Raw genomic sequence first — 113,207 nt, 5'->3', positions numbered from 1 at the left:
ATTTGGGCGGCCTGTTCCACATCACCTTCATCGATATACAACGGCGTGAAGCCGAAACGCATGATATCGGGCGCTCGGAAATCACCGATCACGCCACGCGCGATCAAGGCCTGCATGGCAGCGTAACCTTCATCAAAATGAAACGAGACCTGACTGCCGCGCTGGGCAGGATCACGGGGGCTCGCCAGGGATAAGTCGGGGCAGGTGGCTTCGACGCGAGCGATGAACAACTCGGTCAATTCGATGGATTTGGCACGCACATCGGCCATTTCGGCCATATCCCAGATATCCATCGCCGCCGACAAGGCGGCCATCTGGATGACCGGTGGGGTGCCGACCCGCATCCGCTCGATCCCGGCACCGGGGCGATAGTCGAGATCGAAAGCAAAGGGGGCTTCATGCCCTAACCAGCCCGAAAGCGCCGGGCGCACTTTTCCAGACAAGCGTGGGGCCACATAGATAAAGGCGGGCGCACCCGGGCCACCGTTGAGATATTTGTACGTGCAGCCGACAGCGAAATCCGCATTGCAGCAGGACAGATCAACCGGGACGGCCCCCGCAGAGTGTGCCAGATCCCAAACCGTCACGACGCCATTGGCATGGGCGAGTTCGGTCAGTGCTTTCATGTCATGCATACGACCCGAGCGGTAGTCGACTTCGGTCAGCATCAGAACCGCGACCTCTTCGGTGATATGCTCGGCAACATCCTGAGGGTCGACCACGCGCAATTCATAGTCGGGCCCCAGTGACCGCAGCAGACCGTCGGCCATGTATAAGTCAGACGGGAAATTGCCGTTGTCAGAAAGGACTACTCTGCGAGTAGGGTTCAGTTCTAGCGCTGAGGCAACCGCCTGATACACCTTGATCGACAGAGTGTCGCCCACCACAACGCTGCCAGGCTCAGCACCGATCAGCCGTCCGATCCTGTCGCCCAGTCCGGTCGGCATACCCATCCATCCGGCCTTGTTCCACCCGGTGATGAGCATCTGCCCCCACTCATCCTTCAACATGCTCTCGACGCGGTTCGCCGCTGATTTCGGCAAAGGACCTAGTGAGTTGCCGTCCAGATACAACACGCCTTCGGGTAGATTGAACATGGATTTGGTTGTGGCGAAATCGGTCATGGATTTTCTTTTCTACAGCTTTGGTTCGGATGTTTGACTTTGGCCTATCTGATCTGAACCAACCTGTCCATTCTTGGCACCTCGTGCCTTGCTGGCTTGAACGTGCGCCTACTTTTCAGGATGCGACAACCTTTGCTTTTGCCTTCAAAGTCAGAAAGCGATAACACAGCGCCCAGAAACGACATGCGTGGGTGTGTGTCATCGCTTTGGGGAAGGCCATGCGCTGGATCGATCTTCCACCTGTTTGGCTTGTGGGTTTTGCCGCGTTGGCTTGGGTGCAAGCGCGCGTGCTGCCGATGGGGCTGTCTTTGAACGGGGCGGTGACGGATTTGCTCAGCGGCATTCTTGTCGGAGGCGGCATTATTCTTGCGATCATGGCTGTGGTCGAATTCCGCCGTCACCGCACCACTGTTCTTCCGCATGAAACGCCGTCAATGATGGTTCAATCAGGTATCTATAGACGCAGCCGCAACCCGATTTATTTGGGCGATGTGCTGATATTGGCGGGATTGATCTTTCGCTTCGACGCGGTGTTGTCGTTGGTGTTGCTTCCGATCTTTGTCTGGCTTTTAGAGCGCCGTTTTATCATTCCCGAGGAAGACCGGTTGCGCCGCACATTCCGCGCCGATTTCGCGCGCTACGAACGCAAAACACGGCGATGGATTTAAGGGTGTGGTCATCATGACACAGCACTACAATTGCTGCGCTTGCGAAATAATCTTGCGCAGGATACATGTCTGCTTGTCATTCTATGCTGAACACCCACCTGGCCTGAATCTAAAATTAGGGGGAACCGACTGGTGAAAATTGGGACGCCAAAGGAAACGTATAAGGGCGAGAACCGGGTCGCGATGACTCCGGACTCGGCCGTGCAGTTGCAGAAACTGGGTTTTGAATGCCTGATCGAAAAAGGCGCGGGCGCTGCTGCGGGGTTTTCGGATGCCGCTTATGAAGCTGCTGGCGTTGAGGTCATGAAGACCGCAGCCTCGCTTTGGAAGGCGGCAGATATCATTGCCAAGGTTCGTCAGCCTGATGCCACCGAGCTGAAGCGGCTGAACAAGGACAAGACCCTGATTTCTTTCTTCAACCCTGCCGGCAACGAAGAGGGAATGGAGGCCGCAAAGTCCAAGGGCGCGACTGTCATCGCGATGGAGATGGTGCCGCGTATTTCGCGCGCGCAGAAGATGGACGCGCTGTCTTCGATGGCCAATATCGCCGGTTACCGCGCGGTGATCGAGGCGGGCAACAACTTTGGCCGATTCTTTACCGGTCAGGTGACGGCGGCCGGTAAAGTTCCTCCTGCCAAGGTGCTGATCGTAGGCGCTGGCGTGGCGGGGCTGGCGGCGATCGGGACGTCGACTTCGTTAGGTGCGATCACCTATGCGTTTGATGTGCGCCCGGAAGTGGCCGAGCAGGTCGAATCCATGGGGGCCGAGTTCGTCTATCTGGACTTCGAGGAAGAACAGCAAGACGGAGCGGCGACCGGTGGTTACGCCTCGGTCCAGTCTGAAGAATTCCGCGAGGCACAACTGGCCAAGTTCCGCGAGCTTGCTCCGGAAATGGATATCGTCATAACCACTGCGCTGATCCCAAACCGCGAAGCACCCGAGCTTTGGACCAAGGACATGGTCGAGGCGATGAAGCCGGGTTCGGTCATCGTTGATTTGGCTGCAGAAAAGGGCGGCAACTGTAAACTCACCGTGCCGGATGAGAAGATCGTGACCGACAACGGCGTGACCATCATCGGCTATACTGACTTCCCCAGCCGGATGGCAGCGCAGTCTTCTTCGCTGTATGCGACCAACATCCGACACATGATGACCGACCTGACGCCCGAGAAGGACGGCAAAGTCAATCACGACATGGAAGATGACGTGATCCGCGGCGCGACCGTGACCCATGAGGGTGAGATCACCTTCCCGCCGCCACCGCCCAAGGTGCAGGCAATTGCGGCGCAGAAGAAGCCTGAAGTCAAAGAACTGACCCCTGAAGAGAAAAAAGCGCAGGAAATCGCGGCCTTCAAGGCGCAAACCAAGCAACAGTTCACCCTGCTTGGAGTCGGTGGTGCGCTGATGCTGCTGGTCGGGTTGGTTGCTCCGGCCAGCTTCATGCAGCATTTTATCGTCTTTGTGTTGGCGATCTTCGTGGGCTTCCAAGTGATCTGGAATGTCTCGCACAGTTTGCACACTCCGCTGATGGCGATCACCAACGCGATCTCGTCGATCATTATCGTTGGGGCTTTAATGCAGATCGGATCGGGATCTTTCCTTGTCATTCTGCTGGCAGCGCTTAGCGTCTTCATGGCCGGGATCAACATCTTCGGCGGCTTCCTCGTAACCCGGCGCATGCTCGCCATGTTCCAGAAATCTTAAGGAGGCCGGGCAAATGGAATTTGGCTTCACTACTGCCGCCTACGTTGTTGCGGCTGTTCTGTTCATCCTTTCCCTCGGTGGTCTGTCGAACCAGGAAAGCGCCAAACGCGCGGTTTGGTACGGCATCGTCGGTATGGCGCTGGCGGTCTTTGCCACGCTGGTTGGCCCGGGGTCCGGCCTGTGGTTGCTGTCGCTGCTGCTGATCGTCGGCGGCGGTCTGATCGGTCAGTACGTGGCGCAGCGCGTCCAGATGACCGAGATGCCGCAGCTTGTGGCCGCGATGCACTCGCTGGTCGGTCTGGCGGCTGTGTTCGTGGGTTTCAATGCGCATTTTGAGATTGGCAACGTGGCGCAAGTCATGGCTATTGCTGACAGCGCGAAAGAAGCGGACCTGTCCAATCTGGGCGCCTTTGCCAAGCTGATTGCTAAGAAAACATCGGCCGAGCTGGCGATCCTGCACGTAGAACTGTTCTTGGGCATCTTTATCGGTGCGATCACCTTTACTGGCTCAGTCGTGGCTTATGGCAAGCTGGCCGGGAAGGTGACTTCGGCTGCGACCAAGCTACCCGGCGGCCATGCGCTGAACGCGGCGGCTGCCGGTCTCTCGCTGATCTGCCTGGTGTGGTACACCTCGACCGGTGGCTTCTTCCCGTTGTTCCTGATGACGCTGGCGGCGCTGTTTATCGGCTATCACCTGATCATGGGCATCGGTGGTGCCGACATGCCGGTGGTTGTGTCGATGCTGAACTCGTATTCGGGCTGGGCAGCGGCGGCCATTGGTTTCTCGCTGGGCAACGACCTGCTGATTGTGGTTGGTGCGCTGGTGGGCTCGTCTGGTGCGATCCTGTCTTACATCATGTGCAAGGCGATGAACCGTCACTTTGTGAGCGTGATCTTGGGCGGCTTTGGCGGCCCGCAGGGTGAACAGATGGCTGTTGAAGGCGAGCAGGTAGCGATTGAAGCTGACGGCGTGGCTGCGGCTCTGAACGACGCCGATAGCATCGTCATCATCCCCGGTTACGGCATGGCCGTGGCACAGGCGCAGCAATCGGTCAGTGAACTGGTCCGTAAGTTGCGTGCCAAAGGCAAGAACGTGCGCTTCGCGATCCACCCAGTTGCGGGTCGTCTGCCCGGCCATATGAACGTTCTGCTGGCCGAGGCAAAGGTGCCGTATGATATCGTTCTGGAGATGGACGAAATCAATGATGACTTCCCGGACACGGATGTCGCCATCGTCATCGGCTCGAACGACATTGTAAACCCTGCGGCGCAGGAGGACCCCAACAGCCCGATCGCCGGGATGCCGGTTCTGGAATGCTGGAAGGCGAAACAGGTGTTTGTGTCGAAACGCGGTCAGGGTACCGGATATTCTGGAATCGAAAACCCGCTGTTCTTCAAGGAAAACACCCGCATGTTCTATGGCGATGCAAAGGCGTCCTTGGACAAGCTGTTGCCAATGATCGATTGATCACGGGACATGACCAAATTGCAAAGGGCGCCTTGGGGCGCCCTTTTCTTTTTTGATTAAGGGGGCTTTGCCCCCTTGGACCCCCTGGAGTATTTGGGGCCAGATGAAGCAAGCGGATATGGTATTACGGTGACGTTGGGCGAATGTTGGGAGAATTCAGATGCAGAAAGTGAATGGCATAGGGGGCGTGTTTTTTCGCGCTAAAGATCCGGAGGCTCTGAGTGCGTGGTATGAGGAGCATCTGGGAGTTAATCACTACAACCCCGTCCCCTGGAAACAGCGTGAAGGCTATACCGTGTTTGCGCCGTTTGCGCAGGATACCGACTATTTCGGCAGGGCTGATCAGCAATGGATGATCAATTTTCGTGTCGATGATTTGGATGCCATGATTGCACAGCTAGAGACTGCCGGAATTACAGTTGAAACGCATCCTGATTGGGATAGCGAGGTTGGCAAATTTGCACGTATTCACGATCCCGAGGGGAACCCCATCGAGCTCTGGCAGCCAAATCAATGACATAGCGGGTTGTATACCATTGTATCCTCGTAACTATATGAAATAAAAAGATAATTGATGTATTCCGTGAGCTGCGTATAGTGCCGGAAGCCTTGGGGAATGATCCATGACTCCGATAGATGACCATCCGCTGCGCTATGCGCTGGCCAATGAACTGCATGCGCGACCCTTTCCCGTGGCTTCAGCACCCTGCACCGTGGTATTTCTGGCGATCAAGAAAACGGATGCCGCAGCGGCCCGGGATCGCAATCTGGATATGGCGCATCTGATCGACTTGCTGAATCGCCATGGTGCGCAGCACCCGCAGCCAGGCGCGACGCATTATGCTGGTCAAATCGGGCGCCATTGGCTGAAATGGGAACAGCATACCGAGTTTGTGACATACACGGCCATTGCGCAGAATGTCAGTGATCGGGCTTTTAATCCCGCGGATTTCGAAGTGTTCCCGCCCGATTGGCTGATGGCTAGCCCGGGGCGGCGGATCACCTCGATCATGATGCGTGTGGTCGAGCGGTCAGAGGATGCCCTGGTCACGCAAGCGCTGTCGGACTGGTTCGAGCCTGAAAGCCTGGCTGTGGCTAGCGTTCTGGATGACTCGGCGATTTGCGCCAGCGATTTTCGTATCGACCCGGCCGGTCACATGCGGTTTGCGCTGTTTGTTTCGAAATTTGCCGGTCAACGCAGAACAGGTCGAATTCTCCAGCGTCTTTGCGAAATCGAAACCTATAAAGCGATGTCCATGCTTGGCTTCGCCCGCGTCAAAGACCTGATGCCGCGCATCGGTGAACTTGATAAGAAACTGTCTGATCTGATGGTCCAGATGACCGATGAATCCGCAGCCCCCGACGACCTGTTGTTGCAATTGCTGTCAACCTCGACCGAGTTGGAAACTATTTCCGCGCGCAGTTCGTTCCGTTTTGGGGCGACCGGAGCCTATGAGGCGATCGTCAACCAGAGGATAACGGTTCTGCGCGAGGAACGGTTTCAGGGTCGTCAGAACTTTGCTGACTTCATGATGCGCAGGTATGACCCTGCGATCCGAACTGTGAAAGCCACCGAACGTCGCCTGCAAGCCTTATCCGACCGCGCCATTCGGGCGGGTGAGCTGTTGCGGACCCGGGTGGATGTTGAGCGTAGCGCGCAGAACCAGGCCTTGTTGGAAAGCATGGACCGACGCGCCGATCTGGCGTTGCGGTTGCAGCACACCGTCGAAGGGCTTTCAGTGGTGGCGATCAGCTATTATGCGGTTTCGCTTGTTAGCTATTTTCTGCATCCACTGACGAAGATCGGGATCAGCAAGGGGATGCTGACAGCAGCGGTGACAGTCCCGGTTGTACTGGGAGTTTGGCTTGCCATACGTCAGATTCGCAAGCGGTTGGAATAGACGGTATTTGCCAAATGCCGAAGGACCTGTAGAACCGTCATAATTTGACAAAATTCTCGAGGGTATTCCGTGATCGGTATATTGGCCGCATGGCGCGCAGTCGCCGCCATGTTCATCCTGAATGGTGCGTTGTTTGGCATTTGGGCTTCGCGCATCCCAGCGGTACGCGACCGGCTGGAACTAAGCCACGAGGCACTAGGGTATGGCCTACTGTTTATGGCAGCAGGTGCGGTTTGTTCTTTTCCTATCACCGGGAAACTGACGGATCGGTTTGGGGCTGTGGCGATCACGCGGATCATCGCGGTTCTTTATACTGCCTCGCTGATCCTGCTGGCGTTTGCGAATGGGTTCTGGGCGCTGGCCGCGTTCCTGTTCGTATTTGGTGCATTTCACGGTTCGATGGACGTAGCCATGAACGCTTGGGCCGCCGAAGTTGAGCAGGCTTATGACAAACCAGTCATGTCATCGTTCCATGCAATGTGGAGCCTCGGCGCAGGGGTAGGGGCTCTCAGCGGCTATGCTGCGGTTCAAATGGGGCTGAGCGTGGTTCAGCATTTCCTGCTGGCAGGGGGCATCGTTGTGGGGCTGGCATTGGCTCTGTCCTGGGTGCAATGGACGTCTCGTCGGTCGGAAGCCAAGAAAGGATCGGTTTTTGCATTGCCTTCCGGTGCTTTAGTGCTGGTTGGATTTACGGCACTCTGTGGAGCTTTGGGTGAGGGCGCGGTGGCAGATTGGAGTGCGATCTTCCTGCGTGACGTGACAGGCGCCGCTGAGAGCATTGCAGCGCTAGGCTATGCTGTTTTCTCGGTAACAATGGTGCTGTTTAGATTGGCGGGCGGTTTTGTAATTTCTCGATTTGGGCCCGTGGCGACGGCACGTTTTGGCGGCATCTGCGCTGCACTGGGTGTGTATACCGTGGTAACAGCCAGTGAGGCAGGGCTCGCTCTGGCAGGGTTTGCCCTGATGGGGCTCGGCTATGCTGTGATCATGCCGTTGGCGTTTAGTCGTGCCGCAAATGATCCGCGTGTCCCACCGGGGCAGGCGATCGCCAGTGTTGCGACTTTGGGGTACGGAGGGTTGTTGATCGGGCCGCCCCTGATCGGGTTCTTGGCGGAATTGATGACCTTGAGATTGGCGTTTGCGGTTCTGTTGCCGCTGGCCGTCCTGATCATTGTGCTAGCCGGCGCGCTGAAGCGCGCCGACTGAGATTGCTTAGCGTCCGCGAATACGCGGATCGAGCGCGTCGCGTAGTCCGTCGCCTAGATAGTTCACGCTCAACACGGTCAGCGAGATTGCAAGTCCGGGCCAGAACACGCGCTCGGGGTATTGTTGCAAATAGTCGACGCCGTCGAAAAGCAGGCGACCCCATGTCGGGAAGTCCGGCGGGAAGCCGAGGCCGAGGAAGGATAGAGCGCTTTCTGTGATGATCGCGGTCGCGATACCCAAGGTTGCAGACACCATGATAGGAGACAACACGTTCGGCAGGATATGCCGCGTAATGATCTGCGTGTTGCTGGTGCCGATGGACCGGGCAGCCAGAACGAACTCACGCTCCTTGATTGCCAACACATCGCCGCGCACGATCCGGGCGGTGGGCATCCATGAGGTGATACCGATGGCACAGACGATCAGGATGAAGATCCCGCGTTCCAGTCCGAATGCAGCGGACAAAGGCTCGCGGAACAGCAGCATCATCACCAACAACAAGGGCAACAGAGGCAGGGCCAGGAACAAATCGGTCAGGCGCATCAGCGGCCCATCAAGGCGTTTGAAGAATCCGGCAACAACCCCAATCAACGATCCAAGGAATAGCGCCAGCAGCATCGCGGTGATGCCCACTGAAACCGAGGTCTGCCCGCCCGACATCATCCGCGCCAGAATATCGCGGCCCAATTGGTCGGTCCCGAAGGGATGTGCCCAACTGGGGCCTTGGTTCCGCGCGCGAATGTCGATTTGCGTCGGATCAATGCTCCAAAGAAATGGGCCCAGATAAACCCCAGCGACGATGAAGATGAACAGAATCGCTCCAATCATCGCGCCTTTGTGAGTTTTGAACTGGTCCCAGACATCGCGCCACTGGCTGCGGGGTGGCGTAGTCAGCTCTTCCATAACGTCAGTGGTTGGCAGAGCGGTCGAGGCTGGCGCAAGTCCTTCGTCCGGGACCAGCGTATCGGTACGATCATGATCAGTCATAGCGAATCCTCGGGTCCAGAATGCCGTAGAGCACATCGGCGATCAGGTTGAACAGCACGATCAGCACCGCAAAGATGAAGGTTAGCGTCTGCACCATCGGCAGATCATTGGCCTGGATGGCCCCGATCAGCAATTGGCCGATACCGTTCACCTTGAACACCTGCTCGGTGATGATGGCGCCGCCGAAGATGGCCGGGATACCCAGTGCAATCACGGTGACCACGGGGATCATTGAGTTGCGCAGGACATGGACCATGACCACGGTGTACTCGCTGAGGCCCTTGGCACGCGCGGTACGGACGTAATCCTGATTGAGATTGTCCAGCATCGAAGCGCGCATGAAGCGGCTCAACTGCGCAGTGATCTGCAGCGCCAAAACCATGACCGGCATGATCATCTGTTTCAGTTGCAACATGAAACTGTCCCAACTGTTCACCACCAGGGTGGTATCGTAAATCGACGGAAACCAGCCGAGCTGAACCGAGAAGATCACGATTACCAGCACGCCCGAGAAGAAGGGCGGGACCGAGAAGCCGACCATCGACACGAATGTGCCCATCTGGTCGAACCAGGAATACTGGCGGTACGCGGAATAGATGCCGATGGGCAGGGCGATCAGAATGGCGACCACATAGGCGGTGCCAACAACCCACAGGGTCTGCGGGATACGCTGAACGACGATGTCCATAACGGGCGAACGCGTCTGCCACGAAATCACACGCAGATCACCTTCGGAAAAAGTCGTGCCAAACATCGCATCGATTAGCACCTGCGGTTCAATCCAGAAGAATTGCACGATCCATTTCCAGAACCGGATATGCATCGGCTGACCGAGGCCAAGCGCCTCACGCATCTTCTCTTTGACTTCAGGGGGAACGGTGAGCGGGACCTGCGCCATCGGGTCGCCAGGTGCGAGTTCGAGGAGCAGGAAGATGACGAGGCTGATGAACAGAAGCGTCGGAACCGCCAGCACCAGTCGTCGAATGGTAAAGTTAAGCATTAAGAGGCGCCTTTATATGCGTCTTCTTGTTGGAGTGGTCTGCAAATGACCGCGCCCCGAAGTTCGGGGCGCGGTTTTGCAAGGCTAACGCTTAGGAACCTGTCTTGCGGTACCAGTCCGCAATGTTCCACAGCTCGCTGTCCCAAACATTCAGGACAACACCACCCAGAGTGTTTGCGTGCGCCGACAGACGACCGCGGTGAACCAGCGGGATCATACCGCCGTTTTCGACCATGATGTCATTCAACTGACGCGCGATCTGCGCGCGCTCATCCGCACCAGCGGTTTCGGCCAGCTGTGCGTGCAGCTTGTCATAGTCCGCGTTGCAGAAACGGCTGATGTTTTCACCCTGCCACTGGCTTTCCGGCTTGGGTGCCTTATCGCACAGGCCGTTGCCCAGATAGGACTGCGGATCGGTGCCATTGAAGGTGTTCGCATACATCTCAACGTCCGCGTAGAACTTCTGGAAGGTATCGGGCGAGCCCGGATCACCGCCGAAGAAGACAGATGCGTTGATATTGCGCAGCTCGGTTTCGATGCCGATCTGGCTCCACCACTCTTTGATCAGCGCCTGGAAGTCCTGACGGACGGCGTTGGTCGAGGTCTGATAGACCACTTTCAGTGGCACGCCGTCTTTTTCACGAACGCCGTCGCCATCGGAGTCGACGATGCCCGCATCATCCAGCAGCTTTTTCGCGCCTTCTATGTCCTGCGTGTCGCAGCTGAAGGTGTCGGAATTCACCGCCGCAGGTGCGGGAACCCAGTTACAGGTGACCTTACCGGCCTGACCGTATCCGATTTCAACCAGCAGTGGCCGGTCGATGGCCAGCGACATTGCCTTATATACGGCCGGATCCTGCAGGAACGGATGCGGATGCGTTGCAGTTGAACGCTCGCCTTCCGGCAGATCTGGCGATGGGTTGGTCTGGTTCAGCATGATGCGTTCAACCAGCGGACCAAAGCCTGCTACCGGAGTACCTTTGCCGCCTTCCTGCATTTGCGCGATGACTTCAGGTGCCAGCTGCAGGTTCCAGGCATAGTCAAACTCGCCGGTTTCCATCACCGCACGGCCAGCTGCAGTCGCGTCGCCGCCGCCTTTGAAGGTCACGGTTGCAAAGGCTGGTTTCGCCGGGTCGCGATAGTTGTCGTTAGCCTTGAAGGTGATCACGTCATTGGGCTTGAATTCGGTGACAACAAATGGGCCGGTGCCGATTGGGTTAAAGTTCTGCTCGGTGCATTCGGGCGCTTTGGCCCCCATGCAATCCGCGAACTGGGCCGCCTGGATGATCGGGCTTTCGCCACCCACGAACGGGCCATAGGGGAACGGAGTCGGCGCATCGAATGTGACTTTGACAGTCAGATCGTCGACAGCCTCGACATTGGTGACGCCTTCAAATTTGGTCACCTGCGCACAGCCGCCTTCTGGGTCCATGCAATAATTTGCGGTAAACACAACGTCAGCTGAGGTGAACGGTGTGCCGTCTGACCAAGTGATTCCCGGCGCGATTTTCCATGTGATTGAGGTCAGGTCTTCGCTGACACCGCCATTTGCAACCGTTGGGATCTCGGATGCCAGAAACGGAACCATCTCACCGTCTTGATTGTACCGGGCCAGGGGCTCAATAACCAACGAAGCTGATTCCACATCCTTGGTGCCACCCGATAGGAACGGATTCAGGATTGACGGTGCTTGCCAGTAAATGATGCTGACATTGCCGTCCGATCCACGCTCGGCCATGGCCATCGGGGCCATTGCCGTGCTTGCAATCGCACCAAGCAAAAGGGTTTTGATTTTCATCATACACTCCATGTTGGACACATACGTGTCTCGATTATCTCCGCGATGCCCGCGGATTTGGCGTTGCCGTCAAAGGGGGTAAGAACATGGAATTAAACGAAAACGGTAGTTTCGCCCACGAGTTTTCCGTCCTCTCCCCAAAACGGTTACGCGGCGTATCGAAACAGAGTTTTGGAAAATTGCAAGCCTTGCCGTGCGAATTTTGACCAATCGGTTTGACTTTTCACATCCCTCGGCCTTAGCGTTTGGCACTCAATCCGAAAAGCCGCCAAGGGGAGAGCGCGCGTGCTGGATCAGCCAATTGCCCAGATCAAAAAACTACGGGTCGAATTCCAAACAAAAGATGGCCCGGTGGTCGGGGTCGAGGATGTCTCGTTCGAGGTCAATCCGGGCGAAACCGTCTGTATCGTAGGCGAATCGGGGTCGGGCAAGTCGGTCTCATCCTTGTCATTGATGCGCCTGGTCGAGTTTGGCGGAGGCGAAATTGCGGGCGGGCAATTGCTGTTCGACCGCCGCGATGGCGAAGAGATGAATTTGGCCGGTGCCGATCAGGATCTGATGAAACAGATTCGCGGAAACGAGATCGGAATGATCTTTCAGGAGCCGATGACGGCCTTGAACCCGGTGTTCACCGTTGGACGGCAATTGACTGAAGGATTGCGAATCCACAAGGACATGAACAAAGCGCAGGCTGAGGACCGCGCGCTGGAGCTGCTGCGGCAGGTGAGAATCCCCGAACCCGAGCGGCGCCTGAAACAATATCCGCATGAACTGTCCGGCGGTATGCGCCAACGCGTGGTAATCGCCATGGCCATGGCATGTGAGCCGCGCCTTCTGATCGCGGACGAGCCCACAACAGCACTGGACGTGACCATTCAGGCCGAGATTTTGGCGCTGATGGACCGCCTCAAGCGCGAAACCGGCACAGCGGTGATGTTCATCACGCACGATATGGCTGTGGTTGCACAGATGGCGGATCGTGTTGTGGTCATGTTCCGCGGCAACAAGGTCGAGGAAGGCACGGTCAAAGAAATCTTCGAGAACCCGCAGCACGACTACACCAAGGCACTGTTGGCGGCGGTTCCGAAACTGGGTGAGATGCAAGGCAAAGCCGCACCTGAGCCAATGAAACTGCTGGGTGAGGAAGGCCAGACCATCGCGCCGATCCCGGGCACCAACGAGGTTCTGCTGACGGTCAAGAACCTGACCACGCGCTTTGCGGTGAAAGGCGGATTGCTGCGCCGGACCATCTCGAACGTGCATGCGGTCGAAGATGTCTCGTTCACGCTGAACCGAGGGCAGACCCTCAGCCTCGTGGGCGAATCTGGGTGCGGCAAGTCGTCGGCAGGGCGCTCGATCCTGCGGCTGGTCGAACCGATGGCGGGCGAGGTCGATCTAGACGGTGTCGACATCATGAAGCTGGATCAGGCTGGTCTGCGCAAGGCGCGGCTGGACATGCAGATGATCTTTCAGGATCCGTTCGCCTCGCTCAATCCGCAGATGCAGTTGGTCGATCAGGTGGCCGAGCCGATGCGCAACTATGGCGTTGCGTCAGGATCCGAATTGCAGGACCGCGTGGCGCAACTTTTCGATAAAGTGCAGCTACCGCGCAGCTTCATGCGACGCTTCCCGCATGAGATGTCCGGTGGTCAGCGGCAACGGATCGCGATCGCCCGCGCACTGGCGCTGAACCCCAAATTGATCATCGCGGATGAGGCTGTATCGGCACTGGACGTCTCGGTTCAGGCACAGGTGCTGAATCTGATGATGGAGCTGCAATCCGAACTTAGCCTTAGCTATCTGTTCATCAGTCACGATATGGCAGTGGTCGAGCGAGTCAGTCACCATGTCGGTGTGATGTATCTGGGGCGTATTGTCGAACTGGGTCCGCGTGCCCGCGTATTCGAAAACCCGCAGCATGCATATACGCAAGCCTTGATGAAAGCGGTTCCGATTGCGGACCCGAACAAGCGCAAGTCTGAAAAAGATCTGAACTTCAAGCCTATTCCGTCCCCGATTCATCCAATCGGTTACGAGCCGGAGCCATCGGAGTACAATGAGGTCGAGCCCGGTCACTTCGTGTTGACGACTGACAGCGGATATTAATTCCCATGGCCGAACGCCTGACGCCGCTTGAAATCATGACCCGGCTGATTTCGTTCCCAACGGTCAGCCGCGACACAAACCTTCCGCTGGTGGATTGGGTCGAGGGGTATCTGCAAAGCCATGGAATCGACTCCCATCGCTGGCCGGATCCGGACCAGCCGCACAAGGCGGCAATTTTCGCGCATGTCGGCCCTTGGGAAGAGGGTGCTATCGTGCTGTCGGGGCACACGGATGTTGTGCCGGTCGATGGCCAACCCTGGGATACAGATCCTTTTGTCGTAACCGAGAAAGACGGTAAGTATTACGGGCGTGGCACCTGCGATATGAAGGGCTTTGACGCACTGGCGATTTGGGCTCTGGTTGAGGCGCACTACGCTGATGTGAAACGCCCCCTGCAACTGGCGCTGAGCGTTGATGAAGAGGTGGGATGCACAGGTGCGCCGCCGATGATTCAGGCTATGCAGAAGGTCTTACCCAAGGGCTCAGCAGTGATCGTGGGTGAGCCGTCAACGATGCAGGCCGTTACCGGACACAAAGGCGGGTTCGGCTACGACACACATGTGGTGGGGTTCGAAGTTCACAGCTCGATCATGCATACCGGTGTTAATGCGATTATGGCGGCCGCACCGCTGATCGATTGGGCCAATCAGCGCAACGCTGAAAATATGGCGGCGGAACCATCAGACATTGCCGCCGTATTCGACCCGCCATGGACGACATGTCATGTCGGCATGATCGAGGGTGGCACAGCGCATAACATTACCGCCAAGGATTGCCGGTTCATGATGGATTTCCGGGTTGTACCCGGCGAACAAGCTGCACAATGGCGCGACGCCTATCTTGATCAGGTTCGGCAGGCCGAGGTGCGGATTCAGGCCGTTCATCCCGAAGCACGCATAGACGTGTCCGATCATTTCGCTGTGCCTGCATTGGTGCCTGAAACCGAAGGTGAGGCTGAGATACTTGTACGCTCTCTAACTGGCGACAATGCGACTCATGTCGTCAGCTACGGCACAGAAGCGGGACAATTCCAAGAGGCCGGGTACTCGGCGGTAATTTGCGGCCCCGGCGATATAGCGCAAGCGCATCAACCAAATGAATTCATAGAAGTTTCTCAGTTCATTGCGGGTCACAAGTTCATGGAGCGTCTGGTCCAGCGTCTCTGCAAATAACACCTGAAGGGAGATCTAAGATGCCCGTCAAGAACCGGCTTGCCGAAATGCATGGTGAAATCACCAAGTGGCGCCGCCATCTGCATATGCACCCTGAGTTGCTGTACGATGTCGAAGAAACGGCGGGTTTTGTCGTTGATCGTCTACGCGAGATCGGAGTCGATGACATCACGCCCGGCATCGGCAAAACTGGTGTTGTCGCGGTGATCAAAGGGCGCGAAGATACGAAGGGTCGGGTTATCGGACTGCGTGCCGATATGGATGCTCTGCCGATCGAAGAGGCGACCGGACTTGATTATGCCTCGACCGTTTCGGGCAAGATGCATGCATGCGGCCATGACGGGCATACCTCGATGCTGCTGGGGGCGGCGCAATATCTCGCTGAGACGCGGAATTTCGATGGCACCGTGGTTCTGATCTTTCAACCTGCCGAGGAAGGCGGGGCAGGTGGTCTGGCGATGTGCCAGGACGGGCTGATGGACCGTTGGGGCATCCAAGAAGTCTATGGGATGCACAATATGCCCGGGATGCCGGTTGGGGAATTCGCCATCCGCCCAGGCGCATTGCTGGCCTCATCAGACGAGTTCGAAATTGTGGTGACTGGCAAAGGCGGCCATGCTGCTGCCCCGCATGATGCGGTGGATACGACGCTGGTTGCATCGCATATTGTCGTTGCACTGCAATCGGTTGTGTCGCGTACCGTCGATCCCATCAAACGTGTCGTGCTGACCGTCGGAACATTTGAAACCGACAGCGCTGCTTCGAATGTGATCGCCCATACAGTACGTCTGCAAGGCACGGTTCGTACGCTTGATCCCGAATATCGCAAGATCGCGGAAGAGCGCGTGCGACGGATCGCTGAAGATACGGCCTCGGCCTTTGGGGCAACCGCGAAAATGACATGGACACCAGGGTATCCGGTGACCGTGAACTCCGAGGCTGAAACGGTTTTTGCTGCTGAAGCCGCAGAGGCGGTCTCAGGTAAGGTCAACGACAGTACCGATCCGATCATGCCATCAGAAGATTTCTCTTACATGCTTGAAGAACGGCCCGGAGCCTACATCTTTATCGGGAATGGGGACACGGCCATGTGCCATCACCCAGAATACAATTTTGACGACGACGCCATACCCGCCGGCTGCAGTTGGTTTGCAGAACTGGTGGAACGACGAATGCCCGTCGCCTGATTTGGGAGGATCAGATGCCAATCAAGAACCGACTTGCCGAAATGCACGAAGAAATCACCGGTTGGCGGCGGGATATCCATCAACATCCCGAGATCCTCTATGACACCCACCGTACCAGCGCCTTGGTGGCCGAAAAGCTGAAAGAGTTCGGTTGCGATGAGGTCGTGAGCGGCATTGGCCGGACCGGTGTTGTTGGCGTGATCAAAGGTAAAACCGACACGCAGGGCCGCGTGATCGGGCTGCGCGCCGATATGGACGCGCTGCCAATGCAAGAACAGACTGGTCTCGACTATGCGTCGAAGACTGATGGCGCCATGCATGCCTGTGGGCATGATGGCCATACCGCGATGGTTCTGGGGGCGGCGAAATACTTGTCCGAGACGCGCAATTTCGATGGCACAGCCATCGTGATTTTCCAACCCGCCGAAGAGGGCGGAAACGGGGCCGAGGCGATGTGCAAGGATGGTCTGATGGACCGTTTCGGCATTCAGGAAGTCTATGCCATGCACAATGTACCCGGTGTGCCGACGGGTCAGTTCGCCATCCGGTCCGGACCACTGCTGGCGGCTGCGGATGAGTTCGACATTCATCTGGAAGGCCGGGGCGGCCACGCGGCCAAACCGCATGAAACCATTGATACGACAGTGGTGCTGTCGCAACTGATCGTGGCCTTGCAAACCATCGTTTCGCGCAATGCGGACCCGATTTTGCAGGCGGTTTTGTCGGTGACTTCGGTCGAGACGTCTTCGAAGGCGTTCAACGTGATCCCTCAATCGGCGCAGGTGCGCGGTACAGTGCGGACGCATTCGAACGAAATGCGCGACCTGATCGAGACGCGGCTGACCGAGGTGGCTCAGGGCATTGCCGAGACCTTCGGGGGCACAGTCAAAGTCACCTATACGCGCGGGGTTCCGGTGACGATCAACGCCGAGGAACAGACGGGTTATGCCGCCAAGGCCGCAATTTCGGTGGGCGGAAGTTGCGGCGAAGCACCGATGGTGATGGGGGGCGAGGATTTCTCGTTCATGCTGGAAGAGCGCCCCGGCGCCTTTATCGTGCTGGGCAATGGCGATACCGCCGGGCTGCACCACCCCGAATACAACTTCAACGATGAGATCATCCCGCTGGGATGTTCATGGTTCGCCGAAATGGTCGAGCGCCGGATGCCCGCCGCTTGAATTAGGAGAGAGAAAAGATGCCAGTTAAGAACCGCTTTGCTGAATTGCAGGCCGAAATCACCGAATGGCGACGTGATATTCATGAAAACCCAGAGATTCTGTTTGAAACTCACCGCACCAGCGCCCTGGTCGCGGACAAACTAAATGAGTTTGGCTGTGACGAGGTCGTCACTGGGATCGGGCGCACCGGTGTTGTTGGTGTGATTAAGGGCAAATCTGATTCCAACGGAAAGGTCATCGGCCTGCGTGCTGATATGGATGCGCTGCCGATTCTTGAGGCGACGGGGCTGGCTTATGCCTCAAAGACCGATGGCGCGATGCATGCCTGTGGTCATGATGGTCATACAGCAATGCTGCTTGGTGCAGCGAAATATCTGTCGGAGACGCGCAATTTCGACGGCACAGTCGTTGTGATTTTCCAACCTGCCGAAGAAGGTGGCGGCGGCGGTCGTGAGATGTGCGAAGACGGCATGATGGAGCGTTGGAATATCCAAGAGGTCTACGGCATGCACAACTGGCCTGGCCGTCCGGTGGGCAGTTTCGCCATCCGTCCGGGTTCGTTCTTTGCTGCGACTGATCAGTTTGACATTACCTTTGAGGGCCGCGGTGGCCATGCCGCGAAGCCACAGGAGACCATCGACACAACCGTCATGACCGCTCAGGCGGTTCTGGCGTTGCAGACGATTGCTTCGCGCAATGCGGACCCGATCGATCAGGTTGTGGTGTCAGTGACGTCGTTCGAGACGTCTTCGAAGGCGTTCAATGTTATTCCACAAACGGTGCAGATCAAAGGTACCGTGCGTACCATGAGCAATGAGATGCGTGATTTGGCGGAAAAGCGGATCAATGAGATTTGCAATGGTGTCGCGGCAACGTTCGGTGGAACGGTAGATGTGACCTATATTCGCGGGTATCCGGTCATGGTGAACAGCGACGAACAGACGGATTTTGCTGCCGAGGTGGCGAAGTCGGTCTCGGGAAGCTGTGATGAGGCCCCTCTGGTTATGGGTGGTGAGGATTTCGCGTTTATGCTCGAAGAACGTCCGGGCGCTTATATCCTGGTGGGCAATGGCGACACGGCGATGGTTCACCACCCGGAGTACAATTTCAACGACGAAGCCATTCCTGCAGGATGCAGCTGGTGGGCAGAGATTGTTGAACAACGGATGCCTGCGGCTTGAAGACGAGAGGCGAGGGGCCAGCCCCTCGCGCTCCCCGGGATATTTTTAGCCAGAAAAAGGGGGATCGGTGCCCAAGGTCAGTGGAGTGAAAGGTGGTTGCACAGTGTGTCGATCACCTCGTCCAACGCGGATTTTTGCGTGTTGACGCAAGCTTGGGCTGCGGTTTGCGCTGCGGCAAGAACATCCTTTTCCGACAGCCATAGGGCGACCGAATCTGAAAGGTCACTGGCAGAATTGACCAAGACCGCGCCGCCGGTTTCGATCAAGGGTGCAAATGTTTCGGCAAAATTGAAGAAGCCCGGACCTGTGATTACCGCGGCCCCAGCTTGCGCAGGTTCGAAAGGGTTGTGGCCTCCGATCTCCTTCAGCGAGCCACCCAGGAAGACGATCGGGCAAAGTGCGTACCAGGTTCCGGTTTCGCCTAATGTATCTGCGACATAAACCTGAGTGTGTGACCTGATCGGCTGATCCGTGCTGCGTTGAGCAGTCGACAGGCCGGCATCGCCTGCGAGTTTAATGACATCATCCCTGCGTTCAGGGTGGCGCGGGATCAGCAGCAGCAGAAGATCAGGCCAACGCTGCAACAACAACCTATGAGCCGCCAGAACGATTTCTTCCTCACCTGAATGCGTCGAACTGGCGATCCACATTGGGCGTCCGGCGATCTGTGACTTGATCGCGTCTAGTGTTTGCTGGTGGACGGGCAGCGGATCAGACATGGCTTTGAGGTTTGTGCCGGGTTGGACGCGATCAGCATCAGCGCCCATGGCAATCAGGTTGTCGGCTGTTTTGGTGTTTTGAGTTAGAAACAGCTTGAACTGATCCAGAATGAAGCGCGCGGTTTTGGGGCGATTTTTCCATCCGGTGGCTGATTTGTCTGACAGACGGGCATTGAGCAGTGCCAGTGGCGCGCCATTGTTGGTGGCTTCAACAATCAATCGTGGCCAGATTTCGCTTTCAACGAAGATGCCTGCACTGGGCTGCCAATGGTACAGAAACCGGCGCACCGGAGCCGCGCTGTCCAGCGGTGGGTATTGATGGCGGGTGCGCGCAGGGAGGCGTTTCCCGATCAGTTCGGCGGAAGTCGGGGTACCTGAGGTGATCAGAAATTCGGCTTCCGGCAAGCGATTTCCCAATCGATTGATCAGGCTTAGAACCGAAAGGCTTTCACCTACACTGGCGGCGTGGAACCAGATCAGTTGCCCTTGAGGGCGAGGCAGACTGGCATGGCCCAGCCGTTCCTGCTGGCGAGTATTGGAGACGCCTGCAGCCTGCAGTTTTCCACGGACTTTACGCCAGACCAGCGGTTCGGCGGTCGTCATCAGGCCGCAGTACAATTTGTACAGCAGAGTAGGCTGTGGGTTTTCGGGCATTTCAGCCGCCTGTATGGCTCATATGACGGCTCATTTGGCCGTCGATAGACTGCCTCGAGTAATCGAAGTCATGGCCCTTGGGCTTGAGGTTGATAGCAGCCCGGATCGCCTTTTCAAGCGGTTGCTCCGTATCGGGATGGTCGCGCAGAGGACCTCGCAGATCCGCCATGTCTTCTTGACCCAGGCACATATACAGCTCGCCCGTGCAGGTCAGGCGCACGCGATTGCAGCTTTCGCAGAAATTATGCGAAAGGGGTGTGATGAACCCTATTTTCTGACCCGTTTCCTCTAGTCTCACATAGCGCGCCGGACCGCCGGTGCGTTCAGCCAGATCGGTGACGGCATAGTGGTTTTCGTATTCCTTGCGGACGTCTTTGAGCGACCAATATTGATCTAGGCGGTCCTCGTTGCCGATATCGCCCATGGGCATGACCTCGATCCAGGTCAGGTCCATGTCGCGCTCGGCACACCAGTCAGTGATCTTGGGCAGTTCCGGTTCGTTGAAACCTTTAAGCGCAACAGCGTTGATCTTGACACGCAGCCCGGCCTTTTGCGCCGCGTCGATGCCGTTCAGTACCTGTTTGAGGCGGCCCCAGCGGGTGACCTTAGCGAATTTGTCCTCGTCCAGAGTATCCAGCGATACATTCACACGTCGCACACCCGCCGCATAAAGTTCTTCGGCGAAACGATGCAGCTGTGAACCATTGGTTGTCAGTGTCAGCTCTTTCAGGGCACCGCTATCCAGATGCCGTGTCATGCTGTTGAAGAAAGACATGATGTTCCGGCGCACCAGAGGCTCTCCTCCGGTGATGCGCAGCTTTTCGACGCCCAGGTTCACGAACGTGGAACACATGCGGTCCAGTTCTTCCAGCGTCAGAAGGTCCTTTTTGGGGAGGAACTTCATATCCTCGGACATGCAATAGACGCAGCGAAAATCACAGCGGTCCGTGACGGAGACGCGGAGATAGGTGATGGCGCGGGCAAATGGGTCGATTAGCGGAGCTGTCATGGCTCATAGGTAAAGCGGAGGCCCGGCCGCGGCAAGGGCGAACTGCGTTTTGGGCTGGAACAGTCAAGCTTAGAAGAATAGGGTTTTCAGTATGAAATATGTTTTGGTTTTGGTTTGTGTTTTTGTCGCTGGCTGCGATGCCGTTCGGTCCGCCACGGACCGAGTGTTTAGTGGGTCATCCACCGCACCTGTGACCGCGCCTGCCGCACCAGAGACCGTTGAGGAGGTGCCCGAACCTGTCGTCGCTACGGTCGGTTGGGCGGGTGCAAAAACGACAGTCGCAGGACTTGGCGATCCGAATACGCCGGGACGTTGGCTGCAAACGCCCCTGGTTAAGACCGAAATCAATGGTCGTATCGTTGTACCGCGTACAGGCGCACAGGCCTATGTTGCGCTTATCCCCGCGCCGGGGCCTGAAGGCGGTGGAAGCCGTTTGTCACTAGAGGCAATGCGCGCATTGCTTGTGCCGTTTGATGAGCTGGTAGAACTGGAAGTCTATTCCGACTGAGCGCGCAGGTATTTGCCCGCTTCTTTACGGGCAAAAGGTTTCATGTTTGCGCCGTGCGTTTCAAGAAATGCGACGACGCGCTGTGAATCGTGCTTTGACAATTCGCGCAGCCACCATGCGATGGCTTTCTGGATAAACCATTCCCGGTTAGGGACATAGCTTGCAGCCCAACCAAGAATACGGTCGCGGCACTCCAACTCTTTCGGTTTGGGGTGGTTTTGTTTGGTCCAGGGCAAGGTGGCGACCAGCGCGGCACGCTTAGTCCACATATGATTTGATTTGGTCCACTGTTCGACTTGATCCAGCCGCGTCGGATCGGCTTTCAGGCGCTTTTGCATTGCCATGCTGGCATGGTCGGCCACTGCCCAGGCGTCGAATTCTGGCAGCCAGCTTTGCAACAGATCCCATACCGCGTCATCGGGGCGGATTCGGGCTTGGGTCAACAGCTTTGCCGCAGCGACCCGTGCTTCATGGATGTTGGTCTGCCACAAACTGTCGGCGACGGCGATGCGGTCAGTGATTTCGAGTTTACGCCGCCACTCCTTGGTCAGATCGTTGAGCACCGGATTCGGAACACCCAGATACGGACGGTCAACCTTGTGATAGGCCGCCACCTGTTCTGCCCGTTCAGGATCGGCATGGGCTTTGATCTGATCGAGATAGGCCTGCATGTGCCGTCACTCGACCGTGACGGACTTTGCCAAATTGCGCGGCTGATCCACATCTGTACCTTTAGCCACCGCCGTGTGGTAGGCCAGCAGTTGCGCGGGCACCGAATAGAGGATCGGGGCAAGGCTGGTGTGCACATGTGGCATACGGATCGTACTCCAAACCCCATCTTCAGCCTCTGCGATACCATCATCATCCGAGACAAGGATAACCTTGCCCTTACGCGCCATCACCTCCTGCATGTTCGAAACTGTCTTGTCGAAAACTGCGTCGCGCGGTGCCATGACAACAACCGGCATATGCTTGTCGATCAGGGCGATGGGGCCGTGTTTCAACTCGCCCGAAGCGTAACCTTCGGCGTGGATGTAGCTAATTTCTTTGAGCTTCAGCGCACCTTCCATGGCCAGAGGGTACATGAGGCCACGGCCCAGGAACAGCACGTCGCGCGCCTCGGACAGACGTTGGGCAGATTGGCGAATAGCGTCGTTCTGATCCAGCGCTGCATTCAGAACTGTCGGCAAGCCGCGAAGGGCGGCCGCGTGATCGGCGATCTCTTCATCGTTCAGCGTGCCTCGATCTGCAGCGGCTTTGAGGGCAAGCATCAGCAACACGCTAAGCTGACAGGTGAACGCCTTGGTCGAGGCAACACCGATCTCAACACCCGCATGGATTGGTAACGCCATATCGCTTTCGCGCGCAATCGAGCTTTCGGCGACATTGACGACCGAGACGATCTTGTCTGCCTTACCTTCGCAATAGCGCAGGGCAGCAAGCGTGTCGGCGGTTTCGCCTGACTGGCTGACAAACAGCGCAAGCGTCCGGTCCGAGATCGGAGGCTCGCGATAGCGGAACTCGCTGGCGATATCGACTTCAACTGGCATCTTGGCCAGTTGTTCGAACCAGTATTTCGCCGTCAGGCAGGCATAGAATGCAGTACCGCAGGCCACCATGGTCAGACGGTCCAGCTTGGTGAAATCCAGATCGTCACCGGGCAACACCACATGATCGCCTCCGGTCGGAAGATACGAGCGGATGGCTTCGGCCACCACAACAGGCTGCTCGGCAATTTCCTTGGCCATATAGTGCTTGTGGCCGCCTTTGTCGGCACGGGTCTGATCGATTTGAATTTGCCGGATTTCGCGGTTGGCAAGCTCACCGGTTTCGGTTCGAATCTCCAGCGAAGTGCGGGTCAGTACCGCCCGATCGCCTTCTTCAAGATAGGTGATGCGATCGGTTAGCGGGGCCAATGCGATAGCGTCCGAGCCGACAAACATCTCACCATCGCCATGACCTATCGCCAGAGGCGAGCCCTTACGCGCTGCTACGATCAGATCTTCTTGCCCGTCGAATAGGAAGGCGAGTGCGAATGCGCCTTTGAGCCGGTCGATCGTATTGAACGCAGCGTCAATCGGCGATTGTCCTTCGGACATGTACCGTTCTGTCATCAAGGCAACGGTCTCGGTGTCAGTGTCCGTGACGAAGTCAACACCATGTTCAGCCAACTCTGCCCGCAGTTCGCGATAGTTTTCGACGATACCATTGTGCACAACAGCGACAGGTCCCGCCTTGTGTGGGTGCGCGTTGTTTACTGATGGCGCCCCATGGGTCGCCCAGCGGGTATGACCGATGCCGGATTTGCCGGCCAATGGCTCATGCACCAAAAGGTCGCTCAGGTTCACCAGCTTGCCGACAGCCCGACGACGCCCAAGCGCGCCATCATTAACCGTAGCGATACCCGCACTGTCATAGCCACGATACTCAAGTCGCTTCAGTGCTTCGACCAGAATAGGGGCGGCTTCGTGGCTGCCCAGAACACCAACAATTCCACACATAATTCAGGCTCCTTTGTCGCGGCGAGCCTTCTTCGCCTTCAACATTTCAAACAATTTGCGCGCGTAGCCGGGCTTATTCTCTTGCTTGGCACGCGCCACGGCCAATGCGTCTGGCTCAACATCCTTGGTCACTACGGTCCCCGTGGCAGTCATCGCGCCGTCACCCAGAGTGACCGGGGCCACCAGCATCGTGTTCGATCCGATGAACACGTTTTCCCCGATGGTCGTTTTGTGCTTCATCACGCCGTCATAGTTGCAGGTGATGGTTCCAGCACCGATATTTGTCGCCGCCCCAACCGAAGCGTCGCCGATATAGCTGAGGTGATTAACCTTTGCGCCTTCTGCGATCTCGGCGTTCTTGATCTCGACAAAGTTGCCGATTTTCGCGTTTTCAGCCAGCTCTGCACCCGGGCGTAGGCGGGCATAGGGTCCGACCACGGAGCCTCGGCTGACATGGCAGCCTTCGAGATGTGAAAACGCCCGGATCGTTGCGCTGCTTTCCACGGTTACACCGGGGCCAAAAACCACATTTGGTTCAATGACAGTGTCGCGACCAATCACGGTATCTGCTGCCAAATACACAGTATCAGGTGCCATCAAATTGACCCCCAGATCAAGCAGTTCGGAGCGCGCCTGTTCTTGGAACACTGCATCCGCTGCCGCCAGATCAGCGCGGGAGTTCACACCCAATGTCTGCGCTTCATCGCAGGCCACGGCAGTTACGTTCAGACCCTTGTCGCGGGCTATCTCAACGACGTCGGTCAAATAATATTCACCCGACGCATTGTCGTTTCCAACCGCATCGATCAGTGAGAAAAGGGTTTCAGCGTCACACGCCAAAAGGCCTGAGTTACAGAAGGTTATGGCGCGTTGTTCGTCAGTGGCATCCTTGAATTCAACAATCCGCTCGAGCGATTCACCATCCATGACCAAGCGACCATAGCGGGCGGGATCTGCAGCTTCGAATCCAAGAATGACCAGATCGTTTTTTGTGCGCGCTTCAATCATTTGCTGGAGAGTGTCGGGCTGCAGAAACGGGGTATCGCCATAGAGGACGACCACATCCCCCTGAAAACCATCCAGCGCTGCACGCGCCTGCGCAACCGCATGGGCGGTGCCAAGCTGCTCTTCCTGCACCGCAATGCTGGCGTTTTCATCTTCGGCTTCAGCGACGCGTGCAACGGCTTCCGCGCCGTGGCCGGTAACAATCACGGTGTGCTCGGGAGACAGGACAGCACCGGCACGCATGGCATGAACCAGCATCGGCACCTGGGCAATCGGGTGAAGGACTTTGGGAATATCAGAGTTCATCCTTGTGCCTTTTCCGGCGGCAAGAATGACAAGGGCAGTGCTCATGAAATCATTTTCTCTTTTGTTTTGTTGTGGCCCGTTTTATCCGCTGTGGTCAAAGGCGCAAGCGGTTCGGCCATCAAAGAAGATTGCCGTTTGCAACACGACATGGCGGAATCCCGCCGGTTCAGGAGGTAAGAATGCGTACGGTAATCTTCGATTTGGATGGAACTTTGGCAGATACGTCCGGTGATTTGTTGGCTGCTGCAAACCACTGTTTTCGTGAGATGGGCCATGGAGATGTACTGATGCCCGAGCTTGATGCGGCGGTTTCGGTGCGCGGTGCACGCTTGATGTTGTCCCATGGATTGAAGCGGGTCGGCGCCTATGATGCGGATGTTGTCGAAGCCTATTATCCGGTCTTTCTGGAGGTCTATGGGCATGCGATCGATACGCATACCTATTTCTATCCCGGTGCGCTTGAAGCGGTCGAAGCACTGAAAGGTGCGGGTTATGGCGTGGGTATCTGCACCAACAAGCCCGAAGGTCTTGCTGATCTGCTGCTGTCCCGGATGGGCGCGCGCGATCGTTTCGCTTCGCTGGTAGGGGCCGATACGTTGCCGGTGCGCAAGCCTGATCCTGAGCCTTTGCGTGAAGCAGCGCGCCGCGCCGGGGGGCATCCCGATCATTGCGTGCTGATTGGCGACTCGGACACTGACAGGAACACGGCGCGGGCTGCAGGCGTACCTTCGGTTCTGGTGACTTTCGGCCCGTCAGGCGACGAAATGGCTGCGCTGGAACCCGAGGCGTTGCTGCATCATTTTGATGATTTACCGAAACTGGTCTCCGATTTGATCGGAGCGGCCGCGTGATCCCTTGACCTGCCACACACACAGCACCAAAACAGAACTATGAACGAGACATTCACGGGTAATTTCACCCAGCAAGAGCCCATCCCCGAAGACGCCATCGAGGCTGCCGTGGCCGTCCTGCGCCATGGTCGATTGCATCGCTACAACGTTGCCCCTGGTGAGTTGAGCGAAACTGCGCTGCTGGAACAGGAATTCGCCGCCCAGATGGGTGCGAAATACTGTCTGGCGGTCTCGTCGGGCGGTTACGCTTTGGCCACTGCGTTGCGTGCGGTGGGGGTCAAGCCGGGCGATCCGGTTCTGACCAACGCATTCACTCTGGCCCCGGTGCCGGGGGCGATTGCCTCGGTAAGCGCGAAGCCGGTCTTTGTTGGTGTGACCGAAGCCCTGACCATCGATCTGGATGATCTTGAGGCCAAGCTGGATCAGGCGAAGGTGCTGATGCTGAGCCACATGCGCGGGCATCTGTGTGATATGGACCGCCTGATGCAAATGTGTGATGCGGCGGGTGTGGTCGTGATCGAAGATTGTGCCCATACCATGGGTGCCGCGTGGCGCGGGCAGCTGTCTGGGCGGCAGGGGGCCATCGGATGTTACTCGTGCCAGACCTACAAACATGTCAATTCGGGCGAGGGCGGGTTGCTGATCACGGATGACCCGGAACTTGCGGCCAAGGCTACGATGTTGTCCGGGTCTTACATGCTTTATGAACGCCATCTGGCAGCGCCCGGGCCGGAGGTTTTCGAGCAGATCAAATACACCACCCCCAATGTCTCGGGCCGGATGGATAATCTGCGTGCGGCGATCCTGCGCCCGCAGTTGCGCGATCTGGACCGGCAGGTGCAGCGCTGGAACGAACGCTATGTTGAGATTGAGCGTGGCCTGCGTGAAACGCCGGGTTTGACGATGGTGGAGCGGCCTGATGATGAGACCTATGTCGGTTCGTCGATACAATTCCTGTTGCCGGACTGGACGCCCGAGCGCATTGCCGAGGTCATCCGACGCTGCGCTGCGCGCGGGGTTGAACTAAAGTGGTTCGGAGGGGCCGAGCCGTCGGGCTTTACCTCACGCTATGACAGTTGGCGCTATGCCGACAGCACCCCGATGCCGGTCAGTGATCGGATATTGGCGGGGATCATGGACATGCGCGTTCCGCTAACCTTCTCGCTAGAGGATTGTAGCCAAATCGCGCGCATTATCCGGGCTGAGGTCAGCGCGGTCTATCAGTCGTAATCCAGCGGAGTGCGCTTTCAGCGCACGCTCGATTTATTTGAATACGCCGTCCCTTGCCGGGCGGCGTTTTGCGTTGGCCTGCGCGTCGTCGTTGACCGAAGGGAGAATCGCTGCTATTTGATTATTGAACACTTGTTCATTAATGCAATCGGAGGAGCCCTGCATGTTTATGGCCACAATGCAATTCGATCTGGGCGAGGACGTGAACGCCCTGCGTGAGATGGTCCACCGTTGGGCGCAGGAACGGGTCAAGCCGATGGCGGCCGAGATTGATGCCTCGAACGCCTTTCCGAATGAACTGTGGAAAGAGATGGGCGACCTTGGCCTGCTGGGCGTCACAGTGCCAGAAGAGTATGGTGGGGCGGGAATGTCGTATCTGGCGCATACCATTGCAGTGGAAGAGGTGGCGCGCGCCTCGGCCTCAGTCTCGTTGTCATATGGGGCACATTCGAATCTGTGCGTGAACCAGATCAAGCTGAATGGGACGGATGAGCAGAAACAGAAGTACCTGCCGCGCCTGATTTCGGGCGATCATGTGGGCGCGCTTGCAATGTCCGAACCCTCGGCCGGATCGGATGTGGTCTCGATGAAGTTGCGCGCGGAAAAGCGGAATGATTACTACCGCCTGAATGGCAACAAATATTGGATCACCAATGGGCCGGACGCCGATACTCTGGTCGTTTATGCCAAGACAGACCCCGAGGCCGGATCAAAGGGGATCACGGCCTTCTTGATCGAGAAAGAGATGAAGGGATTCTCGACGTCTCCTCATTTCGACAAGCTGGGGATGCGTGGTTCGAACACGGCTGAACTGATTTTTGAAGATGTCGAAGTGCCGTTTGAGAATGTTCTGGGTGAAGAGGGCAGGGGCGTTGCCGTCCTGATGTCCGGTTTAGATTACGAGCGTGTCGTACTCGCTGGGATTGGGACAGGTATCATGGCGGCCTGTCTGGATGAGGTCATGCCCTATCTGGCCGAGCGCAAACAGTTCGGCAAGCCGATTGGCTCGTTCCAACTGATGCAGGGCAAGATCGCAGATATGTACACTGCGATGAATTCGGCGCGGGCTTATGTCTATGAAGTCGCTAAGGCCTGTGATCGGGGAGATGTGACCCGACAGGATGCGGCAGCGTGCTGCCTATATGCCTCGGAACAGGCGATGGTGCAGGCGCATCAAGCGGTGCAAGCGCTGGGCGGGGCCGGGTTCCTTTCAGATGCGCCGGTCAGTCGGATCTTCCGCGATGCAAAGCTGATGGAGATCGGCGCGGGCACCAGCGAAATCCGTCGGATGCTGATCGGCCGTGAGATGATGAACGAAATGCTGTGAGGGAAGGCCCCGCAGTTTTACGAACTCCGGGGCTTTGTTGATTGGATCAGAACGTATGGACGTAGGACACGCCAATAAGGAAGGGATCGATTTCGGCTTTGCCGATGTCGTTGCCGTCCAAAGTGACGTCCGAGTCGATGTCGAACCAACGCACGTTCAGACGCACAGCGCCTTTGTCGGTGACCATGTAGTCCAGACCGGCCTGCAGCGAGACGCCGAAGGAATTGTCCAGATCCAAATCGCCCAGGGGCGAGTCCTCTTCGAAGAAGATGGTGTAGTTCAGACCCGCGCCGACATAGGGTTTCCATGCGCTATTGGTCGGGAAATGATAGTTCAGCGAAAGGGTGGGCGGCAGGTGTTTGACGCTTCCGGCATCAACGCTGCCGCCAAGAGTGACGTCATGTTTGTAGGGGGTCGAGGCCAGCAGTTCGATCCCGAGGTTGTCCTGAACGAAGTACTCGACGGTGAAGATGGGGCGCGTGTCCGAGTCAACGTCGGCGTCAAACCCAGCGAGCGAGCCGTTGTCGGATTTGGGATCCAGATAACCGACACCTACACCAACAGTCCAATCTCCCTGAGATTGGGCGAACACCGGAGCAGCCAGCGCGACAAGCGCGGTGGAAAGGGTCAAAGCGGCGAGTTTCTTAGTCATATTCATGCCTTTGGTTGCGTCTATATGGACCTTGTGGATGGCCCGATGCCGCCAAACTCTGATCTGCATCAATTTCGCATTGAAATTGCGCCGATGAAGCATGGATCAACTGTCAGTAAAATAAGGGCGAATCTGAGTGTCTCCTGCTAGGGTCATACCGGGTCTGCGCAGTGATCAAAGCTGGGCCATACCGGATCGATTGAATATGGCGCGACAGTGCCTTTCTCAGCCGACAGAACAGGTTGCGATACTGGACCTGACGGCCTCTGATCCGCGTGAAGTTACATTCGGCGATTTGAGTGAGATGGTAGATGGTATTGCGCGTGCTCTGATCGACGACGTCCGACCCGGCGACCGAGTGGGCGTGTTGCTGAGCCAGTCGCCCTGGTGTGCGGCGGCACATTTGGCGATCTGGAAAATCGGCGCGATTTCGGTACCCCTGTTCAAGTTGTTCAAACACGATGCGCTATCATCGCGTGTCGGTGACGCGGGCATAAAATTTGTTCTGACAGATCCCGAAGGGGCCGCGCTTGTTGGTGATCTGGCCAAACCAGTTCTTGCCGATCAGATCGGGCAAGAGGGACCACCTGTCCCGTTTGCTGACACCAGACCCGAGGACCCTGCAGTATTGATCTACACCTCAGGCACCACCGGTAGCCCAAAGGGGGCACTGCACGGGCACCGGGTGCTGACAGGTCACTTGCCGGGGGTATCGATCAGCCACAATCATCTGCGTCAGGGGGATTGTCTGTGGACACCGGCAGACTGGGCTTGGATCGGCGGTCTGTTCGATGTGCTGATGCCCGGTCTAGCGCTGGGTGTACCGGTCGTTGCGGCGAGGTTGGATAAGTTCACTCCCGAGGCCTGCACTGATCTCGTCATGCGTGGCGGGGTACGGAATGTGTTCTTCCCGCCGACCGCCCTTCGTATGTTGAAAGCTGCGGACCAGACGATCCCCGGTTTGCGCTCGGTCGCGTCCGGAGGGGAGCCTCTGGGGGCCGAGATGTTGGCCTGGGGTAAACAGGCGTTTGGCCTGACGATCAACGAATTTTACGGCCAGACCGAATGCAATATGGTCGTATCCTCCTGTGCCGAGGATTTCCCAGTGCACCCCGGCTGTATCGGCAAGCCGGTGCCGGGGCATGAAGTTGCGGTGATTGATGGCGACGGCCGACCGACCAATGAAGAGGGCGACGTCGCTATCCGGCGCGGCTCGGCCTCGATGATGCTGGAATACTGGAACCGGCCCGATGCGACCGCTGAGAAGTTTCGTGGTGATTGGCTGATCACCGGAGACCGCGGCGTGTGGGAGGGAGACTATCTTCGCTTTGTCGGCCGCGATGATGACGTGATCACGTCGGCCGGATACCGCATCGGACCCGCTGAGATCGAGGATTGCCTGCTGACCCATCCGGCGGTGGCAACGGTGGGCGTGGTCGGTAAGCCAGATCCGCTGCGGACCGAGATCGTTAAGGCCTATGTGGTGTTGAAACCGGGCGCTGAGGCTGCGGAGCGGGAGTTGCAGGATTGGGTCAAGGACCGTCTGGCTCAGTACTCCTATCCGCGCGAGGTGGCGTTTCTGGACGAGTTGCCGATGACGGTGACGGGGAAGGTGATCCGGAAGGAACTGAAGGCGCGGGCTGCAGGGGAGGCAATTACATGATGCGAATTGCAGTTGCTGCGATGCTGGTTCCATCGCTTGTTTCCGCTCAGGGCGCTTGGGTAGACCAGTCGTACATTCAACAGTGTTTTTCCCAGTCGCAGCAGGGCGATAGCTTGTCCTCATGTCTCGGCGCAGCTGCCAATACCTGCCAAACGATACCGGGAAATGAAACAACCATTGGCGTCACCGACTGTATTCAAGCCGAAACCCAAGTTTGGGATTCATTTCTGAACGAACAGTATAAACTGCGTAGAGCGGAACTGGCTGAACAAAGTCCCGAACTTTCGGATCAGTTGCGAGATGCTCAGCGCGCATGGATCGGGTTTCGGGACGCTGAATGCGCTCTGGCCTACTGCATATGGTCTGGTGGAACGATACGCTCGATTGTAGCCGCAAATTGCTTGCTGACCGAAACTGCTGAACGCGCTGTGGAATTGCGCGACTTGGGGAAGATGGAATGAAACTAAAATCCAAAGCCATACCAACCTCCGAGGGGTTCAAGGCGAACCGAGCTGCACATCTGGATGCGCTGGCACATATCTCTGAGGCCGCCGAAGCCGCCCGCATGGGTGGCGGTGAGAAATCCCGCGCGCGGCATGAATCACGGGGCAAGATGCTGCCCAGACGTCGGGTAGCGAATCTGCTTGATCCGGGCTCTCCGTTTCTGGAAATCGGGGCGACGGCGGCGCATGGAATGTATGGTGATTCAGCGCCCTGTGCCGGGGTGATCGCCGGGATTGGCAGGGTGCAGGGACGCGAGGTCATGGTGGTGTGCAACGATGCCACCGTGAAGGGCGGCACATATTATCCAATGACCGTCAAGAAACATCTTCGGGCGCAGGAGATCGCCGAGGGAAACCATCTGCCCTGCATCTATCTGGTCGATAGTGGCGGTGCGAACCTGCCCAATCAGGATGAGGTTTTCCCTGACCGAGATCACTTTGGCCGCATCTTCTATAATCAGGCGCGGATGAGCGCGAAAGGGATCCCTCAGATCGCGGTCGTGATGGGGTCTTGCACGGCGGGCGGAGCCTATGTGCCGGCGATGTCTGATGTGACAATCATCGTGAAAGAGCAGGGGACAATCTTTCTGGCCGGGCCACCTCTGGTCAAGGCGGCGACGGGAGAGGTCGTCAGCGCCGAGGATCTGGGCGGCGGTGATGTACACACGCGCCTGTCGGGTGTGGCGGATTATCTGGCCGAGGATGATGCGCATGCGTTGGCTCTGGCCCGGCGCGCCGTCGGGTCGTTGGGCGGTGCCGGGCTGAAGCCCGGCCTACAGTTTGAGGCACCCGAAGAGCCAGCTTACGACCCAGAAGAGATTCTGGGCGTTGTTCCGGCTGATCTACGTACGCCCTATGATATCCGCGAGGTGATTGCGCGTCTGGTCGATGGCTCTCGGTTTGATGAGTTCAAGCCGCGTTTTGGCGAGACGCTGGTGACCGGTTTCGCCCATGTCAAAGGCTGCCCGGTTGGGATCATCGCCAACAATGGCGTGTTGTTTTCCGAGGCCGCGCAGAAGGGTGCGCATTTTGTCGAGCTGTGTTCTCAGCGCAAAACACCGCTGGTATTCCTGCAGAACATCACCGGCTTCATGGTTGGCCGCAAATACGAAAACGAAGGCATCGCGCGGCATGGGGCCAAGATGGTTACGGCGGTGGCGACGACGAGCGTTCCCAAGATCACCATGCTGGTCGGCGGTTCTTTCGGAGCTGGAAACTACGGCATGGCAGGTCGCGCCTATCAGCCTCGGTTCCTGTGGACCTGGCCGAATTCGCGCATCTCGGTGATGGGGGGCGAGCAAGCTGCGGGCGTTCTTGCCACCGTCAAGCGCGATGGGATCGAACGGCAGGGTGGCACGTGGTCGGCCGAGGAAGAGGCTGAATTCAAACGCCCGACGCTGGAAATGTTCGAGGAGCAATCCCACCCGCTCTACGCATCGGCGCGGCTGTGGGATGACGGCATCATCGATCCGCGCAAAAGCCGCGATGTGCTGGCGCTGTCACTGAGCGCCGCGCTGAATGCCCCGATTGAGGAGACACGTTTCGGCGTGTTCAGGATGTAAGATGAGCGTTTCATTGAATGACGTCATGGCCCGCTATCCGGGTGCCCAGACTTTCAAGTTTGGTGACAACGCATCGCTGAGTGCTGAGCTGCTGGCGTTGGTGCGATCAGGCCGAAAAACTGCAACTTGTGGTGCGTTGCGTGACTATCCCGATGGCAGTGCTGATACCCCTGTTGTTGGGCGGCAGGATATTGCGCTGGAATGGGATGATCGCCCGGCCTTGGTGATCGAAACGGTCGAGGTATCGATCTGCCGTTATTGCGATGTGACCGAAGACTTCGCGTTGGCCGAGGGTGAGAATGAAACGCTTGAGGGCTGGCGCGAGGATCATCGCCGGTATTTTGAACGAAATGGCGGGTTTGACCCTGAGATGGGATTGCTGTGCGAACGGTTCCGCCTTGTCGAAGATCTAGCGGCTGAGGGGTAAGCTATGTTCAACAAAATCCTGATTGCCAACCGAGGCGAGATCGCTTGCCGTGTGATGGAAACCGCTCAGAAGATGGGCGTATCCTGCGTGGCTGTTTATTCGGATGCCGATGCCTCGGCCAAGCATGTGCAGATGGCCGATGAGGCTGTTCATATCGGCGGCGCGGCCCCGGCTGATAGCTATCTGAAAGGTGATGTGATCATTCAGGCGGCGCTGGATACTGGCGCGCAAGCGATCCATCCGGGCTATGGCTTTCTGTCCGAGAATCCAGACTTCGTGGATGCGGTTGAGTCAGTAGGCCTGACCTTCATCGGGCCATCGGCGGACGCAATCCGAAAGATGGGCCTTAAGGACGCGGCCAAGGTGTTGATGGAGAATGCAGGCGTTCCGGTTGTGCCCGGTTATCATGGCGACAATCAAGACCCCGAACACCTGGCAGGCGCGGCGGATACCATTGGTTATCCTGTTCTGATCAAGGCCGTTGCAGGTGGTGGCGGCAAGGGAATGCGGTTGGTTGAGAAGCCCGAGGAATTCTCGGCTGCTTTGGACAGCGCGCGCGGTGAGGCCAAGACGGCCTTTGGTAATGACGCGGTACTGGTTGAGAAATTCGTCGCCAAACCACGTCATATCGAGGTGCAGGTCTTCGGCGATGGCACCCAAGCGGTGCATCTGTTTGAACGCGATTGTTCGTTGCAGCGGCGGCACCAGAAGGTGATCGAAGAAGCTCCGGCCCCCGGCATGACCGCTGAAATGCGCGAAGCGATGGGGCAGGCGGGGGTACGTGCGGCAGAGGCGATTGGATACAAGGGCGCAGGAACGGTTGAATTCATCGTCGATGCCTCGGACGGGCTGCGGCCTGATCGGTTCTGGTTCATGGAGATGAACACGCGCCTGCAAGTCGAACATCCGGTGACCGAGGCAATTACGGGTGTCGATCTGGTCGAATGGCAGTTACGGGTAGCTGCGGGCGAAAGCCTGCCGAAACAGCAGGGTGATTTGTCGATCAGCGGGCATTCCTTTGAGGCGCGGCTTTATGCCGAAGATGTGCCCAAGGGCTTTCTGCCCGCGACGGGTACGCTGACTCATCTACAGTTCCCGCAAGAGTGTCGCGCCGATAGTGGCGTACGGGCCGGGGATACGATCAGCCCTTGGTACGATCCCATGATCGCCAAGGTCGTGGTGCATGGCCCGACGCGTGCGGTTGCTTTGGAAAGCCTGCACCGCGTCCTGCGCCAGACCGAGGTCGCCGGGACTGTCACAAACCTCGCCTTCCTTGGTGCTCTGACGCGGCACAGCGGGTTTGCGTCGGGCGACGTGGATACCGGGCTGATCGGACGGGATCTTGATGATCTGGTGCAGGAAGCTGGTACAAGCAACGCATCAGCCGTGGCTGCAGCGATGACGGCGTTGGGTCTTGCCGAGACGGCCTCAGAAACGGGCTTTACGCTATGGGCGCCGTTACATCGCGCTGTGCAATTGCTGCGCGATGGAGAGGTTGTTGATCTGGATGTCCAGGTCGAAGGTACAGATCGGCAGATTTGGGAGATCGAAGGCGCGCAGCTAATCGCGCAGCGCCGTGGCGCTGGCTGGACCATCAATGGGACACCCATGCCCAATGTTGTCATGGCTGGGTCCCAGGTCACTGTATTCGACGACTATGGGCAGGCGTTTGAGGTTGTTGACCCTCTGGACCGCGACGCAAGCGCGGCGGGTGACACCAATGTGATCGAGGCGCCGATGCCAGGTCTGGTCAAGGCCGTCTTTGCCTCAGCGGGGCTGGAGGTGAAGGAAGGCGACCGGCTGGCCATTCTGGAAGCGATGAAGATGGAGCATTCTCTGCTGGCCGCCCGCGATGGCGTGGTCGCAGAAGTGCTGGCCGAAGCGGGCGCACAGGTCGAGGCTGGGGCAGCGCTGGTTCGGTTGGCCGAGGATTGATCTGTTCGGCCCGAGGATTGCGTGGCACAGTCGGGCCATCCGTAATTGAAACGATAAGAAACCGGGAAGGGATGCGCTGATGAAAGAACGGGTCGAGATTTTCGAGGTCGGTCCGCGGGATGGCCTGCAGAACGAACAGCGCGAGATCCCGGTGGCCGAGAAAGTCGCCTTGGTCGATTGCCTCAGCCGTGGCGGGTTCAACCGGATTGAGGTTGCAAGCTTTGTCTCACCCAAATGGGTGCCGCAGATGGCGGGTAGCGGCGAGGTTCTGGCCGGAATAACGCGGACCGAAGGCGTACGCTATGCAGCGCTGACGCCGAATATGCGCGGGTATGAAGATGCCTTGGCGGCCAAGGCGGATGAGGTCGCGGTGTTTGCGTCCGCGTCCGAGGGGTTCTCGAAAGCGAATATCAACGCCACCATCGCCGAATCCATCGAACGGTTCGTGCCGATCCTTGAGGCCGCGCGGCATATCGATTTGCCCGTGCGTGGTTATGTGTCCTGCGTGACTGATTGCCCCTATGACGGCCCGACCCCGCCCGAAAAGGTGGCCGAGGTGGCGGACGCTTTGTTCGCGCATGGCTGCTACGAGATTTCGCTGGGCGATACGATTGGGCAGGGGACCCCGGACAAGATCGCGCATATGCTGTTGGCCGTGCGCGAACGGGTCCCGGTCACTCGGCTTGCTGGGCATTTCCATGACACCAACGGGCGGGCGATCGACAATATCGATGCTTCTTTGGCGCTGGGTGTACGGGTGTTTGATGCCGCCGTCGGCGGGCTTGGGGGTTGCCCCTATGCGCCAGGTGCAGCGGGTAATGTGGCAACCGAAGCGGTGGCCGCGCATCTGGAACGGTTGGGATATGAAACCGGGTTGGACGCGTTTGTGCTGGAAGAAGCTGCAGACATGGCGCGGGCTATGCGAGCGGAATAGAAATGTACGAAACGATAACTTTAAAGACAGATGGTCGCGGCGTAGCCACGTTAACGCTGGATCGACCAGAGAAGCACAATGCGCTGTCGGCGCAGATGATTGCTGAACTGACACAAGCCGCCGGGCAACTGGCCAGTGATGAAGCTGTCCGGGTGGTGATTCTGGCCGCGTCAGGCAAAAGCTTTTGCGCCGGGGGGGATCTGGGTTGGATGCAGGCGCAGATGGCCGCCGATCCCGATACGCGCTTCACCGAGGCGCGCAAGCTGGCCGAGATGCTGAATGCCCTGAATACGCTGCCCAAGCCTCTGATTGGCGCATTGCAGGGCAATGCGTTTGGTGGTGGAGTGGGAATGGCCTCGGTCTGTGATGTGGCGATCGGGGTGGATAGCCTGAAGATGGGCCTGACCGAAACGCGACTTGGCCTGATCCCGGCCACGATTGGCCCCTATGTTATTGCTCGTATGGGTGAGGCAATGTCGCGGCGGGTCTTCATGTCCGCACGTCTCTTTGATGCAGCGGAGGCTGTCGAGCTGGGCTTGTTGGCGCGCGCGGTGCCCGCTGATGCCTTGGCAGAGGCGGTCGAGGCCGAAGTGCGTCCCTATCTGTCCTGCGCGCCAGGCGCTGTTTCTTCGGCAAAGCAATTGATCCAATCGCTGGGACCACGCATTGACGATGCTGTGATCGACCACACCATTCGACAGCTGGTAACGCGTTGGGAAACCGACGAGGCGCAGGAGGGAATCAAGGCCTTCTTCGACAAACGAAAACCTGCATGGAATAGGTAGGTTTAGCCGCGTCGGGCCGTTGCAAGGTATTCTAAGCCATAGCCTGCTGGGCGATTGTAATAATGCCCATCTGCGCGTTTCTGTTCGGTTGACCCTCTGACCCCACAGAGATAGAGAATGTCCAGTCAACACGCCAATTGACGGCGCGCCCTTTCGGGACATGCGCAGGAAAGGAGCTATACGTGGAAGACCTGTTGCGGGAGTACCTCCCGATCCTGGTGTTTCTGGCCGTCGCTATAGGCCTTGGAATCGTCTTGATTCTCGCTGCTGTAGTGCTTGCCGTCCGCAATCCAGACCCTGAAAAAGTCAGTGCATATGAATGTGGCTTTAACGCATTCGACGATGCGCGGATGAAATTCGACGTCCGATTCTATCTGGTCGCGATTCTCTTCATCATCTTCGATCTGGAAATCGCCTTCCTGTTTCCCTGGGCCGTTGGCTTCAAAGACATCAGCGATGTTGGGTTTTGGTCCATGATGGTGTTCCTGGCGGTGCTGACCATCGGCTTTGCCTATGAATGGAAGAAAGGGGCCCTGGAATGGGAGTGATGACGGGCGCAAACACCGCAGGCGTCGACAAAGAAGTCGCCACCCAGGCCCTGAACGCCGAGCTGCAGGACAAAGGGTTTCTGCTGACCTCGACAGAAGACATCATCAACTGGGCCCGTACCGGCTCGCTGCACTGGATGACCTTTGGTCTGGCCTGCTGCGCGGTTGAGATGATGCACACGTCGATGCCGCGCTACGATGCGGAACGGTTTGGTATTGCGCCCCGCGCGTCCCCGCGTCAGTCGGATGTGATGATCGTGGCCGGAACCCTGACCAACAAGATGGCCCCTGCGCTGCGCAAGGTCTACGACCAGATGCCGGAACCGCGCTATGTGATCTCAATGGGCTCCTGTGCGAATGGCGGTGGTTATTACCACTATTCCTATTCTGTCGTGCGCGGTTGTGACCGGGTTGTGCCCGTGGACATCTATGTGCCCGGCTGCCCTCCGACCGCAGAGGCGCTACTTTATGGGTTGATGCAGCTGCAACGCAAAATCCGCCGCACCGGCACGATTGTTCGCTGAGGGAGAGGGCAGATGAGCGAAGCACTCAAAGAACTCGGCGCGCAGTTGGAGCTAAAACGAACCGATTGCGTTCTGTCCTGGGACGTGACGCATGGTGAGCTGAACGTCGATGTGGCCCCGTCGAATCTTGTGGAATTCATCGAATTCCTGAAGTCTGACCGCAGTTGCCAGTTCTCAACGCTGGTGGACATTACCGGTGTCGACTACCCCGAACGCGCCAAGCGGTTTGACGTGGTTTATCACTTCCTCTCGATGTACCAGAACCAGCGCATCCGCCTGCGGGTTTCGATCCGCGAGGATGACATGGTGCCCTCGATCGTTGACGTTCACCCCTCGGCCAACTGGTTCGAGCGTGAGGTGTTCGATATGTTCGGGATTCTATTCTCGGGCCATCCGGACCTACGGCGCATCCTGACCGACTATGGGTTCCGCGGCTATCCGCTGCGCAAGGATTTTCCGACCACCGGTTATACCGAAGTTCGCTACGACGAGGCTCAAAAGCGCGTGGTCTATGAACCTGTGTCGCTGGTGCAGGAATACCGTCAGTTTGATTTCATGTCCCCGTGGGAAGGTGCGAACTACATTCTTCCGGGGGATGAAAAACAGGAGACTGAATAATGGGTGGCATCTGGTGGCTGATCCTGTCTGCACTGACCATCATTCCGATGGTGAAGATATTGCCGTTTTTCGGGATCAACAAATACTGGTGCCTGCTCTGTCTGGTTCCTTTCGGCACGATCGCGTTGCTGTGGTGGGTCGGGCTTAAACTGCAAGAGTTGGAGCGCCGCTGATGGGTCTGGGGGAACTGATCGCGTTGGGGGCGCTGGGGGTTCTGCTGGCCGGGGCCGCTGCCAAAGCGGCTGATGCGGAAAAGGTCCGGGTTCGGGCCGAAGCGAAGAAGAAACGAGGGCGTTGATGGACGGCTCAAGATACGATGACGGCAGCACGGACGCGCTGAGCGGGGAACAGAAGATCCGCAACTTCAACATCAACTTCGGCCCGCAACACCCTGCGGCGCACGGGGTTTTGCGTCTTGTGCTTGAGCTGGACGGCGAGATTGTCGAGCGCTGCGACCCGCATATCGGCCTGCTGCACCGTGGCACCGAAAAGCTGATGGAGAGCCGGACGTATCTGCAGAACCTGCCGTATTTCGATCGTCTGGATTACGTCGCGCCGATGAACCAGGAACACGCCTGGTGTTTGGCCATTGAAAAGCTGACCGGTGTGGAAGTACCACGTCGCGGTTCTCTGATCCGGGTCCTCTATTCCGAGATCGGCCGTATTCTTAACCACCTGTTGAACGTGACCACTCAGGCCATGGACGTCGGCGCGCTGACCCCACCGCTTTGGGGCTTTGAAGAACGTGAAAAGCTGATGGTGTTCTACGAGCGTGCCTGCGGTGCCCGTCTGCACGCTGCCTATTTCCGCCCCGGTGGGGTGCACCAAGACCTGCCGACCGAGCTGCTGGACGATATCGAAGCTTGGAGCCACGAGTTCCCTGCCGTTCTGGACGACATTGACGGGCTGCTGACCGAAAACCGCATCTTCAAACAGCGTAATGCCGACATCGGTGTGGTGACCGAGGATGACATTCAAAAATACGGCTTCTCGGGCGTGATGGTCCGTGGCTCGGGTCTTGCATGGGACCTGCGTCGCGCGCAGCCCTATGAATGCTATGACGAGTTCGAGTTTCAGATCCCCGTCGGCAAGAACGGTGACTGCTACGATCGCTATCTGGTGCGCATGGAAGAGATGCGCCAGTCGCTGCTGATCATCCGCCAGGCCATCGCCAAAATTCGCGACTGCCCAGGCGACGTTCTGGCACGCGGCAAGATCACCCCGCCGAAACGCTCGGATATGAAGACCTCGATGGAGAGCCTGATCCATCACTTCAAGCTTTATACCGAAGGCTTCCACGTCCCCGCGGGCGAAGTCTACGCCGCCGTCGAGGCCCCCAAGGGCGAATTCGGCGTCTATCTGGTCGCCGACGGCACCAACAAACCCTATCGCGCTAAACTCCGCGCGCCGGGGTTCCTGCATCTACAAGCCATGGACCACGTTGCCGGAGGCCACCAACTGGCCGACGTCGCCGCGATTATCGGTACCATGGACGTCGTATTTGGAGAGATTGACCGCTAATGCTCCGCCGTCTTCACGCCGAACAACCCGAAAGTTTCGCCTTCACCGCTGCTAACCAGCAATGGGCCGAAGCGCAAATAACCAAATATCCCGAGGGGCGTCAGGCCAGCGCGGTCATCCCGCTACTGTGGCGCGCGCAAGAGCAGGAGGGGTGGCTGAGCCGTCCGGCGATCGAATCCGTCGCCGACATGCTTGGAATGGCCTATATCCGCGTGCTTGAGGTTGCTTCGTTCTACTTCATGTTCCAACTGCAGCCGGTTGGTTCGGTCGCGCATATTCAGGTGTGCGGCACGACATCCTGCATGATCTGCGGGGCCGAGGATCTGATTGCGGTATGCAAGGACAAGATCGCAGCAAAACCTCATGAACTGTCCGCTGATGGTAAACTAAGTTGGGAAGAGGTGGAATGCCTCGGCTCCTGCACAAACGCTCCGATGGCGCAGATCGGCAAGGATTACTACGAAGATCTGACGACCGAGAGCTTTGGCAAGATTCTTGATGATCTGGTGGCGGGCAAAGTGCCAACTCCGGGTCCGCAGAATGGTCGGTATGCGGCGGAACCTCTGAAAGGGCTGACCAGCCTGACTGAGTATGACAGTGGCCGGACGCAATACAACGCCAGTGTTCAGCTTGCGAGCGAACTGGGCGATACCGTCAAGCGTATTGACGGAACCGAGGTTCCAATCCTGACCCCGTGGCTGGGTAAGGATGGCAAAGCTGCTGCAACTAAAGCTTCTCCGAAACCGCCAAAAGCGCCAGCCCCTGCGAAACCTGCAGTGAAACAGGCAGCTGAGGCGAAAGCGGCGAAAGAGGAACAGCCCGAAACGCTGTCTGGTGCGCGGGATGGCAAGCCTGATGATCTGAAAATGCTGAAGGGCGTAGGTCCAAAGCTGGAAGAAACCCTGAACGAGCTGGGCTTTTTCCACTTCGATCAGATTGCCGCATGGACATCAGAGCATGTGGCCTGGGTCGACACGCGCCTGAAATTCAAAGGCCGGATCGAACGGGACGGATGGATCGAACAGGCTGCGAAACTGGCAGCTGGTGAGGAAACTGAGTTCGCTAAACGTGCCAAGGAAGATGGCACTTACGAGGACTAAGCAGGTGCCCGTGCGAGGCACCAGGACGAGATGGATAAAGACAGGGAACACGCCATAGCCCGCAAGGGTCGTCACATAGGCATCGTCATCGCCGTGACGATGGTGCTTTGGCTTGGCATGACCTTGTTCATAGGCCCCGCAATGGGTTTGCCGGGGCGCTATGCGCTGCTGTTTGATTTCGCTGCTCTTGCGGGATTCATCTATGCAGGTGTGAACATATTTCAACTCTGGCGCATGCGTCAGGACAGCTGAAGGTAAGACATGATGCTGAAGGATCAGGACCGGATCTTTACCAACATCTACGGGATGCATGAGCGCACGCTGAAAGGCGCGCAAGTCCGCGGGCATTGGGACGGCACAGCTGGCCTGATCAAAAATGGCCGTGACTGGATCATCCAGACGATGAAGGATTCGGGGCTGCGCGGTCGCGGCGGGGCGGGCTTCCCTACCGGCTTGAAATGGTCGTTCATGCCCAAAGAAAGCGACGGACGTCCGGCCTATCTGGTTGTGAACGCGGATGAATCCGAGCCGGGCACCTGCAAAGACCGCGAGATTATGCGTCATGATCCGCACACGCTGATCGAGGGGTGCCTGATCGCCTCTTTCTCGATGAACGCGCATACCTGCTATATATACCTGCGCGGCGAATACATCCGCGAGCGTGAGGCGCTGCAGGCTGCGATTGATGAGGCTTATGACGCGGGTCTGCTTGGCAAGAACGCTGCAGGCTCGGGCTGGGATTTCGACTTGTTCCTGCATCACGGGGCGGGCGCGTATATCTGCGGCGAGGAAACAGCTCTGATTGAAAGCCTTGAGGGCAAGAAGGGCATGCCGCGGATGAAGCCTCCGTTCCCGGCAGGCGCGGGCCTTTATGGTTGCCCGACCACGGTGAACAATGTGGAATCGATTGCCGTTGTGCCGACCATCCTGCGGCGTGGCGCCGACTGGTTCGCAGGCTTTGGCCGTCAGAATAACGCGGGCACAAAGCTGTTTGCGATCTCGGGCCATGTGAACAACCCCTGTGTCGTCGAGGAAGCGATGTCGATCTCCTTTGAAGACCTGATCGAGACCCATTGCGGCGGCATTCGTGGCGGTTGGGACAATCTGCTGGCGGTGATCCCCGGCGGGTCTTCGGTGCCGTGCGTACGTGGCGAGAACATGCGCGATGCGATCATGGATTTCGATTATCTGCGCGGAGAATTGGGTTCGGGTCTGGGTACAGCCGCTGTGATTGTGATGGACAAGTCCACGGATATCATCAAGGCGATCTGGCGTTTGTCGAAATTCTACAAGCACGAAAGCTGCGGTCAGTGCACACCGTGCCGTGAAGGCACCGGCTGGATGATGCGTGTGATGGACCGTCTTGTACGCGGCGAAGCCGATCTGGAAGAGATCGATATGCTCTTCGACGTCACCAAACAGGTTGAAGGTCACACAATCTGCGCCCTTGGCGATGCCGCCGCTTGGCCAATCCAAGGCCTTATCCGTAATTTCCGGGAAGAGATCGAAGACCGCATCAAGGCTCAGAAATCGGGCCGTATGGGTGCGATGGCAGCGGAGTAAACCTGATGGAAGCCTACGCCGAATATTCCCACGCAATTGCGTCATTGGTGATTTTCACCCTGATCGTATTGTTCATGTCGCCGTTTTCGGCGCTCACAAAGGCAGGCAAGGGGCTGGCACCAGGGGCGACCCCGGATCAGGACTATTCTGACAAGGCTTATCGTTTGAACCGCGCGTATCTGAACGGTACTGAAACGCTGCCTGCGTTTTTGACCGTTACAGTGGCGGCAATTCTGCTGGGTGTCAGCCCGTTCTGGGTGAACCTGCTGGCCTCGGTCGCGCTGTTGGCGCGGATGGTTATGTTGGTGATCCACCTTCGCGGGATCGGAAAACCACATAGTGGAGTGCGGTCAGTGGCATATGTGGCGGGCTGGGCCTGCATGTTCATTCTAGGCCTTATGGCATTGGTGGCTGCGTTTTGATCCAGCCCGACGGATATCACTTGGCCGAATTGAATGTTGGTCGTCTGTTGGCACCTACCGACGATCCACGCGTGGCCGAGTTTATGGCCAACCTGGACCGCGTTAACGGACTCGGCAAGCGGATGCCGGGCTTTGTCTGGATGATGGAAGGTTCAGGTGAACCAGGAACCGGAAATACCGAAAACAGCATCGGAAGCGATCCGCAGTTCGTCGCAAATCTGACAGTCTGGGAAGATGTGGCCAGTCTTGAGAAATTTGTTTGGGGTACCATCCACAAGCAGTTCTACGAACGTCGGCAAGAATGGTTCGAAATACTCGGTGAGCAACATTTTGTCATGTGGTGGGTGCCCAAAGGTCAGCAGCCAAGTTTGGAAGAAGCGCTGGAACGACTAGAGACGTTGCGCACAAAAGGTGCCAGCGAAAGTGCCTTTGGATGGGCAGAATTGAAACAGGCCAGCAAGTGGCGCGACCACCGTTGCGTTCAGGTCGCGGCTGAGTAAGGGGATGGTGATGGACACGATATCCCAGACGCACCGGCAGATACCGCATGCGCCAGCCACGATGCAGGAGTGGTCATGATGGCGAAACGAGGGATTTTGGCGATGTCGGTTTTGGTGGGGGCACTGCTCTCCGCCTGCGGAGAGGCGCCATCACAGGCTACTCGGGTTGCGTTTGACGGCATTTATTTCAGGGCCAGCGCAAAACACGTGAACAAGAGAACTACGCCTTCTGAGTTTACCGTGACAGTAAACGGCGTTTCGCAATCTTTCGACGGTGCGCGTGAAGCTGGCCGCTACGAAGCCACCAAGTTCTGCGTTAAGAATTTTGGTTCTTCCAGAATCGCCTGGAAGGTTGGACCGGATACGGAACCGCAAAACCTGCGTATCGAAAACGATAAACTGACTTTTGCCGGACGCTGCCAACGCCCATGAGTAACCGTATCGCATATCACGGCAGGACCGGCGGCTTGTTATTGCATAGCAAGCGCGCCGACCATCGTCTTGGGAATCCCAAGACGAAAGGAAATGTTATGTCTTTGATACGACTAGTCGCCGCGATTTGCGTAATATCTATCCCGGTTCTGGCTGAGGCGAAGCCACCCTTGCGCGAAGTCAAAGAGATCGACAACGAACTCTATTACATCGCGATCGCAAACGAGATTTCGGAGTATTGCCCGTCAATAAGCGGGCGTCGGCTCAAGGCGATTGGTGTCATGTGGGATTTGCGCTCGAAAGCGAACAAACTTGGATATTCGGACAAGGAAATCCGGGCTTATGTGGATTCGGATTCTGAAAAAGATCGTATGCGCACCAAGGGCGAAAGCTATCTGGCGCAGAACGGCGTATCTTACGAAAATCCCAAAACCTTCTGCACATTGGGCAAGAAGGAAATTGAAAGAAACAGCGCCATCGGCGTGTATTTGAGGGCGAACTAGACCATGTCTGACCTCCGCAAAGTCAATATCGACGGACAGGAAATCGAAGTCGATGGCGCGATGACCCTGATCCAAGCCTGTGAGCAGGCCGGGGTCGAGGTGCCGCGCTTTTGCTATCACGAGCGTCTGTCGATTGCCGGGAACTGCCGGATGTGTCTGGTCGAGGTCGTTGGCGGCCCGCCGAAACCTGCGGCCTCCTGTGCGATGCAGGTACGCGACTTGCGTCCGGGTCCGGAAGGGCAGGCACCTGTGGTCAAGACAAACTCACCCATGGTTAAGAAGGCCCGCGAAGGGGTGATGGAGTTTCTGCTGATCAACCACCCGCTGGATTGCCCGATCTGCGATCAGGGCGGTGAGTGTGACCTGCAGGATCAGGCGATGGCCTATGGTCTGTCAGGTACCCGCTTCAAAGAAGCCAAGCGTGCTGTGGATGATCTGGACCTTGGCCCGCTGGTTGGCACTGCAATGACGCGCTGCATCAGCTGTACCCGTTGCGTGCGCTTCACGACCGAAGTCGCGGGGATCACCCAGATGGGCCAGACCGGGCGGGGTGAGGATGCCGAGATCACCTCGTACCTGAACCAGACGCTGGATTCGAACCTTCAGGGCAACATCATCGATCTGTGCCCTGTCGGAGCGCTGACTTCGAAGCCTTATGCCTTCACCGCCCGTCCTTGGGAACTGACCAAGACCGAAAGCATCGATGTGATGGACGCCATGGGCTCAAACATCCGCGTGGATACCAAAGGCCGCGAAGTGATGCGCTTTTTGCCGCGCAACCATGACGGCGTGAACGAGGAATGGATCAGCGACAAGACCCGCTTTGTCTGGGACGGGTTGCGTCGTCAGCGTCTGGACAAGCCTTATGTGCGTGAGAACGGCAAACTGCGCCCGGCTGCGTGGCCGGAGGCGCTGACCAAAGCCGTCGAGGCTCTGAAAGGCGCTGAAAAGCCCGCCGGAATCGTGGGCGATTTGGCCCCGGTCGAGGCGATCTTTGCGCTGAAACAGATGATCGAAGGGCAGGGTGGTATCGTTGAGTGCCGCACTGATGGCGCGAAACTGCCTGCGGGTAACCGAGCAGCCTATGCAGGGACCGCAGCGATCGAAGACATCGATGCGGCTGAACGTATCCTGTTGATCGGCACCAACCCGCGCGACGAAGCTCCGGTTCTGAACGCCCGTATCCGCAGGGCTTGGGCGCATGGGGCCGAGGTGGCGCTGGCCGGGCCTGCCGCCGATCTGACCTATGAGTACCACCATGTAGGCGACGACCGTGCCGCACTGCAGACTGTCGTTGACATGGGTGGCGATGATGAGATCAAGGGCAAGCGTTCTCTGGTCATCGTCGGGCAGGGTGCGCTGCAAGAGGCTGATGGCTCTGCCGTTCTGGCCGCCGCACAAACCATTGCAAGCAATACCGAAAGTGGGTTGATTGTTCTGCACACCGCAGCATCGCGCGTAGGTGCGATGGATGTGGATGCGACCAACGAAGGTGGCATGGATGCGGTCAACGCGGCCGATGTGATCTATAACCTCGGCGCCGATGAGGTCGAGATCGGCGAGGGCGCCTTTGTGATCTATCAGGGCAGCCACGGCGACCGGGGTGCACACCGCGCCGATGTGATCTTGCCGGGGGCGGCTTACACGGAAGAAAACGGCCTGTTCGTGAATACCGAAGGGCGTCCTCAGCTCGCCATGCGCGCAGGCTTTGCGCCGGGGGAGGCCAAGGAAAACTGGGCCATCCTGCGGGCGTTGTCGGCCGAACTGGGCGCCACTTTGCCCTACGATTCGCTGGCACAGTTGCGCACTGCCCTGATCGAAGCCGTCCCGCATCTGGCGCGCATCGACGAGGTGATTGAGAACGAAGTGGTCGCCCTGGATGCCGGAAAGCTGGGCGAGGCCAGCTTCCGCAATGCAATCAAGGATTTCTACCTGACCAACCCGATTGCCCGCGCCTCGCAATTGATGGCCGAACTATCGGCACAGGCGCAGGCCCGCAAGACTGAGAAGATTGCGGCTGAATGAACCAGAAACGTTTCATATCGCAGACGTACGCGGTGCCCGGGTGGCAGATAGCCGCGCCGGATTTGCGTGTGAAATTGAAGATTAAGGGTGGCGTACAGACGGCAGATGCTGTTTACACCAACGCGCCGACCCAGCCGCAGATTGCGCAGGCATCTGGCCTTTGCATCGCACGCGGAAACCAAAATACCCACGGTGTGAGGACCAATGGCTGACTTCTTTAACACCCCAGGCGGAATAGCCATCATCATTCTGGCGCAAGTGCTTGCTGTTGTTGCGTTCGTGATGATCTCGCTGTTGTTCCTCGTTTACGGCGACCGCAAGATTTGGGCAGCTGTCCAGATGCGCCGTGGACCCAACGTGGTCGGCGTCTACGGCCTGCTGCAATCGGTGGCGGACGCACTAAAATATGTGGTGAAAGAGGTCGTCATTCCCGCGGGCGCTGATCGCACGGTGTTTATCCTCGCACCATTGACCAGTTTTGTTCTGGCGATGATCGCTTGGGCAGTGATCCCGTTCAACGATGGCTGGGTTCTGTCGGATATCAACGTCGCCATCCTCTATGTCTTTGCCGTGTCTTCATTGGAAGTTTATGGCGTGATCATGGGCGGTTGGGCGTCGAACTCAAAGTACCCATTCCTGGGATCGCTGCGCTCAGCCGCGCAGATGATTTCCTACGAAGTGTCGATCGGCCTGATCATCATTGGCATCATCATCTCGACCGGATCGATGAACTTCGGTGATATCGTTCGCGCGCAGGATGGCTCGTTTGGCTTCTTCAGCTGGTACTGGTTGCCGCATTTCCCAATGGTGTTCCTGTTCTTCATCTCGGCGCTGGCCGAGACCAACCGGCCACCCTTCGACCTTCCCGAAGCGGAATCCGAGTTGGTTGCCGGCTACCAGGTCGAGTACTCAGCCACGCCTTTCCTGCTTTTCATGGCGGGTGAGTACATCGCTATCTTCCTGATGTGCGCCCTGACCACGCTGCTGTTCTTCGGCGGCTGGCTGTCGCCGATCCCGGGCTTGCCCGATGGCGTGTTGTGGATGGTCGCTAAGATGGCGTTCTTCTTCTTCATCTTCGCGATGGTCAAGGCCATTACCCCCCGCTACCGCTATGACCAGCTGATGCGGCTGGGCTGGAAAGTATTCCTGCCGTTCTCACTGGCTTGGGTGGTTTTCGTGGCCTTCGCGGCGAAATTCGACTGGTTTTGGGGGGCGTTCGCCCGTTGGAGCGTAGGAGGCTGATCATGACCCAAATCGACTACACCCGCGCTGCCAAATACTTCCTTTTGCAGGACTTCTGGGTCGGCATGAAGCTGGGGCTGAAGTATTTCTTCGCCCCCAAAGCCACCGTGAACTATCCGCACGAAAAAGGACCTCTGTCGCCGCGTTTCCGGGGTGAACACGCCCTGCGCCGCTATCCGAATGGCGAGGAACGCTGCATCGCCTGCAAACTCTGCGAGGCGATCTGCCCGGCTCAAGCCATCACCATCGACGCCGAGCCACGCGAAGACGGCAGCCGCCGCACAACGCGATATGACATCGACATGACCAAATGCATCTATTGCGGCTTCTGTCAGGAAGCCTGCCCGGTCGATGCCATCGTCGAAGGCCCGAATTTTGAATTCGCCACGGAAACCCGCGAAGAGCTGTTCTATGACAAGGAAAAACTCCTGTCGAACGGCGAACGCTGGGAGGCCGAGATCTCCCGCAATTTGGAAATGGACGCGCCGTACCGATGAGCGACAGCCCGACAAATCCGTTCGAGCTGATGATGAAGCAGGCTCAGGACATGGCCAAGGCAATGAACCCGGCGATGGAGAATTTCTCGCCCAAAGGGTTCGAGGCGCTTTGGCCGACCATGCCGAAAGAGGTCATGGAGATGATGTTCGGCAACACCGTCAACAGGGACGGTCTGGATGCCAAGACCCGCCTGCTGCTGACGCTGGCCGGGCTGACCTGTCAGGGCGCTCAGGCGGATTCGGCGGTGCGCCAGACAGTGCGCCACGCTTTGGAAGCGGGCGCAAAGAAACAAGAGATCGTAGAAACGATCGGTCAGATGTCGGTCTTTGCCGGCATCCCGGCCATGACCCGTGCGCTGGATCTGGCGCAAGAGGTCATGGGCGACAACGAGGATGAGGATCAATGACCGTCTTTGCCTTCTATCTGTTTGCCATCAGCGCCATCGCCGGCGGACTGTTCACTGTGATCAGCCGTCAGCCGGTGCACTCGGTGCTTTGGCTGATCCTGTCCTTCCTGTCCTCGGCTGGGCTGTTCGTGCTGTTAGGGGCCGAGTTCGTGGCGATGCTGCTGATCATCGTCTACGTGGGCGCGGTCGCGGTGCTGTTCCTGTTCGTGGTTATGATGCTGGACGTGGACTTTGCCGAACTCAAGGCCGAGATGGCGCGCTATATGCCGTTGGCCTTGCTGATCGGTCTGGTCATTCTGATGCAGTTCGTCATGGCCTTTGGCGCATGGGATAGCGCTCAGGGCGCGGCGGCCAATCTGGCGCAGCCGGTCCCGGTCGACCGCCACAACACCGAGGCGCTGGGTGTCATCCTCTATGATCAATACTTCCTTCTGTTCCAATTGGCGGGCCTGATCCTGCTGGTGGCCATGATCGGCGCAATTGTGCTGACGCTGCGCCACCGTCAGGACATCAAGCGTCAGGATATCATCGGCCAGATGATGCGCGACCCGGCCAAAGCGATGGAGTTAAAGGACGTGAAACCGGGGCAGGGGCTATAAGACGATGATCGGACTTGAACACTATCTTACGGTCGCGGCGACGCTGTTTGTCATCGGCATCTTCGGTCTCTTCCTGAACCGCAAGAACGTCATCATCCTACTGATGAGCATCGAACTGATGCTGCTGGCGGTGAATATCAACCTTGTGGCATTTTCCAGTTTCCTCGGCGATCTGGTCGGGCAGGTGTTTACGCTGTTCGTTCTGACCGTGGCGGCGGCCGAGGCGGCGATCGGGCTGGCCATTCTGGTCTGCTTCTTCCGCAACCGCGGCACCATCGCGGTTGAAGACGTCAATATGATGAAGGGGTAAGAGAACATGGAAACCACCATCCTCTTTGCCCCGCTGGTGGGCGCGCTGCTCTGCGGGTTTGGCTGGCGCTTTATCGGCGAGAAAGCCGCCATGTGGACCGCAACAGGCCTGCTGTTTCTTGCCTGTCTGCTGTCGTGGATCGTGTTCTTCGCGTTCGACGGGGTTACGCAACAGATCGAGATCATGCGCTGGATCGAGAGCGGATCTTTGTCGACAAGCTGGGCTATTCGTCTGGACCGTCTGACGGCGATCATGCTGATCGTGGTGACGACCGTCTCGGCGCTCGTGCACCTCTATTCCTTTGGCTACATGGACCGCGATCCGCAATGGCGCGAGGGCGAGAGCTATAAGCCGCGTTTCTTTGCCTATCTGTCCTTCTTCACCTTCGCCATGCTGATGTTGGTGACCGCAGATAATCTGGTTCAGATGTTCTTTGGCTGGGAAGGCGTGGGCGTTGCCTCGTATCTTCTGATCGGCTTCTACTATCGTAAGCCGTCGGCCAATGCCGCGGCGATGAAAGCGTTCATCGTCAACCGTGTGGGCGACTTTGGCTTTGCACTGGGGATTTTCGCGCTGTTCTTCCTGACGGACAGCATCAACTTTTCCGACATCTTCGCGTCGGCGCCCGCGCTGGCAGAAGAAAAGCTGCACTTCCTGTGGGGGGAGTGGACCGCGATTGAAGTGATCTGCGTCCTGCTGTTCATCGGCGCGATGGGTAAATCAGCGCAGTTGATCCTTCACACCTGGTTGCCCGACGCGATGGAAGGCCCAACGCCTGTATCGGCACTGATCCACGCGGCGACGATGGTGACCGCGGGTGTGTTCCTGGTCTGCCGCATGTCGCCGCTGATGGAGTTCGCTCCGGGAGCGACCGGGTTCATCACTTTCCTTGGCGCATCGACCGCGTTTTTCGCCGCGACTGTGGGTCTGGTTCAGACCGACATCAAACGCGTCATCGCCTATTCGACCTGTTCTCAGCTGGGATACATGTTCGTGGCCGCTGGCGTCGGCATGTATTCAGCGGCGATGTTCCACCTGCTGACACACGCATTCTTCAAGGCGCTGCTATTCCTTGGTGCAGGCTCGGTCATCCATGCTATGCATCACGAGCAGGAAATGACCGAATATGGTGGCCTGCGGAAGAAGATACCTTATACGTTCTGGGCGATGTTGATCGGCACTCTGGCGATTACTGGCGTGGGTATTCCGCTGACCACTTTCGGCTTCGCCGGTTTCCTTTCGAAAGACGCAATTATCGAAAGCGCGTATGCCGGTGGCACTGGATATGCCTTCTGGATGCTGGTCATCGCTGCGATGTTCACATCGTTCTACAGCTGGCGCCTGATCTTCCTGACCTTCTATGGTGAGGAGCGTGGCGACAAGCATACCCATGAACATGCGCATGAAAGCCCAATGACCATGTTGGTACCGCTGGGCGTGCTGTCGCTGGGTGCAGTGTTTGCCGGGATGATCTGGTACGGCAATTTCTTTGGCCATGCGGATAAGGTGGGCAAGTTCTACGGGATTCCAGTGGCCGAGGCATCAGAGCATGCAGAGGCGGGCGATCACAGCAAAGCGGATTCGCATGGCGAAGATAGCCACGCGAACGACAGCCACGTAGACGATAGCCATGCCGATACCTCCCATGTGGATGACGGGCATGGTGAGAAGGACTCGCATGGCGGCGATCACCACTATGTCTTTGCCGGAGAACCGGGTGAAGGTGCGCTTTATATGGCACCCGACAACCATGTGCTGGACGATGCGCACGCAGCCCCGAAATGGGTTAAGGTCTCACCCTTTGTAGCGATGTTACTCGGGTTCATGGTGGCTTACTGGTTCTACATCGTGAACACCTCGCTGCCTGCACGTTTGGCCGCGAACCAGCGTCCGCTCTACCTGTTCCTGTTGAACAAATGGTACTTTGACGAGATCTACGACGCGATCTTCGTCAAGCCTACCGTGGCGCTTGGCCGGTTCCTGTGGAAGCGCGGCGACGGCAACACGATTGACGGCTTCCTGAATGGGGTTGCGATGGGCGTTGTGCCCTTCTTCACGCGCCTCGCCGGGAAAGCTCAAACCGGTTACATCTTTACTTACGCCTTCTGGATGGTCTTGGGCATCGCCGCCCTTGTCACCTGGATGTCGATCGGCGGAGGCGCACACTAATGGACAATATCCTATCTATTGTCACCTTCATCCCCGCCATCGCTGCAGGCATTCTGGCCCTGTTCCTGCATGGTGAGGACGTAGCCGCGCAACGCAACGCCAAATGGGTGGCGCTTGTTGCCACATCCGTGACTTTCTTGGTCTCGATCGGCATCTACACAGGCTTTGATCCGTCCAACACCGGCTTCCAGATGGTGGAAGAGGGCGAGTGGCTGCTGGGCCTGAAATACAAGATGGGTGTGGATGGGATCAGCGTTCTGTTTGTGCTGCTGACCACCTTCATCATGCCGCTGACCATCCTGGCCAGTTGGAATGTGACGGATCGGGTCAAAGAATACATGATCGCCTTCCTGCTGCTGGAAACGCTGATGCTGGGCGTGTTCATGGCGCTGGATCTGGTGCTGTTCTACCTGTTCTTCGAGGCGGGCCTGATCCCGATGTTCCTGATCATTGGTATCTGGGGTGGCAAAGACCGGATTTATGCCAGCTTCAAGTTCTTCCTCTACACCTTCCTTGGCTCGGTGCTGATGCTGGTGGCGATGGTTGCGATGTACGCGGATGCGGGCACCACGGATATCGAGGCGCTGATGAGCCATCAGTTCTCGTCGGAAGGGTTCAGCGTGCTGGGCGTGTATATCGTCGGCGGTATGCAGACGCTTATGTTCCTGGCCTTCTTCGCGTCGTTTGCGGTGAAGATGCCGATGTGGCCTGTTCACACCTGGCTGCCGGATGCGCACGTTCAGGCGCCAACGGCGGGATCGGTTGTTCTGGCTGCGATCCTGTTGAAGATGGGTGGCTATGGCTTCCTGCGTTTCAGCCTGCCGATGTTTCCTGTGGGCTCGGCGGTGATGACCGATGTGGTGCTGTGGATGTCGGCGATAGCCGTTGTCTACACCTCTCTGGTCGCGCTGGTGCAGGAGGATATGAAGAAGCTGATCGCCTATTCCTCGGTCGCACATATGGGCTTTGTGACCATGGGTATCTTTGCAGCGAACCAGCAGGGCATTGACGGCGCGATCTTCCAGATGCTCAGCCACGGGTTCATCTCGGCCGCGCTCTTCCTATGCGTCGGTGTGATCTATGACCGAATGCATACCCGCGATATTGAGGCGTATGGCGGTTTGGTAATCCGGATGCCCGCCTATGCGCTGGTCTTCATGTTGTTCACCATGGCAAATGTTGGCTTGCCGGGTACGTCCGGATTCATAGGAGAATTCCTGACCCTGATGGGCGCCTTCCAGGTCAACACATGGGTAACGGCTGTGGCCGCGACCGGTGTGATCTTCTCGGCCGGCTATGCGCTTTGGCTGTACCGCCGTGTGGTATTCGGCGACCTGATCAAGGAAAGCCTAAAGGCCATCACCGACATGAGCTCGCGCGAGCGGCTGATCTTTGCGCCACTGATCGTGATGACCATTCTGCTGGGGGTTTATCCTTCGCTGGTGACCGATGTGATCGGCAACTCGACGGCTGCGTTGATTTCGAACTATGACACGGCTCTGGCCGCGGCTGAGACCGCGACCCAGTCAGCTGCATCGCATTAAGGAGGCTTTGGAGACATGATCCAGGCTGATCTGACAATTATCCTGCCGGAAATCGTTTTGGCGATCTATGCGATGGCGGCGCTGATCGGGGCTGTCTACACAAAAAAAGATGGGCTGGCACCGGTGTTGGTCTGGTCAACAGCGGGGCTTATGGCGTTGCTGGCGATCTGGATCGCGACGAATGGCGATGGCACGAATATTGCTTTCAACGGCATGTTCGTGGATGACGGATTTGCCCGGTTTGCCAAAGTTGCAATCCTTCTCTCTGCAGCCGCAGTCCTGCTGATGAGTCAGGATTACATGGCACGCCGTGGTCTGTTGCGTTTTGAATATCCGCTTCTGGTGGCTCTGGCCGCTGTTGGCATGATGATGATGGTCAGCGCGGGCGATCTGATGTCGCTTTATATGGGCCTCGAGTTGCAATCGCTGTCACTTTACGTTGTAGCCGCGCTGCGTCGGGACAGTGCCAAATCGACCGAGGCGGGACTGAAGTATTTTGTTCTGGGCGCGCTCAGTTCTGGCCTGCTGCTTTACGGCGCGTCGCTGGTCTATGGCTTTACCGGAACGACTTTGTTCTCGGGCATCATCCAGACCGTGCATCACGACGACGTATCTCTCGGCCTGCTATTTGGCCTTGTTTTGCTGATATCGGGCCTTGCATTCAAAGTCTCTGCCGTGCCGTTCCACATGTGGACACCGGATGTGTATGAAGGCTCACCGACACCCATTACCGCGTTCTTCGCCACGGCCCCGAAAGTGGCCGCGATGGCCCTGTTCGCGCGTGTTTTGCACGATGCCTTTGGCGGAGTTGTCAAAGACTGGCAGCAGGTGATCGTTCTGTTGTCGGTTCTGTCCATGCTGCTGGGCGCGGTTGCGGCGATCGGGCAGCGTGACATCAAGCGCCTGATGGCGTTCTCGTCGATTGCACATATGGGCTATGCCCTGATTGGTCTGGCCGCTGGTACCGAGATGGGCGTCAAGGCCATGCTGATGTATCTGGCGATCTATGTGACGATGAACATCGGCACTTTCGCCTTCATCCTGATGATGGAGCGGGATGGGAAGCCAGTGACGGATATCGATGCGTTGCGTCAGTATTCAAAACGTGATCCCGGGAAAGCTCTGGCTGTTCTGATCCTGATGTTCAGCCTTGCGGGCGTGCCCCCGATGCTGGGCTTTTTCGCCAAGTTTGGCGTCTGGCAAGCTGGTGTAGAGGCCGGGTTGACCGGTCTGGTTATTGCCTCAGCCATCGCTTCGGTCATCGGTGCGTTCTATTACTTGCGGATCGTCTTCTACATGTATTTCGGGGCTGAGAACGAGGACCCGATCGAAACGCGTTCGTCACCAGTTCTGTGGGGCGCTCTGATGGGGTCTGCCGCGCTGATGCTGATCGGTGTGTTCTATCAGTTCGGAATCGAAGGCGCTGCAGCTGCAGCGGCGACAACGCTTGTCAACTGATCTTGGTTCCGTAAACAGAAAGGGGCTCGGTCACTGTACCGGGCCTTTTTGACATGAGTGATTGGCCGCAAGGATACGGGCTGCATGTACTGCAGGAAGTGGACAGCACCCTAAACGAAGCCGCGCGACTCGCGCCGACCGCCTCGGGACCCGTCTGGATTTTGGCGCATCGCCAGACCGCAGCGCGCGGTCGGCGTGGTCGTGTCTGGACCAACCCCAAGGGTAATCTGGCCGCGACCTTGCTGATGCGACCGCCCGGAGATCCGGAACAGGCCGCGCTTCGCAGTTTTGTCGCGGCCCTCGCACTTTACGATGCCTGCGTCGCGGTGACCGGTCGAGCGGCGGGTTTGTCACTGAAGTGGCCTAACGATGTGTTGCTCAACGGTGGCAAGCTGGCTGGTATCTTGCTGGAAAGCACTGGGCAGGGACGAGGTGTTTCGCATCTGGCAATCGGCATTGGCGTCAATTTGTCCGAGGCTCCCAGCGCTGACAGCGTCGAACCCGGCGCCGTGCGGCCGGTGTCGTTACTGTCGGAAACCGGTTCCCATGTCACGCCTGAGGATTTTCTGGCAGAACTGGCTTCGGCCTATGCCCACTATGAAACCCAGTTCATGACGTATGGTTTCGATCCGATCCGCACCGCGTGGCTTTCTCGCGCAGCACGGCTGGGTGAGGTTATTATCGCCCGTACCGCAGCGTCCGAGACGGTAGGAACCTTCGAAACGGTAGACGCGGGTGGCAGCCTTGTCCTAAACACCGCTAAGGGCCGTGTCAGCATTCCTGCCGCGGATGTCTATTTCTAAAGGGGGCACAAATGCTTCTGGCGATTGATTGCGGCAATACCAACACCGTTTTCTCGATCTGGGATGGCGAGAAATTTCTGTGCACCCTGCGCACCTCAACCCACCACGCGCGCACCGCGGATGCGTATTTCACGTGGTATTCGACATTGGTGAAACACTACGGAATTGAGGTGGACATTACAGATGTCATCATCTCTTCGACTGTGCCACGCGTTGTTTTCAACCTGCGGGTCTTTGCAGACCGATTCTTCGGATGTCGCCCTCTGGTCGTTGGTAAACTCGACTGCCTGCTGCCCGCTAACCCGCGCGTCGACGAAGGGACGCAAGTCGGGCCGGACCGTCTGGTTAATACAGCAGGGGCCTTTGACCGCTTTGGCGGCGATCTGGTTGTTGTGGATTTCGGTACGGCAACGACATTTGATGTCGTCGCTCATGACGGCGCCTATGTTGGCGGAGTTATCGCGCCTGGCGTCAATCTTAGCCTTGAGGCACTGCACCTCGCAGCCGCCGCGCTGCCACATGTAGACATATCGAAGCCACAAAAGGTGATCGGGACCCACACGGTAGAGTGCATTCAATCCGGTGTCTTCTGGGGCTATGTCGGCCTGGTGCGCGAGATCTGCGAGCGAATTAGGGCCGAGGCCGGGGTGCCTATGAAAGTAATCTCGACCGGGGGTCTTGCGCCCCTGTTTCAGCAAGCCGCTGACCTGTTCGACGAGTTTGAAGATGATCTGACGATGCACGGCCTGACCGTGATCCATCGCTATAACAAGGAAAATGGCTCAACATGAGCAGTGAACGACTGATCTATCTGCCGCTGGGCGGTGCAGGCGAAATCGGCATGAATGCCTATGTCTATGGCTACGGAAAACCAGGACAAGAGCGGTTTATACTTGTGGACCTCGGGGTCGCTTTCCCGGACATGGATACCTCGCCCGGCGTTGATCTTATCTTTGCCGATATCACATGGCTGAAGGAACGTGCCGATCGGCTTGAAGCGGTCTTTGTCACTCATGCGCATGAGGACCACGTCGGAGCGGTCGCGCATTGCTATGAGGCACTGGGTGCCCCAGTTTATGCGCGTGCCTTCACGGCGAATATTGCGCGCCGTAAGATGGAGGAGCATGGCCATCCGACCGAGACGGTGCGAACCGCATCTCCGTGGCCCGAGCAGATCAAGGCCGGACCATTCACAGTTGGTTTCTTGCCGGTATCGCATTCGATCCCGGAAAGTGCGGGGCTGGTCATCGACACTCCGGCTGGACGCGTTGTGCACACAGGTGATTTCAAACTTGATGCCAACCCAATTGTGGGTGAACCGTTTGATCCTGACTTGTGGTCCGAGGTGGCCAAGTTGGGTGTCAAAGCGTTGGTATGTGACAGTACAAACGTCTTTTCATCCCACCCCGGCCGCTCGGAATCCGAGGTCGGGCCTGAAATCACGCAGCTGGTGCAGGATGCCAATGGCATGGTTATCGCAACCACATTTGCATCGAACGTGGCGCGCGTGAAAACGCTTGCCGAGGCTGGCCAGAAGGCTGGGCGTTCGGTCGTATTGCTGGGCCGTGCGATGCGCCGGATGATCGAGGCGGCCACTGAAACGGGCATTCTCAGCGACTTCCCGAAAGTCATAAGCGCGGAAGAGGCGCTGGATGTCCCGCGCGCAAACCTGATGCTGATCGTGACTGGTAGTCAGGGAGAACGCCGTGCGGCCAGCGCCCAACTGGCGCGCGGTAAGTATCGCGGGCTTGAGGTGAAAGATGGGGATCTGTTCCTGTTCTCGTCCAAGACTATCCCTGGAAACGAACGCGGCGTGATCCGCATTATGAACCAGCTCAGTGAAAAGGGCGTAGATGTGGTCGATGACAGCTCGGGACTGTATCACGTCTCGGGTCACGCGAACCGGCCTGATCTGGAAAAGGTTCATGCTCTGGTTGATCCGCAGATGGTCATCCCGATGCACGGCGAGCACCGCCATTTGCGTGAACATGCCAAACTGGCCGAGGCGGGTGGTCGAACCGGAATTTTAGCCGTGAATGGCACCATGTTGGACCTGACCGGAAATGCTCCGAAAGTGGTAGACTATATCGAGACGGGCCGGACCTATCTGGATGGTACGGTCAAGATTGGGGCATTGGATGGTGTTGTGCGTGACCGTATCCGCATGGCATTGAATGGCCATATCACAATCACAGTCATTCTGGACGAAGAAGACGAACCTTTGGGCGAGCCATGGTGCGACACGATGGGACTGCCCGAGATGGGATCGTCCCGTGCCGGGCTGGTCGAGGTGTTGGAAGAAGATTTGAACCAGTTCCTGATGCGCGCTGGTGCAAAAACGCTGCGCGATGACGACAAGCTGGAAGAGGGGTTGCGCCGGATTGCGCGCCAGACCGCTCAGGCTGAGATAGGCAAAAAACCCGAGGTGACAGTGGTCGTCAGCCGGATGCGTTAACTCGTATAGGGCATTGGAAAGCCGCGCAATTGCAGGAACAAGCTGGCTTCTTCATTGTTGAGGAAAAAAGGCACTGTGTCCGGCGGGCTTGGGTCTGCAGCGCGCGCGGCGATTTCGGCCAGAACGACTTCGGTGATGAAAGGCAGATCGAATTCGCGCGCCTGGCTGATTTTGACCCACTGCAAATGCGATAACTCGTCCGAGGCATGAGTGAAGTCATCCAGATCGCCTTGAATTGCGTTTGCATCGACCAAAAAGAACCGGGCATCAAACCGGCGTGAGCGACCGGGTGGCGTGACCGCCCGGAACACGAATTGCAGCGCTTCTGCGGAAGGCTGGTAGCCCATAGCGGCAAAGCTCTGCCAGTCGTTCGGGGCCGTACCCTGCCAATCACCCGGTTGCCCAAGGATCAATCCGGTTTCTTCCCACAATTCCCGGATCGCGGCAGCCGCCAGCGCATTCTGCAGTCCTGGTTCTGATCGCTGTAACAGACGTTCGCAGCAGAGATCGGGTAACTGAGTGCTCAGTTGAACGTGCGCGTCTTCAGGGTCGACTGCACCGCCGGGAAAGACAAATTTGTTTGGCATAAACGCGGCTTTCGCACCACGCTGCCCCATCAGGATCGAGGGATCGCTGAGCCTGTCGCGCAGAACGATGACGGTCGCGGCATTGCGAATGGCGGTTTTGTCCGCGCTCATGCAGATTTGCCAAACCCGTGCATCCGACGCGCCCATTGATATGCGACCACAGCCCCTTTCAAGCGGGGCAGAAGGTACAGTGAGAGGGCAACGCAGGCGATCGAGAAGCCAATTGCCATGACCCAAGGGTCAGGCCGCCAGTGTACGTATGAGACGTGCAGCGCAGGTGCCAGAAGGTGCCCGACAATCAAAATGGTTAGATAGGCCGGGCCATCATCTGCACGGTGGTGAAACAATTCCTGACCGCATTCCGAGCAACTATCATTCACCTTGAGATAGCTGTGCAACAGTTTGCCCTCGCCGCAATTCGGGCATTTGCAACGAAACCCACGGATCAGTGCGGGTTTGGTCGGGCGGTCTTCCTCGACCGCAGTGTCGATAGTCTGATCAATCATTTGAATCTCGCGCGTTTCTATTCGGGCGATATAGGCCGTTTCGAACCCGTCGGAAAAGGGGGGTGCGTCGCTTTGTGGCGATACCTTACAGCGTATCAGCAACTGATCGAATTTCAAACATGACGAAAAAAGTTGTGCGCGATGCGACGGAAAGCTGCCCGGGCTGCGTTTTAAGAAGTATCAACAGCGGCAAGGTGCCGCTAAATTCAGGGAACTTTGTAATGAAAACCAAAACTTTCATCTCGGCCATCGTTCTTGCGGCAGTTGCAGTTTCCGGCAGCTCAGCACTGGCCAAAGGGCCGCGTCCGACGTTTCAGGAACTGGATGCCGACGGAGACGGGCAGGTAACGCAGGCCGAGATCGCGGCGCATCGCAACCAGAAATTCACGACCGCGGACACGGACGGAGACGGGCAGCTGAGCGTTGAGGAAATGCAGGCAGCAGCACAGGCGAAAGCCGGCGAGCGTGTCTCTAAGATGTTTGAGAAGCACGATGCTAACTCCGATGGTTTCCTCAGCGAAGATGAATTGCCGAAACCGCGCCGTGCCTCCAAGATGTTCGAGCGTATCGACGCCGATGGGAACGGATCGATATCAGAACAGGAATATGCGGATGCGAAAGACAGGATGGGTCGGAAACACAAGCGGCACCAGAAGTCGGACACAGACAACAACTGATACGAGATGGAGGATCTGACCTCTTACCCAAACGAGGCGCACGGCGGTTTTTCTGCCGTGCCCGAGCTCAGCGACGAGGAGTTGCTGGGCCGGTTTGCTGATGGCAATGCGGCTGCGGCCCGTCTGCTGACCGGGCGGCTTGGACCGCGCAGCTATTCCGTGGCCTTGCGAATGTTGGGAAATCAGGTGGAAGCCGAAGATGTGACACAAGAGGCGATGATGCGTCTTTGGAAGATGGCGCCCGACTGGGTGCCGGGACAGGCGCAGATTTCGACCTGGCTTTATCGTGTGACATTGAACCTGTGCCTGGATCTGCGCCGAAGAAATCAGCCTGATGCGCTCGAAAATGTTGCCGAGCCAGAAGACGAATCCGCCAGCGTGGTTGATCGGATGCAAGATACCGAGCGTAAGGATGCGTTGCAGGCGGCATTGGATCAGTTGCCGGATCGGCAACGGCAAGCGGTGGTTCTGCGGCATATCGAAGAGTTGTCCAACCCTGAAATCGCAGGGATTATGGATATCTCGGTTGAGGCGGTTGAAAGCCTGACTGCGCGTGGAAAACGATCACTGGCCGCACTACTTGCGGGGCGTCGGGATGAACTGGGGTACGAACATGGCTGATCATGACAAAAAACTCGAACACCTGTTTGTGCAAGCGCGCGACGCTCGGGATGTGTTCCCGGACAATCTTGCCGTCCGAATTGAAACCGATGCAGAGGCGGTTCGGTTGGCTCGATCCGCACGCAAACGGCGTCGAACATGGCGGGACCGGATGAATGTCATCGGCGGCTGGCATGGGGTAGGTGGCCTTGTGGCCGCAAGTGCAGCTGGCATCTGGATCGGGTTTTCTGCGCCTGCTTTTCTACCTGACCCTGCAGACTATTTTGTCTCGCAGGATGCAACCTATCTGATGGCTGATCTCAACTTAGATGAAAACTATCTGGAGGACGCGGAATGAGCGATAATCCTGCACCCAAACGCAAATGGATGCCTGTTCTGCTGATCGCTTCGCTTGCTCTGAACCTGCTGATTGCAGGAGTCGTCCTGGGTACAGCCTTGCGTTTCAAAGGCAGTGATCGTGCCGCCATACCGCCAGGATTTGGCCCAGCATTGTACTATGCCCTGCCCAAATCTGATCGCAAAGCTCTCAAAGGTGAATTGTCAGATCTGCGTGGCAAAGGATCGCATCGACGCAAACAGGATTTTGGTGCGCTTAGCCAGGCCTTGCGAGCCGTGCCATTTGATCCTTCTGCGGTTGAAGATTTGCTTGAGAAGCAGGCGCAGGCAACGGCTGAGCTGCAGACAGCGCTGCACCAGCAATGGCTTGCGCAAGTCACGCAAATGAGCGCGGAAGAGCGGGTCAAATATGCAGATCGGCTGGAGGAGGTCGTCAGACGCGGCCCAGGTAAACACAAGAAACGAAACTAACTCGTCAGGCTGCTGAACTACGGATATGCACCTGATTGCGACCCGCATTTTTCGCCGCATACAAAGCTTGGTCGGCTGAACGGATCAACTGACCGGCGGCATTTCTGCGATCTGCAATATTCAGATCAGGTGAGGAACACCATTTTACGCCTACGCTGATCGTGACCGAGGTCAATACGGACTCGTCGGGCAGGCAAAACGGTTTGTTGCAAATGCTTCCGCAGATCATGTCCGCGTGTTTTAACGCCTGCTCTGCCGAGCAATGAGGAAGCCCAATCATGAATTCCTCTCCGCCGATGCGTGCGACAAAGCCGGCCTTTCCTGTTGCTGCTTGAAGCCTGCGCGCTGTTTCTGTCAGAACGATGTCACCGCCAGAATGACCAAAACGATCATTAATCGCCTTGAAGTGATCTAAATCCGCCAGCATCAGTGCAAACCCACGCCCTGTTTCCAAGGCCTGGTGGGCGATCTGATCAAGTGCCCTCATGGCGAATCGACGATTGTGTAACCCTGTCAAAGGATCAGTTAGCGATTCGGATAGATCTTTACGTATCGAAGCGCGCAATTTGTCGTCGCGGGTTTTGCGGGCGATCTGGGTATCGAGCCGGAGCGAGATTTCGTCCGGGTGGAACCCTCCCATACAAATTGCATCCGCCCCTTTATCCAAGGCCTCGGCGGCGAGGGTCGCATCCTCGTTTGACAGAACGCCGATTAATACGGTGTTTCGGGTGGCACTGCGGGATTTTAGATCGGCCAGGATGTGCCCTCCTGATCCGCCGGGCGCAAGCTCAACGACTATGGCATCAGGAGCAGGTTCAGAGAAAACGCCGTGCAGATCGGGTAGGGTGTAATTGGACAAGCTGTGTCGTGTTTGCTGCGCCAACGCACTGCCCCATAGCGCTCCGGCGCGTGGGGTCTGGGTCAACAACGCAATCTGCACGATCGCAGGTGGCGCAAGCGGTATCTGTGCCGCCTCACCAAAACCAATGGATTGGCTGGCGTCCCCAAGGCTCAGTTCCTGCCGATCGGCACGTGAGCGCAACAGGCTGCGAACACGCGCGAGAAGCAAAGTATCCTTAAATGGGTAACCCAGCACGTCGTCTAAACCATCCGATAAGGCCTTTAATCGCGCCGCCCTATCATTTTGCGGCGTGATGGCAACAATCGGTACATCGGCCAAAGCGGGATCAACTGCCATTAACTTCTTAACATCCGAGGCGGTCCCGTCGGGCAAGGTTTGGGCGGTCAAAACCAAGTCAGGACGCGTGCGCCTTAGTAAAGCACCCAACCCGGCCAGCTTTTCCCCTTGTACAACATGATACCAGGCTGCGGTGAGCTGGACCTTAAGCATAATGCGATTGGTCGAGACCCCGTCGAGGACCAGTATGGTACCCTGTACAGACATTGCCGTTCACCGTTAGATTGCATGCGCTACCAAAGTGTTTATGAGTCTGGTTAACAAACCCTTTCTAAGAGCGTCGTCGAGGCCAGATAATGCCGATCTCTGTCCATTTTGCTGAAACATTGGCCCTGAGGGTGCTGAATTGGTTGGTTGGAAATGATGAGTTGCTCCCAGTTTTTCTGGGTGCAACCGGCGCTTCCATAGAGGATTTGCGTGCTCGGGCAGGAGAAAGCGAGTTTTTGGGATCGGTACTGGACTTTCTGATGCTTGACGATTCCTGGGTGATCGCCTTTTGTGACGCCCATTCCGTGCCCTACGAAGAACCGGGCCGCGCCCGCGCTGTGTTATCCGGCACTTCTGATATGCACTGGACCTGACCAATAGGAGCCTAAATTTATGAACATTGACGCCCTCGTCTTCGACAAGGACGGCACGCTTTTTGACTTTGCGTCTACATGGGGTGCGTTCGGACGTATCGCGCTTGAACGCCTATCCGACGGGGATACGCAGCGCGCGGCTGAACTTGGCCAGGTCATCGGTTTTGATTATGCCGAGGAGAGATATAGCTCTGACAGTATCGTTATTGCGGGAACCGTCGATGAAATTGCGCGTGCCCTGACGCCGCACTTGACTGGCATCGCTCAGCATCAAATCGTCGAAACTCTCAATGACGCATCCGCAGCGTCAGAGCAAATGCCTGCTGTTCCTCTCGCACCTTTTCTTGAAAATATGCGAAAGGCCGGGCTTAAACTGGGTGTTGCGACCAATGACGCCGAGATACCGGCGCTGCGTCATCTCGAATCGGTCGGAGTTCGGGGCCACTTCGATTTTGTTGCAGGGTATGACAGTGGCCATGGCTTCAAACCCGGTCCAGGTCAGCTTTTGGCATTTGCCAAACATGTCGATGTTGATCCGTCGCGAGTCGCCATGGTTGGTGACAGTCTTCATGATCTTGAAGCGGGTCGCGCCGCAGGCATGGTGACGATTGGTGTTCTTACGGGGCTTGCCACAACAGAAACGCTCGAACCTTTGGCAGATGTAGTTTTACCCGACATCGGCCATATTCCCGGCTGGTTGTCAGAAATCTGATTGTTCGGTGTTCTGAAACGCCAGTTTGAACGACAAAACCGACACCACTTGTCGCAGATAGAGCGGCCAGAGCCAATTCTTCGGGGCTTTCTTGAGAAAGAGAGCGCCAGGAGGACAGCTATGGAAGACAGCAGGACACGCAGACGCCGCAGCGGCGGCCGCGCTGGTGCAGCCACCCGTCGCGGAAGTGAAGTCATCGATCAGATGCCGTGGAATCCGCCTGTGAACTTAGACCGGCCAACAGAACCGTTGGGATCAGAGGGGATTGAGGCGATCCACGAAGGAGCTATGCGCATCCTCGAAGAGATCGGTATCGAGTTCTATAATCAGGAAGCTCTTGGCATTTTGCGCGAAGCTGGCTGTACAATCTCTGGCGATAACGTCCGTATGGGGCGGGACTTTGTCATGGAAATGGTGCGCAAAGCCCCCAAATCATTCACTATTACGCCGCGCAATTTGGACCGTCAGATCGAGGTTGGAGGCAAAACCATGTTGTTCGGCAATGTTTCTTCACCGCCGAACTATTGGGACATGGAAATTGGTAAAAAAGTGCCCGGCACCCGACGGATGTGTCAGGATTTGCTGAAACTGACGCAGTATTTCAACTGCATCCATTTTGCCGGAGGTTATCCGGTTGAACCTGTCGATATCCATGCCAGCGTCCGACATCTTGATGTGCTTTATGACAAGCTCACGCTGACTGACAAGGCGATGCACGCCTACTCACTGGGTAAGGAACGTGTCGAAGATGTGATGGAAATGGTCCGCATCGCAGGCGGTTTGAGTCACGAAGAGTTCGAGGCATCGCCTCGGATGTATACCAACATCAACTCGACGTCACCTCTCAAGCACGACCATCCGATGATCGATGGTTGTCTGAGGTTGGCGCGGCGCGGACAAGCGATTGTGGTAACTCCGTTTACTCTGGCAGGTGCAATGGCCCCTGTGACGATGGCGGGTGCGGTCGCCCAATCGCTGGCTGAGGCATTGTGTGCGATTGCGCTGTTCCAATATGTCCGGCCCGGCATTCCATGCGTGATCGGGACGTTCACCTCGAATGTTGATATGAAGTCCGGAGCGCCCGCGTTCGGGACGCCGGAATACATGCGCTCGACGCAGATGACCGGACAAATGGCGCGGTTCTATGGATTGCCGATGCGCTCTTCGGGTGTGTGCGCTGCGAATGTGCCAGATGGCCAGGCCATTTGGGAGACATCAAATTCACTGTGGGCCGCTGTTCAATCTGGAACAAACATGGTCTATCACGCGGCTGGTTGGCTGGAAGGCGGTCTGATCGCGAGTCCTGAGAAATTCATCATGGATTGCGAAATCCTGCAACAGATTCAGCGATATATGCATCCGGAATTGACAGCAACAGGACCGGACGAGATCGCCCTTGAAGCAATCCGTTCAGTGGGAAATGATGGGCATTTCTTTGGCATTCAACACACTCAGGATCGCTATACCACGGCGTTTTATCAGCCGTTTCTGAGCGATTGGAAAAACTTTGAGGCCTGGGAAGTCGCTGGCGGTATCTGGACTGCGGAACGGGCCCATCGAATGTTCAAAGAAATCGTTAACAATTTTGAAGCGCCTGCATTGGACGAGGCGATCCGCGAAGAGCTTGAAGACTTTGTTGCCCGCCGCAAGGCTGAAGGGGGCGCGCCGACAGATTTCTGACCTAACCGAACCACGCAGATTAGTCATGAATGTCTAACATTCTCATGATCTCGGCCAGGATATTGGGTGTTTGTTAAGTTTTCTGGGGTCACCTGAAGCAGATATCCAATTCGAGTTGTTTCATGCATGGGCTGATTAACTGGGCGATCCAATCATTCGTTTGTGCCACTTATGGGCGCCAATGCTGGCTGCAGGCGACCCAAGCCGCAGGATTGGATTTCGTCGAATTCGAGGCGATGCTGATCTATGAGGCAGAGGTTTCAGATCGTGTGCTGGACGTGCTTTGTACCGAATTGAACCGTCGAAAATCCGAGTTTCTTGAGGACTTGGGCACCTATCTCGTATCACATCCGAATATGGAGGACCTAAGGCGATTGCTGCGTTTCGGGGGCGTAACGTATGTCGAGTTTCTGCACTCGCTAGATGATTTGTCTGATCGAGTGCGCCTTGCTGTTTCGGATCTCACGCTGCCGGACCTTGAATTGCAGGAACATTCATCAGCGGAATACCAACTATATTGCTCTCCCGGTCTGCCGGGATTTTCCAGTGTTATGACTGGTGTTTTGCGGGCTATGGCGGATGACTACGGCGCACTTGTTGTTCTTTCGAACGAAGAGCGTCGAAATGGGTCAGAGCTCATTTCGATTACACTGATCGAAAGCGCCTTTGCCGAAGGGCGTCATTTTGAGCTTGGGGCGCGGAAATCATGATCGAAACCGAAGATCTAGGTTCCCTTCTCGATACTTTGTGCCCCATGTATGTTCTTATCAATGATGAGGGGCGAATTGTTCAAGTGGGCCCCACAGTGCAGAAACTGCGCCCGGAGCAACCCATGGCAGGGCGGCGTTTTCTTGACCTCTTTGAGTTGCAGCGCCCGCGTTCTGTCACTGAGTTTCCAACGTTGCTTTCGACGCCAGGCGCGCGGTTACGTCTTCGTTTCCAAGATCAACCGCAAACAGTCTTTAAGGGCCTGATAGCGCCACTTTCTGGCAAGGGTGCATCGGTTGTTAACCTGTCATTCGGAATTTCAATATTGGATGCGGTGCGAGACTATGCACTGACAAGCGCAGATTTCTCAGGCACCGATTTGGCGATCGAATTGCTGTATTTGGTCGAAGCTAAATCTGCCGCGATGGAGGCTTCCAGATCATTGAACCTGCGTCTGCAAGGTGCAAAGCTGGCGGCTGAGGAGCAGGCCTATACCGACACGCTGACCGGGCTAAAAAACCGGCGTGCAATGGACCATATACTCGGGCATTTGATATCAACGAAATCGTCATTTGCATTAATGCATCTGGATTTGGATTTTTTCAAATCGGTCAACGATCGTCTGGGCCATGCCGCAGGGGATTTTGTGCTGCAGCAAGCCGCAATGATCATGCTTGATGAAACGCGGAGTGATGATACGGTTGCTCGTGTCGGCGGAGACGAGTTTGTCTTGATTATCAAAGGGATGACCGACCGGAAAAAACTCGACAGCATTGCCCGACGCCTGATCGCGCAACTTTGCCAGCCGATGAAATTCGAGGGAGCGGCCTGCAGTGTATCAGCGAGTGTTGGTACTGCTTTGTCGACCCAGTTCGAAATGCCAAAAGCGCAGGATGTACTGCATGCCGCTGACCTAGCGCTATACGCCGCAAAACGAAACGGACGATCTTGCCACCGGTTCTACTCTGAGTTTTCGAATGCACAACAATCCGGATAGAATGCGCTTGCCTAAATGGCGTCCAATATCGCAGCGATATGTTGTTCGACTTGGGGTAGTTCAGAAATGACTGGCATAACTTGGCCGGCGAAGTTTGCGCGGGCCAATTCTTGCGGCACATCTTCGAGCACATGGCCTCCGGTGCAGGCAAAGAAGGGCAGGCAAAGCGCCTTTTCACCACATCCTGATGCTGACTCGGCAATGCTTGGAGATTGCTCAACAAAGCCGGTTCGGGTGCTTTTGAATGTGACCAATTGGCCCAGCGTATCTGCAAACCCATGGGCCACCGTTGCCGGGTTATTGCTGCGCCCTGAACCATGGGCTGCGATTGCCAGATCAGTGTCAGGTGCTGACCATCCCAGATTTTCAAGTTTTTGATGCAGGGCGCTTTTAACCAAAAATGGCAACTGCGGATCGATACCCAGAGGATCCAGAATTTTGACCGACCGAGAACCAAGTCGCTTAGGTAAAGCCTTAGTTACAAACCAACCCTTCGCCATGAACAACGGATAGATCGCTATGTCGCCGGGCAATTCCTCAAGGCACGTCTCAAGCGCGTCAGGTGCAGCCAAAGTGGCGGAATGAACCGAGACCCGATGACACAGTGAATCTATTTGCCTGGCAAAGCGCGCCAGCGCCGCCTCGGCGGGTGCCGGATTTGACGGTTGTCCATGTGCGACGATAACGGCGTGTGGCATGCGGTGCTCCGAGATGGTGCTGCGAAAGATGTCCTGCTTGTTCGCAGAGTCAATGCAGGATTTTTGATCTAGCTATCCAAGTAGGGTCAACCAGAGCCAGACAGTCAGTATGGATGATGCGGTGCCGATCAAAACTGAAGATGCAGCAACCCGTTTGGCGCGCCCATACATATTTGCAAAGATATAGGCGTTGAAGCCCGGAGCCATCGCAGCGGTAAGAACACCTGAGCGAAACAGATCTTGCGGTAGCGCCAATGAAGTTCCGAATAGCCATACAAGGCTTGGATGTAGCAACAGCGAGATGCAACAGACGAAGATAATGGCGCGCAAATCGCCTTCGGGTCGGTACTTCACCAGTACGCCCCCCAATGCGAATAGTGCGCCGGGTAGGGCCGCGCGCGTGATCAGGTTCAACGCGTCATCAACCACGCCCGGTATTACAAACCCGGTAAGATTGACAACAAAGCCCAGTGAGATGCCCAGTATCAACGCATTCTTGAACATTGCGGACAATACGGATTTCACCATCCGCGTCCCACCATGGCCACGGTTTCGAAAGATCTCCATCACGGTGATACCAACGCAATAGCAAAATGGTGAATGGAAGGCGATGATCGCAAAATTTCCCGTCAAGTTGTCCGGTCCGTAGGCACGTTCCGTGATGGGCAGCCCTAAAAGCACTGAATTTGAGAACAAGCAGCAAAAGCCAATCGCGATCGAGTCCTCCCACTCGCGTCCGAATATGAGGCGAGCGCCTACCATTCCGGCGACAAAACAGAGGCCAGCTGCCGAATAGAAACTGGTCAATAGTCTGGGGTCGAAGCTTGCGTTGAGATCGAGATTGGCGATGGCCAGAAACAACAAACAGGGAATGGCGAAGCCCTGCGTGAATTTCATCAACCCGTCGATATGATCTTCGCGGAAATATCCGAACCGGGTTGCCGTATACCCGGCGCCGATGACCAAAAACACCGGCAGGATGACATCGATCAGGCTTTGGAACATGTCGCTGCCATCGACGGTATCGCGCGCGCGAACAGCGTCTTGCCCTACAGAGGTTGCCGGATCACCATGCCGTCAAAAGCAGGTGTAATATGATCCGGTGTTTCCGCATCAACCGTGGCATAATCCAGATCGATATGCATGTTGGTCAGAACGGCGCGTTTTGGTTTCAACTGGTCAATCCAGCCCAGTGTCTTCTCCAGATGGGCGTGGGTTGGGTGCGGGGATCGGCGCAGGGCGTCGATGATCAGGCAGTCGAGGTCTGAAAGCTCAGCCATGCTCTCATCATAAAGCTCCGCAACATCAGGCAGATAAACGAGATTTCCCATCTTGAAGCCAAGTGCATCAATCGACCCATGGTTCACACGGAATGGTCGAAAGGGGATCAGGCCGCCGGGGCCGGAAATCTCAAACGGGCCGTTGATTGTCTTTAGGTCCAGGATGGGCGGATAGGGTGAGCCTTCGGGTTGAACAAACGCATAACCAAAGCGACCGAGTAGATCGTTCTGGGTATCGCCGTCCGCCCATACAGGCACGCGGGTCTTCATGTTGAAAACAATCATCCGCAGATCGTCGATGCCATTGGTGTGATCGGCATGGGAATGGGTGTAAATCACGCCATCCAAACGCCCCGTTCCGGTGCCAAGCAATTGGCTGCGCATATCAGGAGACGTATCGATCAATACCGAGGTAGTACCCTCTGGCCCATCGCGTTCGACTAACAGTGAGCAGCGACGCCGGATGTTTTTGGGGTTCTCCGGATCGCATTCGCCCCAATGCCCCCCAAGTCGCGGTACACCTCCGGACGAACCGCAGCCAAGTATTGTAAAGCGCAGCTCGCTCATGCAGCGGCCTTGTAGCAAGCGGCTTTGGTGAACAGCCGGTCAAAATTGGCCTGTGTTTGGGCAGCGAAATCGGCGTACTCCAAACCGAACACTTCGGCCCCTTTGCGCGCTGTATGCGCGGTGTAGGCCGGTTCGTTTCGTTTGCCGCGATAGGGCGGCGGCGCCAGATAGGGCGCGTCGGTTTCAACCAGGATACGATCGGTGGGTGCGGCGGCGAAGATATCACGCAGCTCCTGACTTTTGGGGAATGCTGCAATGCCGGACATGGACAGATAGAAACCAAGATCAAGGGCGGCTCGGGCCAGCTCGGCTGAGGAAGAATAGCAATGCATGACACAGGAATACGGAGCGTTTCTATGCTCATCCGCCAAGATACGTGCCATGTCCTCATCCGCGGCACGTGCATGGATAATCAAGGGTAATCCGGTCCGCTGCGCCGCTTCGATATGGATACGCAGCGAACGCTTTTGAACGTCCGCCGACTCAGCCGTGTAGTGATAATCAAGCCCGCTTTCCCCAATGCCCACGAATTTTGGATGCTTGGCGAATGCGAGCAGTTCATCGACTGTTGCCATCGGCTCGTCAGCGGCGCTCATCGGGTGGGTGCCTGCGGCATAAAAGACAGGGTCATGAGCCTCGGCGATGGCGCGTACCGTGGGCTCGTTACGCAACCGTGTGCAGATGGTCACCATGCGCGTCACGCCAGCGTCGGCAGCGCGTGAAACGATTTCTTCCAGCTGACCGTCAAAATCCGGGAAATCCAGATGGCAATGGCTGTCGGTAATTTCGGGAGTGGGGCTCATCTGTTGTGACCGGCGGTTTCCTGTATCTTGAACAGCGTATCTAGGACAAGCGAGGCAGGGTCAAGGTTCACCGCCTGCCCATGCCGCGCACGCGCCGTGATGGGGGCGGCGATTTCGGCCCATTGGCGGGCCTTTTGCGGTGAGCTGGAGAGACGCGATAAAGTTTCGGCCTCATTCGGAGCGGCCTCGGGCATCAGTGCGGTGCCGGTCGCACCAGTCAGAGCCAGGCGCGAGAGAGCCACGTCTATCAATGAAAGCAGCAGATCGAACCGTTCGGCCGCCCCCCGCTGCGCAGCCGTTTCGGCCAGTTTCAGAGTGCGCTGGCGGTCAAGCCGGGGCAGGGTTCCCAAAATTGCAATCAGTTCGGCATAAAGTTCCAGCCCGCCGAGGTTTATTAAGCGAACGGCGTCACCCACTGATCCGGCGGCGAGCGCTGCGAGATGGTCAGTCTGGTTAGGAATTTCCGTATCGGTTTGCGACAGCGCAGCCTGCATGTCGTCAGGCGAGAGGGGGGATAGCCGTAGTGTGCGGCAACGCGACCGGATGGTTGGCAGCAGGCGCGAGGGTTGGTGCGAAATCAGCAGCAGGGTTGTGCGCGCGGGGGGCTCTTCGAGCATTTTCAACAGCGCGTTTGCGGCGCTGACGTTCATTTCATCCGCCGAGTCCACGATGACAACCCGCCGACCCCCATCAGCTGAGGACAAGCCGAAGAACCGCCCAAGTTTGCGGACGTCATCAACAACGATTTCATTGCGCAGCCGTCCCTGATCGTTGACAGAGCGGGTAATTGCGGCAAGGCCGGGTTCGGCCCCGGCAAGAATGCGATGGGCGACCGGGTGTTCCGGGTCGATGTCCAGAGTGTCAGGCGGAGGTGGAGCGCCGAACAGCCCGCCATCATCAGATGGCGGCGTGGCCAGCAAGAACTGCGCGATCCGCCATGCTAGTGTTGCTTTGCCCACTCCACGAGGACCGGTCAGCAACCAACCATGGTGCAATCGATCCGAATTGTACGCGGTCAGAAAGGCCTGTTGTGCTGCGTCCTGCCCGATAAGCCTGGTGGTTTCTCGCGGATGTGGTGCGCCAGGGGCCTGATCCGGAGTTGGGGTGTCGTCGCTCATGTCTGGTCTATCGCAGAGAAGTCATAACAATGTCTGTCACATCCTGCGCGACGCTGTCCATGTCCCTATTGCCGTTCACCACTCGAAAACGATCCTGGAATTCGTCCGCCAGAGCGAGAAAACCTGCACGCATCTGCAGTTGAAGATCGACACCGAAATCTTCGAACCGTTCTTCGGCACCTTGCCGACCCTTAGCGCGTGATAGACCGGTTTCCGGATCCATATCGATCAGTAGTGTCAGGTCAGGCTCGCGCCCGATCATCAAATTGTGCAGCTGATCCACGAGGCTGCGAAGATCGCCACGCGACATCCCCTGATACATGCGAGTGCTGTCGGCAAATCGGTCGCAGATGACCACTTTTCCAGCGGCCAGTGCGGGTTCGATTGTGCGTTCCAGATGGTCACGCCGGGCTGCAGTGAATAGCAGAATTTCCGTTTCGGCCGACCAACGATCCGGGTCGCCCTGTAAAACCAGATTGCGAATTTCTTCGGCGCCGGCAGACCCACCCGGTTCCCGAGTCAGAATGACATCGCGGCCTTCACGTCGCAGGTGATCGGCCAGCAGACGGGCCTGTGTAGACTTGCCTGATCCGTCAATGCCTTCGAAGGTAAGAAACGTGCCGCGCGCCGTCACATTTGCTCCAGCGGATTGTTGATCACGTCTTTCAGAACGATGCCGCCCACTGTCATCATGCGGACGACAAACCCGCCGAGGGGTACATCCCTGTCAGCCACCAACGGGCGGCGGATTTCCGGCAGGCCTTCAGGTTTGATCACCAACTCAGCCAGCTGTTGGCCTTTGCTGACCGGCGCATTGATCGGGCCTTCGTAGACGACTTCGGCCTGAATGTCCTTGTTGCCCAGGACTGGAAACAGCAGGGTCAGATCACCTTTGGGCACCAAACCCACAGTTTTTTCCGCACCCATCCAAAGCTTGGCCTGCGCTACCGGTTCTTCCGACTTGGCAACTGTCCTCTCGACAAAATTTCGAAACGACCAGTTAACCACGGCCTCAGCCTCCTCTGCCCGTTTGCCGACGCTGTCGAGCCCGGAGAGCACAAAGACAACCCGGCGATCCCCTTGTTTGGCCGAACCAACCAGACCATATCCTGCTTCTTGCGTGTGACCGGTCTTGAGACCGTCGGCCCCGATATCCAGTTTCAGTAGAGGATTGCGGTTGCGTGCGTTCGACGGGGCACGACCGTCGAATTCGAAAACCTCTTCCGCAAAGAGGGGATAGTATTCAGGGAAATCAGTGATCAATCGATCGGCCAGAACCGCCAGATCATGCACAGACATCATGTGCCCCGCAGCAGGCCAGCCATTAGAATTGGCAAAGTTTGAGTTGTTCATACCCATCTGTTGCCCGCGCTGGGTCATAAAGCGGGCAAACCCGGCTTCGGTCCCGTCGGGGCTCAATGCCTCGGCAATCACGACGCAGGCGTCATTTCCAGATAGCACAATGATCCCGCGCAGAAGGTCTTCGACCCGCACCCGGTCCTGCGTGTTCAGGAACATGGTCGAGCCACCATAGCTCATCGCATGTTCAGATACGGGCAGAGTTTCGTCCAGCGTAAGGCGACCATCGCGCAGCGCTTCAAACGCAACATAAAGCGTCATGAGTTTCGACATAGAAGCCGGGGGCAGAGGTTGATCAGCGTCTTTCGACAACAACACAGTGCCGGTTTTCTGATCGATCACATAAGCAGCGCGCGCGGTGGTGTCGAACGCATAAGCAGGCAGCGCCATTAGTGCCAGCCCGATGGCAAGAGAGGTTGATCGTAAAGCGGAAAGCATCATCGGCCTCCTAGTTCTGTCAGTTCTTGGCCGTGAAGGCATCTGTAAACCCAAGGTCTTTGACGTCATTCAACAATGCCCGGCGTTCGCTGCGTGTTGCAACAGGTCCAACCAGAACGCGCCATACTGATTTGTCTTCACCTGTCAGTTCAAACACTTCGGCATTCATCCCATTCCGACGTATCTTTTCCGCTGCGCTCTTGGCATTGGATTCAACGCCAAAAGTTCCAGCCTGAACATACGGCTTGGATAAGCCTCCTGTCGTTGCTGTGCTTGCTGCCACCGGTGCCGCTGCAGCGGTCGGTTCGGATGCTTCAATTGCTGCCGCAGCACCTGCGATCGGGTCTAATGGCGTTTCGGTGATCTCGTTAGGGTTTTTCTTTTGCCACCACTTGCGCTTAGTGGGCTTCTCAGTTGGCGGTGTTATCTCTGGGTCTGACAATGCCGCCGACTGCACCTCGGTCGGGGCGGCATCAGCCTCTGTGACGGCGGCAGCAGCTGTGCCTGCTGCCGCAGCGTTGGCTTCATCCGTTGGTTTTTTCTGCCACCATTTGCGTTTGACTGGTTGCTCAGTCGCTTGTGGATCTGCATCGGCAACCTCGGTGCTTTGCACTTCGGCAGGGGCCGACTCATCGTCCGAAGATGCGACGACGGCGCCAGCGGCTACCCCAGCAACGACTGCAGCACCAGCATTCGTGTCATTGGTTGGTTTTTTCTGCCACCACTTACGCTTAACGGGCTGTTCGACTGCTTCGCCTTCAGCTGTTTCCGTCGCCGCTTCGATTCCTTCCGCAACCTCTCCGTCCTCGGTCGCCTCTGTCTCTTCAGGGGCAGGGGGCACCTCAATCGCCTCACGGCGCAGTGCTACGACTTGAACCTTGGTTGGGGCCCCCGCCAGCATACCAAGTTGTTCTGCAGCCGAGGAAGAGACCTGTAGCGCAGGTCCAGGCAGAGCCCGCTCACGGCGGAACAATGCGCCCGTAACTGTCTTGTTGTTGGCAGTGTTCTTGATCCGCACCCGCTCGGGTTGAGTAACATCAGGGTGTGCCACCCAAATTCCACCCAGAGAGGGGCGTCCATCCCAAAGTCCGGCTTCGGTCACCTGAAATACATCGGGTGCCTCAACATCACGCTGGTTCGCAGGTGCTGCGTCTGGGAACAACTCGAACCTATTGGTATTGTCCGCCTCTTCGGTCGCAACTTCCTCTTCCGGGGCCTCTTGCAGGCTGAACCCTTCTTCGCACCCGGCCAAAGCGGCCATACCCACAACCAGAATTGCCAGCCGTTGTGGCCCAAAGCGTGTGCCCGTAGCTCGCTCCATTGTCTCAATCCCTTGCCTGACAAGGCCATATTGGCCGCGCCCCACCGCGTGATTGCTGGTTCTTCTTGCCAGTCTCTAGCGGTCTTGTCCGCGAATGATAACGCGGGCACGGCGCTAAGAAAAGACTGCTGCTGAAGCTTAGGCAAGATTTCCCGCTTTATGGCTTGCCTCTGCCTGAAACACAGCTTAGACCCTGCGGCACGCGGGGAGGTGGCAGAGTGGTCGAATGCGGCGGTCTTGAAAACCGTTGAACGTGAGAGCGTTCCCAGGGTTCGAATCCCTGTCTCCCCGCCACTCATACCTGTCTCACTTCAGATATGTTTTCTGGCCCGGAATTGTGCCGCAATTCCCGCGAGTTGGCGCATGCGCATTCAATCAGAGACGGAGCAGATCGTACACTCAGAGCGCAATTTCGGCCGCAGTCTCAGTGCCGCATTTTGGCGGGGTCGCTTTCGGCTGGATTTCCCTGATACCCGGCAATTTACAGGGAATTTTCGTGAAACGGGTTCGAACGCAGGCGTTTCACCTGTCGGAACTGTATGTTTTTAAAGGTTTATGTTGCACATTCCCTAAGAAGTGGAACAGAGAATTATCTCGCGGGAACAGGGAATTGTTCCGCCGGATCAGGGAGGGCGAACCCTGTATCAGGGAAGCAGGGTCTGGAACTATCAAAAACCGAACAGGTTTTCCTGTTCAGCCCAATCAAGTGGGTGGGTTACGCTGACCAGACGCTTGAGTGTAAGTTCAGGCGGCTGGGTGCCGTCGAGAATCGCGGCAAGAATCTTCGGGGAGAGAAAGGCGAGCTGAGCACGGGTACGGATGAATGCGCCGGGGACGCTTTCGCGGCGTGCAATCTCCATCAGTTGAACTCCGGCTTTTAGATCGCGCGCCCAGCCATGGGCGCGGATCAGCATGGACCGGAGGTGGGGATCAGGATGGGGTGCCATGTCTCCGGCGATGACCTTGGCCTCGACGCCGCGGCGGCGCAGATCGAAGGATGCGGTGATGTGGGTGAGAGCCGGGTGCAGATGGTCCGTAGCCATGCCAAGTTCGCGTGCCAGAGTTTTGGAGCTCAATTCGAGGTCGATCTGTCCTCGTGCAATTTTGCCGTTGGCCAGAATATCAGCGCCGACCTGACCGCCTTGGCGTTGAATCCGAGTTACTAAATCCGCAACTGAAGTCTGAACCGCGCCCGCCGACCCGGCCTCCGGCTGCGCCAGTACGTGATGCGCGGCGGCGGCGCCTTGCAGACGTTTGACGATGACATCAATGACAGCATTTTCCAGCGCAGGGCCGGGCAGTCGCCAGCCCGAGGTATCCTTTAGCCATCTATTCGTTTATTCGTGCGAGTTCCAGAAATTGGCCAACAAGCGCGCTGAAAGATTTACGGATATAGCGACACATGTGGGAGCAAGGTGCGGGTTTAAGTAACGCGCCTAGGATGATTGCCCAATGCCTCGTGTACGGATGCGGATGGTGAATAACCCTAGTCCAGAATTACCAGCTGGAGCGACCATAGCGCGCCCTTGGAATGCTCGCGGGGGCAGACAGGGTTTTGTCAGCTCACCGAAGCGTCGGGTGGCAGCGTGAACATCGGAACACAGTATGTCTAACGTGTTCAAACAAGTCACCTGAGAGCTAGTTCGACTTTTTTTGTTGCCGAAACCGGTTTCGGAACGAACAAATAGTAGGATGACAACGAATCCCAATCTGAAAAAGCACCAACCGGAGTCTCGGAACCCCTCACCGCCACGGCGGGTGAAACTCGACGAATTGGCGGATCATCTGGGGCTTTCAAAGAGCACAGTATCGCGCGCATTGAACGGGTATTCAGACATCTCGGAAGTCACGCGAAAGAGAGTTGAGGTCACGGCAAGGAAGATGGGCTATCGCCCGCTCAGTCACGCGCAGGCTATTCGAACAGGAAAAGTTCGCGCTATTGCGATGGTCATCAACAGCGAAGAACCGGACCAGCACAACCCGTTTCTTCAGGATTTTCTGGCAGGCGCTTGCGAAGCAGCCAGTGCGTCGGACTGGACAATGACAATTTCCACGGCAAAGTCCGGGAAAGATATGCTCAATGTGTTGGGACGTCTTGTCGAAGAACGCAAGGCAGATGGTTTCATTTTGCCCCGGACCGAAGTGGACGACGCGCGGGTAAAGTACCTTGGAGAATTGCAGGTCCCATTTATCCTATACGGGCGGACGGAATACGGCCAATCGGATCCAATGGATGATATGTCTTGGTTTGACATATCGGGTGAAGCAGCAATCAGAAATGCGGTCGTTCGATTGGTCAACTTTGGCCATAGCCGTATCGGTTATGTCGGCAGTGATCCGAAGTTCAACTACAGTCATTTGCGCCGCGACGGGTATCTTGAAGGCCTGAAAGTTGCCGGCTTGCGGGATGATCCAGAATTGATCCGGGAAGGTGCACGGACACGCGAAGAAGGGGCTAACGAAGCGCGGTCACTGTTGAAATTGGACCACCCGCCAACCGCAATGGTGTTTGCGACCGACTTGGCTGCATTAGGGTGTTATCCAGTTTGCGCTGAACTTGGCCTTGAGATCGGAAAAGACGTTTCAATCCTTGGATATGACGGCATTCCCGAATGCCAATACGTCAATCCGGGGCTGACAACATTCAGCGTGGATTCGAGACGCGCAGGCGAGCGTCTGGCCACGCTACTGATCCGCCAAACCCGAGGCGAAGAACCCGCAACCCTGCGCGAACTCAGCGAAGCCGTGCTTATCGCACGCGAATCCGACGGGCCACCCCGGCTGACACCCGAGGCACTGGCGCGAAAAATCAACCTAATCCAACGATCATAACCGGGGAGGAAACCGACTATGAAACTCACACCTAAAGCATCTCGGCTGATGCTGGGCACATCGCTGGCGCTGGTGCTGGCTGCCGTTTCTGCGCAGGCAGACACAATCCGCTTCTGGACCACCGAGGAACAGCCCGAACGTCTGGCAAAACAACAAGAGATGGCCGATCAGTTCAAAGCCGAAACCGGTACCACGGTTGAGGTGATCCCGGTTACAGAAACCGATCTGGGCACCCGTGCCACCGCTGCTTTTGCTGCTGGTGACCTGCCGGACGTGGTTTACCACCCGCTGCAATACGCCCTGCCTTGGGCCGAAGCCGGAATTCTGGACACCGAAGCAGCGTCTGAGGTGATCGAAGAACTGGGTGCCGATACGTTTGCGCCGGGCGCGCTGGGAATGGCGGCGTTCAATGGTGAAACGGCCTCTGTTCCGGTCGACGGCTGGACCCAAATGGTAGTCTATCGCAAAGACTTGTTCGACGAAGCCGGTCTGGAAGCGCCCGACAGCTTTGCCGATATTCAGGCCGCGCTGGAAGCGTTGCACAACCCGCCAGAAATGTATGGCTTTGTCTCGGCCACCAAGGTTGATGAGAACTTCATGAGCCAGGTGCTCGAGCATGTTTTCCTCGCCAACGGCGTGTCGCCAGTAGGCCCCGATGGGTTCCAGCCGTTGGACGAAGCCAAAACCAACGAGGTTTTGGATTTCTACAAAGCGATCTCCAAGGCATCTCCTCCGGGTGAGCTGTTCTGGAAGCAATCGCGCGAGCTGTATTTTGACGGCAAGGCCGCGATGATCATCTGGTCGCCCTTCATTCTGGATGAACTGGCCGGTCTGCGGGATAGTGCTCCGCCGACCATCAATGACGACCCAACCTCGCGCGATCTGGCCAGCAAAACCGGCATCGTAACCAAACTGTCCGGCCCGTCGAACCCCGATGGCGCAGCATGGGGTGACGTCCGTTACTTTGGCATCACCAACGACGCGGACACCGATGCGGCGATGGAATTCGTGAAATTCGCGATGGATGACGGCTATACCCAGACGCTGGCGATCGCGCCCGAGGGTAAGTTCCCGGTGCGCCGCGGCAATGCGGACAACCCCAATGCATTCTCTGAGGCTTGGGCCGAACTGCCCGTTGGCGTCGACCGCAAGGCACCGCTGGGTGAGCTATACGAACAGTCGATGATCGACGAGATCGTCGGCGGTTTGGATGTGGCACAGCGCTGGGGCGTGGCCGAGGGTCAGCTGGCACTGGCATCGAAGATAATCAACAGCCAGGCGATCAACCGCGTCGTCCGTCAGTATATCGACGATGAGATTGACGCCGCAGCAGCCGTTGCGGCGATGAACGAAGAACTCGCCAAGGTCGAGTAACGCTACCACTTAATGGCATCTACAGCGGCGTTCGCGCCGCTGCACCCAACCCTTCGAGGTTTCTCATGTCTTCGGCCACCCCACCGAACGGTACCGGGGCTCTTGCCAAGCGCGAAGCGCGTCTTGCATGGGCATTGCTGGCTCCGACCGTGATAAGCGTGTCTCTTGTTGTGATCCTGCCGCTGCTGGCGATCATCTGGATCAGCTTCAAGCCCTTTACCCTGTCCGACCTGCGCCCACCGGCGCCGGTTGTCCGAGAAAGCCTGCGTGGATCCGGCGATGATCTGCGGATCGAATATCGCCTGCGTAATTCCAGTCAGGAGATTGCCATCGGCGGCGTCACTCTAAGCGATGTGCTGCCTGAGGGTGTGACACCCACAGGTGAGATCGCAGCATCATGTGTGCTGGAAGGACAAGACCTGTTCTGCGATTTTGGTATCTTGGATGGCGGCCAACGCGAGAGAATTCGTATCCCGGTCACCGTAGATGGAGACCCTGACGCATTCGAAGAGTTGGTTGAAGGGTCAGAACCCGGCGTCACAGGCAGCGGTCCCAATGTGCTGACCAATTTCGAGTTCAGCCTGGAAAACTACGCCCGCGTCTTCGATGGGTCAGAGTTCTGGGGCGTGCTTTGGGTGACGCTGTTCTACACCGTCTTCGGAACCATCGGCGCATTGGTCATGGGATTGTTTGCCGCGCTGCTGCTTAACAAAAGTTTCCGCGGTCAAGGGTTCATACGCGGGCTCTATCTGTTCCCATATGTCGCTCCGGTGATTGCTGTAGCGTTCACCTGGGTTACTCTATTTGACCCATTCTCAGGCTCAGCCAATGCACTGCTGGTTCAAATGGGCCTGAGCAGCGAACCGATCAACTTCTTCGGCGAACGACCACTGGCGCTGATCATGGTGACGGTGTTCGAGATTTGGCGCTATTTCCCGCTGTCCTTCCTGTTCATTCTGGCGCGAATGCAATCCATAGACTCTAGCATGTATGAGGCGGCGGATATGGACGGCGCCTCTCCGTTCCAGAAGTTCTGGCTGCTGAGCATCCCGCAACTGCTGGGTATCCTGTCGGTGCTGTTCCTGCTTCGCTTTATCTGGACGTTCAACAAGTTCGACGACATCTTCCTGCTGACCGGCGGCAATGCGGGCACCCGCACTCTGACTGTAAATGTCTATGAGCAGGCCTTTGCAATCTCGAACATCGGAGCAGGCGCGGCCGTCGCCGTAGTGATCCTGATGTGCCTGATCGCGTTTAGCTTCGTCTTCTTCCGCTTCATCAGCCGAGAGGAGGGTCTGTGATGCGCAAAGGGTATATAACCGGCCCTGTTCTGGGCGCGCTATGGATGGTGGTGATCGCCACCACCGCTGCCATCACCATGTCGTTCTCAACCGGCGACGCATTCCGACCACAGGTCTTACTGTGCCTGATCTGGGGAACACTGGCTGGTCTTGTTTATGTCCGTTTTCCGCTACAGCGCGCGCGCTCGCGTCTGGGTATTTCGGCACTGTTGGGTCTGTCTTGCTTCACCAGATTTGGCCCGGTTCTGATCGGCTCTGGCACATCGTTGCAGGCGGTTCTGATCACGGTGATCGGCATTGCCGTTGTGATGCATCTGTCGATGGCGGCGATCCTAAAGGAAACACCGTTCGGTGAGCTCACCCGCCATGAATACGAGGATGCGGTGATCCGGTTCTGCACTGGTTTTGGCTATATCTTTTTCACGGCCATCGTGATCATCCCATTCTATGTGATGGTGATGACCAGCCTGAAGTCCCAGCAGGCGCTGTTGCAGAACCCGCTGGATTTCTCGGTGGACCTGAGCCAGGGCACCGCCCTGTTCCGCAGCTATACCGAGCTGTTCCGCGACTTCAATTTCGGCAGCTATCTGTGGACGTCCTTCTATGTCTCGGTACTGACGGTGTTCATAACGCTGCTGTTCAGTGTACCCGGAGCCTATGCCGTGGCGCGGTTCCGGTTTCAGGGACAAAAGGCCTTTTCACGCTCGATTCTGCTGATCTACATGGTGCCGATGATCGTTCTGGCGCTGCCGATCTATATTGCGTTCTCGCTTACCGGCCTGCGCAACTCGATCCTCGGTATTGTGATGATCTACCCGGTGACGACAATTCCAGTCGCGTTGTATATGCTGCAGGGCTATTTTCGCGGATTGCCGACCGAGGTGGAAGAGGCCGGGCTGATGGATGGCCTGTCCCGTCTGGCGGTGATCTGGAAGATCACCTTGCCGCTGAGCCTGCCAGCGCTGGCCTCGGTCTCGCTCTATGTCTTCATGATCGCCTGGAACGAGTTCCTTCTGGCCTTCATGCTGCTGGACGACCCGTCGAAATTTACCCTGACCCGAGGAGTCACGATGCTGAACTCCTCAGAAATTCCCCGCCAGCACCTGATGGCAGGTGCGGTGATCGCCACCGTTCCGATCATGGCGCTGTTCCTGGGGCTTGAACGTTTCATGACCAAGGGCCTCACAGCGGGGTCAGTCAAAGGATGACTCAGATGAATCAACATACGAACCCTGACCGCGAAGCGCGCAACATACTGATTGCCAACGATCGCGGCGGCTACACCATCCCGACTGAAGGGCTGTACCCCTACCAGTGGAATTGGGACAGCGCGATTACTGCGCTTGGATTTGCCCAGTTCGACCTCGACCGCGCCTGGGCCGAGATCGAGACACTGTTTACTGGGCAATGGGATAACGGCATGGTGCCGCACATCCTGTTCCACCAGCAGGATGAAGGGTATTTCCCCGGCCCGGATGTTTGGGGCTGCAATGGTCCGATCCCCTCATCGGGTATTATCCAACCCCCCATCGCGGCCACGATGACCCGCAAAATCTGGCAACAGGACACCGCGTTCGGAGACGCGCGGATGAAGGCGCTGTTCCCAAAGCTGCTGGCTTGGCACCGCTGGATCATGAAATGGCGTTTGGATGAATTCGGGGCTGTTTGTACAACCCACCCTTGGGAAGCGGGTCGTGATAACGCGCCAGACTGGGACAATTCAATGGCGCGCATGGATGCGTCGGATGTGGGAGAGTACAAACGCCGCGACACCAGCCATGTGAACAGCGAGGATCGCCCGACAAAGTTCGACTATGACCGTTACATCAGGCTGGTACAGATCGGTCGAAAAGCAGGCTGGGATCAGCAGGCGCTGCTGTCGCTGAACCCGTTCCGTATCGCCGATCCGACGATGACCTTTACTGCATTACGGGCCGCGCGGGACTTGCTGGTGATCAGTGAACAGCTTGGTCTGGCAGTTGAAGGCTTAAGCACAGACATTGAAAAACTGGAAGCTGGCGCTCGCTCACTTTGGAACGAAGAGCTGGGCAGCTTTGACGCGCGTGACGCACATACCGGCGAGATGTCAGGTAGCGTATCGAACGCGTCCTACCTGTGCTGGTATGCGGGTGTTGAGTCGGACAAGATGCTGGAACGGTTGAAAGCCACACTAGAAACCGTGCCCTATCCGGTTCCAAGTTATGACCCGGAAATGCCGAAATTCGACGCGCGCCGCTACTGGCGCGGGCCCACCTGGGCATTCATGAACATGATGATCGGATTCGGGCTACAGGATCTGGGTCATACCGAGCACGCAGATCAGTTGCGCAAAAAAACCGGCGATCTGATCTCGGGCTTTGGTTTTGCAGAATACTTCGATCCAATAACCGGGAGCCCGGCTGGTGGTAAGGCTTTCTCTTGGACAGCAGCGGTTTGGCTTCACTGGGCAGGGAGGGCCTGATGGGTAGCATCGAACTTAAATCAGTCGAAAAATGGTTCGGCTCGGCCCAAGTCATCAAGGGCGTGGACCTCAAGATCGAAGAGGGCGAGTTCATCGTTTTCGTTGGCCCATCGGGCTGCGGAAAGTCCACTCTGTTGCGCATGATCGGCGGGCTCGAGGATATCTCGCGCGGGTCGTTGTTGATCAATGACAGTGATGTCACCGATCACCCGCCTTCAAAACGCGGCTTGACAATGGTGTTCCAATCCTATGCGCTTTATCCGCATCTGACAGTCGCCGAGAACATGGGGTTCTCTTTAAAGGTGGCCGGTGTTCCCAAGGCGGAGATCGCCGAACAGGTTAATCGCGCTGCAGAGGTTCTCAAGCTGGGACCGTTCATGGAACGCAGACCAAAAGACCTTTCTGGTGGTCAGCGGCAACGGGTTGCTATCGGCCGATCCATCGTCCGCGACCCCACCGCGTTCTTGTTTGACGAGCCACTTTCCAACCTCGACGCCGCCCTGCGGGTCGAGATGAGGTATGAGATCGCCAAGCTGCACCAAAGCCTCAAGCGCACGATGATCTACGTGACGCATGATCAGGTCGAAGCGATGACATTGGCCGACCGCATTGTGGTTTTGGAATACGGCAAGATCGCTCAGGTCGGTACGCCGCGCGAGCTGTATGAACGCCCTGCGAACCTGTTCGTGGCCCAGTTCATCGGCAGCCCAAAGATGAATATCCTGCCCTGCACGACCGAGGGTGACAGTTTCCATCTTGAGCACGGCCGCAGTGGCCCGTTTTCATGGTCCGCAGCGGCCACCAAGCTTGGCATCCGCCCCGAACACATTCGGGTAGGCGCTGCAGGCGATGGTCAGACTGACGGTGTCATCGAGGTGATCGAGTATCTGGGTGCAGACACATTCCTGATTGTGGATTGTGGAAGCGAGGACAAGGTCACAGTCCGTCTGAACGGCGATACGGCCCTGACACCGGGCACCCAGATTGGTTTGCATTTCCCCACCGACAATCTTCATTTTTTCGATGAAGACGGGCAGGCTTTGAGGCTTGGATAGATGAACTCACCGGTATCCGTTGCTAGCATTGACCATTGACGCTCAAGAACACAGTGAGTGTAAAGCCGAACCTGAAGAACTGAAGCCGAAGCCATCCCTTTCAAAGTGGGCTGCTGTTGTCAGCCCAAACCTAGGGACCTTTTCGGATGTCGGTGTTGCGGGCTAAAGGTGTTGCGAAGATGCGGGCGAGGCCATTTCAGAAGAAGAATCCGCCGTAGCGCCAAGCCCAGACCCCGATTGACCCCTGTTACAAGGGCTGTTTTGGGCAAGCTGTGTTCCTAACGTTGGACCTGGGCCAGGCGTCAATCACGCACAAGGTGGCCGCCATCCACATCCAGAATGGAGCCGGTCATAAATCCGTTTGACATCGCAATGATCACGGCCTGCGCGATTTCCTCGGCCTCTCCGACCCGTCCTACGGGAAGGCTATGACCAACCTGCGCATACATGCCTTCTCGCGCCTCTTCCGACATTGCGGCGTAGGCTTCGGTGGCTACCATACCGGGGCTGATGCAATTTACCCGCGCCCGACCGGCCAGCTCCAGCGCCAGCACTTTCGCCAGTGCCTCAACCGCGGCATTTACCGCACTGAGGCCTGTGGCCCCGGCAGATGGGCGACGGCTGAGCACGCCGGAAAAGAACGTTATGGAGCCGTCTTCGACCAACACGGGCAACACTTCGCGCGCAGCTAAATAGGGGCCAACAAACTTGGCCTCGAACATGGCGCGCAGATCGTCTGGCCAATTGCCAAGCCACCGGACGTCATCCGGGTCTTTTCCGAGACGACGGCTCAGACCTAGGCGTGAGTACCCGTTCCCAAGCACGGTACGGGGACGTTTGCGTTTGTAATGGGCCATGTCATTGGCCTTTCATGCAGTTTCTGAACTACATGGCACCCTCCATCGGTTGGCTCGTTGGTTTTGGGCTGGGCTCGGATAGACGGTCGAAAACGCAGCCGGTCTGAATATCGGACTGGGCGAACAAGATCAATGGGGCGGGAAAAAGCCGCTTAATATGGTGTTAGGTGATTGGGCCGGTAGGCTGTGGACGGACGGACCACTCAACCTGAGATCGCTTCACATAACACCCGTTCAGTGATGTTCGCGGTTCGTTATGACGCTGCAATTCGTGTATTGGTTGCAGAAAACTGCCATTCGAGACGCGGTTCGAAGTCGACCGCAGTGCGGGACAAAGCCGCCTTATGCTCATCGCTTTCTGGTGACTGGTCTCACACCGAAGCGGACCTTCATTTCGAGCTTTACATCCTCCGAGATGCGGATTAGCTGCCGAAAAGCGAAACGAACTGAATGTCTGCTTTCCCTCGGCTTACGGTAGCTTTAGAGCTAACCGTAGTTTCGCGAAAGTTGGGGGGACAGACAATGCAGAAGGTGCTTGTTACTGGTTCGTCGGGTCGGATTGGCCGGGCATTCTTTACCGCGTACCAAGACCAGTTTCAGTTTGTGCTGACCGATTTAAGTGAACCCACATACTCTGTTTCGGATCACCACCATTTCGTGCGCTCTGATCTTTCGGATGCAAATGCCGCTGCGGATTTGTGCCAAGGCATGGACGCCGTTGTGCATCTCGCAGGCGTACCCGATCCGAACGCAGAATTTGATGATGTGCTGCCTGCCAACATATTGGCGACGACCTATTTGATCGAAGCTGCTCGTCAAGCAAACGTCCGCCGCTTCGTCTTCGCGAGTAGTGCACAAACCATCGAAGGATACCCCGTAGACCGGCAAATCGTTCCGGGGATGGCTGTTGCTCCGGCCAATCTCTACGGCGTCACCAAGTGCTATGGGGAAGCCTTGTGTTCGCTTTATGCGACGCAGCACGGCATGTCCTGCGTCTCCTTGAGAATAGGGGCGTTCGAACCTGCGGACGGCCCGCCACTTGAAACACTGCGTGACCTCAGCGCGTGGCTCAGTCATCGCGACGCGACGCATCTAATTGACCGGGCGCTTCAAGCCGAAATCAAAGGGAGCTTTATTGCGCACGGCATCTCTAACAATCGATTTAAGCGGCTTGATCTAACCGAAACTTGCAAAGTGCTTGGATACGCACCGCAGGACGACGCGTTTTCGACCTTTCCGATACCATCCGCTTAAAGCCGACATTCGCGCAATGTGCAGCATCGGTCAAAATGGGCTCATCGCAGGCGTTCTATGCACATTGGATCAATGGCGGTTATCTGAGGGGTTGAAATGATGGTTCGTTCGGTCCGCAGATAAGGCTCGCACTCAACCAGAGATCGCTTCAGATAACACCCGTTCAGCGACGTTTGCGGTTTGTTATCGAAGTATCAAACATCAATGGTTGCCAAATCTGGCGCTCGTTATGTTGCTCTCCGTCTACCGCGAAGCGGACAAAGATGACCTTTTCAGCGCTTACTTCGGTGCGAGGTTTCGGAAACTGAATGCGAGACGCAACAATGTCCGGGCCTTATACTCTACCAATCTGGAAAACGTGTCGTGAAATAACTAGGGAGCCGGACTGTAAACAGCCGCTGCAGCATGGATCTCAAGGAAATGCCCAATGTTATTTTCGCGGGGCTTCCATCCTTTGGAGAATAGCCAATCGCTTGTCGTGTTTCGGTGATGTCCCAGCGCATACCTGGGTTTTCTGACATTAGGTTCAGGGCTGCGAAGGAAATATCCTTGGCATCTATTGCGGCGCGCATTCCGCCTAGAAAGTCCCGATCACTCAACCACATTTCCTGACCCCACCGGCCCATCGCCATGTGTGTGCCGGGTTGGTTGCCGTGAGTCCATTGCGTCCAGCCGATGCGCAAGCAGATGACCGACAGTCCGTGATGCTCGGCGAAATAGGCCCCTGTCCGTTCACAGAATAGTTTTGACATGCCATAGGCGTTTACTGGCCCTGGTGGTGTCGTGCTGTTGAGCACCTCATGCGTGAACCTTTTGTCGCCGTGAACCCAGTTGGAGCTGGCAAGAACCACGCGGCTGACACCCATGGCTGCCGCATGGTGATAGAGAGAAAGCGTTGCATCCATATTGTGTTTGATCGCAGAGGCCCAAGTGGCGGAGGGCTCTCGGTCTCCGGCAAGATGCACGATAACGTCCACTCCCTTAAGCAAACTGACCCAACTGCTGTCGTTGGAAAGGTCTGCGGTGTGAATGTCGGGATGATCAACGGGGCGAATGTCGATGCCAGAAACGGTGTAGTCGGGGTCGCTTTCTAGCGCGTCAAAAAGTTTGCGGCCGAGATGCCCACCAGCGCCTGTAATCAGGACATGCATGACAGGAACTCCTTGTTGTTTGCGAGTCCCAATGGCATTTGGGATGCATCTTCCTCCGCCAAGACGCGGAACGTCTGCCGAAAATTCAGCGTTTCATTCGGTGCGAGGTTGCGTGCCGGGGAGTGCCACTCCGCTTCGCAATAGGTGTAATCGCCCGAGTTAAAGACCTCAAACGGATAGTCGTGTGCAAATTGATCACCCTGTTGAGGTTCAGGTACTGAGCACATTAGCAACGGGGTATCAGCGCCGCACCGTATCAATGTACGACCGTTGGGGTTCGGTAGCGCGACCTTGAATTCCTGCTGTCTGTTGCAATCCACGACAATGCCGTTGCCGTGCGTAGCTATCATCCCTTTGGCAGAGCCAAAAACAGGATAAAATGCAGGGTCTTCCAATTCGACACCGACCTTGGTGGGGGTGTTAAGCATCATGACTGACCAAATGCCGGTCAGGCGCGAGGAGGTCCCATGGTTGACCACGATGTGTTCTATTTCCCAGCTTTCCGCCGAGGTCAGCGTGATGCGGCGCGACACTGACAAGTGCGAGGTCGGGCATACTGCGCTGGTCATGTCGATACGAGTGCTGCTTCTTGAAGCGATCTGGTAAGAGCCGCTGTCCAACACGGGAAACGGAGCGCCGTTTACCCAGGATGCATCCGGGGCGATCCACGTCTTCTCACCGCCCCAGAGTGGAAAACCAAATTGTGGAGAGCGTGTGGGCAGATCAGTAAGCCGTGTGTCATCGACATCCAAACCGTCGAGATCTGCGTTCTGAAATAGGAGGGAGCGACCTTGGAAGTTTATATCCCATAGGCGGCCCCCGATGCCGGGCAGGAGTGTCAGCTGCAGATCGTTTTGCTGCAGGTGAAGAACGCTCCATCTGTCCGACATGTACCCCCTCCTATCGGTTTCCCGGCGCGATCGAATGCGCCGGGACAATCCCTTAGGTGTGCTTGAACTGGACGACGTTCTCGGCAGTAATCGGCATAACCCCGGTTTCAACGCGCTCGGGTAAAGGATTGATGCCAGCCGCCATCCAATCGGGCAAGACCTTCAGCGCATCAGTGTTCTGCCAATGCATCATGTGGAAGGCGAGAAAGATCTCCAGATAGGATTTCTGAGCCACAGCGCCGTGAATTGTGCCGTCTTCGATATAGGGAAGCATATCATCATTTCGGTCCATCGCGACGATCTTGATGTCCTTGCGTCCCGCCTCATTGACGGCAATTGCCGCGCCTTTGCCGCTGTCGCCGTCCGTGCCGCCAATGCCAACAATATCCGGGTTCGCCTGAATTGCCTGAAGGTAGGCTGTCGGCGCATAGGACGGGTCGGCCTTATCGTTGACGACGTCGACGACCTCGATATCTGGGTATTTCTCAGCAAAGATTTGTTTGTACCCCTCGACCCGCTCCAATGTAGAGGGGGCAGGGAAAGTGCCGAGGATAACCTTGCCTTTCCCGCCAATCGCTTGCGCGAGCATTTCACCGCCGACACGTCCTGCCTGAACGCCGTTGATACCAAGGAATGTGGACCGGGGACTGTCGGGAATATCGCCAATACAACATGTGACCGGAATGCCCGCCTCGACCGCACGTTCGACGCCGGGGGCCAGAGTGGCCGGATCACCGGGGAAGATAAGGATGCCTGCGGGACGTCTTGCGATCAGTTCATCCAATTGGCGTGCTTGTGCGGCCGTGTCGAAATCCAACGGGCCGGTGAATGTTGCCTTGATGCCCATTAACTCCTCAAGGTCTTCCATCGCATTGCGATAGTCCACCCAGAACGGCACCTGCGTTACGATGGACAGGAACACATACTCTTTGCCGGCCGCTTGCGCCATGGCTTCTTTGGACAGCATGGGCAGTCCGAACGCTGCGGCCAATCCAGCGGTGGTACCCGCTGTCAGCAGCCTGCGCCGATTCACATTCAATTCAGTCATCGTAGTCTCCCTGTTTTGGATCTTTGGTTGTTGTTGGGTTTTGGAAAGCTTATGGATTAGCCCCGTTTGCTTCGGATCAGCATGTCCAAGGCCACCGCTGTAACGAGTACACCGCCGATGACGATCATCTGCCAGTAGATCGATACAGCCAGCATCGTCATAGTGTTGTTGATCAACGCAACGAAAACGACGCCGAGGAAAGCACCAAGAATAGTACCTTCGCCGCCGCGTAGAGATGCGCCACCGATGACAGCCGCTGCCAGAACCTGAAGTTCGATACCGTTTCCTGCCGTGGGCGTGCCGCTCATCAGGCGGGAGGCCAGCAATACACCCGCCAAAGCAGCCAGAATACCGGTCAGTGCGTACAGAATGATACGTACGCGTGTGACATGGATGCCTGACAACATCGCGGCCTTTTCATTGGCACCGATGAAATAGACCTGACGGAAAAAGCGCGTATGGCGAACGGCCAGGTCAAACAGAACGACGAGCAGAATGGTGAACAAGACGATTACCGGAAAGCCGCCTATGTCAGCTTTGCCGATCCAGGCAAATGATGCCGGCAGGCTTGAGACAGAGAAACCTTCGGTCAGGACAAGAGCGATGCCTCGCGCGATCGACATCGTGCCGAGGGTCGCGATAAGCGGATTGATCCCGAGGCCGGTCACCAGCAAACCGTTCACTACGCCGACAATTCCACCCAGCACCAATCCGCATACAACAGCGAGCGGAATTGGCATGCCGGTCAAAAGCAGCATGGCTACGACGGTAGAAGACAAGGCCATTACCGACCCGACGGAAAGATCGAACCCGCCGGATGCAAGTAGGATCGCCATACCGATCACGATGATCGCGGTGGGGGCCATGCCCACGGCCACGGCTCGAAAGTTCGAGAAGCTGAGGAAATAGGGATTAACGTTGGACATCACGATGATGATGGCGGCGATCAGAACGATCAGCGTCAGTTCACGAATATCGACAAAAGCTTGTAGAACACGGCGCAGCAGCGGACGCTTCATGGGCAAGTTGGCTTGAGCGGTCATGGTCACGTCGCGACTCCTGATTGATTGGTTTGGGGTACGTCCACAATTGGAACGGAATTTCCAGCGGCCATTTGAAGAAGCGTGGTTTCGGTTGCCTCAGCGGCTGCGATGTCTCCCATGAGGCGACCGTCGTGGACGACAAGGATGCGGGTCGAGAGAGAGACCAGTTCGGGAAAATCGGATGACACGACGAGGATGGCCATTCCCTCGGCTGCTCGACGCAAAAGTTCCGTGTGGATTTGGAATTTGGCTCCGACATCGACCCCTTTTGTGGGCTCCTCAATGATCAGAAGAGCTGGCGCGCGTTTGAGCCACTTGGCCAACATAATCTTTTGCTGATTGCCCCCTGAGAGATCACCAACAAGTTCGTTAATCCCGCTGGTTTTGACACTGAATGCGTCAATGGCTGTTTGGCTGTCTGCTTTGATCGAGCCCGAACGCATGAACCCAGCAGACGCATGATCGGAAAGACTGGCCGCGATCAGGTTGTCGCTGAGTGATTGTTCCAGAAAGAGGCCTTCAGTCTTGCGTTCCTCGGGAACAAACCCGACCCCAGCACGCATCGCCTGCCGCAAGGACGCAAAGTTAACAGGCTTGCCGTGCAGTCTGATCTCCCCGGTCGCGCCATGCATCAACCCGACAATCGATCGAACAATCTCGCTGCGGCGAGCGCCCATCAACCCTGCCATCCCTACAATCTCTCCGGCTTTAATGGAGAAAGAAATGTCTTCGAATTCATTTGGATGCGTTAATTCTTGGACATGCAAAACCTCTTTGCCGTTAACCTTACCTGACCGCGTGACATCACCGGGGTGAGCGCCGCCGATCATCTCGGCGACGACTTGTTCCTGAGAAGTTTCCGAAACCGGTAAAGTGCTGATGTGGCGCCCATCTCGCAAAACGGTAATGCGATCCGAGATCTGGAAAATCTCGGCCATGTGGTGGCTGACATAGACGATGCCAATCCCTTTTTTTGTCAGGGACTTTAGGACTTCGAATAGTGCGTCTACTTCGTCGGGTGCCAATGCCGATGTCGGTTCATCCAGCAAAAGGACGCGGGAATTCAACGACAGAGCCTTGGCGATTTCAACAATCTGGCGGGAGCTTATTGGCAAGTTTTCCACGGGTGTTGAGACGTCGATATCCAGACCGAATTCCGCCAGTAACGCCTCCGCACGGCGGCGCAGTTCAGGCCAGTCAACTACGCCAAACCGGGTGGGTACGCGCCCCGCGTAGATGTTTTCCGCAACAGAGAGCGCGCCAGCGAGGCTGAGTTCTTGAAAAACACAGCCGATGCCCAGGGATTGCGCGTGTGATGGGCTTTCGACTCGCTGTTCCTTGCCGTCGCACAGGATACGCCCAGCAGAAGGTTGGTGAAGTCCATAAAACAGGCCGAGACAAGTGGATTTTCCGGCGCCGTTTTCCCCGCATAGCGCGTGAACTTCGCCGGGTCTCAATTCAAAGTCGACGCCATCCAAAACAATGTTCGTGCCGAAGCTTTTGCCAACCCGATCCAGCTGGATCAATGGCTGTAGCCCCGGTGAGTCAGGTTTCATTGCTGGCGTCATACAAGCTTCCTCCCGTCTTTTGATTGGCATCTGATATCTCAGATGTCAACTGAAAAAGAAAAGACCGTGAGGTGCCCAAAAGAAAGGGGCGGCGCCGTTCTGGCCCGCCCCCGTCACAACGAAGCTACGTTTTTGCTAGGATGCGGTCGCTCCTTCGAGGACGATGGCGGCGCTTTTGTAGGCTTGTCTGGTGCGGTCAATATGCGCTGTGAGAAGAGATTTGATTTTGGCCATGTCACCTTCGCGAACGGCAATAGCGATTTTTGAATGCTCGTCGAAGGAGAGCTCAGTATGCTGTGGCAGCTTCGCCAAATGGGTCCGCAATGCGGCAATCTTACCGATGTAGCGTGTATAGCTGGCCGTCAGATAATCGTTACCGGCATGTTCAAAAATCAACTGATGAAATGTGGTATCCAGTGAAAGGTAGCCCTTTTCATTACCTCGCCTGCGTTCCTTCTCCATGTCCTTCACGACACGCTGCATGTCCTCGGCAAGACCTTCCGGGTTCCGCAACAACGCAAGTTCAAAGGCGGCAGTTTCGATAGCCTGTCTGAAATCGCAGATCTGTGTCACTTCCGGCTCAGACAGCGAAAAAACGCGTGCGCCTTTTTGAGGCTCGATACTGACTAACCCTTCGTCACGTAATTGAGCGAGTGCTTCGCGAACTGGCGATTTCGATACGCCCAGCTCTTCGGAGATTTTTCGCTCCGACAAAACCTGACCCATTTTCAGGGAGCCATCGATAATACTATTCCGCAAATGTTCCAGTGCGAGTTCACGCAAAGACTTGGGTCTCTCAATCGCCATCTGAGGATATCTCCAAAAAAAGGTGTTGCCAGATGCAAGATATCTGATACACCAGATTAGGCAAGCTGGTATATCAGATATCAGAATGTGCTTGGGAGATCAAAAAGTGCGCGCAGAGTTGGTCGTCGATTGTAAGAACCAGCACGGGGAAGGGATTTTCTGGAATCCCGCCGATGGCCTTATCTGGTGGACCGACATTGAGGGCTGCGCGCTTTGGTCATTTGATCCTGCAACGTCAGAAACCGCCTCTCATGAAATGCAGGAGCGTGTGTGTTGCTTCGCGCCGCGCGCGTCTGGCGGTCTGATTGTTGCTTATGCGGATCGAGTTGTCTTGTTCGATTTGCCCAATGGCGAGGAAACCCTCGTGGTACGGTTCGAGTCGAGCAATCCGGAGACACGGCTGAACGATGGGCGAACTGATCGCCAGGGGCGATTGATTGTTGGAGGCATGAACGAAGTTTCTGGTAAAGCCGATTCGTCAGTCATCTGCGTCGATAAGGATTTGAGTGTACGGACGATTATCGAAGGAGTGTCTTGCGCCAATTCGACTTGCTTTACGTCCGACGGTGAGACGATGTACTTCGCGGATACCCCGGATCGGGAAATCGTCGCATTTGATTACGACGCCCGCAGTGGAATCGTTTCGAACCGTCGGCGGCACGCTTCTTTCAATGATGAGCCTGGCTTGCCTGATGGGTCCTGTGTCGATGTCGAAGGGGGCGTCTGGAACGCCGAATGGGAAGGCCATCGCGTTGTTCGCGTCGCACCTGACGGCACGATAGATCGCGTGATCGAGGTGCCGGTCTGGAAGCCCACCTGTTGCGCTTTCGGTGGCCCTGATCTCGACACGCTGTTCATCACGACCTCAAGGCTGATGAGTGACGAAGCAGCTTTAACAAAAGAACCGGAATCCGGCGGCCTTTTTGCTGTGACACCTGGCGTTCGTGGCGTGATCGACGCGCCATTCAAAGGATAACCAACGAAATTCTGGAGGAGAAAACTATGTTGAAAACGCTTATGACCACTACGCTTGCTGCGGGGTTCGCCACTCTGGCAACGGTCGCTCTGGCGGAGAATTATCCGGCACCGGTTCCACTTGAGGACGGGGCACAAGCGCCAATCGATGCGATAGAACCCAAGAACGAAACGTTCCGGATCGCGTATATGCCGCCGGCGACTGAGTTCAACTACTACATCGCCATCGGTGAAGGCATTAAAGCGGTTGCTGCTGAGGCCGGGGTCGAAGTCTTCATGCTTGCGCCCCAGTCCGGTGCGGACATCAATGGCCAAATGGGCATGATCCAGGATGTGCTGACGCAGGATGTGGATGCGATAATCTTTGGAACACACGATGAATTTGCTGCGGCACCACTGCTGAAGCAGGCCGTCGACAAGGGCATGGCAGTTCTGATGATCAACTCGGACATTCCGAACTTCCCGACACCCATTCATGGCGTTGTCGGGTACTCTCAGCGCAACGGCACGCATGCTATCGCTGACTGGGCCATCGAGACTTATGGCGATAAACCGTTGAAGGTCGGCATTATCGAAGGGCAGCCTGGCTATCACTCAACCGAGCGTGTGGGTGGCTTCCTCGACGGTATCGAGGGCAACGAAAACTTTGATGTTGTGGTGTCTATTGACGGAAAATGGAACGTTGAGGGTGGCAACACTGCTGGTATGGATATCCTGCAGTCGAACCCTGATCTGGACATGATCTTTGCGGCGAACGACTACATGATCATTGGAGCGTCTTTCGCGGCTAAGGCACTCGGTCGCAATGACATCGTCCTTTTGGGCAATGATGGCGACACGTCCGGCCTTGAAGAAATTGCGGCTGGCAACATCACGGCAACCGTCAACACCTCACCATTCCTGATGGGTAAGGCGGCTATGCACGCAACCATTGATGCGCTCAACGGGTCCTATCCCGGCGGCTGGATCGAAACGCCCACATCAATTGAAGACAAAGATGGTGCGATCAGCGTGCTGCAAGAGCCAGAAAAGCTCTTCCCGCAGCCGTCCAAAGAGTACTGAGCTTTCTCCCCGCTTCCCGGTGGCGCGTGCGCGTGCTGCCGGGTCGCAACTCAACCGAGTTTCGCTTTTAACGAGGCAATCGTAATGACACCCGCAACGCCACTTTGGGAGTTTGTCGATATCACCAAGGCCTATCCCGGGGTTTTGGCGAATGACAAGGTTTGCATCCGGCTTATGCCCGGTTCCATTCATGGGCTGCTGGGTGAAAATGGCTGTGGCAAGTCGACCATGATCAAGACTCTGTCCGGCGTACAGCAACCCGATAGCGGTCAAATCCTGCACAATGGCAGCCCAGTCACGATCAGCGACCCGCAGGCGGCACGTGAACTGGGCGTCGCAACAGTTTTTCAGGAATTCTCGATCGTGCCCACCTTGTCGGTTGGCGAAAATATTTTCCTTGGCAATATGCCTCGGTCCCGCTTTGGCGTGATCGACTGGGCCAAGGTCCACAACGAAGCCGCGCGCGTTTTGGCGGAAATGGATGTCGATGTTTCTCCGGAAACGATCACCGGCTCGCTATCGGTAGGCGAGCAACAACTGGTCGAGATCGCGAAAGCCGTCGCGATGGACGCCCGCATGATCATCCTGGATGAGCCAACGGCGGCATTGGGTGAAGATGAAATTGAACGCCTGCACCAGTTACTGCGCAATATGCGCGAACGCGGAACCGCTATTCTCTATGTGTCGCACAGGCTGGATGAGGTTGAACGGATCGTTGATGAAGTGACGATCTTGCGCAACGGCTGTGTTGTGCGAGCGAGTGGCGAGACCAAGATCAACGTCTCTGAGATTGTCAGCGCAATGGTCGGTGAGGACATTGGTGAGCACTATCCCAAGGAGCAGAACGCGACCAAGGATGTTGTGCTGGAAGCGGCAGGTCTGGGCACCAATTCGGGCGTGAAAGATGTATCGTTTTCGTTGCACCGAGGTGAAGTTCTGGGCTTGGGTGGTGTATTGGGCAGCGGCCGCACAGAGATTGCCCGCGCCCTATTCGGGACAGATGAGCTAACCGCCGGGCAGATATCATTGAACGGCAAACCGGTTCGCTTTCGTCGGGAAATTGATGCGATCCGTGCTGGATTGGCCCTTGTTCCGGAGAACCGTAAGTTTGACGGGTTGTTCTTCAATTTCCGCGCAAGCGGGAACGTCACCGCAGCGTCCCTTGGCGGGCTAAGCCGGTTCGGCGTGTTGAATCTTAAGGCGGAAGAGCAAGCCACCCATGACCTGATCCGCGATCTGGAAATCTCGACCCAGGCCGAGGAAAAGACGGTCAACTTCTTGTCTGGTGGTAATCAGCAGAAGATCGTGATTGCACGTTGGCTGTTCTCAGCCTCTGACATCCTGATCCTTGATGAACCGACGCAAGGGATCGATATCGGCGCCAAGATCGCTGTTTATAAGTTGATTAACAGGCTCACGCGGGCGGGAAAATCGATCATTCTGATCAGCTCAGACCATGATGAGTTGCTTGCGATGAGCGATCGGATTGCCGTCGTGCAGCACGGAACGATAGTGCGCACGGTCGATGCATCCGACCTTACTCATGACGACCTTGTGCGCGCGTCCGCCGACACTCCTCAATCCAAGCCTAAGGAGGCTTTCGCATGAAGCGGATCTTTGACACCCAGTTGATCGGACCATTTGCAGCAATGGTGATCGTCGCACTGATCGTGGCACTTACAACGGAACGCTTCCTGAACCCGGGTAACCTTTCAAACCTGTCCCTTCAGGTAAGCATCGTGGCCTTGATCGCAATCGGGTCTACTATCGTGATCTTCGCTGCGGGCATCGATCTGAGCTCCGGGTCTATGGTGGCTTTGCTGACCATGATCCTTGCGCAGATGTTGAAATTTGTCGGCATTCCACTGGTTCTGGCGTTGCCACTCATTCTCTTCATGGGCGGATTGCTTGGTCTGTTCATTGGGCTGATAACAGCCTACGGGCGTATCCCGTCTTTCATCACTACATTGGCGGCGTTGATTGCCTTCAGGGGCCTTGCGCTGACCTTCAACAATGGGTCTCCGATCTTCTCGCTGGATCCGGCGCTAGAGCCAATCTTTTACGGCAAGCTGTTCGGCGTTCCGATGCCTTTCTTCTACCTCGTGTTCTTCTACGTCCTTGCCGCGTTCACTATGAACTTCACGAAACTCGGCCGTGAGATCTATGCCGTGGGTGGTAACCCAGCTGCTGCCGTTCTGACGGGTATCAACGTACGTAAAGTTCAGACGACAACATTTGTCATCGCAGGTTTCATGACTGCGGTTGGTGCGATCCTGATGTCAGCGCGCCTCAACTCTGGTTCGCCCAACTATGGCCAGACGCTGGAACTGCAGGCCATTGCCGCTGCTGTTGTCGGCGGAGCCAGCCTTGCAGGCGGCCGCGGCAACATCCTCGCCACGCTGATGGGGGCGATGACAATCGTTATCGTCCAGAATGGTTTGAACCTAAATGCTGCGCCATCTTCGGTTCAAAACATCGTGTTGGGCCTGATCATTCTGTTGGCCGTCGGCATAGACATGTGGCGCGCGGAGATTTCGGGCTTGATGGGTCGAATGTTCGGCCGCACTTCATCGCAGCAGTCATCAAACGTCAAGAAGGAGGCCTAAGATGGATCTGGGGCTCAAAAATAAACTGGTCCTGGTGACTGGTTCAGGTTCCGGCATAGGCAAAGCCACTGCGCGGGTCTACCTGGAAGAAGGCGCGCGGGTCATCGTGCATGGCCTGACCGAGGCGGAAGTGTTCGACTGCGTCGACGACCTGTCATCACTGGGCAAGGTCGAAGGCATTGCGGCCGACTTAACCAAAACCACTGATGCGGAAACTCTGGCAGAGTTTGCCCGCGAGCGCGGTGCCGTGGACGTTCTTGTGAATAATGTTGGCATCTTTTCGGTCAAACCGTTCGAGGATCTCACGGATGACGACTGGATGCATTACTTCAACATCAATGTCCTGTCCGCCGTTCGGATGAGCCGGATTTTCCTGCCTGAAATGCTTGGCCGGGATAAGGGATCTATCATCAACATGGCCAGCGAAGCGGCAGTGAAGCCATTACCTCAAATGGTGCATTATTCTGTCACTAAAACTGCCATGTTAGGTCTGACGCGTGGCATGGCAGAATTGACAAAGGGGACAAAAGTCCGGGTTAACTCGATCCTGCCTGGTCCGACCTGGACAGAAGGTGTCGAGGCCTATTTTGATGGCCTCGCCGATCAGAAGGGTGAGCCGCTCGACACCATCGTCGACAATTACTTTAAATCAGATGAGCCCACATCGCTCATACAGCGCTTTGTCCAACCAGACGAAGTCGCCCGCATGATCGTCACGATCTCAGCAAGCTCAGCCTCCAATGGTTCTGCGCACCGGATCGAAGGCGGCATCGTTCGCAACATTCTTTAACTTCTAACTGGAGGAGCCCTACATGGCCGCTCTCACTTTCTCTCACATCGGCATCACAGTTCCCAACCTGGAAAAAGCCGTGGAGTTTTATTCCAAGGCATTCGGCCTGTACGTGCTGATGGAACCAACTGAAATCTTGCATGACGAAAGCGCCATCGGTCAGATGTGCGACGATGTATTTGGGGAAGGTTGGGGAAGCTTCCGCATCGCGCATTTGTCGATGGGCGACGGTGTTGGCATCGAATTGTTTGAGTTCCCGAAGACCGTCGAAGAAGAACGCCCGTTTGAATATTGGCGGCGTGGCTTGTTTCATTTCTGCGTACAGGACGAGGATCTGGAAGGCCGCGTCAAGGTTATCGAAGACCTGGGCGGGCGCCAGCGCATGAGCCAAGTGCGCAAGTATTACCCAGGTGAAAAGCCCTATCGCATGGTCTATATGGAAGACCCTTTTGGCAACATTTTCGAGCTCTACAGCCACTCGTACGAATTGACCTATTCGGCGGGTGCTTATGACTGATCGCGCCGCCTTTCCCCCCAGAACGGACAAACCCAAGGTCGTGATCACCGATTACGACTTTGGTGATGTTGCCGTTGAGACGGAAATCCTGGAAGCCGCAGGAGCCGAGGTGATTGCGCTTCAGGCCAAGCGTCAGGAAGACCTGTTCGATGTCGCGCCGCATTGCGCAGCGATGATGAACCAATATGCCCGGATCGGGAAAGAAACGATCACGCGGATGCGAAACTGCGAGGTCATCGCGCGCTATGGCGTAGGCGTGGATATCGTGGATGTCGGCACGGCGACGGAAAAAGGTATCCTCGTCACCAATGTGCAAAACTATTGCACCGAGGAGGTCGCCGATCATGCGATTGCCCTTTGGCTGACCCTGGCGCGCAAGTTGCCTGACTATGATCGGGCCACTCATGCAGGGATCTGGAAATGGCAAAGCGGGCAGCCGGTCTACCGTTTGCGCGGGCGGACGATGGGTGTCGTCTCGCTGGGTAAAATCGGGCAAGCCATCGTGGCGCGGGCGCAATCTTTCGGGGTTACGGTCATCGCCTACGACCCGTATTTGCCAAGAGAAGTCGCGGCAAAGATTGGGGTCGAGCTGGTGAGCAAGCCCGATTTGCTGGCAAGGTCCGACTATATCCTGATGCAGGCACCGATGACGCCGAACACGCATCACTTTTTGTCGGATGCCGAATTCTCGGTCATGAAACCCGGTGCGATACTCGTGAACACCGGACGCGGACCAACGGTCGACAACAAAGCCCTATTCCGGGCGCTGACCGAAGGCCATCTGGCCGCTGCAGGGCTCGACGACCCCGAAGAAGAGCCGGCCAAGCGCGCCAACTGGACGCCTGATGACAACCCGTTGTTCACACTGCCCAACGTCCTCGTAACGCCACATGCGGCCTACTATTCCGAGGAATCCATACACGCAGCGCGGGTCACCGCGGCCACTCAGGTGGCCAAGGTCCTGACAGGGCAAAACCCCGACTATACCGTCAATGCCGACGCATTGGCCGTATCTACCGCATAACAGGAGACAAGAATGCCAGACGTCAGCACGGACCTCAGGGTTTTCAATGATTTTGAGAGAAACCCGGAACTTCTCAAAAAATTCGACAAGGTGTTGGAGGCGTACTCTGCCGCTGCCATTTTTGCGGATGTGCAGTACCGAACAGGCGTGATGGACAGCGCCATCAAACCCGCTTTCCGCGCCAAGGTTACAGGCCAGGCCGTGACGGTTCAGCTTTCAAAAGGCGACCTGGTCGACCCATTGCGAGCGCTTGAAATGGGACAACCCGGGGACGTGATCGTTGTGGACGCGGGCGGAGATCGTCAAACGTCGGTCTGCGGCGGTTTGATGGGTGGTCTGGCCAAGAACCGTGGCATTCGCGGTATGATCGTCGATGGCACTGGGCGCGACACAGATGAGTTGGAAGACATCAACTGGCCAATCTGGACGCGCGCGATCACGCCGCGCGGAACGCACACGATGTTCTCGGAACGTAAAGAAGAACTTTCGATTAATGTGCCCATTGCCTGTGGGGGCGTCGTCGTAAACCCCGGAGATTTCATCGTAGCTGATCTTATGGGCGTCGTTGTGGTTCCACAGGAAATTGCCGAAGAAACCGTACGCCTTGCCCAAGAGCAGGCTGACCGTGAAGAGGAAACCCGTAAATGGGTGGCCCAAGGCAAAACCGTTGAGGATCTGCTGAATGAATTCGGTCGCATCTGAGCCAGCGCTGATCGGCGTAGATTGGGGCACGTCATCGTTCCGTGCATTTCTAATCGGTGCGGAGGGCGAGGTGATCGATGGGGTCTCGTCGCCTGAAGGCATCATGCAGGTTGCGGGGCAAACCTTTGACGCGGTCCTTGATCGTCTCATCGGCCCTTGGGTCTCCAACACTAACCTGCCGATCCTGGCATCCGGCATGATCACCAGCCGCAATGGCTGGGTCGAAACGCAATATGCCGAAATGCCGCTGGGTGCTGGCGGTCTGGCGCGGGCGTTGGTCCCCCACGAAGCGGCCAACGGAGCGCGCATTCACTTTGTGACTGGTGCGTCGACAGAACATGCCGGAGGACCCGACGTAATGCGCGGCGAGGAGACCCAGATTATCGGGGCATCTTCGCTCGGTTTAAGCGAAGGTATGTTCGTGATGCCGGGAACGCACAGCAAATGGGTTCAAGTTGCGGATGGGAAGATCGTGGATTTCTCGACCTACATGACAGGTGAGATCTTTTCGGCGCTGAAAGAACACACGATCCTTGGCACCTTGATGAAAGGGGATGCCTTCAGCGAAGTCGCCTTCGTGATGGGCGTCAAGGCGGGCCTCAGTGGTGAGTCGAACCTGCTGCACAGCCTGTTTCACGTTCGGACGCTTCCTCTCATGGGTAAAATCCCAAAGGTTGCCACGGCCGACTACTTGTCGGGCTTGTTGATCGGGACCGAGGTTGCTGCCGCGACCGGCGCATTAGAAGACGTCGGCACGATCACTGTTGTTGGACGAAGTGATTTGTCTGACCGATACGAAATAGCGCTTCGAACTGCTGGTTTCGACAGCCGTCGCGCGCCTGACGATATCGTTGCGAAAGGGCATTTTCTGATTGCTCGCGCTGCGGGGTTGGTCGGATGATTGACCTCACCGCAGCTCTTGCCGAGAACCCGCTAATTGCGATTTTGCGGGGGCTGGCACCAGAAAATGCGCGCCCGGTGTCTGATGTACTCTTCGATGCCGGGTTTCGGATAATCGAAGTACCGCTCAACTCACCGGACCCGCTGGAATCGATAGGGCAGATCGCCGTGAAACATGGCGCTCAGACCATCGTCGGCGCTGGCACAGTGTTGACTGTGGATCAGGTCGCGGCGGTTGCTGATGCAGGCGGGCGTATCATCGTGTCGCCCAATATGAACCCGGACGTCGGGCGCGCGGCTGTCGCTCGGGATCTTTATTGGTGTCCAGGAGTCATGACCCCGTCCGAGGCCTTTACGGCGTTGGATATCGGAGCATCGGTCCTCAAATTCTTTCCGGCGGAAATGGTGCCGCCAGCTGCCATTTCTGCCATGCGCGCCGTATTGCCTGCAGACGCAGTCGTCGCTGCGGTAGGGGGCATAACGCCGGATACGATGGCGCCGTATCATGCCGCGGGTGTAGATGGATATGGGCTGGGATCCGCACTGTTCAAACCGAGCTATACATTGGATGATATCGGCAGGCGCGCGCGCGCCTTCACCAGTGTATTGGAGGAACTTGGATGAAACAGGCCTTTGTAACGGGCGGTACGCGAGGGATTGGTGCGGGTGTTGCACGGTCGTTGGCAGACGCAGGTTGGTCCGTCATTGCCGCATCCGCCTCCCAATCCGAATTGGATGCATTCGAGCCTCGGGACGGGTTAAAGGTGCAGCTCTTGGATGTCACCGACCAGACGTCCATCAATGATGTATTCGGCGAACTCACGGGTCTCGATGCCTTGGTGAACTGCGCAGGTATTCTTTTGCGTGGCGAAGAATATGACATCGACGTCTTCGCCAAGGTGCTCGATGTGAATCTGACTGGCACCATGCGCTGCTGTCTTGCCGCGCATCCATTGTTGGCTGAAGCGAGCGGGGCCATCGTCAACACCGCCTCTATGCTCAGTACCTTTGGTGGGCCTTTGGTTCCGGCGTATTCCGCTTCTAAGGGCGGCGTGGCACAGTTGACCAAGGCGCTCGCAGGTCGCTGGGCCGAAGACGGTATCCGGGTCAATGCCATCGCGCCGGGTTGGATTGAGACAGAGATGACCCAGGGCCTCCGGGAAGACCCTGAACGAACAGCGGGGATCATGGCGCGTACGCCAATGAAGCGCTGGGGGAAACCCGAAGAAGTCGGTGCGCTTGTGCAATGGCTTTTGAGTGAAAACGCCAGTTTTGTGACCGGATCGATCTATCCGGTCGACGGCGGCTATCTCGCTATGTGAGGAAAATCTATGAATGACGATGACACCGCCCGAATGCCATATCAATTGCCATTCCCCAAGGATGCGCAAGACGAGATCGTGATCCCGAATGCCATGAGTGAGGACGACAGACTGTGGGTTCCGCAGGCAGAGAACGTCTGGTTCCGACCGCTCTGCCTGAACCGCTCGCAAGGTTATTGGATGAACCTTCTCAAAGTACGCAAAGCTGGTGTTCTTTCGCGGCACCGCCATCCACAGCCAGTCCACGGCTTCGTCCTGAAAGGGCGCTGGCATTATCTGGAACATGATTGGGTTGCGGAAGAAGGGGGATATGTCTTTGAGCCGCCGGGTGAGACTCATACCTTGGTCGTTCCCGACGATGTCGAAGAGATGGTAACCTATTTCCAGGTCAATGGCGTGATGTGCTATGTTGATCCGTGGGGCGAGGTTACTGGCTACGAAGATGTCTTTACCAAGATTGATCTGTGCCGAAAACACTTCGCGGAAGTCGGTCTTGGAGAAGATTACGTTGAACAGTTCATCCGGTGATGCGCCGCGTTTCGCCCTCGTAGCCCATGATGCGCGAAAGGACGAAATCGTTGAATGGGTGGGTCTGCAATTGGCCCGCCTGTCCAGAGTACAAATCTTTTCGACAGGGACCACCGGCAGCCGCATTAAGCAAGCCTATCCACAACTGGATGTGACCTGCCTAAAAAGCGGACCACTCGGAGGCGACCAACAGATCGGCGCTATGATCTGCGAAGAGAAACTGGATGCACTGATTTTCTTTGTCGACCCTCTGTCGCCCATGCCACATGATGTCGACGTTAAGGCTCTGACCCGTCTCGCAACAGTGTATGATCTGCCAATGGCATGTTCTCGCTCAACCGCGGATCTGATCGTCAAGGGGCTGATTGACGAGGGTGACAACGCGCCTGCGTGATACGCCACGCGCCGCAAGCGCCGATCAGCCAGTTCTCAGAAGGTGCTCTGCCAGACTGCCGAGGTTTTCGCTGCCAAGCTGGCTCATGTTGGCTTCAATGTCAGCCTTCAGGATGTGAACGAGATGGTCGACCCCTCGCGCTCCGAACGCTGCAACGGCATATTGAAAGGCGCGTCCGGCCATGACGAAATCTGCACCTTTCGCCAGTGCGCGCATGATGTCCAATCCCCAGGCCACGCCAGAGTCGTAGATCAGTGGCACATTTGTTCCGACTGCTTCGCGGATGTTCGGGAGTTGGTCAATCACAGCGGGTCCGGCTTCGAATTGACGCCCGGAGTGGTTTGAGACCCAGATGCAATCCACGCCCTCGGCCACCATTTTTTGCGCGTCCTCCGGCCGTAGAACACCCTTGACGATCAGGTGACCCTCCCATTCCTGCCGTAGTTCGCGCAGGTAGTCCCAATCTGGAATCCCACGGATCAGAGCGCCTGCATGGGTAAAACTTTCTCTTCCGCGGGTCGGGACGTAATCGTCAAAGAACCGCATACGTGGCATGATGCCCTCGCGAAGATGTGCAAGGCACCAGGCGGGTCGTGACGCCATTTCTGTCAGCGTGCGCAGGTCAGCTTTTGGAGGCACCGTCAGATTGGCGCGGCGTTGTCGTTCGCGCCGACTCTCTTCTGGAACGTCCACCGTGATAATCAGCGTATGAAATCCCGCTGCCTTAATCCTCGGCAGCATGGCGCGACGCAGATCGCCGGAGTTCACCGGGTAATGCTGAAACCATCCGTTTTTTCCAATGTAAGGTGCCACATCTTCCGGTGAAGCAACCGCCACGCTGGACAACGAAAACGGAATATTGTGAGCAACCGCAGCCTTTGCAAGCATCCGCTCTGCTCCTGCCCACATCAGGCCGGACATACCTACCGGTGCTATTCCGAATGGCAGATCGTAAGTTCTACCCATCAATGTAGTCTGTAGGTCGGCCTTTGTTCGGCCGCATAGTACACGCGGCATGAATCCGATGGCATCAAGTGCGTCCCGGTTGACCTTCAACCCCAGCTCCCGGCCGGTCGCGCTGTCGAGGTATTCGAAGGCAAACTTCGGAATGCGCTTTTGTGCGGTTTTCCGAAGGTCTTCTATCGACGGGTGGGAAAGGTCCAGATCCATCCGGGTCCTCTGTTCGTTGTCTAACGTTTGAAGCTCCTCAGTCGGTCACCAAAGGGATGGCAGGGCCAAGGAAATTGCGGGCACATAGGTGATGAACATCAACAAGATCAGCATGCCGACAAAGAATGGCAGGATCGCCCGGCTGAGGCTTTCGATGGAAACCTTCGAAATGCTACTGGCCACGAACAGGTTCACACCCAATGGCGGTGTGCAGAACCCAATGGCCAGGTTGACCGTCAAGATGACACCAAAAACGATCGGATCGACACCTAGCGCGGTTGCAACCGGCAGCAGGATCGGCGTCATGATGATGATCGACGAAATCGTCTCCATGAACATTCCGATCACCAACAACAGCAGATTGATCAGCAACAGAATGATGATTGGGTTGTCGGACAGGCTGGTGATCGTTGTTGCGAGCTCTGTCGGGATTCTTGCGAGCGTGATCAACCTGCCAAAGGCGGTCGCCATGATCACCAATATCAGAATGGTCCCGCTGGTCTTTGCACTGCCCGCCAAAACCTCTGGCAGGTCCTTGAGGGTGATGTCGCCATAGACGAATATGCCGATGAAAGCGGCATAGACTACGGCCACGGCACCGGCTTCGGTTGGGGTGAAGATACCGCTGTAGATGCCCCCAAGGATAATTACCGGCACCAATAGCGCCCAGATGGAAGACCGGAAGCTCTGCCAGACGCCTGGGCTTGAGAACGTAGTCGTCGATTGCTGAACAACCTCGTCCTTTCGCAGCAGAACACGAGCGACCAACATGAACATGAGGGCAAAAAGGATGCCAGGAACAACGCCTGCAAGAAACAGTTTGCCGATCGAAACCTCGGCAGTAACACCATAGATGATGAAGGGAATACTTGGCGGGATCATTACACCGATCATTCCTGAGGAGGCTGTCAATGCGCCGCTGAATTTGCGCGTATAGCCGACCTTTTCCATCTCTGGGATCATGTTCGACCCGATGGCGGCTACGGTCGCAGGAGATGAGCCGGATATGGCGGCAAAAAACACACAGGCGAGCACGTTCACATAAGCCAGCCCACCCCGGATATGACCGATCAGCGCATTGGCAAATCCAACCAGTCGGCGAGACATTCCGCCGTGTTGCATCAGGTCGCCTGCCAATATGAACAGAGGGACGGCAATTAGAGGAAAGGAGTCCGCGCCTGTTACCACCGACCGTGCCAGAAGAACCATGGGTGGTGTGCCATCTACAAAGACCATCACGATCATAGTGGCCAAGCCCAAACAGATGCCAATAGGCACGCTGAAGAGCAACAGGGCAAAGAGCGTCAAGAAAAGCGTTGTTGCAAGCATACCGGGTTCCTCACGCTTTGGTTCCTGCGATCAGACGCAGGGTTCGGAACAGATGTTGAGTGACGCGGATCGCGGACAGGCCCGCGCCAATCGGCGCCGAAGCATAAAGGATCGGAATCGGTAGCCCCAAAACGACCGAAGTCTGGCTGGCGACAAAAGGCTGTCGGATAAGCTTGATGCATTCAATTGTCAGAACGATCAGAAATCCAAGGACAAGAAGCGCGATCACAACATCCGCGTAAAGCCTTGCGCGCTCGCTTAGGACATCACGCAGGACCGTGATACGCACATGATCGTCTGTGTGGAACGCATAGCTGACGCCTAGCCAGACAAACCATACAAACAGCCAAAGCGTTAGCTCTTCGCCCCATGAAAGAGAGGCATTCAGAATGTAGCGCATGAACACATTTCCAAAGATCAACAAGACAATCGCGGCCAAAAGTGCACTGGCTAAGACCTTTTCGGCATTCATATCGATCCATTTGATAACCGACACCGTTCACCTCCCCTTGAACGAAAGGGGCACCCGAACTTTCATGGCGCGGGTGCCCGTATTGGCTGAGTAGTCCGAGGGTCAGCTTCCGCTCGCTGCGGAAACCGCTGCTACCCAGTCGTCATAGGCTTCAGCGCCAACCTCGTCGCGATACTGCAGACGGACGCTTTCGGTTTTGTCGGCAAAGGCCTGTCGCTGCTCTGCAGTCAGTTCCAGAACCTCGACACCAGCAGCACGAATCTGTTCCAGTTGTTCCGCATCTTCGCTCGCGACCAGTTCAGCCTGATATTCACGTGCGGTGGCCATCGAGTCCCGGACCAGTTGCCGATGCTCTGCGGACAGCGAGTCAAAGAACGGTTTGGAGATCACGGGCATATAGACCGCAAAGACATGGCCCGTGGTCGAAAGGTATTTCTGAACCTCGTAGAAACGCTGCGAGGTAATGATCGCCAGTGGGTTTTCCTGGCCGTCGATCACGCCTTGCTGGAGAGCAGAATAGACCTCTCCAAAGTTCATTGGCGTCGGGTTGGCCCCGAGCGTTTCGAATGTCGCCACATGCGCCGGAACCTTCATGGTACGTAGCTTGACACCCTCGAGATCTGCGGGGGCTGCAACCGGGCGGACATTGTTGGTCACATTGCGTACACCCAATTCAAGCCAGCCAAGACCAACCAATCCCTGGTTTTCGACCCGTGCAAGCATGCCATCACCAGCATCACCATCAAGAACATCAAAGGCGATGTCCTTGGAGGAATACATGTAGGGCAGTTCAATTACTGCAAAAGCCGGATCCCAGCCCGCGAAGAAAGAGGAAGGAGGAATAGCCATTTCCAGAACGCCGGTTTGAACACCTTCGATCATTTCGCGATCAGGGCCCATCTGCGACGAAGGGAATATCTGTACGTCGATCTCACCATACGAGCCAGCTTCGACCAGTTCTTCAAATTTCAGTAGCGCGCGATGCATATGAAACGCTTCTGCTGCGCCATGCCCAACCTTAATGACTGTTTCAGCGGATGCTGCAAAAGCAAGCCCGGCTGACATGACAACGCCAAGCGCCAATGTTGATTTCTTGAACAAGGTATCCTCCCACGGATTTAGTTATTTTCGATCTATTATCTGAGATATCAGATATAATATAGAAATCAAGCTTACATGTGCTATAGTGTTAGAGAGACGAAATAGGACGAAGTGAAAATGACCGAGATTTTGCCGATTAAGCGCCCGGATTCGTTGAGTAAAACTGCTGAAGAGCATATCCGAAAAGGCATAATCAATGGCACGTTTCAATTGGGTGAATCGTTGCCAGAAGTGAAGTTGTCAAATGCCATGGGCATCAGCAAAACTCCGATTCGCGAAGCTCTATCAGCTTTGAATCTTCAGGGCCTCGTTCAGATCTTTCCTCATCGAGGAGCCTTTGTATTCTCTCTTTCTAAAGGGGACGTGGTGCAGCTTTGCCAGTATCGGCTAATCCTAGAATCTGCAGCTTTGGAGCAGGCGCTTGAAAAGAACCCTTCGGTTCTGATCAATGAGCTGTCTACAATTGTTTCGAAGATGTCGGAAGCGCAGGAAGCGGATGAATTCGAACAGTACTTGGAACTTGACGCCGAGTTTCACGACGCGTTTTTCAGGTCCTGCGGAAACAGTTACCTGCGGGATGGATATCAAAAAGTCAGTGATATCGTCCAAACTATGCGGACACACCTGTCCAAACGTTCCAATCGAACGAAGAAATCTTTCAAGGAACATCAAGCGATCACATCGCTATTGGACGAGGGTAAAGCAAAAGCAGCAACGAACACCCTCAAACGTCAAATCACTCGCGGTGAGCGTTCTTATTCCGATTTGGTTGGTCTAAGGCAAGCATAGGTGCCCACCATTTGGTCACGATGTTCACCAAAAGCGCATCTGGCAGCAAATCTAATGCCGCGTGCGTGGGCAACATAAGTTCAAAGTGGCGGAGTTGGGCTGTTCTTAGACAAGGGCCGTGGCCACGATTAGAGGGCGGTTTTTGTGTTGGGTCAGAAATGATTGACGATTGGGTCAGAAATGAATGACGTGATTGGCCGATTTATTGAGGTTTTGTCTGTCGATTGAGTCAAATATCAGTGACGTTCCACACCCGGGCCGCCATCCCCTGTCAGGAACCAAGAGCGGTCGGGATGAAGTGCTGGCCTTTTTCGAACAATTGGGCGTCGCCGGATTTCAGGCTGAGCCCATCTATTTCGGGGCCGACGAGACCCATGTGGTCGATATCCACCGTGGCTGGTCGAACGCCGAAGGCAAACCGAATGTCGATACCACATGGGCGCTCGTCTACCGGATCGAGAATGGCAAGATCGTCGAGGCGACCAACCTGTCCGCCGATCAGGATGCGGCAAACACTTTTTTCTGGTCTCAATACACGCTGGCCCCAATCCCCGAACGGCTGGTCAGATAAGCCATCGGCTGGTGATTTAAATGATCGACTACCCCGAAATACGCGGTTTCATCGCCGACTGGTTTGCCCGGTTTGACAGGCTGGACCCTATCGACGTGTTCCTGCCTGACCTCCATCCAGACGTGGACTGGGACATACCTGGCGTCGATACCACGCTAAGCGGGCATGACCGCGTGCGGGCCTGGTATCGTGGCGTGCTGGAAACCTTGCCACGCCCAACCGAGCATCACGTTAGCAAGATCGCAATCAAGCCCGGCGCGGCACAGTTCGAAGTTCTGTTTCGTGCCGCGACCGTTGCGGGAGACCACATTGAAGTCCGCGTTCAGGAAAACTGGCGCTTTGAAACCCGTCTCGATGGCCGCCCGCTGATCACCCATTATTCCGCAACAATTCTGCAAGAGGCAGATACATGAAAACCCTCGTTCTCACCGCACACCCGGACCTGAGCAAATCGCGCATCAACCGCGCATGGTTCGATGCTTTGTCAGATGCTTCGAATGTAACCACCCGCGACCTGACCGCCATTGGCGGTAGCGAAATGCGCTTTGACATCGAAACCGAACAGTCCTTGCTGCTAGCTCATGACCGTATCGTGTTTCAATTTCCATTCTATTGGTATTCCGCACCGCCGGTCATGAAAGCCTGGATGGATCAGGTGCTAAACTATGGCTTCGCTTATGGGCCAGGCGGTGACCGATTGAAGGGGCGTGAACTGCTGATCCTTGTCTCGACCGGAGGTCCCGAGCACAGCTATCACGCAGGTGGATACAACAACTTTACGATGGCCGAGTTTCTGAAACCATTCCAACAGACAGCGAATCTGGCCGAAATGACGTATCTAAGGCCGTTCGTGGCCCATTGCATGGCGGTGGCCACTCAGGAGCAAATAGACGAGAACGTGCCCAATATGTTGGCCTATTTGAGCGATCCCGAACTGGACCCTAAGGTTAGACAGGCCCGTTTGCTCAAGCAATTGGAAGACTACCCCTCACTTGCAACGGCGGTAAGCTGACATCGACCTATCTTGCGCCGGGCAGAAAAGCACAGGTTTTCCAGCAGGCGCGGGTTTTCTAACGACCAATGACAGGTAATCTATCTACGCGGAACAAGAGTGTGAGAGCCTAGTGACCGAGATTGATCACCTGAACCACTGGTTGATTTCCGATGGCCGCCTGCTGGGCGACGAGAGGCTCATAGTCAAAGGGTATTGCGAAGGATTGACAGCGCTTGGCGTACCCTTGACCCGGGCACGGATCGCGCAGAATTACTCGAACCCTTTGCTCAGCGCTTGGGGGATTATCTGGACACCCGAAGAAACCCGCCGCTACACTGTGCCGACCACCGTTCTGGCAACCAGTGCGTGGCATGGCAGCCCGTTTGAATATGTCGTCACGCAGCGGCGCCCCTTGCGCAAGCGCCTGACCGACCTCGACCTTCTGACAGAACATCCGATCTATTCCGAGTTGGCCGAAACAGGTGCCACCGATTTTCTGGCAATCCCGCTGGAACATGGCAACGGATCAGTTCAGGGCACCAGTTTCACCTCGAATGCGGATGCAGGGTTTTCGGACGAGCACATCCGATACATTGAAGACACGCGATATGCGCTTGCGGCTGCTTTGGAACCCATTGCGATGCGCCATTCGCAAAGGAGCCTTCTGCAAACCTATCTGGGTCATGGCCCCGCCGAAGAAATTGGTCATGGGCATGTAAAACGCGGGGAACATAAGACGGTCACCGCTGCAATTCTGTTCACCGATCTGCGCGGGTTCACCGAGAAAGCCCAAACCTGGTCCGAAGCTGACTTACTTGACATGATGGGTGAGTATTTCGAGATGGTCGTGTCCCCCATCCAGGATAAAGGGGGCGACGTTCTCAAATTCATGGGGGATGGCATCCTTGCTGTTTTTGACGTTGATGACGACGCGGAAGCCTCGTGTGGATCTGCGGTGCGGGCGGCAAAACAAGCCCTGGCCAACCTGCGCGACTACAACGATACAGCCGTCGACAAGAAAAAAGAGCCAATTGAATTCGTAGTCGGCATTGATTTTGGTCGCGTCACCTTTGGTAACATCGGCAGCCCCGATCGCTTGGATTTCACGGTCGTCGGTCAGGCTGTGAACGTGGCCAGTCGGGTTCAGGACCTGTGTAAACTGCTTGGCGAAACGATTTTGGTGACACAGAGCGTCGCCAAGCACATGACGCATAATATCCAGTCAACTGGCTATCATTCTGTTCGCGGTTTGCCCGAGGAAATCGAGGTTTTTAAAGTCCGAGAAAGACTCTTTTGAAGTCATCTGTTCGGCGAACGCGGTAATTTTGTTCGCACCGATCACAAGAATTTGTCGTTTGCGGGGAGCAAGTGGGTACTTCAGAACCTTCCTACCGGTCAACTGAAGATGGAGAAGAGCACGTGTTGGCCGCGTGCTTCTGGATTTGGTTGAAATATGATTATCTGTTTCATGTGAAGTCGAACAGTCGTATCAGCCCAGTAGAGAATGATCGCCGCCCACCCGTGGTGTATCTTGGCTGTCGAAGCTGTCTCTAAGGCGGACTTAGGAGGGGGAACGACAGTCTCGCCCGCGCTGCTGGTCTACTACAACTTCCCCAAAAAGTGTTTGTAGAGAATGTCCGGAACGTCGGCTGTGCCTGCAGCAAACGTGGACTCTAGCTAAGGTCGGCTAAGGGCCGTCCCCGTGTCAGTTATTTGCGTGGCAGGGGGCTTTGCTGCACCGGCACCGAGGTCAGCATCGAGACCAAACCTACCGAAGAACCGCCGATTGATTATGACCGCTTTTATGAGGCATTATTTTATTGAAGGTCATTTCTGGGGCAGACCAATGGTTCACACTGAAGTATTCGAAACGCAGCTATCTGAACTCGTTGAATGGCGTCGCGACTTTCACGCACATCCGGAAATCACATTCGACGTGCATAGAACCGCCGGTTTGGTGGCTGAGCGCTTGCATGAGATGGGTGCCGACGAAGTTCATACAGGCATTGGAAAAACCGGCGTCGTCGCTGTCATCAAAGGCAAAAGCACATCAAGTGAAAAAGTGATCGGGCTTCGGGCGGATATGGACGCTCTACCCATGCAGGAGCAGACTAACCTTCCCTACGCGTCCAAAATCGAAGGCCGGATGCATGCCTGCGGACATGATGGGCACACAACGATGCTGCTGGGCGCTGCTCGCTATCTGACTGAGACCCGTAATTTCAACGGAACTGCGGTTCTGATTTTCCAACCAGCGGAAGAGGCGGAATGCGGTGGCCTTGCTATGGTTCAGGATGGTCTGATGGATCGTTTTGGTATTCAAAGCGTCTTTGCGCTTCACACGTTTCCTGGTCTGCCTATCGGTCATTTCGCGACTCGTCCGGGAGGCATAATGGGGTCTGCGGATCTGTTTGACATTGAAATAAACGGAAAAGGCTGCCATGCAGCATTTCCACACGAGGGTCTCGGCCCGGCGATTGCCGTTGCTCAGATCATCCAGGGTTTTCAGACAATTGTGTCACGTTCAATAGAATCTTCCGCACAACATGTCGTCACAATCACGCAAATCCACATGGGAACAGCAGACAACATTGTTGCTGAGACAGCCGAGATCAGAGGGACCGTGCGCAGCCTATCCAGCAAGGCACGTGCTTTGGGCAAACAAAGGATGTTCGATATTTGCGCGGGTGTAGCGTCCATGACGGGTACAGAGATCCACCTCAATTACATTGACGATTTACCCGTGACGGAAAACGACCCGATACAAACCGACTTTGCCATTGATACGGCCTCCAAACTGGTGGGCGCCGAGGCGGTTGACGGCAACCGAACGCCAAACATGGGTGGCGAGGATTTTTCGTTCATGCTTGAGCAACGTCCGGGCAATTTCATGGTTATCGGCAACGGAGATAGCGCGGCGTTGCACAACCCGGCCTTCGATTTCAATGATGACGCACTCGCCTATGGCTGCGCGTATTTTGCTACAATTGTTGAGCAGCAATTATCGATCAGACCTGCACAGAATTCTGGTTGCCGAATCTGACGTTGGTGCAGTCGCAGCGGTCTTGTCAGAAGAACTTGCCTTAAGGCGGGCAGGGGGCTTTCGTAGCTTTTGCCCATAACCAGACCTGCCTCTTTTAAGTACTTCAAAACCAGCCCAGAGATCATCCG

The 113,207-nt window shown here is 56.6% G+C and carries 115 protein-coding genes and 1 tRNA gene (1 of these 116 running past the window's edge); 83 read left to right on the top strand and 33 right to left on the bottom strand.

Going from position 1 to position 113,207, the window contains the following annotated elements; all coding sequences use genetic code 11:
• Positions 1–1,124, bottom strand: partial view of a kynureninase gene (kynU, locus tag ACR0IU_RS12035; protein WP_480716435.1) — the 5' portion only. 70 nt of this gene lie to the left of the window's left edge; 1,124 of the gene's 1,194 nt are visible here — the first part of the coding sequence; the start codon lies at positions 1,122–1,124; the stop codon falls past the left edge of the window.
• A gap of 218 nt (positions 1,125–1,342) precedes the next feature.
• Between kynU and ACR0IU_RS12030 the strand changes: the two genes are divergently transcribed.
• The 6 genes from ACR0IU_RS12030 (at position 1,343) to ACR0IU_RS12005 (ending at position 8,071) form a co-directional block, all read left to right on the top strand.
• Entirely contained in the window at positions 1,343–1,792 is a 450-nt protein-coding gene (locus tag ACR0IU_RS12030) for a methyltransferase family protein (protein WP_480716434.1), read from the top strand.
• Between the two features lie 132 nt (positions 1,793–1,924).
• A complete protein-coding gene (locus ACR0IU_RS12025; protein ID WP_170476607.1) occupies positions 1,925–3,496 on the top strand; it encodes a Re/Si-specific NAD(P)(+) transhydrogenase subunit alpha in 1,572 nt (523 codons plus the stop codon).
• A gap of 13 nt (positions 3,497–3,509) precedes the next feature.
• Positions 3,510–4,964 (top strand): NAD(P)(+) transhydrogenase (Re/Si-specific) subunit beta, encoded by a 1,455-nt coding sequence (locus ACR0IU_RS12020; protein ID WP_170476605.1) that lies wholly within the window; start codon positions 3,510–3,512, stop codon positions 4,962–4,964.
• Between the two features lie 160 nt (positions 4,965–5,124).
• Entirely contained in the window at positions 5,125–5,481 is a 357-nt protein-coding gene (locus tag ACR0IU_RS12015; RefSeq protein ID WP_480716433.1) for a VOC family protein, read from the top strand.
• 106 nt (positions 5,482–5,587) lie between these two features.
• Positions 5,588–6,865, top strand: a complete 1,278-nt coding sequence (locus ACR0IU_RS12010; protein ID WP_480716432.1) for a DUF3422 family protein — start codon at positions 5,588–5,590, stop codon at positions 6,863–6,865.
• A 69-nt stretch (positions 6,866–6,934) separates the two neighbouring features.
• Positions 6,935–8,071, top strand: coding sequence for an MFS transporter (locus tag ACR0IU_RS12005; protein WP_480716431.1), 1,137 nt, complete (start codon positions 6,935–6,937; stop codon positions 8,069–8,071).
• Positions 8,072–8,077: 6 nt separating this feature from the next.
• Here ACR0IU_RS12005 and ACR0IU_RS12000 read toward each other — a convergent pair whose 3' ends face one another.
• From ACR0IU_RS12000 to ACR0IU_RS11990, 3 genes are all read right to left on the bottom strand, one after another.
• Complete coding sequence (locus ACR0IU_RS12000; RefSeq protein WP_170775653.1) at positions 8,078–9,058, bottom strand: ABC transporter permease; 981 nt, start codon at positions 9,056–9,058, stop codon at positions 8,078–8,080.
• Complete coding sequence (locus ACR0IU_RS11995) at positions 9,051–10,058, bottom strand: ABC transporter permease (protein ID WP_010442803.1); 1,008 nt, start codon at positions 10,056–10,058, stop codon at positions 9,051–9,053. The genes ACR0IU_RS12000 and ACR0IU_RS11995 overlap by 8 nt, the downstream gene beginning before the upstream one ends.
• 91 nt (positions 10,059–10,149) lie before the next feature.
• Positions 10,150–11,856 (bottom strand): peptide ABC transporter substrate-binding protein, encoded by a 1,707-nt coding sequence (locus tag ACR0IU_RS11990; protein ID WP_010442802.1) that lies wholly within the window; start codon positions 11,854–11,856, stop codon positions 10,150–10,152.
• Positions 11,857–12,141: 285 nt separating this feature from the next.
• Here ACR0IU_RS11990 and ACR0IU_RS11985 point away from each other — a divergent pair, with 285 nt between their 5' ends.
• Genes ACR0IU_RS11985 through ACR0IU_RS11965 form a run of 5 tightly spaced genes read left to right on the top strand, consistent with a single transcriptional unit; the run spans position 12,142 to position 18,680 of the window.
• Entirely contained in the window at positions 12,142–13,962 is a 1,821-nt protein-coding gene (locus ACR0IU_RS11985) for an ABC transporter ATP-binding protein (protein WP_170476593.1), read from the top strand.
• Positions 13,963–13,967: 5 nt separating this feature from the next.
• Positions 13,968–15,134, top strand: a complete 1,167-nt coding sequence (argE, locus tag ACR0IU_RS11980; protein WP_480716430.1) for an acetylornithine deacetylase — start codon at positions 13,968–13,970, stop codon at positions 15,132–15,134.
• A gap of 20 nt (positions 15,135–15,154) precedes the next feature.
• The gene (locus ACR0IU_RS11975) at positions 15,155–16,321 is read left to right on the top strand and encodes a M20 aminoacylase family protein (protein WP_480716429.1); all 1,167 of its coding nucleotides are present in this window, start codon (positions 15,155–15,157) and stop codon (positions 16,319–16,321) included.
• Between the two features lie 14 nt (positions 16,322–16,335).
• Positions 16,336–17,499 (top strand): M20 aminoacylase family protein, encoded by a 1,164-nt coding sequence (locus ACR0IU_RS11970; protein WP_480716428.1) that lies wholly within the window; start codon positions 16,336–16,338, stop codon positions 17,497–17,499.
• A 17-nt stretch (positions 17,500–17,516) separates the two neighbouring features.
• A complete protein-coding gene (locus ACR0IU_RS11965) occupies positions 17,517–18,680 on the top strand; it encodes a M20 aminoacylase family protein (RefSeq protein ID WP_480716427.1) in 1,164 nt (387 codons plus the stop codon).
• A 77-nt stretch (positions 18,681–18,757) separates the two neighbouring features.
• On the opposite strand, the gene ACR0IU_RS11960 is transcribed toward ACR0IU_RS11965, so the two are convergent.
• The gene (locus ACR0IU_RS11960) at positions 18,758–20,053 is read right to left on the bottom strand and encodes a 3-deoxy-D-manno-octulosonic acid transferase (RefSeq protein WP_480716426.1); all 1,296 of its coding nucleotides are present in this window, start codon (positions 20,051–20,053) and stop codon (positions 18,758–18,760) included.
• A gap of 1 nt (position 20,054) precedes the next feature.
• Positions 20,055–21,062, bottom strand: coding sequence for a GTP 3',8-cyclase MoaA (gene moaA / locus ACR0IU_RS11955; protein ID WP_480716425.1), 1,008 nt, complete (start codon positions 21,060–21,062; stop codon positions 20,055–20,057).
• Positions 21,063–21,153: 91 nt separating this feature from the next.
• Here moaA and ACR0IU_RS11950 point away from each other — a divergent pair, with 91 nt between their 5' ends.
• Positions 21,154–21,570 (top strand): hypothetical protein, encoded by a 417-nt coding sequence (locus ACR0IU_RS11950; protein WP_480716424.1) that lies wholly within the window; start codon positions 21,154–21,156, stop codon positions 21,568–21,570.
• Here ACR0IU_RS11950 and ACR0IU_RS11945 read toward each other — a convergent pair.
• The 3 genes from ACR0IU_RS11945 to glmU are packed head-to-tail and all read right to left on the bottom strand — an operon-like array spanning position 21,558 to position 25,427.
• Positions 21,558–22,241, bottom strand: coding sequence for a DNA alkylation repair protein (locus ACR0IU_RS11945; RefSeq protein WP_480716423.1), 684 nt, complete (start codon positions 22,239–22,241; stop codon positions 21,558–21,560). The genes ACR0IU_RS11950 and ACR0IU_RS11945 overlap by 13 nt on opposite strands.
• A gap of 6 nt (positions 22,242–22,247) precedes the next feature.
• Positions 22,248–24,071, bottom strand: coding sequence for a glutamine--fructose-6-phosphate transaminase (isomerizing) (gene glmS, locus ACR0IU_RS11940; protein ID WP_480716422.1), 1,824 nt, complete (start codon positions 24,069–24,071; stop codon positions 22,248–22,250).
• Between the two features lie 3 nt (positions 24,072–24,074).
• Entirely contained in the window at positions 24,075–25,427 is a 1,353-nt protein-coding gene (glmU, locus tag ACR0IU_RS11935) for a bifunctional UDP-N-acetylglucosamine diphosphorylase/glucosamine-1-phosphate N-acetyltransferase GlmU (RefSeq protein WP_480716421.1), read from the bottom strand.
• 134 nt (positions 25,428–25,561) lie between these two features.
• On the opposite strand from glmU, the gene ACR0IU_RS11930 reads away from it, so the two are divergent.
• The 3 genes from ACR0IU_RS11930 to ACR0IU_RS11920 all read left to right on the top strand — a co-directional run bounded on the left by ACR0IU_RS11930 (position 25,562) and on the right by ACR0IU_RS11920 (position 28,790).
• Entirely contained in the window at positions 25,562–26,233 is a 672-nt protein-coding gene (locus ACR0IU_RS11930) for an HAD-IA family hydrolase (RefSeq protein WP_480716420.1), read from the top strand.
• Between the two features lie 39 nt (positions 26,234–26,272).
• Complete coding sequence (locus ACR0IU_RS11925) at positions 26,273–27,463, top strand: DegT/DnrJ/EryC1/StrS family aminotransferase (protein WP_480716419.1); 1,191 nt, start codon at positions 26,273–26,275, stop codon at positions 27,461–27,463.
• A gap of 163 nt (positions 27,464–27,626) precedes the next feature.
• A complete protein-coding gene (locus ACR0IU_RS11920) occupies positions 27,627–28,790 on the top strand; it encodes an isovaleryl-CoA dehydrogenase (RefSeq protein ID WP_480716418.1) in 1,164 nt (387 codons plus the stop codon).
• Positions 28,791–28,836: 46 nt separating this feature from the next.
• On the opposite strand, the gene ACR0IU_RS11915 is transcribed toward ACR0IU_RS11920, so the two are convergent.
• Positions 28,837–29,442: an OmpW/AlkL family protein gene (locus tag ACR0IU_RS11915; RefSeq protein WP_480609002.1), complete on the bottom strand. Its 606-nt coding sequence runs from the start codon at positions 29,440–29,442 to the stop codon at positions 28,837–28,839.
• 136 nt (positions 29,443–29,578) lie between these two features.
• Here ACR0IU_RS11915 and ACR0IU_RS11910 point away from each other — a divergent pair, with 136 nt between their 5' ends.
• From ACR0IU_RS11910 to ACR0IU_RS11755, 32 genes are all read left to right on the top strand, one after another.
• The gene (locus ACR0IU_RS11910) at positions 29,579–31,105 is read left to right on the top strand and encodes an AMP-binding protein (RefSeq protein ID WP_480716417.1); all 1,527 of its coding nucleotides are present in this window, start codon (positions 29,579–29,581) and stop codon (positions 31,103–31,105) included.
• The gene (locus ACR0IU_RS11905) at positions 31,102–31,566 is read left to right on the top strand and encodes a lysozyme inhibitor LprI family protein (protein WP_480716416.1); all 465 of its coding nucleotides are present in this window, start codon (positions 31,102–31,104) and stop codon (positions 31,564–31,566) included. The genes ACR0IU_RS11910 and ACR0IU_RS11905 overlap by 4 nt, the downstream gene beginning before the upstream one ends.
• Positions 31,563–33,170 (top strand): carboxyl transferase domain-containing protein, encoded by a 1,608-nt coding sequence (locus tag ACR0IU_RS11900; protein WP_480716415.1) that lies wholly within the window; start codon positions 31,563–31,565, stop codon positions 33,168–33,170. The genes ACR0IU_RS11905 and ACR0IU_RS11900 overlap by 4 nt, the downstream gene beginning before the upstream one ends.
• A 1-nt stretch (position 33,171) precedes the next feature.
• Positions 33,172–33,597, top strand: coding sequence for an ASCH domain-containing protein (locus ACR0IU_RS11895; protein WP_480655823.1), 426 nt, complete (start codon positions 33,172–33,174; stop codon positions 33,595–33,597).
• Positions 33,598–33,600: 3 nt separating this feature from the next.
• On the top strand, positions 33,601–35,532 hold the full coding sequence (locus ACR0IU_RS11890) for an acetyl/propionyl/methylcrotonyl-CoA carboxylase subunit alpha (protein ID WP_480716414.1): 1,932 nt from the start codon (positions 33,601–33,603) through the stop codon (positions 35,530–35,532).
• Between the two features lie 79 nt (positions 35,533–35,611).
• Positions 35,612–36,466, top strand: coding sequence for a hydroxymethylglutaryl-CoA lyase (locus ACR0IU_RS11885; protein ID WP_480716413.1), 855 nt, complete (start codon positions 35,612–35,614; stop codon positions 36,464–36,466).
• A 2-nt stretch (positions 36,467–36,468) separates the two neighbouring features.
• Positions 36,469–37,251, top strand: coding sequence for a crotonase/enoyl-CoA hydratase family protein (locus tag ACR0IU_RS11880; protein ID WP_480716412.1), 783 nt, complete (start codon positions 36,469–36,471; stop codon positions 37,249–37,251).
• Between the two features lie 182 nt (positions 37,252–37,433).
• Positions 37,434–37,799, top strand: a complete 366-nt coding sequence (locus tag ACR0IU_RS11875; protein WP_480716411.1) for an NADH-quinone oxidoreductase subunit A — start codon at positions 37,434–37,436, stop codon at positions 37,797–37,799.
• Positions 37,790–38,323 carry a NuoB/complex I 20 kDa subunit family protein gene (locus tag ACR0IU_RS11870; RefSeq protein WP_010442777.1) on the top strand — a complete coding sequence of 178 codons (534 nt, stop codon included), beginning with the start codon at positions 37,790–37,792 and terminating at the stop codon, positions 38,321–38,323. The genes ACR0IU_RS11875 and ACR0IU_RS11870 overlap by 10 nt, the downstream gene beginning before the upstream one ends.
• A gap of 12 nt (positions 38,324–38,335) precedes the next feature.
• Entirely contained in the window at positions 38,336–38,941 is a 606-nt protein-coding gene (locus ACR0IU_RS11865) for an NADH-quinone oxidoreductase subunit C (protein ID WP_170780593.1), read from the top strand.
• Positions 38,941–39,114 (top strand): hypothetical protein, encoded by a 174-nt coding sequence (locus ACR0IU_RS11860; protein ID WP_010442775.1) that lies wholly within the window; start codon positions 38,941–38,943, stop codon positions 39,112–39,114. Before ACR0IU_RS11865 ends, ACR0IU_RS11860 begins: the two co-directional genes overlap by 1 nt.
• On the top strand, positions 39,114–39,239 hold the full coding sequence (locus ACR0IU_RS11855) for a hypothetical protein (protein WP_255353504.1): 126 nt from the start codon (positions 39,114–39,116) through the stop codon (positions 39,237–39,239). The genes ACR0IU_RS11860 and ACR0IU_RS11855 overlap by 1 nt, the downstream gene beginning before the upstream one ends.
• Positions 39,239–40,462, top strand: coding sequence for an NADH-quinone oxidoreductase subunit D (locus ACR0IU_RS11850; protein ID WP_170780592.1), 1,224 nt, complete (start codon positions 39,239–39,241; stop codon positions 40,460–40,462). The genes ACR0IU_RS11855 and ACR0IU_RS11850 overlap by 1 nt, the downstream gene beginning before the upstream one ends.
• Positions 40,462–41,562, top strand: coding sequence for an NADH-quinone oxidoreductase subunit NuoE (gene nuoE / locus ACR0IU_RS11845; protein ID WP_480716410.1), 1,101 nt, complete (start codon positions 40,462–40,464; stop codon positions 41,560–41,562). The genes ACR0IU_RS11850 and nuoE overlap by 1 nt, the downstream gene beginning before the upstream one ends.
• Before the next feature lie 30 nt (positions 41,563–41,592).
• Positions 41,593–41,814: a DUF5337 domain-containing protein gene (locus tag ACR0IU_RS11840; RefSeq protein WP_010442771.1), complete on the top strand. Its 222-nt coding sequence runs from the start codon at positions 41,593–41,595 to the stop codon at positions 41,812–41,814.
• A 12-nt stretch (positions 41,815–41,826) separates the two neighbouring features.
• The gene (gene nuoF / locus ACR0IU_RS11835; protein WP_480716517.1) at positions 41,827–43,125 is read left to right on the top strand and encodes an NADH-quinone oxidoreductase subunit NuoF; all 1,299 of its coding nucleotides are present in this window, start codon (positions 41,827–41,829) and stop codon (positions 43,123–43,125) included.
• A gap of 5 nt (positions 43,126–43,130) precedes the next feature.
• On the top strand, positions 43,131–43,547 hold the full coding sequence (locus ACR0IU_RS11830) for an MAPEG family protein (RefSeq protein ID WP_480716409.1): 417 nt from the start codon (positions 43,131–43,133) through the stop codon (positions 43,545–43,547).
• Complete coding sequence (locus tag ACR0IU_RS11825; protein ID WP_480716408.1) at positions 43,544–44,047, top strand: DUF3291 domain-containing protein; 504 nt, start codon at positions 43,544–43,546, stop codon at positions 44,045–44,047. The genes ACR0IU_RS11830 and ACR0IU_RS11825 overlap by 4 nt, the downstream gene beginning before the upstream one ends.
• Before the next feature lie 75 nt (positions 44,048–44,122).
• Positions 44,123–44,479, top strand: coding sequence for a hypothetical protein (locus ACR0IU_RS11820; RefSeq protein ID WP_480716407.1), 357 nt, complete (start codon positions 44,123–44,125; stop codon positions 44,477–44,479).
• 98 nt (positions 44,480–44,577) lie between these two features.
• Positions 44,578–44,982 carry a DUF5333 domain-containing protein gene (locus ACR0IU_RS11815; RefSeq protein WP_480716406.1) on the top strand — a complete coding sequence of 135 codons (405 nt, stop codon included), beginning with the start codon at positions 44,578–44,580 and terminating at the stop codon, positions 44,980–44,982.
• A 3-nt stretch (positions 44,983–44,985) separates the two neighbouring features.
• Entirely contained in the window at positions 44,986–47,007 is a 2,022-nt protein-coding gene (gene nuoG, locus ACR0IU_RS11810) for an NADH-quinone oxidoreductase subunit NuoG (RefSeq protein ID WP_480716405.1), read from the top strand.
• Between the two features lie 204 nt (positions 47,008–47,211).
• A complete protein-coding gene (gene nuoH, locus ACR0IU_RS11805) occupies positions 47,212–48,249 on the top strand; it encodes an NADH-quinone oxidoreductase subunit NuoH (protein WP_480575967.1) in 1,038 nt (345 codons plus the stop codon).
• Positions 48,250–48,251: 2 nt separating this feature from the next.
• Positions 48,252–48,746, top strand: a complete 495-nt coding sequence (gene nuoI, locus ACR0IU_RS11800; protein WP_170543431.1) for an NADH-quinone oxidoreductase subunit NuoI — start codon at positions 48,252–48,254, stop codon at positions 48,744–48,746.
• Complete coding sequence (locus ACR0IU_RS11795) at positions 48,743–49,153, top strand: carboxymuconolactone decarboxylase family protein (protein WP_480716404.1); 411 nt, start codon at positions 48,743–48,745, stop codon at positions 49,151–49,153. Before nuoI ends, ACR0IU_RS11795 begins: the two co-directional genes overlap by 4 nt.
• Positions 49,150–49,752 carry an NADH-quinone oxidoreductase subunit J gene (locus ACR0IU_RS11790; RefSeq protein ID WP_480716403.1) on the top strand — a complete coding sequence of 201 codons (603 nt, stop codon included), beginning with the start codon at positions 49,150–49,152 and terminating at the stop codon, positions 49,750–49,752. Before ACR0IU_RS11795 ends, ACR0IU_RS11790 begins: the two co-directional genes overlap by 4 nt.
• A 4-nt stretch (positions 49,753–49,756) precedes the next feature.
• Positions 49,757–50,062: an NADH-quinone oxidoreductase subunit NuoK gene (nuoK, locus tag ACR0IU_RS11785; RefSeq protein ID WP_005984024.1), complete on the top strand. Its 306-nt coding sequence runs from the start codon at positions 49,757–49,759 to the stop codon at positions 50,060–50,062.
• Positions 50,063–50,068: 6 nt separating this feature from the next.
• Positions 50,069–52,231, top strand: a complete 2,163-nt coding sequence (gene nuoL, locus ACR0IU_RS11780) for an NADH-quinone oxidoreductase subunit L (protein ID WP_480716402.1) — start codon at positions 50,069–50,071, stop codon at positions 52,229–52,231.
• Positions 52,231–53,775: an NADH-quinone oxidoreductase subunit M gene (locus ACR0IU_RS11775; protein WP_170543436.1), complete on the top strand. Its 1,545-nt coding sequence runs from the start codon at positions 52,231–52,233 to the stop codon at positions 53,773–53,775. The genes nuoL and ACR0IU_RS11775 overlap by 1 nt, the downstream gene beginning before the upstream one ends.
• Before the next feature lie 15 nt (positions 53,776–53,790).
• A complete protein-coding gene (nuoN, locus tag ACR0IU_RS11770; RefSeq protein ID WP_480716401.1) occupies positions 53,791–55,233 on the top strand; it encodes an NADH-quinone oxidoreductase subunit NuoN in 1,443 nt (480 codons plus the stop codon).
• A 53-nt stretch (positions 55,234–55,286) separates the two neighbouring features.
• A complete protein-coding gene (locus ACR0IU_RS11765) occupies positions 55,287–56,036 on the top strand; it encodes a biotin--[acetyl-CoA-carboxylase] ligase (RefSeq protein WP_480716400.1) in 750 nt (249 codons plus the stop codon).
• Positions 56,037–56,047: 11 nt separating this feature from the next.
• The gene (locus tag ACR0IU_RS11760) at positions 56,048–56,827 is read left to right on the top strand and encodes a type III pantothenate kinase (RefSeq protein WP_480716399.1); all 780 of its coding nucleotides are present in this window, start codon (positions 56,048–56,050) and stop codon (positions 56,825–56,827) included.
• Positions 56,824–58,491 carry a ribonuclease J gene (locus tag ACR0IU_RS11755; RefSeq protein WP_480716398.1) on the top strand — a complete coding sequence of 556 codons (1,668 nt, stop codon included), beginning with the start codon at positions 56,824–56,826 and terminating at the stop codon, positions 58,489–58,491. The genes ACR0IU_RS11760 and ACR0IU_RS11755 overlap by 4 nt, the downstream gene beginning before the upstream one ends.
• Here the strand turns inward: ACR0IU_RS11755 and ACR0IU_RS11750 are convergent.
• Together ACR0IU_RS11750 and ACR0IU_RS11745 are read right to left on the bottom strand one after the other, a co-directional pair.
• Complete coding sequence (locus tag ACR0IU_RS11750; RefSeq protein ID WP_480716397.1) at positions 58,488–59,189, bottom strand: NUDIX hydrolase; 702 nt, start codon at positions 59,187–59,189, stop codon at positions 58,488–58,490. The two genes, ACR0IU_RS11755 and ACR0IU_RS11750, sit on opposite strands and share 4 nt — an antisense overlap.
• Complete coding sequence (locus ACR0IU_RS11745; RefSeq protein WP_029622143.1) at positions 59,186–59,584, bottom strand: DUF983 domain-containing protein; 399 nt, start codon at positions 59,582–59,584, stop codon at positions 59,186–59,188. The genes ACR0IU_RS11750 and ACR0IU_RS11745 overlap by 4 nt, the downstream gene beginning before the upstream one ends.
• 221 nt (positions 59,585–59,805) lie before the next feature.
• On the opposite strand from ACR0IU_RS11745, the gene ACR0IU_RS11740 reads away from it, so the two are divergent.
• Genes ACR0IU_RS11740 through ACR0IU_RS11725 form a run of 4 tightly spaced genes read left to right on the top strand, consistent with a single transcriptional unit; the run spans position 59,806 to position 61,689 of the window.
• Positions 59,806–60,261 carry an EF-hand domain-containing protein gene (locus tag ACR0IU_RS11740; RefSeq protein WP_480655852.1) on the top strand — a complete coding sequence of 152 codons (456 nt, stop codon included), beginning with the start codon at positions 59,806–59,808 and terminating at the stop codon, positions 60,259–60,261.
• 6 nt (positions 60,262–60,267) lie between these two features.
• Positions 60,268–60,882, top strand: a complete 615-nt coding sequence (locus ACR0IU_RS11735) for an RNA polymerase sigma factor (protein WP_480716396.1) — start codon at positions 60,268–60,270, stop codon at positions 60,880–60,882.
• On the top strand, positions 60,875–61,219 hold the full coding sequence (locus tag ACR0IU_RS11730) for a hypothetical protein (RefSeq protein ID WP_480716395.1): 345 nt from the start codon (positions 60,875–60,877) through the stop codon (positions 61,217–61,219). Before ACR0IU_RS11735 ends, ACR0IU_RS11730 begins: the two co-directional genes overlap by 8 nt.
• Complete coding sequence (locus ACR0IU_RS11725) at positions 61,216–61,689, top strand: periplasmic heavy metal sensor (RefSeq protein WP_480716394.1); 474 nt, start codon at positions 61,216–61,218, stop codon at positions 61,687–61,689. The genes ACR0IU_RS11730 and ACR0IU_RS11725 overlap by 4 nt, the downstream gene beginning before the upstream one ends.
• 4 nt (positions 61,690–61,693) lie before the next feature.
• Here the strand turns inward: ACR0IU_RS11725 and ACR0IU_RS11720 are convergent, their stop codons facing one another.
• Positions 61,694–63,094 carry a diguanylate cyclase gene (locus ACR0IU_RS11720; RefSeq protein ID WP_480716393.1) on the bottom strand — a complete coding sequence of 467 codons (1,401 nt, stop codon included), beginning with the start codon at positions 63,092–63,094 and terminating at the stop codon, positions 61,694–61,696.
• A gap of 89 nt (positions 63,095–63,183) precedes the next feature.
• Between ACR0IU_RS11720 and ACR0IU_RS11715 the strand changes: the two genes are divergently transcribed.
• The 5 genes from ACR0IU_RS11715 (at position 63,184) to ACR0IU_RS11695 (ending at position 67,565) form a co-directional block, all read left to right on the top strand.
• Positions 63,184–63,468, top strand: coding sequence for a DUF3572 domain-containing protein (locus ACR0IU_RS11715; RefSeq protein WP_480716392.1), 285 nt, complete (start codon positions 63,184–63,186; stop codon positions 63,466–63,468).
• 19 nt (positions 63,469–63,487) lie between these two features.
• Entirely contained in the window at positions 63,488–64,180 is a 693-nt protein-coding gene (locus tag ACR0IU_RS11710; RefSeq protein WP_170476499.1) for an HAD family hydrolase, read from the top strand.
• A 120-nt stretch (positions 64,181–64,300) separates the two neighbouring features.
• A complete protein-coding gene (locus ACR0IU_RS11705) occupies positions 64,301–65,860 on the top strand; it encodes a trimethylamine methyltransferase family protein (RefSeq protein WP_480716391.1) in 1,560 nt (519 codons plus the stop codon).
• Positions 65,861–65,982: 122 nt separating this feature from the next.
• Complete coding sequence (locus ACR0IU_RS11700; RefSeq protein ID WP_480716390.1) at positions 65,983–66,570, top strand: heme NO-binding domain-containing protein; 588 nt, start codon at positions 65,983–65,985, stop codon at positions 66,568–66,570.
• Entirely contained in the window at positions 66,567–67,565 is a 999-nt protein-coding gene (locus ACR0IU_RS11695) for a diguanylate cyclase domain-containing protein (protein ID WP_480716389.1), read from the top strand. The genes ACR0IU_RS11700 and ACR0IU_RS11695 overlap by 4 nt, the downstream gene beginning before the upstream one ends.
• An 11-nt stretch (positions 67,566–67,576) precedes the next feature.
• Here the strand turns inward: ACR0IU_RS11695 and ACR0IU_RS11690 are convergent, their stop codons facing one another.
• The 8 genes from ACR0IU_RS11690 to ACR0IU_RS11655 form a co-directional block, all read right to left on the bottom strand.
• Positions 67,577–68,263 (bottom strand): CbiX/SirB N-terminal domain-containing protein, encoded by a 687-nt coding sequence (locus ACR0IU_RS11690; RefSeq protein ID WP_480716388.1) that lies wholly within the window; start codon positions 68,261–68,263, stop codon positions 67,577–67,579.
• A 72-nt stretch (positions 68,264–68,335) separates the two neighbouring features.
• On the bottom strand, positions 68,336–69,268 hold the full coding sequence (locus tag ACR0IU_RS11685) for an AEC family transporter (RefSeq protein WP_480655870.1): 933 nt from the start codon (positions 69,266–69,268) through the stop codon (positions 68,336–68,338).
• 44 nt (positions 69,269–69,312) lie between these two features.
• Positions 69,313–70,110, bottom strand: a complete 798-nt coding sequence (locus ACR0IU_RS11680) for an MBL fold metallo-hydrolase (RefSeq protein ID WP_480716387.1) — start codon at positions 70,108–70,110, stop codon at positions 69,313–69,315.
• A complete protein-coding gene (locus ACR0IU_RS11675; RefSeq protein WP_480716386.1) occupies positions 70,107–70,913 on the bottom strand; it encodes a TatD family hydrolase in 807 nt (268 codons plus the stop codon). Before ACR0IU_RS11675 ends, ACR0IU_RS11680 begins: the two co-directional genes overlap by 4 nt.
• Positions 70,910–72,031, bottom strand: coding sequence for a DNA polymerase III subunit delta' (locus ACR0IU_RS11670; protein ID WP_480716385.1), 1,122 nt, complete (start codon positions 72,029–72,031; stop codon positions 70,910–70,912). The genes ACR0IU_RS11675 and ACR0IU_RS11670 overlap by 4 nt, the downstream gene beginning before the upstream one ends.
• Before the next feature lie 7 nt (positions 72,032–72,038).
• The gene (tmk, locus tag ACR0IU_RS11665; RefSeq protein ID WP_010442736.1) at positions 72,039–72,665 is read right to left on the bottom strand and encodes a dTMP kinase; all 627 of its coding nucleotides are present in this window, start codon (positions 72,663–72,665) and stop codon (positions 72,039–72,041) included.
• Positions 72,662–73,828, bottom strand: coding sequence for a D-alanyl-D-alanine carboxypeptidase family protein (locus ACR0IU_RS11660; protein ID WP_480716384.1), 1,167 nt, complete (start codon positions 73,826–73,828; stop codon positions 72,662–72,664). The genes tmk and ACR0IU_RS11660 overlap by 4 nt, the downstream gene beginning before the upstream one ends.
• A gap of 19 nt (positions 73,829–73,847) precedes the next feature.
• The gene (locus ACR0IU_RS11655; protein WP_480716383.1) at positions 73,848–75,149 is read right to left on the bottom strand and encodes an SPOR domain-containing protein; all 1,302 of its coding nucleotides are present in this window, start codon (positions 75,147–75,149) and stop codon (positions 73,848–73,850) included.
• Between the two features lie 204 nt (positions 75,150–75,353).
• Between ACR0IU_RS11655 and ACR0IU_RS11650 the strand changes: the two genes are divergently transcribed.
• Positions 75,354–75,443: transfer RNA gene (locus ACR0IU_RS11650), tRNA-Ser, on the top strand.
• A gap of 374 nt (positions 75,444–75,817) precedes the next feature.
• Here the strand turns inward: ACR0IU_RS11650 and ACR0IU_RS11645 are convergent.
• On the bottom strand, positions 75,818–76,225 hold the full coding sequence (locus ACR0IU_RS11645; RefSeq protein ID WP_480716382.1) for a hypothetical protein: 408 nt from the start codon (positions 76,223–76,225) through the stop codon (positions 75,818–75,820).
• A 616-nt stretch (positions 76,226–76,841) separates the two neighbouring features.
• On the opposite strand from ACR0IU_RS11645, the gene ACR0IU_RS11640 reads away from it, so the two are divergent.
• From ACR0IU_RS11640 to ACR0IU_RS11615, 6 genes are all read left to right on the top strand, one after another.
• Positions 76,842–77,981: a LacI family DNA-binding transcriptional regulator gene (locus ACR0IU_RS11640; RefSeq protein ID WP_480716381.1), complete on the top strand. Its 1,140-nt coding sequence runs from the start codon at positions 76,842–76,844 to the stop codon at positions 77,979–77,981.
• Positions 77,982–77,999: 18 nt separating this feature from the next.
• Complete coding sequence (locus tag ACR0IU_RS11635) at positions 78,000–79,355, top strand: ABC transporter substrate-binding protein (protein WP_480716380.1); 1,356 nt, start codon at positions 78,000–78,002, stop codon at positions 79,353–79,355.
• 65 nt (positions 79,356–79,420) lie between these two features.
• Positions 79,421–80,656, top strand: coding sequence for a carbohydrate ABC transporter permease (locus tag ACR0IU_RS11630; RefSeq protein ID WP_480716379.1), 1,236 nt, complete (start codon positions 79,421–79,423; stop codon positions 80,654–80,656).
• Positions 80,656–81,864: a carbohydrate ABC transporter permease gene (locus tag ACR0IU_RS11625; protein ID WP_480716378.1), complete on the top strand. Its 1,209-nt coding sequence runs from the start codon at positions 80,656–80,658 to the stop codon at positions 81,862–81,864. Before ACR0IU_RS11630 ends, ACR0IU_RS11625 begins: the two co-directional genes overlap by 1 nt.
• A 5-nt stretch (positions 81,865–81,869) precedes the next feature.
• Positions 81,870–83,117 (top strand): MGH1-like glycoside hydrolase domain-containing protein, encoded by a 1,248-nt coding sequence (locus ACR0IU_RS11620; protein WP_480716377.1) that lies wholly within the window; start codon positions 81,870–81,872, stop codon positions 83,115–83,117.
• Positions 83,117–84,172, top strand: a complete 1,056-nt coding sequence (locus ACR0IU_RS11615) for an ABC transporter ATP-binding protein (protein ID WP_480716376.1) — start codon at positions 83,117–83,119, stop codon at positions 84,170–84,172. The genes ACR0IU_RS11620 and ACR0IU_RS11615 overlap by 1 nt, the downstream gene beginning before the upstream one ends.
• Positions 84,173–84,474: 302 nt before the next feature.
• Here ACR0IU_RS11615 and ACR0IU_RS11610 read toward each other — a convergent pair whose 3' ends face one another.
• The gene (locus ACR0IU_RS11610) at positions 84,475–85,029 is read right to left on the bottom strand and encodes an SDR family oxidoreductase (RefSeq protein WP_480716375.1); all 555 of its coding nucleotides are present in this window, start codon (positions 85,027–85,029) and stop codon (positions 84,475–84,477) included.
• A gap of 522 nt (positions 85,030–85,551) precedes the next feature.
• On the opposite strand from ACR0IU_RS11610, the gene ACR0IU_RS11605 reads away from it, so the two are divergent.
• The gene (locus ACR0IU_RS11605) at positions 85,552–86,283 is read left to right on the top strand and encodes an NAD-dependent epimerase/dehydratase family protein (RefSeq protein WP_480716374.1); all 732 of its coding nucleotides are present in this window, start codon (positions 85,552–85,554) and stop codon (positions 86,281–86,283) included.
• Between the two features lie 341 nt (positions 86,284–86,624).
• Here ACR0IU_RS11605 and ACR0IU_RS11600 read toward each other — a convergent pair whose 3' ends face one another.
• From ACR0IU_RS11600 to ACR0IU_RS11575, 6 genes are all read right to left on the bottom strand, one after another.
• Entirely contained in the window at positions 86,625–87,434 is an 810-nt protein-coding gene (locus ACR0IU_RS11600; protein ID WP_480716373.1) for an NAD-dependent epimerase/dehydratase family protein, read from the bottom strand.
• Entirely contained in the window at positions 87,422–88,324 is a 903-nt protein-coding gene (locus tag ACR0IU_RS11595; protein WP_480716372.1) for a hypothetical protein, read from the bottom strand. Before ACR0IU_RS11595 ends, ACR0IU_RS11600 begins: the two co-directional genes overlap by 13 nt.
• 52 nt (positions 88,325–88,376) lie before the next feature.
• Complete coding sequence (locus tag ACR0IU_RS11590) at positions 88,377–89,372, bottom strand: substrate-binding domain-containing protein (RefSeq protein WP_480716371.1); 996 nt, start codon at positions 89,370–89,372, stop codon at positions 88,377–88,379.
• A 56-nt stretch (positions 89,373–89,428) separates the two neighbouring features.
• Positions 89,429–90,415 carry an ABC transporter permease gene (locus tag ACR0IU_RS11585; RefSeq protein WP_174818509.1) on the bottom strand — a complete coding sequence of 329 codons (987 nt, stop codon included), beginning with the start codon at positions 90,413–90,415 and terminating at the stop codon, positions 89,429–89,431.
• 2 nt (positions 90,416–90,417) lie between these two features.
• Positions 90,418–91,971, bottom strand: a complete 1,554-nt coding sequence (locus tag ACR0IU_RS11580; protein ID WP_480716370.1) for a sugar ABC transporter ATP-binding protein — start codon at positions 91,969–91,971, stop codon at positions 90,418–90,420.
• A 147-nt stretch (positions 91,972–92,118) separates the two neighbouring features.
• Complete coding sequence (locus ACR0IU_RS11575) at positions 92,119–92,790, bottom strand: GntR family transcriptional regulator (protein WP_480716369.1); 672 nt, start codon at positions 92,788–92,790, stop codon at positions 92,119–92,121.
• A 106-nt stretch (positions 92,791–92,896) separates the two neighbouring features.
• On the opposite strand from ACR0IU_RS11575, the gene ACR0IU_RS11570 reads away from it, so the two are divergent.
• The 13 genes from ACR0IU_RS11570 (at position 92,897) to ACR0IU_RS11510 (ending at position 103,610) form a co-directional block, all read left to right on the top strand.
• On the top strand, positions 92,897–93,766 hold the full coding sequence (locus ACR0IU_RS11570; RefSeq protein ID WP_480716368.1) for an SMP-30/gluconolactonase/LRE family protein: 870 nt from the start codon (positions 92,897–92,899) through the stop codon (positions 93,764–93,766).
• 26 nt (positions 93,767–93,792) lie between these two features.
• The gene (locus tag ACR0IU_RS11565) at positions 93,793–94,827 is read left to right on the top strand and encodes a sugar ABC transporter substrate-binding protein (RefSeq protein WP_209507285.1); all 1,035 of its coding nucleotides are present in this window, start codon (positions 93,793–93,795) and stop codon (positions 94,825–94,827) included.
• A gap of 84 nt (positions 94,828–94,911) precedes the next feature.
• Complete coding sequence (locus ACR0IU_RS11560) at positions 94,912–96,435, top strand: sugar ABC transporter ATP-binding protein (RefSeq protein ID WP_480716367.1); 1,524 nt, start codon at positions 94,912–94,914, stop codon at positions 96,433–96,435.
• Entirely contained in the window at positions 96,432–97,433 is a 1,002-nt protein-coding gene (locus tag ACR0IU_RS11555; protein WP_108861951.1) for an ABC transporter permease, read from the top strand. The genes ACR0IU_RS11560 and ACR0IU_RS11555 overlap by 4 nt, the downstream gene beginning before the upstream one ends.
• A 1-nt stretch (position 97,434) precedes the next feature.
• On the top strand, positions 97,435–98,223 hold the full coding sequence (locus tag ACR0IU_RS11550; protein ID WP_480716366.1) for an SDR family NAD(P)-dependent oxidoreductase: 789 nt from the start codon (positions 97,435–97,437) through the stop codon (positions 98,221–98,223).
• A 22-nt stretch (positions 98,224–98,245) separates the two neighbouring features.
• Positions 98,246–98,740, top strand: a complete 495-nt coding sequence (locus ACR0IU_RS11545; protein ID WP_480716365.1) for a lactoylglutathione lyase family protein — start codon at positions 98,246–98,248, stop codon at positions 98,738–98,740.
• Positions 98,733–99,764, top strand: coding sequence for a C-terminal binding protein (locus ACR0IU_RS11540; protein WP_480716364.1), 1,032 nt, complete (start codon positions 98,733–98,735; stop codon positions 99,762–99,764). The genes ACR0IU_RS11545 and ACR0IU_RS11540 overlap by 8 nt, the downstream gene beginning before the upstream one ends.
• A 12-nt stretch (positions 99,765–99,776) precedes the next feature.
• Positions 99,777–100,466, top strand: coding sequence for an RraA family protein (locus tag ACR0IU_RS11535; protein ID WP_108861947.1), 690 nt, complete (start codon positions 99,777–99,779; stop codon positions 100,464–100,466).
• Positions 100,447–101,367, top strand: a complete 921-nt coding sequence (locus tag ACR0IU_RS11530; RefSeq protein ID WP_480716363.1) for a 2-dehydro-3-deoxygalactonokinase — start codon at positions 100,447–100,449, stop codon at positions 101,365–101,367. Before ACR0IU_RS11535 ends, ACR0IU_RS11530 begins: the two co-directional genes overlap by 20 nt.
• Positions 101,364–101,990 carry a 2-dehydro-3-deoxy-6-phosphogalactonate aldolase gene (locus tag ACR0IU_RS11525; protein WP_010437258.1) on the top strand — a complete coding sequence of 209 codons (627 nt, stop codon included), beginning with the start codon at positions 101,364–101,366 and terminating at the stop codon, positions 101,988–101,990. Before ACR0IU_RS11530 ends, ACR0IU_RS11525 begins: the two co-directional genes overlap by 4 nt.
• Positions 101,987–102,688, top strand: a complete 702-nt coding sequence (locus ACR0IU_RS11520) for an SDR family NAD(P)-dependent oxidoreductase (RefSeq protein WP_117868134.1) — start codon at positions 101,987–101,989, stop codon at positions 102,686–102,688. Before ACR0IU_RS11525 ends, ACR0IU_RS11520 begins: the two co-directional genes overlap by 4 nt.
• A gap of 9 nt (positions 102,689–102,697) precedes the next feature.
• The gene (locus ACR0IU_RS11515; RefSeq protein WP_170596888.1) at positions 102,698–103,216 is read left to right on the top strand and encodes a 2,4'-dihydroxyacetophenone dioxygenase family protein; all 519 of its coding nucleotides are present in this window, start codon (positions 102,698–102,700) and stop codon (positions 103,214–103,216) included.
• A complete protein-coding gene (locus ACR0IU_RS11510; protein WP_480716362.1) occupies positions 103,197–103,610 on the top strand; it encodes a methylglyoxal synthase in 414 nt (137 codons plus the stop codon). Before ACR0IU_RS11515 ends, ACR0IU_RS11510 begins: the two co-directional genes overlap by 20 nt.
• 24 nt (positions 103,611–103,634) lie before the next feature.
• Here the strand turns inward: ACR0IU_RS11510 and ACR0IU_RS11505 are convergent, their stop codons facing one another.
• The 4 genes from ACR0IU_RS11505 to ACR0IU_RS11490 form a co-directional block, all read right to left on the bottom strand.
• The gene (locus ACR0IU_RS11505; RefSeq protein ID WP_480716361.1) at positions 103,635–104,780 is read right to left on the bottom strand and encodes an alpha-hydroxy acid oxidase; all 1,146 of its coding nucleotides are present in this window, start codon (positions 104,778–104,780) and stop codon (positions 103,635–103,637) included.
• A gap of 45 nt (positions 104,781–104,825) precedes the next feature.
• The gene (locus ACR0IU_RS11500) at positions 104,826–106,109 is read right to left on the bottom strand and encodes a TRAP transporter large permease (RefSeq protein WP_480716360.1); all 1,284 of its coding nucleotides are present in this window, start codon (positions 106,107–106,109) and stop codon (positions 104,826–104,828) included.
• A 10-nt stretch (positions 106,110–106,119) separates the two neighbouring features.
• Positions 106,120–106,605, bottom strand: a complete 486-nt coding sequence (locus ACR0IU_RS11495; RefSeq protein ID WP_480716359.1) for a TRAP transporter small permease — start codon at positions 106,603–106,605, stop codon at positions 106,120–106,122.
• A 78-nt stretch (positions 106,606–106,683) separates the two neighbouring features.
• The gene (locus ACR0IU_RS11490) at positions 106,684–107,682 is read right to left on the bottom strand and encodes a TRAP transporter substrate-binding protein (protein WP_480716358.1); all 999 of its coding nucleotides are present in this window, start codon (positions 107,680–107,682) and stop codon (positions 106,684–106,686) included.
• 117 nt (positions 107,683–107,799) lie between these two features.
• On the opposite strand from ACR0IU_RS11490, the gene ACR0IU_RS11485 reads away from it, so the two are divergent.
• From ACR0IU_RS11485 to ACR0IU_RS11460, 6 genes are all read left to right on the top strand, one after another.
• Positions 107,800–108,471, top strand: coding sequence for a GntR family transcriptional regulator (locus ACR0IU_RS11485; RefSeq protein WP_480716357.1), 672 nt, complete (start codon positions 107,800–107,802; stop codon positions 108,469–108,471).
• Positions 108,472–108,769: 298 nt separating this feature from the next.
• The gene (locus ACR0IU_RS11480; protein ID WP_480716356.1) at positions 108,770–109,042 is read left to right on the top strand and encodes a nuclear transport factor 2-like protein; all 273 of its coding nucleotides are present in this window, start codon (positions 108,770–108,772) and stop codon (positions 109,040–109,042) included.
• A 20-nt stretch (positions 109,043–109,062) separates the two neighbouring features.
• Positions 109,063–109,455, top strand: coding sequence for a nuclear transport factor 2 family protein (locus ACR0IU_RS11475; RefSeq protein ID WP_480716355.1), 393 nt, complete (start codon positions 109,063–109,065; stop codon positions 109,453–109,455).
• The gene (locus ACR0IU_RS11470; protein ID WP_480716354.1) at positions 109,452–110,054 is read left to right on the top strand and encodes an NAD(P)H-dependent oxidoreductase; all 603 of its coding nucleotides are present in this window, start codon (positions 109,452–109,454) and stop codon (positions 110,052–110,054) included. Before ACR0IU_RS11475 ends, ACR0IU_RS11470 begins: the two co-directional genes overlap by 4 nt.
• 112 nt (positions 110,055–110,166) lie before the next feature.
• Positions 110,167–111,333 (top strand): adenylate/guanylate cyclase domain-containing protein, encoded by a 1,167-nt coding sequence (locus tag ACR0IU_RS11465; protein WP_480716353.1) that lies wholly within the window; start codon positions 110,167–110,169, stop codon positions 111,331–111,333.
• Between the two features lie 549 nt (positions 111,334–111,882).
• Entirely contained in the window at positions 111,883–113,079 is a 1,197-nt protein-coding gene (locus tag ACR0IU_RS11460; RefSeq protein ID WP_480716352.1) for a M20 aminoacylase family protein, read from the top strand.
• Positions 113,080–113,207: the final 128 nt, after the last annotated feature.

This window comes from Ruegeria sp. CL5 (assembly GCF_056536485.1).
The sequence above is the reverse complement of the archived record's forward strand: the minus strand, read 5'-3'. Positions and strand labels throughout refer to the sequence as shown.

Coding starts and splice junctions, on each gene's coding strand:
- ACR0IU_RS11540 (WP_480716364.1), top strand. CDS start 98,733: ATGACTGATCGCGCCGCCTTTCCCCCCAGAACGGACAAACCCAAGGTC.
- ACR0IU_RS11580 (WP_480716370.1), bottom strand. CDS start 91,971: ATGAAACCTGACTCACCGGGGCTACAGCCATTGATCCAGCTGGATCGG.
- ACR0IU_RS11930 (WP_480716420.1), top strand. CDS start 25,562: ATGCGTACGGTAATCTTCGATTTGGATGGAACTTTGGCAGATACGTCC.
- ACR0IU_RS11900 (WP_480716415.1), top strand. CDS start 31,563: ATGAAACTAAAATCCAAAGCCATACCAACCTCCGAGGGGTTCAAGGCG.
- ACR0IU_RS11750 (WP_480716397.1), bottom strand. CDS start 59,189: ATGAGCGCGGACAAAACCGCCATTCGCAATGCCGCGACCGTCATCGTT.
- ACR0IU_RS11945 (WP_480716423.1), bottom strand. CDS start 22,241: ATGCAGGCCTATCTCGATCAGATCAAAGCCCATGCCGATCCTGAACGG.
- ACR0IU_RS11765 (WP_480716400.1), top strand. CDS start 55,287: ATGAGTGATTGGCCGCAAGGATACGGGCTGCATGTACTGCAGGAAGTG.
- ACR0IU_RS11990 (WP_010442802.1), bottom strand. CDS start 11,856: ATGAAAATCAAAACCCTTTTGCTTGGTGCGATTGCAAGCACGGCAATG.
- argE (WP_480716430.1), top strand. CDS start 13,968: ATGGCCGAACGCCTGACGCCGCTTGAAATCATGACCCGGCTGATTTCG.
- ACR0IU_RS11840 (WP_010442771.1), top strand. CDS start 41,593: ATGGATAAAGACAGGGAACACGCCATAGCCCGCAAGGGTCGTCACATA.
- ACR0IU_RS11740 (WP_480655852.1), top strand. CDS start 59,806: ATGAAAACCAAAACTTTCATCTCGGCCATCGTTCTTGCGGCAGTTGCA.
- ACR0IU_RS11670 (WP_480716385.1), bottom strand. CDS start 72,031: ATGAGCGACGACACCCCAACTCCGGATCAGGCCCCTGGCGCACCACAT.
- ACR0IU_RS11795 (WP_480716404.1), top strand. CDS start 48,743: ATGAGCGACAGCCCGACAAATCCGTTCGAGCTGATGATGAAGCAGGCT.
- glmU (WP_480716421.1), bottom strand. CDS start 25,427: ATGAGCACTGCCCTTGTCATTCTTGCCGCCGGAAAAGGCACAAGGATG.
- ACR0IU_RS11760 (WP_480716399.1), top strand. CDS start 56,048: ATGCTTCTGGCGATTGATTGCGGCAATACCAACACCGTTTTCTCGATC.
- ACR0IU_RS11885 (WP_480716413.1), top strand. CDS start 35,612: ATGAAAGAACGGGTCGAGATTTTCGAGGTCGGTCCGCGGGATGGCCTG.
- ACR0IU_RS11615 (WP_480716376.1), top strand. CDS start 83,117: ATGGGTAGCATCGAACTTAAATCAGTCGAAAAATGGTTCGGCTCGGCC.
- nuoK (WP_005984024.1), top strand. CDS start 49,757: ATGATCGGACTTGAACACTATCTTACGGTCGCGGCGACGCTGTTTGTC.
- ACR0IU_RS11625 (WP_480716378.1), top strand. CDS start 80,656: ATGCGCAAAGGGTATATAACCGGCCCTGTTCTGGGCGCGCTATGGATG.
- ACR0IU_RS11535 (WP_108861947.1), top strand. CDS start 99,777: ATGCCAGACGTCAGCACGGACCTCAGGGTTTTCAATGATTTTGAGAGA.
- nuoG (WP_480716405.1), top strand. CDS start 44,986: ATGTCTGACCTCCGCAAAGTCAATATCGACGGACAGGAAATCGAAGTC.
- ACR0IU_RS12020 (WP_170476605.1), top strand. CDS start 3,510: ATGGAATTTGGCTTCACTACTGCCGCCTACGTTGTTGCGGCTGTTCTG.
- ACR0IU_RS11525 (WP_010437258.1), top strand. CDS start 101,364: ATGATTGACCTCACCGCAGCTCTTGCCGAGAACCCGCTAATTGCGATT.
- ACR0IU_RS11850 (WP_170780592.1), top strand. CDS start 39,239: ATGGACGGCTCAAGATACGATGACGGCAGCACGGACGCGCTGAGCGGG.
- ACR0IU_RS11550 (WP_480716366.1), top strand. CDS start 97,435: ATGGATCTGGGGCTCAAAAATAAACTGGTCCTGGTGACTGGTTCAGGT.
- ACR0IU_RS11705 (WP_480716391.1), top strand. CDS start 64,301: ATGGAAGACAGCAGGACACGCAGACGCCGCAGCGGCGGCCGCGCTGGT.
- moaA (WP_480716425.1), bottom strand. CDS start 21,062: ATGACAGCTCCGCTAATCGACCCATTTGCCCGCGCCATCACCTATCTC.
- ACR0IU_RS11600 (WP_480716373.1), bottom strand. CDS start 87,434: ATGCATGTCCTGATTACAGGCGCTGGTGGGCATCTCGGCCGCAAACTT.
- ACR0IU_RS11755 (WP_480716398.1), top strand. CDS start 56,824: ATGAGCAGTGAACGACTGATCTATCTGCCGCTGGGCGGTGCAGGCGAA.
- ACR0IU_RS11715 (WP_480716392.1), top strand. CDS start 63,184: ATGCCGATCTCTGTCCATTTTGCTGAAACATTGGCCCTGAGGGTGCTG.
- ACR0IU_RS11915 (WP_480609002.1), bottom strand. CDS start 29,442: ATGACTAAGAAACTCGCCGCTTTGACCCTTTCCACCGCGCTTGTCGCG.
- ACR0IU_RS11605 (WP_480716374.1), top strand. CDS start 85,552: ATGCAGAAGGTGCTTGTTACTGGTTCGTCGGGTCGGATTGGCCGGGCA.
- ACR0IU_RS11690 (WP_480716388.1), bottom strand. CDS start 68,263: ATGCCACACGCCGTTATCGTCGCACATGGACAACCGTCAAATCCGGCA.
- ACR0IU_RS11790 (WP_480716403.1), top strand. CDS start 49,150: ATGACCGTCTTTGCCTTCTATCTGTTTGCCATCAGCGCCATCGCCGGC.
- ACR0IU_RS11745 (WP_029622143.1), bottom strand. CDS start 59,584: ATGATTGATCAGACTATCGACACTGCGGTCGAGGAAGACCGCCCGACC.
- ACR0IU_RS11640 (WP_480716381.1), top strand. CDS start 76,842: ATGACAACGAATCCCAATCTGAAAAAGCACCAACCGGAGTCTCGGAAC.
- ACR0IU_RS11720 (WP_480716393.1), bottom strand. CDS start 63,094: ATGTCTGTACAGGGTACCATACTGGTCCTCGACGGGGTCTCGACCAAT.
- nuoN (WP_480716401.1), top strand. CDS start 53,791: ATGATCCAGGCTGATCTGACAATTATCCTGCCGGAAATCGTTTTGGCG.
- ACR0IU_RS11590 (WP_480716371.1), bottom strand. CDS start 89,372: ATGACTGAATTGAATGTGAATCGGCGCAGGCTGCTGACAGCGGGTACC.
- ACR0IU_RS11865 (WP_170780593.1), top strand. CDS start 38,336: ATGAGCGAAGCACTCAAAGAACTCGGCGCGCAGTTGGAGCTAAAACGA.
- ACR0IU_RS11530 (WP_480716363.1), top strand. CDS start 100,447: ATGAATTCGGTCGCATCTGAGCCAGCGCTGATCGGCGTAGATTGGGGC.
- ACR0IU_RS11870 (WP_010442777.1), top strand. CDS start 37,790: ATGGGAGTGATGACGGGCGCAAACACCGCAGGCGTCGACAAAGAAGTC.
- ACR0IU_RS11925 (WP_480716419.1), top strand. CDS start 26,273: ATGAACGAGACATTCACGGGTAATTTCACCCAGCAAGAGCCCATCCCC.
- ACR0IU_RS12015 (WP_480716433.1), top strand. CDS start 5,125: ATGCAGAAAGTGAATGGCATAGGGGGCGTGTTTTTTCGCGCTAAAGAT.
- ACR0IU_RS11775 (WP_170543436.1), top strand. CDS start 52,231: ATGGACAATATCCTATCTATTGTCACCTTCATCCCCGCCATCGCTGCA.
- ACR0IU_RS11610 (WP_480716375.1), bottom strand. CDS start 85,029: ATGGCCCATTACAAACGCAAACGTCCCCGTACCGTGCTTGGGAACGGG.
- ACR0IU_RS12030 (WP_480716434.1), top strand. CDS start 1,343: ATGCGCTGGATCGATCTTCCACCTGTTTGGCTTGTGGGTTTTGCCGCG.
- ACR0IU_RS11830 (WP_480716409.1), top strand. CDS start 43,131: ATGGAAGCCTACGCCGAATATTCCCACGCAATTGCGTCATTGGTGATT.
- ACR0IU_RS11735 (WP_480716396.1), top strand. CDS start 60,268: ATGGAGGATCTGACCTCTTACCCAAACGAGGCGCACGGCGGTTTTTCT.
- ACR0IU_RS11655 (WP_480716383.1), bottom strand. CDS start 75,149: ATGGAGCGAGCTACGGGCACACGCTTTGGGCCACAACGGCTGGCAATT.
- ACR0IU_RS11730 (WP_480716395.1), top strand. CDS start 60,875: ATGGCTGATCATGACAAAAAACTCGAACACCTGTTTGTGCAAGCGCGC.
- ACR0IU_RS11500 (WP_480716360.1), bottom strand. CDS start 106,109: ATGCTTGCAACAACGCTTTTCTTGACGCTCTTTGCCCTGTTGCTCTTC.
- ACR0IU_RS11595 (WP_480716372.1), bottom strand. CDS start 88,324: ATGTCGGACAGATGGAGCGTTCTTCACCTGCAGCAAAACGATCTGCAG.
- nuoE (WP_480716410.1), top strand. CDS start 40,462: ATGCTCCGCCGTCTTCACGCCGAACAACCCGAAAGTTTCGCCTTCACC.
- ACR0IU_RS11575 (WP_480716369.1), bottom strand. CDS start 92,790: ATGGCGATTGAGAGACCCAAGTCTTTGCGTGAACTCGCACTGGAACAT.
- ACR0IU_RS11460 (WP_480716352.1), top strand. CDS start 111,883: ATGGTTCACACTGAAGTATTCGAAACGCAGCTATCTGAACTCGTTGAA.
- ACR0IU_RS11860 (WP_010442775.1), top strand. CDS start 38,941: ATGGGTGGCATCTGGTGGCTGATCCTGTCTGCACTGACCATCATTCCG.
- ACR0IU_RS11470 (WP_480716354.1), top strand. CDS start 109,452: ATGAAAACCCTCGTTCTCACCGCACACCCGGACCTGAGCAAATCGCGC.
- ACR0IU_RS11565 (WP_209507285.1), top strand. CDS start 93,793: ATGTTGAAAACGCTTATGACCACTACGCTTGCTGCGGGGTTCGCCACT.
- glmS (WP_480716422.1), bottom strand. CDS start 24,071: ATGTGTGGAATTGTTGGTGTTCTGGGCAGCCACGAAGCCGCCCCTATT.
- ACR0IU_RS11970 (WP_480716428.1), top strand. CDS start 16,336: ATGCCAATCAAGAACCGACTTGCCGAAATGCACGAAGAAATCACCGGT.
- nuoF (WP_480716517.1), top strand. CDS start 41,827: ATGCTGAAGGATCAGGACCGGATCTTTACCAACATCTACGGGATGCAT.
- ACR0IU_RS11635 (WP_480716380.1), top strand. CDS start 78,000: ATGAAACTCACACCTAAAGCATCTCGGCTGATGCTGGGCACATCGCTG.
- ACR0IU_RS12010 (WP_480716432.1), top strand. CDS start 5,588: ATGACTCCGATAGATGACCATCCGCTGCGCTATGCGCTGGCCAATGAA.
- ACR0IU_RS11485 (WP_480716357.1), top strand. CDS start 107,800: ATGACCGAGATTTTGCCGATTAAGCGCCCGGATTCGTTGAGTAAAACT.
- ACR0IU_RS11685 (WP_480655870.1), bottom strand. CDS start 69,268: ATGTTCCAAAGCCTGATCGATGTCATCCTGCCGGTGTTTTTGGTCATC.
- ACR0IU_RS11520 (WP_117868134.1), top strand. CDS start 101,987: ATGAAACAGGCCTTTGTAACGGGCGGTACGCGAGGGATTGGTGCGGGT.
- ACR0IU_RS11855 (WP_255353504.1), top strand. CDS start 39,114: ATGGGTCTGGGGGAACTGATCGCGTTGGGGGCGCTGGGGGTTCTGCTG.
- ACR0IU_RS11560 (WP_480716367.1), top strand. CDS start 94,912: ATGACACCCGCAACGCCACTTTGGGAGTTTGTCGATATCACCAAGGCC.
- ACR0IU_RS11890 (WP_480716414.1), top strand. CDS start 33,601: ATGTTCAACAAAATCCTGATTGCCAACCGAGGCGAGATCGCTTGCCGT.
- ACR0IU_RS11475 (WP_480716355.1), top strand. CDS start 109,063: ATGATCGACTACCCCGAAATACGCGGTTTCATCGCCGACTGGTTTGCC.
- ACR0IU_RS12000 (WP_170775653.1), bottom strand. CDS start 9,058: ATGACTGATCATGATCGTACCGATACGCTGGTCCCGGACGAAGGACTT.
- ACR0IU_RS11960 (WP_480716426.1), bottom strand. CDS start 20,053: ATGCCCGAAAACCCACAGCCTACTCTGCTGTACAAATTGTACTGCGGC.
- ACR0IU_RS11695 (WP_480716389.1), top strand. CDS start 66,567: ATGATCGAAACCGAAGATCTAGGTTCCCTTCTCGATACTTTGTGCCCC.
- ACR0IU_RS11505 (WP_480716361.1), bottom strand. CDS start 104,780: ATGGATCTGGACCTTTCCCACCCGTCGATAGAAGACCTTCGGAAAACC.
- ACR0IU_RS11680 (WP_480716387.1), bottom strand. CDS start 70,110: ATGAGCGAGCTGCGCTTTACAATACTTGGCTGCGGTTCGTCCGGAGGT.
- ACR0IU_RS11710 (WP_170476499.1), top strand. CDS start 63,488: ATGAACATTGACGCCCTCGTCTTCGACAAGGACGGCACGCTTTTTGAC.
- ACR0IU_RS11965 (WP_480716427.1), top strand. CDS start 17,517: ATGCCAGTTAAGAACCGCTTTGCTGAATTGCAGGCCGAAATCACCGAA.
- ACR0IU_RS11555 (WP_108861951.1), top strand. CDS start 96,432: ATGAAGCGGATCTTTGACACCCAGTTGATCGGACCATTTGCAGCAATG.
- ACR0IU_RS11995 (WP_010442803.1), bottom strand. CDS start 10,058: ATGCTTAACTTTACCATTCGACGACTGGTGCTGGCGGTTCCGACGCTT.
- ACR0IU_RS11630 (WP_480716379.1), top strand. CDS start 79,421: ATGTCTTCGGCCACCCCACCGAACGGTACCGGGGCTCTTGCCAAGCGC.
- ACR0IU_RS11820 (WP_480716407.1), top strand. CDS start 44,123: ATGATGGCGAAACGAGGGATTTTGGCGATGTCGGTTTTGGTGGGGGCA.
- ACR0IU_RS11920 (WP_480716418.1), top strand. CDS start 27,627: ATGTTTATGGCCACAATGCAATTCGATCTGGGCGAGGACGTGAACGCC.
- ACR0IU_RS11620 (WP_480716377.1), top strand. CDS start 81,870: ATGAATCAACATACGAACCCTGACCGCGAAGCGCGCAACATACTGATT.
- ACR0IU_RS11660 (WP_480716384.1), bottom strand. CDS start 73,828: ATGCTTTCCGCTTTACGATCAACCTCTCTTGCCATCGGGCTGGCACTA.
- ACR0IU_RS11880 (WP_480716412.1), top strand. CDS start 36,469: ATGTACGAAACGATAACTTTAAAGACAGATGGTCGCGGCGTAGCCACG.
- nuoL (WP_480716402.1), top strand. CDS start 50,069: ATGGAAACCACCATCCTCTTTGCCCCGCTGGTGGGCGCGCTGCTCTGC.
- ACR0IU_RS11975 (WP_480716429.1), top strand. CDS start 15,155: ATGCCCGTCAAGAACCGGCTTGCCGAAATGCATGGTGAAATCACCAAG.
- ACR0IU_RS11895 (WP_480655823.1), top strand. CDS start 33,172: ATGAGCGTTTCATTGAATGACGTCATGGCCCGCTATCCGGGTGCCCAG.
- ACR0IU_RS11815 (WP_480716406.1), top strand. CDS start 44,578: ATGTCTTTGATACGACTAGTCGCCGCGATTTGCGTAATATCTATCCCG.
- ACR0IU_RS11675 (WP_480716386.1), bottom strand. CDS start 70,913: ATGAGCCCCACTCCCGAAATTACCGACAGCCATTGCCATCTGGATTTC.
- ACR0IU_RS11950 (WP_480716424.1), top strand. CDS start 21,154: ATGAAATATGTTTTGGTTTTGGTTTGTGTTTTTGTCGCTGGCTGCGAT.
- ACR0IU_RS11585 (WP_174818509.1), bottom strand. CDS start 90,415: ATGACCGCTCAAGCCAACTTGCCCATGAAGCGTCCGCTGCTGCGCCGT.
- ACR0IU_RS11725 (WP_480716394.1), top strand. CDS start 61,216: ATGAGCGATAATCCTGCACCCAAACGCAAATGGATGCCTGTTCTGCTG.
- ACR0IU_RS11905 (WP_480716416.1), top strand. CDS start 31,102: ATGATGCGAATTGCAGTTGCTGCGATGCTGGTTCCATCGCTTGTTTCC.
- ACR0IU_RS11515 (WP_170596888.1), top strand. CDS start 102,698: ATGAATGACGATGACACCGCCCGAATGCCATATCAATTGCCATTCCCC.
- nuoI (WP_170543431.1), top strand. CDS start 48,252: ATGACCCAAATCGACTACACCCGCGCTGCCAAATACTTCCTTTTGCAG.
- nuoH (WP_480575967.1), top strand. CDS start 47,212: ATGGCTGACTTCTTTAACACCCCAGGCGGAATAGCCATCATCATTCTG.
- ACR0IU_RS11700 (WP_480716390.1), top strand. CDS start 65,983: ATGCATGGGCTGATTAACTGGGCGATCCAATCATTCGTTTGTGCCACT.
- ACR0IU_RS11545 (WP_480716365.1), top strand. CDS start 98,246: ATGGCCGCTCTCACTTTCTCTCACATCGGCATCACAGTTCCCAACCTG.